This is a genomic window from Paenarthrobacter sp. TRD_SC_7 (assembly GCF_056156245.1).
The window spans coordinates 280998-389338 of record NZ_CM149587.1 but is presented as its reverse complement, the minus strand read 5'-3'; the positions used below and the strand labels follow the sequence as shown (position 1 = coordinate 389338).

At 63.0% G+C, this 108341-nt stretch carries 111 protein-coding genes, 1 tRNA gene and 1 pseudogene (2 of these 113 cut by a window edge); 60 read left to right on the top strand and 53 right to left on the bottom strand.

The annotated features are described in order from the left end of the window. The 6 genes from AC0J5Z_RS01980 to AC0J5Z_RS01955 all read right to left on the bottom strand — a co-directional run. Positions 1-429 carry the 5' portion of a DNA-3-methyladenine glycosylase I gene (locus tag AC0J5Z_RS01980; protein ID WP_475037127.1) on the bottom strand. It extends 171 nt beyond the left edge of the window, so only the first 429 of its 600 coding nucleotides appear in the window; its start codon is at positions 427-429; its stop codon lies beyond the left edge, outside the window. 104 nt (positions 430-533) lie between these two features. Then, entirely contained in the window at positions 534-1250 is a 717-nt protein-coding gene (locus AC0J5Z_RS01975; RefSeq protein WP_475037125.1) for an alpha-ketoglutarate-dependent dioxygenase AlkB family protein, read from the bottom strand. Further along, positions 1247-1876 carry a methylated-DNA--[protein]-cysteine S-methyltransferase gene (locus AC0J5Z_RS01970; protein ID WP_475037124.1) on the bottom strand — a complete coding sequence of 210 codons (630 nt, stop codon included), beginning with the start codon at positions 1874-1876 and terminating at the stop codon, positions 1247-1249. The genes AC0J5Z_RS01975 and AC0J5Z_RS01970 overlap by 4 nt, the downstream gene beginning before the upstream one ends. Further along, the gene (locus AC0J5Z_RS01965) at positions 1876-2403 is read right to left on the bottom strand and encodes an RNA polymerase sigma factor (RefSeq protein ID WP_475037122.1); all 528 of its coding nucleotides are present in this window, start codon (positions 2401-2403) and stop codon (positions 1876-1878) included. The genes AC0J5Z_RS01970 and AC0J5Z_RS01965 overlap by 1 nt, the downstream gene beginning before the upstream one ends. Then, positions 2403-2912: a methylated-DNA--[protein]-cysteine S-methyltransferase gene (locus tag AC0J5Z_RS01960; RefSeq protein WP_475037121.1), complete on the bottom strand. Its 510-nt coding sequence runs from the start codon at positions 2910-2912 to the stop codon at positions 2403-2405. Before AC0J5Z_RS01960 ends, AC0J5Z_RS01965 begins: the two co-directional genes overlap by 1 nt. 45 nt (positions 2913-2957) lie before the next feature. Further along, the gene (locus AC0J5Z_RS01955; protein WP_043469552.1) at positions 2958-3212 is read right to left on the bottom strand and encodes a cell division protein CrgA; all 255 of its coding nucleotides are present in this window, start codon (positions 3210-3212) and stop codon (positions 2958-2960) included. Positions 3213-3367: 155 nt separating this feature from the next. On the opposite strand from AC0J5Z_RS01955, the gene AC0J5Z_RS01950 reads away from it, so the two are divergent. The 3 genes from AC0J5Z_RS01950 to AC0J5Z_RS01940 are packed head-to-tail and all read left to right on the top strand — an operon-like array spanning position 3368 to position 5007. After that, on the top strand, positions 3368-4195 hold the full coding sequence (locus AC0J5Z_RS01950; protein WP_475037120.1) for a class E sortase: 828 nt from the start codon (positions 3368-3370) through the stop codon (positions 4193-4195). 3 nt (positions 4196-4198) lie between these two features. After that, positions 4199-4369 carry a hypothetical protein gene (locus AC0J5Z_RS01945; protein ID WP_475037119.1) on the top strand — a complete coding sequence of 57 codons (171 nt, stop codon included), beginning with the start codon at positions 4199-4201 and terminating at the stop codon, positions 4367-4369. After that, positions 4366-5007, top strand: coding sequence for an aminodeoxychorismate/anthranilate synthase component II (locus AC0J5Z_RS01940; RefSeq protein ID WP_475037118.1), 642 nt, complete (start codon positions 4366-4368; stop codon positions 5005-5007). Before AC0J5Z_RS01945 ends, AC0J5Z_RS01940 begins: the two co-directional genes overlap by 4 nt. Before the next feature lie 52 nt (positions 5008-5059). On the opposite strand, the gene pknB is transcribed toward AC0J5Z_RS01940, so the two are convergent. The 7 genes from pknB to AC0J5Z_RS01905 are packed head-to-tail and all read right to left on the bottom strand — an operon-like array spanning position 5060 to position 14629. Further along, a complete protein-coding gene (gene pknB, locus AC0J5Z_RS01935; protein ID WP_475037116.1) occupies positions 5060-6955 on the bottom strand; it encodes a Stk1 family PASTA domain-containing Ser/Thr kinase in 1896 nt (631 codons plus the stop codon). A gap of 10 nt (positions 6956-6965) precedes the next feature. Further along, positions 6966-8810 carry a protein kinase domain-containing protein gene (locus AC0J5Z_RS01930; RefSeq protein ID WP_475037112.1) on the bottom strand — a complete coding sequence of 615 codons (1845 nt, stop codon included), beginning with the start codon at positions 8808-8810 and terminating at the stop codon, positions 6966-6968. Then, entirely contained in the window at positions 8807-10264 is a 1458-nt protein-coding gene (locus tag AC0J5Z_RS01925; protein WP_475037110.1) for a penicillin-binding transpeptidase domain-containing protein, read from the bottom strand. Before AC0J5Z_RS01925 ends, AC0J5Z_RS01930 begins: the two co-directional genes overlap by 4 nt. Beyond that, on the bottom strand, positions 10261-11691 hold the full coding sequence (locus tag AC0J5Z_RS01920; protein ID WP_475037107.1) for an FtsW/RodA/SpoVE family cell cycle protein: 1431 nt from the start codon (positions 11689-11691) through the stop codon (positions 10261-10263). The genes AC0J5Z_RS01925 and AC0J5Z_RS01920 overlap by 4 nt, the downstream gene beginning before the upstream one ends. Next, positions 11688-13391 carry a PP2C family protein-serine/threonine phosphatase gene (locus AC0J5Z_RS01915; RefSeq protein WP_475037104.1) on the bottom strand — a complete coding sequence of 568 codons (1704 nt, stop codon included), beginning with the start codon at positions 13389-13391 and terminating at the stop codon, positions 11688-11690. The genes AC0J5Z_RS01920 and AC0J5Z_RS01915 overlap by 4 nt, the downstream gene beginning before the upstream one ends. 3 nt (positions 13392-13394) lie before the next feature. Next, positions 13395-13874, bottom strand: a complete 480-nt coding sequence (locus AC0J5Z_RS01910) for an FHA domain-containing protein FhaB/FipA (protein ID WP_024818875.1) — start codon at positions 13872-13874, stop codon at positions 13395-13397. Positions 13875-13879: 5 nt separating this feature from the next. Then, entirely contained in the window at positions 13880-14629 is a 750-nt protein-coding gene (locus AC0J5Z_RS01905; protein ID WP_475037103.1) for an FhaA domain-containing protein, read from the bottom strand. A 374-nt stretch (positions 14630-15003) separates the two neighbouring features. Between AC0J5Z_RS01905 and AC0J5Z_RS01900 the strand changes: the two genes are divergently transcribed. Further along, positions 15004-15086 (top strand) — tRNA-Leu (locus AC0J5Z_RS01900). Positions 15087-15185: 99 nt separating this feature from the next. On the opposite strand, the gene AC0J5Z_RS01895 is transcribed toward AC0J5Z_RS01900, so the two are convergent. From AC0J5Z_RS01895 to AC0J5Z_RS01880, 4 genes are all read right to left on the bottom strand, one after another. Then, a complete protein-coding gene (locus AC0J5Z_RS01895; RefSeq protein ID WP_475037102.1) occupies positions 15186-15884 on the bottom strand; it encodes a FadR/GntR family transcriptional regulator in 699 nt (232 codons plus the stop codon). Between the two features lie 10 nt (positions 15885-15894). Beyond that, a complete protein-coding gene (locus AC0J5Z_RS01890; protein ID WP_475037101.1) occupies positions 15895-17022 on the bottom strand; it encodes an L-talarate/galactarate dehydratase in 1128 nt (375 codons plus the stop codon). Between the two features lie 195 nt (positions 17023-17217). Beyond that, positions 17218-17844 carry a response regulator transcription factor gene (locus tag AC0J5Z_RS01885; RefSeq protein WP_475037099.1) on the bottom strand — a complete coding sequence of 209 codons (627 nt, stop codon included), beginning with the start codon at positions 17842-17844 and terminating at the stop codon, positions 17218-17220. Next, positions 17841-19058, bottom strand: a complete 1218-nt coding sequence (locus AC0J5Z_RS01880) for a sensor histidine kinase (RefSeq protein WP_475037098.1) — start codon at positions 19056-19058, stop codon at positions 17841-17843. The genes AC0J5Z_RS01885 and AC0J5Z_RS01880 overlap by 4 nt, the downstream gene beginning before the upstream one ends. A gap of 144 nt (positions 19059-19202) precedes the next feature. Between AC0J5Z_RS01880 and AC0J5Z_RS01875 the strand changes: the two genes are divergently transcribed. Then, a complete protein-coding gene (locus AC0J5Z_RS01875; protein ID WP_475037096.1) occupies positions 19203-19676 on the top strand; it encodes a hypothetical protein in 474 nt (157 codons plus the stop codon). A 38-nt stretch (positions 19677-19714) separates the two neighbouring features. On the opposite strand, the gene AC0J5Z_RS01870 is transcribed toward AC0J5Z_RS01875, so the two are convergent. Beyond that, the gene (locus tag AC0J5Z_RS01870; protein ID WP_475037095.1) at positions 19715-20431 is read right to left on the bottom strand and encodes a TetR/AcrR family transcriptional regulator; all 717 of its coding nucleotides are present in this window, start codon (positions 20429-20431) and stop codon (positions 19715-19717) included. 55 nt (positions 20432-20486) lie between these two features. Between AC0J5Z_RS01870 and AC0J5Z_RS01865 the strand changes: the two genes are divergently transcribed. From AC0J5Z_RS01865 to AC0J5Z_RS01855, 3 genes are all read left to right on the top strand, one after another. After that, positions 20487-21914: a flavin monoamine oxidase family protein gene (locus AC0J5Z_RS01865; protein ID WP_475037093.1), complete on the top strand. Its 1428-nt coding sequence runs from the start codon at positions 20487-20489 to the stop codon at positions 21912-21914. 119 nt (positions 21915-22033) lie between these two features. Continuing rightward, on the top strand, positions 22034-22918 hold the full coding sequence (locus AC0J5Z_RS01860; RefSeq protein ID WP_475037092.1) for a universal stress protein: 885 nt from the start codon (positions 22034-22036) through the stop codon (positions 22916-22918). 23 nt (positions 22919-22941) lie between these two features. Continuing rightward, positions 22942-24456: an APC family permease gene (locus AC0J5Z_RS01855; RefSeq protein WP_475037091.1), complete on the top strand. Its 1515-nt coding sequence runs from the start codon at positions 22942-22944 to the stop codon at positions 24454-24456. 58 nt (positions 24457-24514) lie between these two features. Here AC0J5Z_RS01855 and AC0J5Z_RS01850 read toward each other — a convergent pair whose 3' ends face one another. Together AC0J5Z_RS01850 and AC0J5Z_RS01845 are read right to left on the bottom strand one after the other, a co-directional pair. Next, the gene (locus AC0J5Z_RS01850; protein WP_475037090.1) at positions 24515-26227 is read right to left on the bottom strand and encodes a prolyl oligopeptidase family serine peptidase; all 1713 of its coding nucleotides are present in this window, start codon (positions 26225-26227) and stop codon (positions 24515-24517) included. Next, entirely contained in the window at positions 26224-27447 is a 1224-nt protein-coding gene (locus tag AC0J5Z_RS01845; protein WP_475037089.1) for a hypothetical protein, read from the bottom strand. Before AC0J5Z_RS01845 ends, AC0J5Z_RS01850 begins: the two co-directional genes overlap by 4 nt. A gap of 104 nt (positions 27448-27551) precedes the next feature. Here AC0J5Z_RS01845 and amiA point away from each other — a divergent pair, with 104 nt between their 5' ends. From amiA to AC0J5Z_RS01810, 7 genes are all read left to right on the top strand, one after another. Beyond that, complete coding sequence (gene amiA / locus AC0J5Z_RS01840; protein WP_242703463.1) at positions 27552-27653, top strand: streptamidine family RiPP; 102 nt, start codon at positions 27552-27554, stop codon at positions 27651-27653. A gap of 73 nt (positions 27654-27726) precedes the next feature. Next, positions 27727-28458, top strand: coding sequence for a hypothetical protein (locus tag AC0J5Z_RS01835; RefSeq protein ID WP_475037088.1), 732 nt, complete (start codon positions 27727-27729; stop codon positions 28456-28458). Then, on the top strand, positions 28455-29555 hold the full coding sequence (locus AC0J5Z_RS01830; protein ID WP_475037087.1) for a CocE/NonD family hydrolase: 1101 nt from the start codon (positions 28455-28457) through the stop codon (positions 29553-29555). Before AC0J5Z_RS01835 ends, AC0J5Z_RS01830 begins: the two co-directional genes overlap by 4 nt. Continuing rightward, a complete protein-coding gene (locus AC0J5Z_RS01825) occupies positions 29552-30943 on the top strand; it encodes a YcaO-like family protein (protein ID WP_475037086.1) in 1392 nt (463 codons plus the stop codon). The genes AC0J5Z_RS01830 and AC0J5Z_RS01825 overlap by 4 nt, the downstream gene beginning before the upstream one ends. Then, complete coding sequence (locus AC0J5Z_RS01820; protein WP_475037085.1) at positions 30943-32091, top strand: nitroreductase family protein; 1149 nt, start codon at positions 30943-30945, stop codon at positions 32089-32091. Before AC0J5Z_RS01825 ends, AC0J5Z_RS01820 begins: the two co-directional genes overlap by 1 nt. Beyond that, positions 32078-33823, top strand: coding sequence for an ABC transporter ATP-binding protein/permease (locus AC0J5Z_RS01815; RefSeq protein ID WP_475037084.1), 1746 nt, complete (start codon positions 32078-32080; stop codon positions 33821-33823). The genes AC0J5Z_RS01820 and AC0J5Z_RS01815 overlap by 14 nt, the downstream gene beginning before the upstream one ends. Continuing rightward, positions 33820-35484 (top strand): amino acid ABC transporter ATP-binding/permease protein, encoded by a 1665-nt coding sequence (locus AC0J5Z_RS01810; protein ID WP_475037083.1) that lies wholly within the window; start codon positions 33820-33822, stop codon positions 35482-35484. The genes AC0J5Z_RS01815 and AC0J5Z_RS01810 overlap by 4 nt, the downstream gene beginning before the upstream one ends. Positions 35485-35587: 103 nt before the next feature. On the opposite strand, the gene AC0J5Z_RS01805 is transcribed toward AC0J5Z_RS01810, so the two are convergent. The 4 genes from AC0J5Z_RS01805 to AC0J5Z_RS01790 all read right to left on the bottom strand — a co-directional run bounded on the left by AC0J5Z_RS01805 (position 35588) and on the right by AC0J5Z_RS01790 (position 39251). Beyond that, entirely contained in the window at positions 35588-36607 is a 1020-nt protein-coding gene (locus tag AC0J5Z_RS01805; RefSeq protein WP_475037081.1) for an ABC transporter substrate-binding protein, read from the bottom strand. 41 nt (positions 36608-36648) lie between these two features. Further along, positions 36649-37470: an ABC transporter ATP-binding protein gene (locus AC0J5Z_RS01800; protein WP_475037080.1), complete on the bottom strand. Its 822-nt coding sequence runs from the start codon at positions 37468-37470 to the stop codon at positions 36649-36651. Further along, the gene (locus AC0J5Z_RS01795; protein WP_475037079.1) at positions 37467-38585 is read right to left on the bottom strand and encodes a FecCD family ABC transporter permease; all 1119 of its coding nucleotides are present in this window, start codon (positions 38583-38585) and stop codon (positions 37467-37469) included. The genes AC0J5Z_RS01800 and AC0J5Z_RS01795 overlap by 4 nt, the downstream gene beginning before the upstream one ends. Before the next feature lie 111 nt (positions 38586-38696). After that, entirely contained in the window at positions 38697-39251 is a 555-nt protein-coding gene (locus AC0J5Z_RS01790; protein WP_475037078.1) for a hypothetical protein, read from the bottom strand. Positions 39252-39368: 117 nt separating this feature from the next. Here AC0J5Z_RS01790 and AC0J5Z_RS01785 point away from each other — a divergent pair, with 117 nt between their 5' ends. Further along, entirely contained in the window at positions 39369-39752 is a 384-nt protein-coding gene (locus AC0J5Z_RS01785; RefSeq protein ID WP_475037077.1) for a VOC family protein, read from the top strand. Between the two features lie 52 nt (positions 39753-39804). Here the strand turns inward: AC0J5Z_RS01785 and AC0J5Z_RS01780 are convergent, their stop codons facing one another. Then, positions 39805-40254, bottom strand: coding sequence for a DUF5997 family protein (locus AC0J5Z_RS01780; protein ID WP_062072297.1), 450 nt, complete (start codon positions 40252-40254; stop codon positions 39805-39807). 33 nt (positions 40255-40287) lie between these two features. Here AC0J5Z_RS01780 and AC0J5Z_RS01775 point away from each other — a divergent pair, with 33 nt between their 5' ends. Next, the gene (locus AC0J5Z_RS01775) at positions 40288-41013 is read left to right on the top strand and encodes a LysR family substrate-binding domain-containing protein (protein ID WP_475037075.1); all 726 of its coding nucleotides are present in this window, start codon (positions 40288-40290) and stop codon (positions 41011-41013) included. Here the strand turns inward: AC0J5Z_RS01775 and AC0J5Z_RS01770 are convergent, their stop codons facing one another. Further along, the gene (locus tag AC0J5Z_RS01770; protein WP_475037073.1) at positions 41014-41712 is read right to left on the bottom strand and encodes a GntR family transcriptional regulator; all 699 of its coding nucleotides are present in this window, start codon (positions 41710-41712) and stop codon (positions 41014-41016) included. 109 nt (positions 41713-41821) lie between these two features. Here AC0J5Z_RS01770 and AC0J5Z_RS01765 point away from each other — a divergent pair, with 109 nt between their 5' ends. The 4 genes from AC0J5Z_RS01765 to AC0J5Z_RS01750 are packed head-to-tail and all read left to right on the top strand — an operon-like array spanning position 41822 to position 47410. Further along, on the top strand, positions 41822-42580 hold the full coding sequence (locus tag AC0J5Z_RS01765; RefSeq protein ID WP_475037072.1) for a LamB/YcsF family protein: 759 nt from the start codon (positions 41822-41824) through the stop codon (positions 42578-42580). A 47-nt stretch (positions 42581-42627) separates the two neighbouring features. Beyond that, positions 42628-43977, top strand: a complete 1350-nt coding sequence (locus AC0J5Z_RS01760) for an MFS transporter (protein ID WP_475037070.1) — start codon at positions 42628-42630, stop codon at positions 43975-43977. A gap of 6 nt (positions 43978-43983) precedes the next feature. Further along, on the top strand, positions 43984-45639 hold the full coding sequence (locus AC0J5Z_RS01755; RefSeq protein WP_475037069.1) for a 5-oxoprolinase subunit B/C family protein: 1656 nt from the start codon (positions 43984-43986) through the stop codon (positions 45637-45639). A 7-nt stretch (positions 45640-45646) separates the two neighbouring features. Beyond that, positions 45647-47410 carry an acetyl/propionyl/methylcrotonyl-CoA carboxylase subunit alpha gene (locus AC0J5Z_RS01750; RefSeq protein ID WP_475037066.1) on the top strand — a complete coding sequence of 588 codons (1764 nt, stop codon included), beginning with the start codon at positions 45647-45649 and terminating at the stop codon, positions 47408-47410. Between the two features lie 16 nt (positions 47411-47426). Here AC0J5Z_RS01750 and AC0J5Z_RS01745 read toward each other — a convergent pair whose 3' ends face one another. Next, on the bottom strand, positions 47427-48674 hold the full coding sequence (locus AC0J5Z_RS01745) for a D-arabinono-1,4-lactone oxidase (RefSeq protein ID WP_475037065.1): 1248 nt from the start codon (positions 48672-48674) through the stop codon (positions 47427-47429). A gap of 128 nt (positions 48675-48802) precedes the next feature. Here AC0J5Z_RS01745 and AC0J5Z_RS01740 point away from each other — a divergent pair, with 128 nt between their 5' ends. Next, positions 48803-49807 carry a LacI family DNA-binding transcriptional regulator gene (locus tag AC0J5Z_RS01740; RefSeq protein ID WP_475037064.1) on the top strand — a complete coding sequence of 335 codons (1005 nt, stop codon included), beginning with the start codon at positions 48803-48805 and terminating at the stop codon, positions 49805-49807. Here the strand turns inward: AC0J5Z_RS01740 and AC0J5Z_RS01735 are convergent, their stop codons facing one another. From AC0J5Z_RS01735 to AC0J5Z_RS01725, 3 genes are all read right to left on the bottom strand, one after another. Then, the gene (locus AC0J5Z_RS01735) at positions 49808-50803 is read right to left on the bottom strand and encodes a bile acid:sodium symporter family protein (protein ID WP_475037062.1); all 996 of its coding nucleotides are present in this window, start codon (positions 50801-50803) and stop codon (positions 49808-49810) included. It abuts the gene before it with no gap. Between the two features lie 151 nt (positions 50804-50954). Then, entirely contained in the window at positions 50955-52451 is a 1497-nt protein-coding gene (locus AC0J5Z_RS01730) for a SulP family inorganic anion transporter (RefSeq protein WP_475037061.1), read from the bottom strand. 22 nt (positions 52452-52473) lie between these two features. Then, positions 52474-53580 (bottom strand): GTP pyrophosphokinase, encoded by a 1107-nt coding sequence (locus AC0J5Z_RS01725; protein WP_475037060.1) that lies wholly within the window; start codon positions 53578-53580, stop codon positions 52474-52476. A gap of 110 nt (positions 53581-53690) precedes the next feature. Between AC0J5Z_RS01725 and AC0J5Z_RS01720 the strand changes: the two genes are divergently transcribed. Then, a complete protein-coding gene (locus AC0J5Z_RS01720; RefSeq protein ID WP_475037059.1) occupies positions 53691-54512 on the top strand; it encodes an alpha/beta hydrolase in 822 nt (273 codons plus the stop codon). Between the two features lie 40 nt (positions 54513-54552). After that, entirely contained in the window at positions 54553-55491 is a 939-nt protein-coding gene (locus AC0J5Z_RS01715; protein WP_475037058.1) for a carbohydrate kinase family protein, read from the top strand. Positions 55492-55497: 6 nt separating this feature from the next. Here the strand turns inward: AC0J5Z_RS01715 and AC0J5Z_RS01710 are convergent, their stop codons facing one another. Then, entirely contained in the window at positions 55498-56559 is a 1062-nt protein-coding gene (locus AC0J5Z_RS01710) for a glutathione S-transferase family protein (protein ID WP_475037057.1), read from the bottom strand. Between the two features lie 125 nt (positions 56560-56684). Here AC0J5Z_RS01710 and AC0J5Z_RS01705 point away from each other — a divergent pair, with 125 nt between their 5' ends. Genes AC0J5Z_RS01705 through AC0J5Z_RS01695 form a run of 3 tightly spaced genes read left to right on the top strand, consistent with a single transcriptional unit; the run spans position 56685 to position 59106 of the window. Continuing rightward, complete coding sequence (locus AC0J5Z_RS01705) at positions 56685-57026, top strand: helix-turn-helix transcriptional regulator (protein WP_178994725.1); 342 nt, start codon at positions 56685-56687, stop codon at positions 57024-57026. Then, complete coding sequence (locus AC0J5Z_RS01700; RefSeq protein ID WP_475037056.1) at positions 57013-58257, top strand: type II toxin-antitoxin system HipA family toxin; 1245 nt, start codon at positions 57013-57015, stop codon at positions 58255-58257. Before AC0J5Z_RS01705 ends, AC0J5Z_RS01700 begins: the two co-directional genes overlap by 14 nt. Positions 58258-58296: 39 nt before the next feature. Then, a complete protein-coding gene (locus AC0J5Z_RS01695) occupies positions 58297-59106 on the top strand; it encodes an HAD family hydrolase (RefSeq protein WP_091464375.1) in 810 nt (269 codons plus the stop codon). Here the strand turns inward: AC0J5Z_RS01695 and AC0J5Z_RS01690 are convergent. Next, the gene (locus AC0J5Z_RS01690) at positions 59103-60032 is read right to left on the bottom strand and encodes a methyltransferase family protein (protein WP_475037055.1); all 930 of its coding nucleotides are present in this window, start codon (positions 60030-60032) and stop codon (positions 59103-59105) included. The genes AC0J5Z_RS01695 and AC0J5Z_RS01690 overlap by 4 nt on opposite strands. Continuing rightward, positions 60029-60895, bottom strand: a complete 867-nt coding sequence (locus AC0J5Z_RS01685; RefSeq protein WP_475037054.1) for an SDR family oxidoreductase — start codon at positions 60893-60895, stop codon at positions 60029-60031. The genes AC0J5Z_RS01690 and AC0J5Z_RS01685 overlap by 4 nt, the downstream gene beginning before the upstream one ends. Positions 60896-61031: 136 nt before the next feature. On the opposite strand from AC0J5Z_RS01685, the gene AC0J5Z_RS01680 reads away from it, so the two are divergent. Beyond that, the gene (locus AC0J5Z_RS01680) at positions 61032-61304 is read left to right on the top strand and encodes a hypothetical protein (RefSeq protein WP_420179571.1); all 273 of its coding nucleotides are present in this window, start codon (positions 61032-61034) and stop codon (positions 61302-61304) included. A 13-nt stretch (positions 61305-61317) separates the two neighbouring features. Continuing rightward, positions 61318-62115 (top strand): glycerophosphodiester phosphodiesterase family protein, encoded by a 798-nt coding sequence (locus AC0J5Z_RS01675; RefSeq protein ID WP_475037053.1) that lies wholly within the window; start codon positions 61318-61320, stop codon positions 62113-62115. Positions 62116-62164: 49 nt separating this feature from the next. On the opposite strand, the gene AC0J5Z_RS01670 is transcribed toward AC0J5Z_RS01675, so the two are convergent. After that, the gene (locus tag AC0J5Z_RS01670) at positions 62165-63991 is read right to left on the bottom strand and encodes a glycoside hydrolase family 2 protein (RefSeq protein WP_475039493.1); all 1827 of its coding nucleotides are present in this window, start codon (positions 63989-63991) and stop codon (positions 62165-62167) included. 65 nt (positions 63992-64056) lie between these two features. On the opposite strand from AC0J5Z_RS01670, the gene AC0J5Z_RS01665 reads away from it, so the two are divergent. After that, positions 64057-65028, top strand: coding sequence for a D-2-hydroxyacid dehydrogenase family protein (locus AC0J5Z_RS01665; RefSeq protein ID WP_475037052.1), 972 nt, complete (start codon positions 64057-64059; stop codon positions 65026-65028). 48 nt (positions 65029-65076) lie between these two features. Further along, complete coding sequence (locus AC0J5Z_RS01660; protein WP_475037050.1) at positions 65077-66219, top strand: glycerate kinase; 1143 nt, start codon at positions 65077-65079, stop codon at positions 66217-66219. Here AC0J5Z_RS01660 and AC0J5Z_RS01655 read toward each other — a convergent pair whose 3' ends face one another. After that, positions 66220-66465, bottom strand: coding sequence for a DUF2630 family protein (locus tag AC0J5Z_RS01655; RefSeq protein WP_475037049.1), 246 nt, complete (start codon positions 66463-66465; stop codon positions 66220-66222). Positions 66466-66555: 90 nt separating this feature from the next. On the opposite strand from AC0J5Z_RS01655, the gene AC0J5Z_RS01650 reads away from it, so the two are divergent. Continuing rightward, positions 66556-66999, top strand: coding sequence for a YdeI/OmpD-associated family protein (locus AC0J5Z_RS01650; RefSeq protein WP_475037048.1), 444 nt, complete (start codon positions 66556-66558; stop codon positions 66997-66999). A 368-nt stretch (positions 67000-67367) separates the two neighbouring features. Here AC0J5Z_RS01650 and AC0J5Z_RS01645 read toward each other — a convergent pair whose 3' ends face one another. After that, a complete protein-coding gene (locus AC0J5Z_RS01645) occupies positions 67368-68168 on the bottom strand; it encodes an aminotransferase class IV (protein WP_475037047.1) in 801 nt (266 codons plus the stop codon). 25 nt (positions 68169-68193) lie between these two features. On the opposite strand from AC0J5Z_RS01645, the gene AC0J5Z_RS01640 reads away from it, so the two are divergent. Then, the gene (locus AC0J5Z_RS01640) at positions 68194-68559 is read left to right on the top strand and encodes a MerR family transcriptional regulator (RefSeq protein WP_475037045.1); all 366 of its coding nucleotides are present in this window, start codon (positions 68194-68196) and stop codon (positions 68557-68559) included. 9 nt (positions 68560-68568) lie between these two features. On the opposite strand, the gene AC0J5Z_RS01635 is transcribed toward AC0J5Z_RS01640, so the two are convergent. The 4 genes and pseudogenes from AC0J5Z_RS01635 to AC0J5Z_RS01620 form a co-directional block, all read right to left on the bottom strand. Next, entirely contained in the window at positions 68569-68793 is a 225-nt protein-coding gene (locus tag AC0J5Z_RS01635; RefSeq protein WP_475037044.1) for a hypothetical protein, read from the bottom strand. A 484-nt stretch (positions 68794-69277) separates the two neighbouring features. Further along, a pseudogene (locus AC0J5Z_RS01630) lies at positions 69278-69385 on the bottom strand (dihydrofolate reductase family protein); the annotation flags it as partial. 34 nt (positions 69386-69419) lie between these two features. Then, entirely contained in the window at positions 69420-69746 is a 327-nt protein-coding gene (locus AC0J5Z_RS01625) for a hypothetical protein (protein ID WP_475037042.1), read from the bottom strand. Between the two features lie 94 nt (positions 69747-69840). Continuing rightward, positions 69841-70539, bottom strand: a complete 699-nt coding sequence (locus AC0J5Z_RS01620) for a helix-turn-helix transcriptional regulator (RefSeq protein WP_475037041.1) — start codon at positions 70537-70539, stop codon at positions 69841-69843. Positions 70540-70612: 73 nt separating this feature from the next. Between AC0J5Z_RS01620 and AC0J5Z_RS01615 the strand changes: the two genes are divergently transcribed. After that, positions 70613-71353, top strand: a complete 741-nt coding sequence (locus AC0J5Z_RS01615; protein ID WP_475037040.1) for an alpha/beta fold hydrolase — start codon at positions 70613-70615, stop codon at positions 71351-71353. 257 nt (positions 71354-71610) lie between these two features. Next, the gene (locus AC0J5Z_RS01610; protein WP_475037038.1) at positions 71611-72396 is read left to right on the top strand and encodes a GAF and ANTAR domain-containing protein; all 786 of its coding nucleotides are present in this window, start codon (positions 71611-71613) and stop codon (positions 72394-72396) included. A gap of 6 nt (positions 72397-72402) precedes the next feature. Here the strand turns inward: AC0J5Z_RS01610 and AC0J5Z_RS01605 are convergent, their stop codons facing one another. Then, positions 72403-72612 (bottom strand): hypothetical protein, encoded by a 210-nt coding sequence (locus AC0J5Z_RS01605; RefSeq protein ID WP_475037036.1) that lies wholly within the window; start codon positions 72610-72612, stop codon positions 72403-72405. 157 nt (positions 72613-72769) lie between these two features. Beyond that, a complete protein-coding gene (locus AC0J5Z_RS01600; protein ID WP_475037035.1) occupies positions 72770-73381 on the bottom strand; it encodes a TetR/AcrR family transcriptional regulator in 612 nt (203 codons plus the stop codon). A gap of 96 nt (positions 73382-73477) precedes the next feature. Here AC0J5Z_RS01600 and AC0J5Z_RS01595 point away from each other — a divergent pair, with 96 nt between their 5' ends. After that, positions 73478-73795, top strand: coding sequence for a putative quinol monooxygenase (locus AC0J5Z_RS01595; protein WP_475037034.1), 318 nt, complete (start codon positions 73478-73480; stop codon positions 73793-73795). A 129-nt stretch (positions 73796-73924) separates the two neighbouring features. On the opposite strand, the gene AC0J5Z_RS01590 is transcribed toward AC0J5Z_RS01595, so the two are convergent. Then, positions 73925-74491 carry a type 1 glutamine amidotransferase domain-containing protein gene (locus AC0J5Z_RS01590; protein WP_475037031.1) on the bottom strand — a complete coding sequence of 189 codons (567 nt, stop codon included), beginning with the start codon at positions 74489-74491 and terminating at the stop codon, positions 73925-73927. Between the two features lie 194 nt (positions 74492-74685). Between AC0J5Z_RS01590 and AC0J5Z_RS01585 the strand changes: the two genes are divergently transcribed. The 3 genes from AC0J5Z_RS01585 (at position 74686) to AC0J5Z_RS01575 (ending at position 77004) form a co-directional block, all read left to right on the top strand. Further along, positions 74686-75177 (top strand): DUF2975 domain-containing protein, encoded by a 492-nt coding sequence (locus AC0J5Z_RS01585; RefSeq protein WP_475037029.1) that lies wholly within the window; start codon positions 74686-74688, stop codon positions 75175-75177. Beyond that, positions 75177-75443, top strand: a complete 267-nt coding sequence (locus AC0J5Z_RS01580; RefSeq protein ID WP_475037027.1) for a helix-turn-helix domain-containing protein — start codon at positions 75177-75179, stop codon at positions 75441-75443. The genes AC0J5Z_RS01585 and AC0J5Z_RS01580 overlap by 1 nt, the downstream gene beginning before the upstream one ends. A 172-nt stretch (positions 75444-75615) precedes the next feature. Beyond that, complete coding sequence (locus tag AC0J5Z_RS01575) at positions 75616-77004, top strand: lysozyme (RefSeq protein WP_475037025.1); 1389 nt, start codon at positions 75616-75618, stop codon at positions 77002-77004. Between the two features lie 229 nt (positions 77005-77233). Here the strand turns inward: AC0J5Z_RS01575 and AC0J5Z_RS01570 are convergent, their stop codons facing one another. Next, complete coding sequence (locus AC0J5Z_RS01570) at positions 77234-78082, bottom strand: MurR/RpiR family transcriptional regulator (protein WP_475037022.1); 849 nt, start codon at positions 78080-78082, stop codon at positions 77234-77236. Between the two features lie 148 nt (positions 78083-78230). Between AC0J5Z_RS01570 and AC0J5Z_RS01565 the strand changes: the two genes are divergently transcribed. Genes AC0J5Z_RS01565 through AC0J5Z_RS01540 form a run of 6 tightly spaced genes read left to right on the top strand, consistent with a single transcriptional unit; the run spans position 78231 to position 84517 of the window. Beyond that, positions 78231-79418: a C45 family autoproteolytic acyltransferase/hydolase gene (locus AC0J5Z_RS01565; protein ID WP_475037020.1), complete on the top strand. Its 1188-nt coding sequence runs from the start codon at positions 78231-78233 to the stop codon at positions 79416-79418. Next, entirely contained in the window at positions 79415-81067 is a 1653-nt protein-coding gene (locus AC0J5Z_RS01560; protein WP_475037019.1) for an ABC transporter substrate-binding protein, read from the top strand. The genes AC0J5Z_RS01565 and AC0J5Z_RS01560 overlap by 4 nt, the downstream gene beginning before the upstream one ends. A gap of 4 nt (positions 81068-81071) precedes the next feature. Next, positions 81072-82022, top strand: coding sequence for an ABC transporter permease (locus tag AC0J5Z_RS01555; protein ID WP_475037017.1), 951 nt, complete (start codon positions 81072-81074; stop codon positions 82020-82022). Continuing rightward, positions 82019-82882 (top strand): ABC transporter permease, encoded by an 864-nt coding sequence (locus tag AC0J5Z_RS01550; protein WP_475037015.1) that lies wholly within the window; start codon positions 82019-82021, stop codon positions 82880-82882. The genes AC0J5Z_RS01555 and AC0J5Z_RS01550 overlap by 4 nt, the downstream gene beginning before the upstream one ends. Positions 82883-82886: 4 nt before the next feature. Then, on the top strand, positions 82887-83696 hold the full coding sequence (locus tag AC0J5Z_RS01545; protein WP_475037011.1) for an ABC transporter ATP-binding protein: 810 nt from the start codon (positions 82887-82889) through the stop codon (positions 83694-83696). Continuing rightward, on the top strand, positions 83693-84517 hold the full coding sequence (locus AC0J5Z_RS01540) for an ABC transporter ATP-binding protein (RefSeq protein ID WP_475037007.1): 825 nt from the start codon (positions 83693-83695) through the stop codon (positions 84515-84517). The genes AC0J5Z_RS01545 and AC0J5Z_RS01540 overlap by 4 nt, the downstream gene beginning before the upstream one ends. Before the next feature lie 35 nt (positions 84518-84552). Here the strand turns inward: AC0J5Z_RS01540 and AC0J5Z_RS01535 are convergent, their stop codons facing one another. Further along, on the bottom strand, positions 84553-85908 hold the full coding sequence (locus AC0J5Z_RS01535; RefSeq protein WP_475037003.1) for a uracil-xanthine permease family protein: 1356 nt from the start codon (positions 85906-85908) through the stop codon (positions 84553-84555). Positions 85909-86152: 244 nt separating this feature from the next. On the opposite strand from AC0J5Z_RS01535, the gene AC0J5Z_RS01530 reads away from it, so the two are divergent. Together AC0J5Z_RS01530 and AC0J5Z_RS01525 are read left to right on the top strand one after the other, a co-directional pair. Beyond that, positions 86153-86758 (top strand): malonic semialdehyde reductase, encoded by a 606-nt coding sequence (locus tag AC0J5Z_RS01530; protein WP_475036998.1) that lies wholly within the window; start codon positions 86153-86155, stop codon positions 86756-86758. A gap of 215 nt (positions 86759-86973) precedes the next feature. Beyond that, on the top strand, positions 86974-87474 hold the full coding sequence (locus tag AC0J5Z_RS01525) for a 2'-5' RNA ligase family protein (protein WP_475036996.1): 501 nt from the start codon (positions 86974-86976) through the stop codon (positions 87472-87474). Between the two features lie 94 nt (positions 87475-87568). On the opposite strand, the gene pgm is transcribed toward AC0J5Z_RS01525, so the two are convergent. Continuing rightward, the gene (pgm, locus tag AC0J5Z_RS01520) at positions 87569-89230 is read right to left on the bottom strand and encodes a phosphoglucomutase (alpha-D-glucose-1,6-bisphosphate-dependent) (protein WP_475036994.1); all 1662 of its coding nucleotides are present in this window, start codon (positions 89228-89230) and stop codon (positions 87569-87571) included. 243 nt (positions 89231-89473) lie between these two features. Here pgm and AC0J5Z_RS01515 point away from each other — a divergent pair, with 243 nt between their 5' ends. After that, complete coding sequence (locus AC0J5Z_RS01515; RefSeq protein ID WP_475036993.1) at positions 89474-90151, top strand: DUF4190 domain-containing protein; 678 nt, start codon at positions 89474-89476, stop codon at positions 90149-90151. A gap of 225 nt (positions 90152-90376) precedes the next feature. Here AC0J5Z_RS01515 and AC0J5Z_RS01510 read toward each other — a convergent pair whose 3' ends face one another. Genes AC0J5Z_RS01510 through AC0J5Z_RS01500 form a run of 3 tightly spaced genes read right to left on the bottom strand, consistent with a single transcriptional unit; the run spans position 90377 to position 94103 of the window. Continuing rightward, positions 90377-91876 carry a peptide MFS transporter gene (locus AC0J5Z_RS01510; protein ID WP_475036991.1) on the bottom strand — a complete coding sequence of 500 codons (1500 nt, stop codon included), beginning with the start codon at positions 91874-91876 and terminating at the stop codon, positions 90377-90379. 54 nt (positions 91877-91930) lie between these two features. Continuing rightward, positions 91931-93367, bottom strand: a complete 1437-nt coding sequence (locus AC0J5Z_RS01505; RefSeq protein WP_475036988.1) for an amidase — start codon at positions 93365-93367, stop codon at positions 91931-91933. After that, entirely contained in the window at positions 93360-94103 is a 744-nt protein-coding gene (locus AC0J5Z_RS01500; RefSeq protein WP_475036984.1) for a Type 1 glutamine amidotransferase-like domain-containing protein, read from the bottom strand. The genes AC0J5Z_RS01505 and AC0J5Z_RS01500 overlap by 8 nt, the downstream gene beginning before the upstream one ends. Positions 94104-94247: 144 nt before the next feature. Between AC0J5Z_RS01500 and AC0J5Z_RS01495 the strand changes: the two genes are divergently transcribed. From AC0J5Z_RS01495 to AC0J5Z_RS01485, 3 genes are all read left to right on the top strand, one after another. Further along, positions 94248-94574 (top strand): rhodanese-like domain-containing protein, encoded by a 327-nt coding sequence (locus tag AC0J5Z_RS01495; protein ID WP_475036982.1) that lies wholly within the window; start codon positions 94248-94250, stop codon positions 94572-94574. Between the two features lie 39 nt (positions 94575-94613). Then, a complete protein-coding gene (gene pheA / locus AC0J5Z_RS01490) occupies positions 94614-95546 on the top strand; it encodes a prephenate dehydratase (protein ID WP_475036980.1) in 933 nt (310 codons plus the stop codon). 105 nt (positions 95547-95651) lie between these two features. After that, positions 95652-95882 carry a hypothetical protein gene (locus tag AC0J5Z_RS01485; RefSeq protein WP_310208434.1) on the top strand — a complete coding sequence of 77 codons (231 nt, stop codon included), beginning with the start codon at positions 95652-95654 and terminating at the stop codon, positions 95880-95882. Here AC0J5Z_RS01485 and AC0J5Z_RS01480 read toward each other — a convergent pair. Further along, on the bottom strand, positions 95879-96940 hold the full coding sequence (locus AC0J5Z_RS01480) for a diacylglycerol/lipid kinase family protein (RefSeq protein ID WP_475036978.1): 1062 nt from the start codon (positions 96938-96940) through the stop codon (positions 95879-95881). The genes AC0J5Z_RS01485 and AC0J5Z_RS01480 overlap by 4 nt on opposite strands. A gap of 113 nt (positions 96941-97053) precedes the next feature. On the opposite strand from AC0J5Z_RS01480, the gene serS reads away from it, so the two are divergent. Next, the gene (serS, locus tag AC0J5Z_RS01475; RefSeq protein ID WP_475036975.1) at positions 97054-98334 is read left to right on the top strand and encodes a serine--tRNA ligase; all 1281 of its coding nucleotides are present in this window, start codon (positions 97054-97056) and stop codon (positions 98332-98334) included. A gap of 81 nt (positions 98335-98415) precedes the next feature. On the opposite strand, the gene AC0J5Z_RS01470 is transcribed toward serS, so the two are convergent. Continuing rightward, positions 98416-99144 carry a class I SAM-dependent methyltransferase gene (locus AC0J5Z_RS01470; RefSeq protein WP_475036972.1) on the bottom strand — a complete coding sequence of 243 codons (729 nt, stop codon included), beginning with the start codon at positions 99142-99144 and terminating at the stop codon, positions 98416-98418. Between the two features lie 227 nt (positions 99145-99371). On the opposite strand from AC0J5Z_RS01470, the gene helR reads away from it, so the two are divergent. From helR to AC0J5Z_RS01450, 4 genes are all read left to right on the top strand, one after another. After that, a complete protein-coding gene (gene helR, locus AC0J5Z_RS01465) occupies positions 99372-101552 on the top strand; it encodes an RNA polymerase recycling motor ATPase HelR (protein WP_475036967.1) in 2181 nt (726 codons plus the stop codon). Positions 101553-101628: 76 nt separating this feature from the next. Then, positions 101629-102474: an HAD family hydrolase gene (locus AC0J5Z_RS01460; protein ID WP_475036965.1), complete on the top strand. Its 846-nt coding sequence runs from the start codon at positions 101629-101631 to the stop codon at positions 102472-102474. Positions 102475-102512: 38 nt separating this feature from the next. Beyond that, positions 102513-103367, top strand: a complete 855-nt coding sequence (locus AC0J5Z_RS01455; RefSeq protein WP_475036963.1) for a DUF6597 domain-containing transcriptional factor — start codon at positions 102513-102515, stop codon at positions 103365-103367. 80 nt (positions 103368-103447) lie between these two features. After that, positions 103448-103843 (top strand): DUF1761 domain-containing protein, encoded by a 396-nt coding sequence (locus AC0J5Z_RS01450; RefSeq protein ID WP_475036961.1) that lies wholly within the window; start codon positions 103448-103450, stop codon positions 103841-103843. 3 nt (positions 103844-103846) lie between these two features. Here AC0J5Z_RS01450 and AC0J5Z_RS01445 read toward each other — a convergent pair whose 3' ends face one another. After that, the gene (locus tag AC0J5Z_RS01445) at positions 103847-104587 is read right to left on the bottom strand and encodes a GAF and ANTAR domain-containing protein (RefSeq protein ID WP_475036959.1); all 741 of its coding nucleotides are present in this window, start codon (positions 104585-104587) and stop codon (positions 103847-103849) included. Positions 104588-104729: 142 nt separating this feature from the next. Between AC0J5Z_RS01445 and AC0J5Z_RS01440 the strand changes: the two genes are divergently transcribed. Then, positions 104730-105506 carry a sigma-70 family RNA polymerase sigma factor gene (locus tag AC0J5Z_RS01440; RefSeq protein WP_475036957.1) on the top strand — a complete coding sequence of 259 codons (777 nt, stop codon included), beginning with the start codon at positions 104730-104732 and terminating at the stop codon, positions 105504-105506. A gap of 25 nt (positions 105507-105531) precedes the next feature. Here the strand turns inward: AC0J5Z_RS01440 and AC0J5Z_RS01435 are convergent, their stop codons facing one another. Further along, a complete protein-coding gene (locus AC0J5Z_RS01435; protein ID WP_475036955.1) occupies positions 105532-106494 on the bottom strand; it encodes a glycosyltransferase family 9 protein in 963 nt (320 codons plus the stop codon). 86 nt (positions 106495-106580) lie between these two features. Between AC0J5Z_RS01435 and AC0J5Z_RS01430 the strand changes: the two genes are divergently transcribed. The 3 genes in view from AC0J5Z_RS01430 to AC0J5Z_RS01420 are tightly spaced (each overlapping or abutting the next) and all read left to right on the top strand, a layout consistent with a single transcriptional unit that may run on beyond the window. After that, on the top strand, positions 106581-107135 hold the full coding sequence (locus AC0J5Z_RS01430) for a D-glycero-alpha-D-manno-heptose-1,7-bisphosphate 7-phosphatase (RefSeq protein ID WP_475036953.1): 555 nt from the start codon (positions 106581-106583) through the stop codon (positions 107133-107135). Continuing rightward, the gene (locus tag AC0J5Z_RS01425; RefSeq protein ID WP_475036950.1) at positions 107132-108220 is read left to right on the top strand and encodes a glycosyltransferase family 9 protein; all 1089 of its coding nucleotides are present in this window, start codon (positions 107132-107134) and stop codon (positions 108218-108220) included. The genes AC0J5Z_RS01430 and AC0J5Z_RS01425 overlap by 4 nt, the downstream gene beginning before the upstream one ends. Beyond that, on the top strand, positions 108217-108341 hold the 5' end (the start) of the coding sequence (locus AC0J5Z_RS01420) for a glycosyltransferase (protein ID WP_475036947.1). 943 nt of this gene lie beyond the right edge of the window; only the first 125 of its 1068 coding nucleotides appear in the window; its start codon is at positions 108217-108219; its stop codon lies beyond the right edge, outside the window. Before AC0J5Z_RS01425 ends, AC0J5Z_RS01420 begins: the two co-directional genes overlap by 4 nt.

Genomic DNA, 108341 nt, shown 5'->3' with positions numbered 1-108341 from the left:
GGCCATCGTGTTGGGTGCTGGCGTGGTTTCGGGCTGGAACGACCATACGAAGTCCACCAAGCCGCCTTCTTCGCGCAAGGCAACGGTGGCCTTGGCGTTGGTGATGGCGGCATTGATCTTTAACCTGTTGCGCACAATCCCGGCATCAAGCATGAGCCGCTCCACATCGGCCTCGTTGAAGGCGGCGACACTCTCCGGATGGAAGTCCAGGAAGGCCTTCCTGAAAGCATCCCGTTTCCGAAGAATGGTGGCCCAGGACAGGCCCGCCTGGAACGCTTCGAGACTGATGCGCTCGTACATGCCCTGTTCATCGCGGACTGGCATTCCCCACTCGTGATCGTAGTACGCCTGCATGAGGGGATCTGAGGCAGCCCACAGAGGACGCGCCAAGCCATCCTCACCGACGATGGTGCCGTTATCCGGGGTCATGCATGCTCCTCTGCAGCCGGGCAGCTTAGGCAGCCAGCCAGTAATTCAGCTTCAGGGGACATTCTGCCCTGTGCCTCAGACATTCGTGCGGTAGGACCCCGACATCACAACAATCCCGTAACTCGCATTGTGATGTTGATCCGTCCTCGTGCCAGGCCACAACCAACCGGCGCCGTACCCGGACGGACTTTGGGGATGCCGTGATAAGCGAACCGTGATGGTCCTCCGAAGACAAAGAGGTCTCCGGAGTGAAGTTCAACGTCCGTGTATGGCTTGGTCCGCGTCTGGGTATTTCCAAATCGGAAGACACACGTCTCTCCGATGCTGAGCGAAACCACGGGTGCGGTGGAACGCTCGTCCTTGTCCTGGTGCATTCCCATGGCAGCGCCGTCATCGTAAAAGTTCACCAGAGCGGCATCGGGTGTGTAGTCGTTGGCCAACGCGCTCAGGGACCCATCGCCTTCAATGCGCGAGGAGTAGGCAGCCTCCACCGCATTCCGGCCCAAGCGCACCATCCAGTCCGGGAAATCGAGCACCGGACGGCCATTGACGTCCGTAGCCTCCCTTGTGTACTTGTAAGGCTGCCAGTGCCAACCAAGGCATACAGTTCGTACCGACATCTGGCGTCCGCCCGGGAGGGTGGCGGCACGCAGTGGAACCGGTCCCTGCGTCCATTCGTCAAAGCGCGCCGCGATCCAGCGTTGCTGCTCAAGGGTGAGCCAGCCAGGCACGTGGACGGCACCGGGCGCGATGAGGCGGGGACCGGCGTCGTGCCCTTCCGGCTGTAGAAGTTCCAGCGGAAACAGGGCGTCGTCACTCACGCTGCTGCCTCAAGACGGAGCAGTGCGCGTTTGGCCTCGCTTCCGCCAAGGTAGCCGCCGAAACTGCCGTCAGACTTCACTACCCGGTGGCACGGCACGATGAGGGGCAAGGGATTGGTGGCGCAGGCGGTTCCGACGGCGCGGACCGCGTTTGGACTGCCGGCTGCCTGGGCCACTTGGGCATAGCTGGCTGTGTTGCCGTAAGGGATCCGGGGCAGGTGGCGCAGGACGTTGAGGCGGAAACCGCGGGATAAACGGAAGTCCAGGGTGAGATCAAACTCCCTCCTGGTTCCTTTGAAGTACTCGTCGAGTTCCCGGGCGGCGTCGTCCAAACGCGCTGGAGCCTGAAGGATCCGCGGACTCACCGTATTTGCCAGGAGCTGCAGGACGGAGTCGTGGTCTTCCAGCTCGAAGGCGACGCGGACAATTCCACGATCCGTGGCAGCCAAAAGGAGCTTCCCTAATGGGGAGTCCACAATCCTGTACGCGATGTCCAAGGTATGGGTGAGTTGCGCGTCGCGTGCCAACCGTGCGTGGAGACTGGCAATGGCTGGTTCGAGTCCTGCATCCAAGGGGTTCAGGAGGGAAACGACCTCGGCGTGATCCGGGCTGAGTTCAAGGGTCATCAGAAATCACCTTTCGAGGATGTGTGAGCCAGCGACGTGTGTGCTGCAAGAGCCGAGCGGAGTGATTTCACGCCGTCCGCACCTGCGCGGCGGGCAGCCTCGGCGGTGCCCCCCAACAGGGCAGCAACATCGTTATATGGAAGGCCCGCTAGATAGTGGTAGGCAACGGCCTGGCGCTGTTTTGGCGGAAGGCTGGTTACGGCGTCCAGCAGTTCCTCATGGCCGTCACCGGGAATGCCGAGGCTGGAATGTTGTTCGGGTGGATGGTCCACCGGCAGGGCGCGGCGGGTACCGGCACGCACATGGTCGATGCATTTGCGGTGGGCGATGGTGACCAGCCAGGCTTCAACATTCGCCCCAGCCGGGAGGGCCGGGTACGCCTGCAGGGCGGCCAGGAATGTATCTGACCATGCGTCATCGGCATCGTGCACCCCGAGGATTGCACGGCACACCCGAAGCACTGTGGCACCCTGTTCCCGGACCACTGCTTCGAACGGCTTCTTGTTGACCACTTGCCCTGACTTCATTAGAAAAGCTTGCCCTCCCGCACTTCTGCCGGCTCTTCCAATTCCAGGAGGAAGCGCTTGTTTCGAAGGCCACCTGCGTATCCGGTGAGTTGTCCGTTGCGTCCTACCACTCGATGGCAGGGAATGATGATGCTGATGGGGTTGCGTCCAACCGCGGACCCAACGGCCTGGGCAAGATGGGGATCCCCCAACTCCGTTGCTAATTCCCCGTAGCTGACGGTTTCACCGAAAGGAATATCTTGAAGCCGTTCCCAGACCTTCTCCTGGAAGGGGTTTCCCAGGGCTTCAAAGGGGACATCAAAAACCGTCCGGTGACCATCCAAATACTCGGCGAGTTCGGTCCGGGTCCGCGCGAAAACAGGATCCTCGATTCCAATCGGGTCTCCGAAGTAGTCGGGCGGAGGCATATGCCAGTGGCCCTCGTAGAAGATGCCCGTCAAAAATTCCCCGCGGGCAGTCAGCGTCAACTGCCCCAACGGGGAATCCAAGGTGGTGTGCCGGCTGCTCATATCTTGTAGACGTCCACGGGCACGGAAATGTGAGGTGCGGAATTCCTAGGAGCGCCAGCGAGTGGTCATCAGGAAGCCGACGATCGCGATCCCGAAGCCTGCCACGATGTTCCACGAGGCCCACTCGCGGATGGGGAGTTGGCCCTCAGTGATGTAGAAAGTGATGATCCAGATCAGGCCGAGGATCATCAGGCCGAACATGACAGCCTTGTACCAAACCGGGTTGGGCTTGTACTGCTGTGCTGCGGAAGTCTGCTGGGCCTGACGGGCAGGCCGCTTGCGGGGCTTGGACTCGGGCACGGATCCTCCTGGCTGTTCGGTTAATACCCGTTCCCGCCAGCCTTGATATCCTGCAGGAAGGAAATTTCCAGCGGTTAACGGCCCACGGCGTTCCGGGTTGGTTCTAGCTGTCAAGTCTAGCCGCAACCTGGGTCCGCCCGTGCCGCCCGCGCCCTATGCAAGGAGACCCTGTGGCGCATCAGCAGCAGACGGCGGCTTCAGCCGTGCCGTCCGCCCGCCAAGGGCAGGAACTGCGCCCCCGAAAGCGTCTTCGGGCCTCGGACGTCATCCGAAAAATCAGTCAGATCCTTGGCGAACTGCTCATCACTGCAGGCATTGTCCTTCTGCTCTTTGTGGGCTGGGAGCTGTGGTGGACCAACGTGCAAGCGGATGCAAAGCAGACCGAAGCGATCAAGAGTTTCGCACAGGAATTTTCCGGCCCCCTAACTCCGGCAGCACCTGCCGAACCCGTGGACTATGGACCGCCAGTGGTAACGCCGGCACCGGCTTACGCCGGAATGATCGGGATCATGTACATCCCCCGCTTCGGTCCGGAATACACGCGACCCATCATTGAAGGTACCGGTTCAGACGTTCTGGACACACTGGGACTGGGGCACTATGGAACCACCGCCATGCCTGGCGCACCCGGAAACTTCGCTGTGGCCGGCCACCGTCAAACTCACGGTGCTGTATTGGACAACATCCACACGCTGGTTCCCGGGGACAAGGTGTACATCCAGACGGCAGACGGCTACTACACCTACGTCTTCCGCAATAACCAGATCGTCCTCCCGAACCGTACAGACGTCCTGATGCCTGTCCCCACTCAACCGGGAGTCAAGCCGACGGAGAGTATCCTCACCATGACCAGTTGCAACCCCCGATTCGGGTCACAGGAGCGAATCATCGCCTACTCTTTGCTGGATAGTTGGCAACCCGCCTCAGCCGGACCGCCGTCGGAAATTGCCGCCCAAGTAGCCCGGGCACACGGAAAGGGGTAACCGATGTACGCGTGGATCTTCCGTAATTTGCCGGGCCGCTTGTGGGTACGAATCCTGACATCCTTGGTACTTGTGGGCCTGGCCCTGGTGCTGATGGTCCAGTTCCTCTTCCCGTGGTTCTCCCAATTCACCACTTTGACCGACTCAACGATTGGTTTAGTGCAGCAGCCATGAGCACAACAAAAATTCTTGTAGTGGATAACTACGACAGCTTCGTCTACACGCTGGTGGGATACCTCCAGGAACTAGGCGCGGAAACAACGGTTGTCCGCAATGACGACGTGACACTCGCCGAAGCCACTGAGCTCGCGGCTAGCCGCGACGGCGTCCTTGTCTCCCCCGGCCCTGGCACCCCTGCCGAAGCAGGCGTCTGCATCGAGCTCATCAAGTGGTGTGGCGAGGCCGCCAAGCCCATGTTCGGTGTCTGCCTGGGACACCAGGCCCTCGCCGAGGCCTATGGCGGTGTGGTGACTCACGCGCCGGAACTTATGCACGGTAAGACTTCGCCTGTCCGTCACGAAGGGAAAAGCGTTTTTGCCGGCCTCCCCTCGCCCGTGACAGCCACGCGCTACCACTCACTCGCAGCAGTACGGGACTCCATACCGGACGTTCTGGAAATCACCGCCGAGACCACCAACGGAGTGGTGATGGGCCTGCAGCACAAGACCGCGCCTCTGTGCGGCGTCCAGTTCCACCCGGAGTCGGTGCTCACCGAAGGCGGGTATCAGATGCTTGGCAACTGGTTGGAGTCCCTCGGCATGACCGGGGCAGCCGAACGTGCATCGAAACTGAGCCCGCTGATCAAGCAATAAACAACGCAAGGACCGTCTGTCGCGGGCGCCGGTAGCGGTCAGGCCAAGTACGTCATTTCTTGGTTGGCGTGGGCTTTGGCGTAGGTTTCTCGGTTTCCGTTGGCGTCGGTGTGGGGACCGGCACCGGGGCCTTCGCCACCGTGACAGTCACCACCTTGCCCTGATCCACCTCCGTGTTGAAAGCCTCGCTCTGAGCCGTGACCTTCCCCGGCTCTACTTGCGAGTTTTCCTGTTCCACTATCGCAATGTTCAGGCCGTTGGCCTTGAGCGCTGCTTCAGCTTCAGCCTGTGGCAACGCAATCAGCTGGGGCATGAGGACCTTGCCGGAGGAAACCTGCAGCTCTACTTTGGCATCTACGGCGATCGCGCCTCCGGGTGCGGGTGCCGTGCTGATCACCACGCCCAAGGGGACGGTGGGATTGTGGGTCCGGGTTGTCACGATGTCGCCGGTGATGCCAAGCCTGCGCAAAGCGTCGCGCGCGTCCAGTTCAGTGCGCCCCACGATGTCCGCCGGAATGGTCACTGAGCTGGGTCCGCTGGAAATCTTCAGGACAACTTCAGCATCCTGTTCCAACATGGCACCAGCAGTGGGCGACGTGCCGATGGTCATGTCCTTGGCCACGGTGTCGCTGGGCTCACGCACAGACTTGGGCTTCAGTTTGGCCGAGTACAGTTCCTGGATCGCTTGGGTTTCAGACATGTTGGTCACAACCGGTACGGCGATTTTCTCCGGGGGCGGTGGTTGCATGTTCATGAGGCTGTAGAGCCAGAAACCACCGCCGGCCAGCACCAGGAGCGTGAAGATCACCAACGTGGCAACCCAGGCACGACGGCGGGACCTCTGGCGGGTCGGCAGCTCACGTTCCGGCGGGAGGCCCAAGGGAAGAGGCTCTTCCTGGGGCTGATCAACAGGTTCATTCTTGAACTGATCGGCATTGAGGAAGCCTACGGCCGTGGTGCTCAAGAGCTCTGTTGCCGGGTCCTCGGGTTCCACGAGATCGTTGGGGTCGGTGGGGGCCTCACTGGCCGCCACTGCGGGCACAGGAATGCCGTTACTGGCCGCGCGCAGCGCGCGGCGGAAGGCTGCTGCATCCTGGAATCGATCTGTCCGGCTCTTCTGCAGTGCCTTTGCCAGGACTGAATCCAAGGCTTCGGAGACTTCCGGGTTGTGGGCGCTGGGCAGGTCCGGGGTCTCACGGACGTGCTGATATGCCACTGACACAGGGCTGTCGCCGATGAACGGAGGACGGCTGGTCAGCAACTCGAAGAGGAGGCATCCGGCCGAGTAGAGGTCACTGCGCGCATCCACCGTTTCACCACGGGCTTGCTCCGGCGAAAGGTACTGCGCCGTGCCCACCACGGCCTGTGTTTGGGTCATGGTGGCGGCAGAATCCGCCATGGCACGCGCGATGCCGAAGTCCATGACCTTCACGTCCCCGGTGTCGGCGCAGACCATCACATTGGCAGGCTTGATATCGCGGTGGACGATGCCTGCGCGGTGGCTGTATTCGAGGGCGCCAAGGACACCCAGTGTGAAGCCGATGGAGTCCTCGACGCCAAGCTCGTTCGCCTTGATCATGTCGCGCAGGGTGCGTCCGTCGACGTACTCCATGACGATGTAAGGGACACGCACGTCTTCGCCCGGACCTCCCGGAACGGAGTATTCGCCGGTATCGAAGATCGCCACGATAGCTGGGTGGTTCAACGCCGCGACAGCCTGGGCCTCGCGCTTAAAACGGGCTTGGAACTGGGGATCGCGCGCGAGGTCCGCACGCAGCACCTTGACGGCGATGGTCCGTCCCAGCAGGGTGTCCGTTCCCCGGTAGACGTCCGCCATGCCGCCACGACCGATTAGCTCGCCAAGTTCATAGCGGGAATTGAGGATGCGCTGAGAGGACACAGGTGTGCTCTCCTCTCGGTGCGCAGGACCTGGGCGTGGCGTTGACATGGCTGCTTACTTAATTGCTCGGGCTGCCGGAGCCGCTGGGGGTAGCAGTGGACGATCCGGGATCAACCGGAACCAGTGCCTTGGACAGGTAGTAAGTGACTGTGGACCCTGCGGGCACCTGGGTTCCGGCCGCCGGTGAGGATCGGACGAACGTTTCTGGCTGCTGGCCGATGGCGCCGTTGACGGGTTCTCCCGCAACCCACAGAAGACCGGCTCCTTCGATGGCCTGCCGAATCCGCGTTTCGTCGACTCCTACTGCGATGGCGGGTACAGCGACCAATTCGGGGCCCTTGGAGTAGGTCACGGTGATGGTTTGTCCCGGATCAACAGGACCGGTGGGGTTGAGGGTCGTCACGATTCCCGCGGCAGCGGTGTCGTCAAAGACCTCCTGGCCGTTGACTGCGAAACCCAAGGCGCGAAGTTGCGCGCTGACCGTCTCGAATGGTTGACCCACGTACTGCTCAGGGATGATGTTGATCTTCTGGGGAACCGACTGCGTAGGCTGCGGCGCCTCAGAGGTCTGCGTGGGCCTGGGCGTAGGTGTAGCCGACGTTGACGTCGGGCTGGCGCTCCGGCTGGGGCTGGTGGTGGTTGACTCAGTGGGTGCGGGGCTCGGCGAGAAGAATCCCGACTGCGAGATCAGGAAGCCAACCAAGGCAAACAGGACCAGCAGGATCAGGGCAACAAGGGGCCAGGTCCACGGGCTGCGCTTCTTACGCTCCGGCTCAGCATCGTCGAAGTTCTCGTCGTCGGTGTAGACCACTTCTTCGTCGTCGGTGAGCTGTCGCTCGGCCTCCAGCGCGTTCGCGCGCGCCAGGGGGTTATCAGAAGACGCGGCAGCGGCTCCAATAGCAGCCCCTGCGGCTCCTGCGCCAAGGACCGGCAGTGCGGAAGTCGCCGTCGTCGATTGTTCCTTGCCGTAAGGCGAGGTAACGACGCCGGTCGGAGCCGTTGCGGTGTCGACCGGTGCCGTGATGGGGCCTGTTGTGGATTCGAACAGCAACATTCCGGGTACGGCGGCGTGCGCCGTGGCGATGTCACCGTTGCGGATCGCTTCGGCGGCTTCGGCCAGCTTGATGGCGTTGGCCGGACGGTTCTTGGGGTCCTTGGCCAGCATGGACATCAGCAGCGCCCTCACTGGGGTGGGCAGCGTCTCCGGAAGGGGCGGCGGCGCGTCATTCACTTGGGCGAGGGCAATGGCAATCTGCGATTCACCGGAGAACGGACGGTGCCCGGTGAGGCACTCGTAGCCGATGACGCCGAGCGAATAAATGTCCGAAGAACCCGTTGCGGTCTGGCCGGTTGCTTGCTCCGGAGCCAAGTACTGGGCGGTGCCCATGACCTGGCCGGTCTGCGTGAGCGGCACCTGGTCCGCTAAACGGGCGATACCGAAGTCGGTGACCTTTACGCGGTTGTCCGGCGTTATCAGCAGGTTGCCCGGCTTGATATCGCGGTGGACCAAGCCCTGCGCGTGCGCAACGGCGAGGGCACGCGCGGTCTGCGAGATGATGGAGAGCGTCATGTCCGGGGACAGCACCTGCTCGCGCTCGAGGATGCCGCTCAGCGGGTGTCCGGGCACGAGCTCCATGACCAGATAGGCCGAACCGGCTTCCTCGCCGTAATCGAAGACGTTGGCGATGCCCACGTGGTTAAGAAGGGCGGTGTGACGCGCCTCGGCACGGAAGCGCTGGAGGAAGCCGGGGTCACCCGTGTATTCCTCCTTGAGCACCTTGATGGCAACGATCCGGCCGAGGATCTGGTCCTTGGCCTTCCAGACCTCGCCCATGCCGCCAATCGCAATGCGACTGGTCAGCTGGAACCTGCCGCCGAGTGTGATTCCCGAAGTAGGCCTCACTTATTCAACACCGCCTCAAAAATCTTCTTTGCGTTCGGACTGGTTAGCTGGGCCCCGGTTTGCACGTCAACACTCTCCATGACAATGGTGACGGCTACTTGCGGGTCGTTTGCCGGGGCGAACCCGGTAAACCATGAGTTGTTCAAACCTGAATCACCGAGCTCCGCCGTGCCGGTCTTGCCGGCCACCTTGACCCCGGGAACAGCTGCTCCGTTGGCAATGCCGTTGTCCACCGCGCTGGTCATCCATTCGGTGATCTGGCCCGCGATGGGCTGAGTGGTGCTGGTGCGGAGGGCTTCGGGCTTGAGCTCGCTGATGACGCGCAGATCAGGGGCGCGCACTGTCTTGACCAGATTTGGCTTCATCTGCACGCCGCCGTTCGCAATCGCCGCAGTCATCATGTTGATCTGCAACGGGGTGGCCTTGACATCACGCTGGCCTACTGACGACTGAGCGAGCTGGGCCTGGTCGAGGTCCTCCGGGAAGACACTGGTGGCGTGCTGGAGCTTGAGCTGATCGCCGAAATCCTGACCGAAGCCGAACTTTTGCGCCTGTTCCCGGATGGCATCCTGACCGAGATCAAGTGCAATGCTCGCAAACGGAGTGTTGCACGACTGCTCCAAAGCGAAAGCGAACGACGCTGTCTCGCGGACGTTGCAGTTACCGCCAGCGTAGTTGGGAAGGCTGGCACTGGATCCGGGCAACGGCAGGCTGCTGGGGTTCGGCAGCTCGCTGTCCTTGTTGTACTTGCCCGAGTTCAGTGCAGCCGCAGTATCAATGAGTTTGAAGACTGATCCGGGCGAGAGCAGGTTACCCGTGGGGCCACTGACGCTTTGGTTGAGGTTGATGCCTGGAATCTCCAGCAACTGTGCGTAATTTGCGTCTGCTGATGTTTTGTCATGGGTGGCAATCAGGTTCGGATCGTAAGTCGGCTTGGAAACCATCGCGAGGACCGCACCGGTCTTGGGGTTGGTGACCACAATGGAGCCGCGCTGCCCGTCAGGAATGAGATCCATGGCCAACTGCTGGATGGCTGGGTCCAAGGTCAGTTCCACCGATGCTCCCTTCGGTTCTTTGCCGAGGAACATCTGGCTCATGCGATCCAGGAACAGCTGGTCCGAGTTTCCGGCCAGGGTTTCACCCATCGACTGTTCCAGACCGCTGGAACCAAAGAATTTGGAGAAGTATCCGGTGACGCCGGCATAAAGTTCCGGCTGGTTGTACTTTCGCTGGAACGCGCAGGACTCTGTTCCCGGAACAGACTCAACCACCGGCTTGCCAGCCACGATGATCGAGCCGCGCTCGTTGCAGAAGGAGGCCAAAATGGCGCGCTGGTTCCAAGGGTTGTCGTTGAGGTCGTCAGCACCAATGACCTGGACATAGCTGATGGCGCCGAAGATCAACGCGAACATGGCGACGGCGGCCATCCAGGAGCTGCGAATAGCCTGGTTCACTGTTGCTTCACCGCCTCAGTTGGTGCGCTGGGTGTCTGTCCTGTTGCCGGTTTACGTGTGCTGGAATTGCTGCTGCTGGTCGGGGGTTTGTTGACCATGGGAGTGGTGTCCACCGGGCCGCGGGCCGTATTGGAGATCATGAGCAGCAGGCCAACGATTATCCAGTTAGCCAAAAGCGACGAACCCCCGGCCGCAAGGAAAGGAGTCGTGAGGCCGGTCAAGGGGATTAGCCGGGTAACTCCACCGATGACCACGAAGCACTGCAGTGCAATCGCAAAGGACAAACCACATGCAAGGAGCTTCCCGAACGCATCGCGAGTGCCCAGAGCTGCGCGGAAGCCGCGGGTGAAGAGCAAAAGGTAAAGCATCACCACGGCGAAGAGGCCAATCAGTCCCAGCTCTTCGCCGATAAGTGCCACGATCATGTCGCTGTTGGCGAAAGGCACCAAATCCGGCCTGCCTTGGCCAAGGCCAGTTCCAACCAGCCCGCCATCGGCCATCCCGAACAAGCCCTCGACGATTTGCCCGCTACCCCCGGGAGACCTGCCGAAGACCTCCGGGGTGAAGGCATTGATCCAACTGTCGATCCTGAATGCCACATGCGAGAAGATCTGGGCGGCAATGAAGCCGCCGCCCAGGATCAGGAGCAGACCGATAACCACCCACGAGATCCGGCTGGTGGCCACGTAGATCATTACAATGAACAGGCCGAAGAAGAGGATGGAAGATCCGAGGTCACGCTGGAAGACGAGCACACCAATACTCACCAGCCAGGCAGTGATCATGGGTCCCAGGTCCTTGAACCGTGGGAACTGCATGGGGCCGATCTTTCGCCCGGCCAGAAGAATGAGGTCCCGGTTGGAGGAAAGATACCCGGCAAAGAATATGGCCAGGGTGATCTTGGCGATTTCACCGGGCTGGAACGTCATAGGACCCACACGGATCCAAACACGCGCACCCAGGATCTCACCGGCGGAAATGCCCGGAATCAAAGGCAGGACCAGCAGGAAAGCACTGGCCGCCAAGGAAATATACGTGAAGCGGCGAAGGATGCGGTGGTCCTTCAGGAACCAAATCACGGCAATGGAGACTGCCATGGCGATGAGTGTCCACCGCAGTTGGTTGTTGCCTGTGTCGTCTCCGGGGCCGTCCATACGGTGAATCAGGGCAAGGCCGAGCCCGTTGAGCGCTACGACGATAGGAAGTATTACTGGGTCGGCATATTTTGCCCGGAGCCTGAGGACAACGTGGAATGCGAAAGCTGCCACCGCCAGGAGGCTCGACTGGAACCAGAAGTCGCTGTCCAGCCCGATTTCCGAGTTGATGCTCACCAACGCACTCGCGCCGATACCTACGGCAAGGGCCAGGACGATGAGCACCAGCTCAACATTCCGGCGGGGTTTGGGGGCAATCTCAGTCTGCATCATTTGGCCGCCTCACAGGGAGTCGGGACGGGCGAAGGGGTGGGGCTGGCTACGGCAGCAGTGCTGGGTATGGGCACAGTGGCTGACGGCGTAGGCGTGGCGGTGGCCGATCCCGTGGTCGTGGGAGTTGGGCTCGGGCAGTTGGCTGAGGCGCTGCCAGTGTTCCTCAGGTTCTCCACAATGCCCTGTGCGCCGTTGAGGTCACCCGCCGGAACTGTTTGGCGTACGCTCTGCTGGCCGTATTCCGGCAATGAATCCACCCTGATATCGGTTACGGCTTCAAGCCGGGAAAGCTGAATTGGTCCGAGCCTCTGCGAGATCCCGTTGAAGATCGCAACCCGCTGATCGTATTCGCCCACGTAGTAGCGCGTTTGTGTCCAGGCATAGCCGAGCCACAGGCCCACCACGACGCCAAGCACAACGACAGCTGCGACGGCAGGCATCAGCCAACGCACGCGGCGACGTGCCGGCTCCTCGGCCTCCACGCGGTCTTGCTCAGCTTTGTGGGTCAGGACCGTTGCGGCCCTGCGTGCAACAGTGCGGCCGGCAACGGTAGGAATGGAGCCCGTTTCGGCAGCCGTGGCTGCAGCGCCAACAAGTTCATGGGGGCGACTGGCCAATTCCTCGCGCAGCACTTCGGCTGACAAGTGCTCACCCAGATGAGGATCGGTAGTGGTGGGAGGTTCAGCGGACTCATCCGAGGACGCAGCCTCAGCCTCGTCCTGTTTGTCGCCCGGATCGCTCGCGCTGAACGATGATCCAGCATCGGCCGGCCGCGCGGCCTTGGCCTGGGACTCGGCTTTGGTGTCGTCTGCAGCTTTGTCGGCAGTTAGGCCATCCGGGGACTTGGTGGCCGTGACTGCCTCGGGCTCGTCAACCGCGGCAAGCGCCGCTGCGGGAACGACGTCGACGGCGGCCGTGTTGACGTCGTCGTCGGTCTCCTCCGCAATTTCCAGCATCACCACGGTGACGTTGTCCGGGGCGCCGGCTTCCAATGTAAGGTCCACAAGGATCTCAGCGCATTCGCGCAGGTCCCTGGTCTCGCGAACCATGCGCTCCACGACGTGGCCAGCTACATAGTTGAGTCCGTCGGAGCACAGCAGCCAGCGTTCGCCAGGCTCGACGTCCAGCACGTCCAGGTCCAGCTCAGGGCTGGCATCGACATCGCCGAGAACTCGCATCAGGACGTTCTTGTGCGGATGCGTTTCGGCTTCCTCCGGACGGAGCCGCCCTTCGTCAATGAGTCGCTGCACGAACGTGTGGTCAACGCTGACCTGCTCGAACTTCTTGTTGCGCAGCCGGTAGGCGCGGGAGTCGCCAATGTGGGCGAAGTGGAGCTTGCGGCCCTCCAAGAGCAACGCGGTAACCGTGGTTCCCATGCCCGAGAGTTTGGGATTCTGGTGAACCAGCTCGGAAAGCAGTGAATTAGCGGTCTGGATCTCGTCGGCAAGGACGGTGTCCGCACCCTCCGGGTAGTCGTCATGATCAAGGTGGATCATGTCCAGGACTGTTGAAGCGGAGGCGACATCGCCGCCGGCGTGACCGCCCATGCCGTCGGCCACCACTGCAAGATGGCGGCCCACATAAGCGGAGTCGTCATTCTTGGAGCGGATCCGTCCGACGTCTGAACGCGCGGCGTAGCGCATGATGAGCGGGCGCTCCGCAGGCTTTTCCTGGCCTTTGGGGGTCTCGGGGGAGGCCATGGACTACGGCCTCAATTCAATGACCGTCTTGCCGATTCTCACGGGGACGCCAAGCTCAACCGGCAAAGCGCGGGTGAGCTGTTGATCGGCCAGGTAGGTGCCGTTGGTGGAGCCCAGATCCTCGATGAACCAGCGGCTACCCTGCGGGAACAGGCGTGCATGCCGGCCGGAAGCGTAATCATCTTCCAGGACCAGCGTGGCTTCCTGCGCGCGGCCCAACAGGATGGGGCTGGCGGCCAAGGGAACCGTAGTGCCCTTGAGGGGCCCCTCCGTGACTACCAGCGTGCGTGCATGCTGGATTGCCGGCGGCGGAGAAGCAGCCAGCTCGGGATGCTTGCGGACTTCGCGTGCCGTGGGAACGCCAGTGACGGCCTTGCGGCCAATCTGGAAGTCGCGTCGCATGGTGGTCACGATGCTGAAGATCAGGACCCACAGCAAAAGAAGGAACCCGAAGCGAAGCGCTGTAATTGTCAGTTCGCTGATGTCGTTCACGCGTGGCCACCCGGGGCTTGGGGGAGGAGGCGGAAAATGATCTTGGTACGTCCCATCGTGATGGTTGAGCCGTCAGTGAGCTCCACGCTGCCGTTCACTTTATGTCCGTTGACGTAGCTGCCATTGGTGGAGCCAAGGTCAACGGCCCAGGTGCTGCCATTCTCGGTGCGGACCTCAAGGTGCTTCCGTGAGACGCCTGTGTCATCCACAAGGATGTCGGCTTCAGAAGAGCGGCCGAGCACTACGGCCCGGGCATTAAGGGAATACCGCTGGCCGCCGATGTCCAGCACAGGCTGGAGGCGTGTGGGTTGCCGGGCAGGGGCAGCCGGAACATGGGCGCGGGGAGCTTGTGGAGCAGGAGCAGCGTGATCGGACGATTTCTCGGTCCGGGAATTGATTTCGAAATGTCCTGCACGTTCTTCGTCATTGCGCCGGAACGAAATGCGGACGGCGCCTTGGAGCGTGTAGCCCTGGCTACGGACATGCTGAATGACGACGTCGCACAGCTCCTCGGCCAGCGGTGTTCCCCATTCCTGGGCCCGGGCAAAGTCTTCGTCGCTGAGCAGGACATCGAAAACATTGGGGGCGAGCGTCCGCCCGGCAGCGATGGTGATGGACTTGTTGTCCAACTCGCGCCTCAGCTTGCTCGCAATCTCCACTGGCTCAACACGTGCTCGCGACCCCGTGGAGAAGACGTTGCGGACGGCCTTTTCAATGCCGCGCTCGACTTTGTCCAGCAAACCCATGGTCCTTCTCCTTTCCTTGCCGCGGCACCCGTTGTGCCTGGTCCGATAGTCCGTCCATAGCTCCGTCTGCGCACATGGCGAAGTACGCGCCTGACGGCCCTTCCACTTCCCGATACTACTGGGACTGACTGGGAATGGCCTTAATCCACAACGCCTTGCGACCCGGAAAAGTTCGTTCGCGGCCCTTGTTGGCGCGGGAGGAGGGGGCTGAAATTTTAGTCGGGTTCAGCTGTTGTTGGGGGATCCCTGGCCCGCTCGGCGTCTCTCCCACCCGTCGATTGGTGTTTTCCTCTGAATGTCCGTTATGCTTGATCTCGCTGCTTTTGAAGGAAACGAAGCTGGGAGACCAGTCGAAGTCCTGAAAAAGAAGTTGCGCGCGAGTGGCGGAACGGCAGACGCGCTGGCTTCAGGTGCCAGTATCCGAAAGGGTGTGGGGGTTCAAATCCCCCCTCGCGCACGCAATTGAAGAGAGCCCCGGTCTTAGGACCGGGGCTCTTTTTTGTTGGCCCAACCCCGGCTCTCGCCGCGCCCGGGCCCGCCCCCGCGCCCGCGCTTGTCAGCTGCGTGCGGAACCCGTGAACCGGCGTCGTGAATTGCTCAGGTGCAGGCGCATGGCGGCCGCGGCAGCTACTGGGTCCCCCTCCGCGATTGCTGCGTATATAGAGGAGTGTTCGTGGACCACTTGCTCGAAGCGTCTACGGGAATCTTGCTCATCGCCGGAAACGAGGCGTGGGCGGGGCATGGTGATCATGGTTTGGCCCAGGGCGGAGATGCAGTCCGTATAGAACGGGTTGCCGGTGGCCGCCGCGACTGCCCGGTGGAACTCGAAATCGGCCTTCATTGAATGGGCCGGGTGGCCTGAGCTCGCAACGAACTGCTCTAAGGCGCCATGCGTAGCCTTCAGCTGGTGTTCTGTGTGGTTCCGGGCGGCAAGTGCTGCGGCTTCTGTCTCGACGCCGATCCGGAAGTCGAGCATCTGCAGCCGCTCTTCCATGCTGCCAACTGCCCGCGTTCCTGGGGCAGGCGCGGGTCCGTCCGCGGGCGGAGTCAGTGCGAAGCTGCCCCGCCCACGTTCGGTTTCCACAAGTCCCTCGGCCTGCAGGCGGGTCAGGGCGGAGCGGACGACGGTCCGGCTCACCCCAAACTCGCTGATGAGGGTGTTCTCGCTCGGGAGCTTCTCACCTGGCTGGATGACGCCGTCGACGATGCGGGTGCGGAGGTCGGCGGCGAGATCCGCGGTCAGGTTTCGGCTCATGGGTTCAAGATTACGCGCCGAATTCCACGGATTCTGTGGTCCAGGCGCGGGCCTGCGCGCTCAGCGTGACGCCGAGGCCGGGGCGGTCAGGAACGATCATGCGGCCGTTCTTGGTTTCCAGGCGCTCCTCGAACAGTGGGTCCAGCCAGTCGAAGTGCTCCACCCAGGGCTCGCGCGGGTAGGCGGCGGCCAAGTGGAGGTGGATTTCCATGGCGAAGTGCGGCGCGAGGCCCAGGCCTCTTTCATCCGCCAGGGCCGTGAGGCGCAGGAACTGCGTGATGCCGCCGACGCGGGGAGCATCGGGTTGGATGATGTCACAGCCGTTGGCGTTGATGAGGCCCTTGTGTTCCGCGACAGACGCCAGCATCTCACCAGTGGCGATGGGCGTGTCCAGGACCTGGGCAAGGTGCGCGTGGCCCTCAAAGTCATACGCGTCCAACGGTTCTTCGATCCAGATGAGGTTGAATTCTTCGAGTTGGCGGCCCATTCGCAGGGCGGTGGCCCGGTCCCATTGCTGATTGGCGTCCACCATGAGCGGGACGTCCCAGCCGATGTGCTCGCGAACTCCAGCGACACGGCGAAGGTCTTCCTTTGAGTCCGGCAGGCCGACTTTGATCTTGATGCCACCGATGCCTTGATCGATTGACTGGGTGGCGCGTTCCTTTACCTCCTCCAGGGTGGCGTTGAGGAATCCGCCGGAGGTGTTGTATGTCTGGACCGAGTCACGGTAGGAGCCAAGGAGCTTGGCTAGCGGGAGCCCGGCACGTTTGGCCTTGAGGTCGTAGAGCGCGATGTCGATGGCGGCCAATGCCTGCGTGGCCACACCCGATCGTCCCACTGAGGCGCCGGCCCAGAGAAGCTTGGTGTAGATCTTGCCGATGTCGTTGGGGTCCTCGCCGATGATGCCCTCGGCCACCTCCTTGGCGTGGGCGTATTGAGCGGGTCCGCCAGCGCGCTTCGAGTAGCTGAATCCGAGGCCGCTGTGGCCCTGCTCCGTGGTGATCTCGGCGAAGAGGAACACCACCTCGGTCATGGGCTTCTGGCGGCCGGTGAAGACTTTGGCGTCGCTGATCGGTACGGTGAGGGGCAAACGTGCCGTGGACAGCTTGACGTGGCGAATGAGATCTACGGTGCTCATGGTTCTCCTAGTGGATACGGCGTCCTTGCCTGTCACTTAGGATACAAGCATCAAACTTGTACTACAAGAGAGGTTGGCTCGTGGCAACAGCTGAGGCTTCTCATGCCCATCTGTTCCCAGGTGCTTTTCTTTTCTTATGGTGCACGGCTTGGACGCGGAGCTGGTGGTCACGGGTCTGATCGGTCGCCGGCCTCATCAGATCCAGCCCTGCTGCCAGGCCATCTCCGCTGCTTCATGCCGCGAGGCGGCGCCGAGCTTCATCATTGCCGAGGACAAGTAATTTCGAACGGTGCCCGGAGCCAGCCGCAATTGTTCGGCTACCTGCAACACGCTGGCGGTTGACCGGCTGTGCCTCAGGGCGTCCAACTCGCGGTCTGTCAGCGGGCAGCGCTCCGCAGCCAAAGCCGTCGCGGCAATCTCCTGATCGATGTATCGCTTGCCTGCCGCAACGTCACGGATTACATGGGCCAATTCTTCGGCCGGTGTGGATTTGGGAACGAAACCTGACACTTTGGAGGCCAGCGCCCTGCGCAACACCCCCGGACGGGCATGGCGTGTGACGATGATGACGCGTGTTTTCACGGTGGACAGGATGCGGGTGGCTGCTTCGACTCCGTCCATGCGCGGCATTTCCAGGTCCAGAAGGCAGATATCCGGCTGAACCTTCAGTGCCAACTCGGCAGCGGTAACACCGTTGTCAGCGCTGGCCACTACTTCGATGTCCGGTTCCAAGCCCAGGAGGGCTTCCATGGCCCCGCGGATGAGGTGTTCATCGTCCGCTATGAGCAATCGGATGCGCCGCGGGTTTGCAGGATCGGTCACGTAGCTATTCCTTGGGATGGGATCGAGGCCTGAAGCTCAAAGCGCTCTGCATACATGGTCGTTTCGAGTACGCCACCCAGGGCTGCAATCCGTTCACGCAGTCCCGCAAGGCCGTTTCCACGTGTTCGGCTGGCCACTGGCCCACTGGTGACCCCATTGTTGCTGATGGTGAGACTGCAACTGTTCGCGGAAGCTGCCAAGGTGATGGAAGCCTTTGTTGCGTTGCTGTGCCTGAGTATGTTGGTGGTGGCCTCACGGACCGCCATGGCCAGCGCCTTGTGAACGTCAGGATTTTCGGGAAGCGGATCAATCGTGAGTTCGCATTGCGCCCCTGCGGCCGAAAGTACTTCGCGGGCGTTCTCAAGCTCATTTTCGAGGAATGTTCCGCGGTATCCGGATACCAAGGACCGGGTTTCCTCAAGCGCCTGCTTGGCGATTAGCCGTGAATCGTGAATGTGGCCGCGGGCAGCCTCCACGTCGATGGTGAGGAGTCGTTCGGCAAGCTCGGATTTCAATGCGATGACTTGAAGGTGGTGACCCTGGATATCGTGCAGGTCTGCGGCAAAACGCAACCTCTCCTGGGCCACGGCCAGTTCCCCGGCCATCAGCCGGTGCCTGTCCAGTTCCACAACAATGCGCCACCACCACAAGCTGCTGATCAAAACCACGGGCATCATCGCCGCGTAACTGAAGAGCATGCGCAGGCCGGGCTCCTCCGGGAAGGCATAGCTCTGGTTATGCAGGATCAAGTAGGCGACCGGATGCAGCAGTGTGACTGCGAGACCTCCGGCCAGGGCAGCCAGCCGTTGGCGGGTAGGAAGCAGGCATGCGATCAAGCAGGCAGCCAGCCACAGCGGCAGACTCCACATCAGGGCATTAGTAGTAGAAAACAGGCCCACTATCCAGACCACAGCCGAGGGGACAATCAGTGCCATGGTCCAGGCAACATGTGGCAGGCCTCCACTGAGCCCCGCTCGCAGGAACCAGCAGTAGCGAATCTGGGCGGCCACCGCGCAGACCAAGCTGATAAGGAGAAGCCCGGCAACGGCGTCGAACCGGGGTGTTGCCGGTTCCAACGCAAGGACGACCAACATGAAGTCGAGCACTATGAGGATAAACACCATGCAGCCCAGGGTGTACGTCCAGGTTGTACGCACACTCCGACCCGGGCGGGCAGTGGGCTGTAAAACCTCAGTGTTGGTGGCTGCGGGCATGACGCCCAGTGTAGGGCAATGACATTTGTCATGGATTCGCCGGCGAATCAGCTGATGAAGCAGTGACAGTAAGGCACTACACGGACCGCAGTTATCGCTGAAGGATTGGATTGTCAACGTCATTTCACCCTGAAAAGAGCCACCATGATTGAGTCCTTGCAAGGTTTCACGTCCTCACTCCCGCCCATGCTGCAGTGGCTCGGGGTGGTACTGATAGCGGCCATCCCGTTCGTGGATTCCTACTTTGGCGCCGTGGTGGGCGTGCTGTCCGGGTTGCCTCCCCTGGTGGCCATCGCCGCGGCCGTTGTGGGAAACGTCCTCTCACTGCTCATCTTTGTTTTTGCTGCGCACGGCGTGCGCACGAAAGTGGCTGCGGGCAGGCCTTCCAAGGAGATCACTCCCCGTCGGGCCAAATTGCGAGCCACGTTCGATAAGTTCGGCGTCGCGGGAGTGAGCCTGATCGGGCCGACCATCCTGCCCAGTCAGATCACATCCGTTGCCATGATCTCCTTCGGAGCCTCCCGGAACGCCGTCATCCTCTGGCAGATCATTTCAATCATCATCTGGGGCACCGCGTTCGGGATTTTGGCCACACTGGGCGTTTCGCTCGTCCGCTAGGTCTGTGGGGCTGGGTATGCGCCACCATCCTAGGAGAGCTACCCCCGCAGCGCCCCGAACCCGGTAATCAGCGCCTCAAGCCCCAAGCTAAAAGCAACATCGGTGGGTCGCGCATGCTGTTCCAAGGCCAACCGATCCACAGCGGCCGAGAAGTTGGGGACCTGTTCGGCGAGGTTGCCGGCGTCGAAAATGTCCTCGGGTGCGGTGACGTCATAAGCGGCGCCGAACACAAACGCTTCCAAGGCGACGATCGCCGAGATAATTTTCTCCTCCGGGAAACCCGCGTCACGGAATCCAGCGGTCACGGCCTCATACATGGCCAGGGTCTTGGGGGCATTTGCCACGGGAAGCACTGCAATCACGGGGATCAGCGGCGTATGCTCCGAGAACACATCCCGGTAGGACCACGCCCAGCGACGTACAGCGGCATCCCACGGCTCCACCCCAAAGGCGGAGACATCCACCATCGCTGCCAGGTGATCCTCCACCAGCAGCAACACGTCATCCTTGGAGGCCACGTGGTTGTACAGCGCAGACGGCGCGACGCCGAGGGAGCGTGCCAGGGCAGCCATGGTGAGTCCGTTGTAACCCTTGCTGCTGATCAACTCAAGCGCCGCCGTCGTGATGCCGTCCTGGTCCAGGATCGCCGCCGTCGGTCGACCGGCGCGGCGGCGTACAGAACCGGCCGGGAGGGCGGAAGGATCGGGCGTTGGTGCGGGCATCGGAGGCCTTTCTGCTGCCTGTGTCCCCAGCATTATTCCACCGGGCCTTCACAGTGGGCGCCTCCAACGCTACTATGGAGATAAATGAATGCCATTCATTTATTGGTCAGCCACCACGGACGGCCACGGAGAGGACATCATGCAGAATCTTGATCGCGACGTTGTGATCGTCGGCGCCGGACCGTCAGGGCTGACGGCGGCACGCGAATTGAAGAAGGCCGGACTCAGCGTTGCAGTGCTCGAAGCACGCGACCGCGTGGGCGGCCGCACCTGGACCGACACCATCGACGGCGCCATGCTGGAGATCGGCGGCCAGTGGGTTTCCCCGGACCAAACGGTCCTCATGGAGCTGCTGGACGAGCTCGGACTGAAAATGTACTCGCGCTACCGCGACGGCGAATCCGTCTACATTGGCGCCGACGGCAAGCGAACCCAGTACACCGGCGACACCTTCCCGGTGAACGAAACCACTAAGGCCGAGATGGACAAGCTGGTTGCCATCCTGGACGGCCTCGCCGCGGAGATCGGCCCCACCGAGCCCTGGGCACACCCCAAAGCACGCGAGCTGGACACCATTTCCTTCCACCACTGGCTCCGCCAAAACTCCAACGACGAGGAAGCCTGCAACAACATCGGCCTCTTCATCGCGGGTGGCATGCTGACCAAGCCCGCCCACGCTTTCTCAGCACTGCAGGCAGTCCTCATGGCCGCCTCCGCCGGCTCATTCAGCCACCTGACGGACGAAGACTTCATCCTGGACAAGCGCGTCATCGGCGGTATGCAGCAGGTTTCGCTGCTGCAGGCAGCAGAGCTGGGTGACGACGTCGTGCTTAACAGCCCGGTTCGCACCATCAAGTGGGACGACAACAACGTGACTGTCGTGTCTGAGCAGGCCATCGTCAATGCGCGCTACGTGATCATGGCAGTGCCGCCGAACCTGTACTCCCGCGTCTCGTTCGACCCGCCGCTGCCGCGTCGCCAGCACCAGATGCACCAGCACCAGTCGTTGGGCCTGGTCATCAAGGTCCACGCCGTCTACAGCACGCCGTTCTGGCGCGAAGAAGGACTTTCGGGCACGGGCTTCAGCGCAGGCGCGCTGGTCCAGGAGGTCTACGACAACACCAACCACGGCGACGCCCGTGGCACCCTGGTGGGCTTCGTGTCTGACGAAAAGGCCGACGCCGTCTTCGAGCTCAGCGCTGAAGACCGCAAGAAAGCCATCCTCGAGTCGATCGCCGGCTTCCTCGGCGACAAGGCCCTCACCCCCGAGGTCTACTACGAATCCGACTGGGGCTCCGAGGAATGGACCCGCGGCGCCTACGCATCCAGCTACGACCTCGGTGGCCTGCACCGCTACGGCAAGGACCAGCACGCGAACGTGGGACCGATCTACTGGTCCTCGTCCGACCTCGCCGCCGAGGGCTACCAGCACGTGGATGGCGCGGTCCGCATGGGCCAGGCAACCGCCGCCCGCATCGTTGAGGCCAACAAGCTGAGCGCCTTGCCTGTCGCCTAGGGCATTCAGCACCAAAACCGGCAGGCTGGGGAGCACCATTCCCCGGCCTGCCGGCTCCACTGTTTAAGCAGCGACCCGGTTTTGAGCACCGCTCCGGTTCACCACAGGAAAGGACCCCCATGCGCTACGTAGTGGGCTACACCGCCAACGCGAGGGGGCACGACGCCGTTCACCTTGCCGTTGCGCTGGCCCGGAACCACGATGTCAGCCTGGATCTGGTCCTGGTGATCCCTGAAGATTCCCCGTTCAACGCTGTCTACCCGCCTGAGGCCGGCTACAACGACATCCTCAACGAGCAGGCTCAACGCTGGCTGGACGAAGGCCTTGCGCTGGTTCCGGCCGACGTCACCGCCCGCGCCCACATCCGCCGCGGTGACTCCGAAGCGCAGACGCTGATCGGCGCTGCCGTGGAGATGGACGCGGCGGCCTTGGTCATTGGCGCTACTAACGGTGGCCTGTTCAAGCGGTTCACTATCGGCTCCGTGGCGAGTTCGCTGCTCCACTCGTCGCCGGTTCCGGTCGCTTTGGCGCCCCACGGTTACCAGCGCACGGAGCCGATCACGCGCTTGAGCTGCGGTTATGGCACCCGCCCGGGCGCTGATGAACTGCTCGACGTCGCCGTCGAGTCCGCTCGCGACCGTGGCCTTCCGCTGCGGCTCGTCTCCCTGTTGGCGCTCGACGGCGGTAACTCGCCTGGGTTGGCAGATGCCGCCTGGGTGCATGCCGCCGACCGGCTTGCCGCCGTCGGCAGTTCTGCTGACGGAAGTTCCGCAGGTTCCACTAGCGATGTGCCGGAACCTGAGATCGTCGTCGCGCAGGGCCGCACCATCGAAGAAGCCGTTGACCGACTCGACTGGGAAGACGGCGAAATCCTGCTGATCGGTTCCAGCCGCCTGGCCCAGCAGCGGGCCACCTTCCTGGGCACCACCGCAAACCGGATCCTGCGTGCCCTCCCCGTCCCCATGATCGTGGTCCCCCGCGACTACACGCGCCAAAGCTCCTAGCAATCGCCTGAGAGGCAATACCCATGTCAACTGCACCAAAGACGGTCCAGTCGAAAGAAACGTCGTCCCTGAGTGAAAAGGGACTGAAAGCCGGATCGGTGGGCCTGATCGGCGCCGTCGTGATTGGTGTTTCCTGCATCGCACCCGCCTATACCCTGACCGCGGCCCTGGGCCCCACAGTGTCCGAGGTTGGCGTGCACCTGCCCGCCATCTTCTTGGTGGGCTTCATTCCCATGTTGTTGGTGGCGCTCGGCTACCGCGAACTCAACAACGCAATGCCCGACGCCGGAACCTCTTTCACGTGGGCGACGCGCGCCTTTGGTCCCTGGATCGGTTGGATGGGTGGTTGGGGCTTGATCGCGGCCACGATCATCGTGTTGTCCAATCTTGCGGCCGTCGCCGTGGACTTCTTCTACCTGATGCTCGCGCAGCTTTTCAGTAACCCGGAATTGGGGGAGCTCAGCAAGATCCTTCCGCTGAATATCGCAACCACTCTGGTGTTTATTGCCTTGGCTTGCTGGATTTCATACCGCGGCATGGAGACCACCAAGGGCGTCCAGTACGTGCTAGTGGCCTTCCAGTTGCTGGTCCTCGGTTGGTTCGCGGTATCGGCGTTCGCCCACGTGGCGAATGGGACGGCATTTGATGCCACCGCCATTTCGCCCGACTGGTTCAACCCGTTTGCCGTTGATTCCTTCTCCTCCTTCGCCGCGGGTGTGTCGCTCTCGATCTTCATTTACTGGGGTTGGGACGTCACACTGACCATGAATGAGGAAACCAAGAATCCCGAGAAAACCCCGGGCCGTGCAGCAACCATCACCGTGCTTGTCATCGTGATCATCTACATGACCGTTGCGCTGGCTACCCTGTCCTTCGCCGGTGTTGGCGAGACCGGGCTGGGAGCCGGTAACCCGGAGAACCAGTCCAGTATCTTCGCCGTGCTTGCCGGTCCGGTGATGGGTCCGTTCGCGATCCTCATGTCGCTGGCCATCCTGAGCAGCTCGGCGGCTTCTTTGCAGTCGACGTTCGTTTCACCGGCCCGCACCATGCTGGCGATGGGCCACTACCGCGCCATCTCGCCGCGCTTTGGCAAGATCAGCCCCACCTACAAGTCGCCCAGCTTCGCGACGATCGCGGCTGCGATCGCTGCCGCCGGCTTCTACGTGATCACCCGGACGGTGTCAGAGAACGCGCTGTGGGACACCATCACCGCCCTCGGCATGATGATCTGCTTCTACTACGGCATCACCGCGCTGGCCTGCGTCTGGTTCTTCCGGGCCGAGGCTTTCCGGGGTGCCCGGGCGTTCTTCTTCAAATTCCTGGCGCCGCTGTTGGGCGGCGTGATCCTGCTGGTCATGTTCGTGAAGACGGCCATGGATTCGATGGATCCTGAGTATGGTTCGGGCTCGTCAGTTGGCGGCGTGGGCCTGGTGTTCGTGCTGGGAATGGGCGTGATCTTGCTGGGCGTGGTTGTCATGCTGGTGATGTATCGCCTGAGGCCCGAGTTCTTCAAGGGCAAAGTTCTGACACGGGCTTAGCTTCCCCGCCCAGTTGGCATTTCACGCCTATGTTGTTCGCTGGGATTGGTATGTACTGTCACCTCGGCGCGGCCATCGAAGCGGCAAAGGCGAGGACGGCCGCGGAGAAGTCCAGCACGTCCTCGGCTGCCCGTTGGCCGTGACCGCCATTGCCCTCCCGGAGCAGCCAGGCTCGACCCCCACGTTCACGGATGCCGGTAACAACCTCGACGGCGGCACTGTTGTCCACGCGTTCATCCCGGCCCAAGAGGCAGCAAAGCAGGGGAGGAAGCCCCGCCGCGGAGCTTTCAAGCCCCGCGAGCAGGTGGACCGGCGAGTAGGAAGCCCGGACATCGTCTGAGGCCTCTCCATTGGCGCCGAACTCGTGCGACCATTGCCTTCCCAGCCCATGGCGGTGAAGGTTGACGGTGTCCAGCAACGGGGCCACGGCCACCACTCCGCCCAACGAGCCGGGGGACAGGAGGGCTGCAGCCGAGACTACCAGGCCACCATGCGAGGCACCGAAGGCTACGGTCTGGGCGGGCGTGGTCCACCGGGTATCGGCGAGGTAGCCTGCGATGTCAATGAGGTCCAGGATTGTCCGCATCTTTCGTTTCCCACGCCCGGCGTTATGCCAATCCTTCCCCAACTCGCCGCCGCCGCGTAGCTGCGCAGCCACGTACACCCCGCCGCTCTCCAGCCAGGCCGGCACGCTGGGTTCGGCCTCGGTCCTGTGCGAGACACCGAAACCGCCGTAGCACGTGAGAATCAGGGGCAGTGGCCGCACCGGGAATCCGTCAGGCCCAAGGTCTGAAGCCCGTGCGGAGATGACCACGGGGATGCCGACGCCGTCACTCGCCACCGCTGTGACCTTCCGGTGGACTATGTGGCCGCTGGAGTCTCTGGAGCTTTCGTTCAAGCGCACCGGTTCGTCCACACAGAAGACCCCCGATGGACGTTCCGGGGAGGCCGTCTGGATCCAGAGGTCAGTGGCACCGGCACGGGGCTGGACGGCGAATGATGACACGTATTCCGCTGGGGATAAACGGTAGACCGGGCGGCTATCCAGCGTGACCGTGGTGCCGTGGTGGTCGGGGACCAGTTCCACGCGGATCCCGCTAGCAGGCGCGGCGGTGGGATGCCAGGCCCCGGACTCCATCTCCCACTCTCTTGTGCCGGTCTCTGGGGTCTTCGCGGCGAGCCGGAGATTTCTCCTGGCGCGCGTCAGTGAGAGCCGGCTGCCCGTGGTGTTGCCAAGATCCGCTGGAAACTGGAGCTCCTGGGGGTGACCGGAGCCGAGCGGGCAGCGCATGATCTTCTGGGAGGGCGGCTTGCCGGTCAAGATCCAGATCCCGCCCCCGTCCGGCTCCCAAACCGGGGCAGCGTACCAAGCCGTCGCGCCCGGGATGTGGACGGGCTGGGTCCCGGCAGCGAGGATCCAGGTTTCCGCTAGTTCACTGGCGGATGTGCTCAGCAAGGCTGCGATACGCGTTCCGTCAGGGGAGATGGTGAATCCGCGGACAATGGTGCCCGGTGGCGTGGGGAGCCGGACACCGGGTGGTGCAGCCACACCCCGGTGGGCCCGGCGAACATTCCAGGCATCCCGAAGCCCGGCCTCGGCTGCCAGGTGCAAGGACGCAAACGCTTCGCCCGGCCCGCGCCAGAGAAAGGCAGCCTGTCCGCCGGCGAACTGGGGGAGCCCTTGGCGGGGTGTGGAGTCCCAGCGTTCCAGGAGGGAACGGAAATGCGGCCGAAGTCCTATGCCCGGAACAGCCTCCTCGATGGTGCTCACCGTCCCACCGTGTCGCCCGGCACCGCGTCCAAAGCAGAGACCCAAGCGAGGTGGCCGCCGTCGTGCAGGGGACTGCCCAAGGTGATGGTGCGCAGAGGGCTACCGGCCGCTGACGTGTCCACTACGTGTAGTTCGCCATGTCCACCGCGGGTCACGGCGACGAGTTCCGAGGACGGCGAGGCGGCAATGGCGCGTCGTTCGGCATTATCCCAAGGTTCATGGCCGGGCCGTGGGGCGCCATCCATGCGGGGGAGGTCCCACGTGCCACGCAGCATCGGCGGGCCTGCCTCCAACGGTCCAAGGTGGTGCACCGAAAGCTCGTCACCCTCCGGATGGACGCGGGCGGTCGCGATGCCGGTGGCAGTCAGCGCGAAGCGGAAGACCAACCCGTGGCCCAGCGGTGTGGTCCGCGTCAGCCCGGTATCCACGTTGTGCACCCACAAAGTGTTGCCCCATTGGGCCCAGCCTCTTGGCTCCCCGCCGCCGTGGCGAAGGACGGCCACCAGGACACGCCGCCGCGGGCAGAAGCGCAGGAAGTAGGCGCGGCCGGGCGCATCCCACGCGATGACCTGAAGGGCCTCCGGCTGCGGCTTGCGGATGTCGAAGAGTTCCAGGCCCTGGCCCGTGGCCACGAACATGGTGCCCGTGACGGGATCGAAGGCGTCGCCGTGGCCGTCGGGGGAGGCCTCGGCCCGCAGCCCTTGCATGGGCGGGCAGTGCACTCCTTCGGCCAGGATCCGCTCCACGCTGAAGGATTCGATGCCGCCGGGTTCACGGTGACGGACGACGGCGGCAGGCCCCTCTGGCGTTTCGCCCACCACAACGCCAGGCTCCCCCGCCCTGGTGCGGATGCGGCGTGAGGTGGGTCCGCCGTCGGCCTCCAGGTCCACAACCGTGAGGAGATCGCTCCACGGTTCCCACGAGACACCAAGCCCGGTGGTGACGGCAATGAAGCGGCCCGAGGGGTCGCATGCCAGGTGCTCACCTGGGATGGCTACGGGGATGATGCGGGGCGGGGTGTTGCTGAATGCATCGGCAATGACCAAGGCGCCTCCGGCGTCGTCAATGAACGCGCAACGTCCGCCTCCCAACTGCAGGAACCCGGCGTGCTCCGCCAGGACCACGGAGTCCATGCGGTGCTGGACTGCCCCTGTGACCGGATTCAGGAACTGTAGGTTCCCCGCTTTTTGATCCGCGATAACCAAAACTTCGGAGGTCATTGGCTCTCCCTTTCGCTTAATTTGAGAATGGTTCTCATTAACTATAGTGTGACGTTGTCGCCGCAACAGCGGGGACAACCACCACCACCGAAAGGAGACCAACCATGGAAAAGACCACGGTTCTGGTTGAAGTTGAAGAGACCGAGCAGCTGGCACACCTGTCGGCAACGCACTCGAATGCACTGGTCGAGAACCCGTTCGACTAGTCACTAAGCCAGGGGGCGGGCGCGCCGGCGCGCCCGCCCCCTTAGCTCCACCCCGCAACTTTCGGAAGGAACCATGGGCACCGCCATAGACAGCTTTGACGTCGCGGGAAGATCAACTATCCGCAGCGGTGACGGCGCCTTCTTTCATTTCCCGCCCTCGGCTGGCAGTGGCCGGCACATGGCGACAGACATCAGAGACGAACTGCTGGAACGCCGCCAGGCTGGTGCGCGGCCCCACGCCGGACGGGAGCGAATCGGGCTGGTAGCACCCGAACCCGTGGCTGCCGCACTCCTGCCCGTCCTACAGGAGGCCGGGGTGGACATGACGGTGGGTGACGACCGGGAGCCCGGCTCCGTAGGACTGCTCCTCCACCTGGCAGCCAGGCCCGCCGATCGGAACCGCTTTGACGCACTGCCTGGGAGCCGTGCGGCCGTGCTCCGCTTCTACGGAGAAGGCGACCTGGTCTTCGTCGATCCGCTGTCCCTCGAACCGGAAGACCCAACAGGGTGGCAGGTACTCCGGCGCAGGCTCGCAGCCTCACCGGCCGCCGCCGAACTGAGGGCCTGGCTGGATACCCCCGCTGCTGCCGCGGACTTCGCTCACCAGGGCACAGCCATGGACCTGCTCACGGCCAGACTGCTCACCGTCATCACCGCCTGGCAAAGGAATTCGCCGTCACTTGCCGCTCACCGGCGTACCCTCTGGCGGCTGGACACCCTGACGTTGGCAGCCAGCGAACACCCGGTTCTGCCCTTCCCGGAACCCGCCAGCCTGGGCGAGGGCTTGCGGGCTCCGCTGCGATGAGACCCGCCACCGCGCCGGATCACCTGGACATCACCGCTGACGACGGCGTTCGGCTCATCGCAGACCACTACCGCGCACCTGCGGAAGGGGAGGTCCAAGGGACGGTCCTGATCCGGACACCCTACGGCCGGACCCAGTACGCGGACCAAGCCCAAGCATGGTGCCGCGCCGGATATGACGTCGTGGTCCAGGACGTGCGTGGGCGCTACGCGTCCGCCGGCGCATGGAATCCTTATGACAAGGAGGGCCCGGACGGAGCTGCAACCGCCCGGTACCTCGCCGGGAACGGGCTGCTCAGGGGCCCCCTCATTCTGGCTGGAGCCTCCTACGATGCGCACTGCGCAGTTGAAGCAGCCCGGGTTCTGGAGGCGGAACGGGTTCCGGAGGCGGCAGCCCCACCCAAGCCCCTTGCCGTGGTGGCGATGGTGCCGGCACTGGGCCTTTGTGAAACGGCCAGGGAGCCCGGTGGCACACCGCGCTTGCGGGACAGGATTGGCTGGTGGCACCAGCACGGTTTCGGCAAGGAGTCCGGCCACCCTTTACCCGCCGCAGAGCTCCGGCGGATATACCGGCAGGCTGAGGAACGCGGGATGGACTGGGTGCTTCACAACCTCATGGATGACGCCACGTATGGTCCGGGTTCCTCCGCTGGTTGGAGGCGGCTCTGGGACGCCACACCAGCCGATCTCCACGGGCTCTATGGGCAGCTGAACACGCCGCTCCTGATGATTTCGGGGCAACGGGACTTCTTTGTTGCTGAAGCTGCGGATCTGGTGAGGGCCTGGGGCAGCGCGGCGCCGCGGACTTTGGTGGAAACCCTTTGGGGACCATGGGGACACCGACTCGCCAACGACCTCGACGCCGGAACCGCCGCCGCACTCCGCGAACAGGGCGGCCTGATGGCCCGGATCAAGGACTTTCTGGGTGCTGCCAGCGGCTGGGACTCAGCCCAATCCCTGCCCCCGGCCACACCCGTTGGAGACCCCCGCCCGCCATTCCTCCAGTGGGAGCCTGGCGACCAGCCACACACATGGCGCTGGGCGCCCGCCACCCCCGAGACGTTGCCGAACCACCTGAACAACCACGGAGAATCATGACCACAACAGCCGAAGCCCTCGGCCTGCTTCCCTTGCACACCTTGGTGGACGAGCAGACCGGGATCATCCGCAGGGTCCGTCCCGTTCTCACCCCGGAGAACGCCCCACCCGCATACACGTCCATGACCGCGGAGGTATCGAACGCGCGATGGCTGGGAGACTGGCCCGCCGACCGCGTTTCACTGGGCACCACGTTCGGCGACAGTCGGCAAGCCTGGATCGCGGCCGTCGCCGAAGGCATGGAACGGTACTGCGGCAACTTCATCCCCGCAGACCTCCCGGACCACCACTACTTCACCGGGACGGCCCGTGAGCTGACAGCGTCAGGCCGGGCCGCCGTCGGGCTTGAACAACTGCCGCGATTCGCGGAATGGCAGCTGGAGCGTGCGGCATTCCCCTACCGGAACCTCGACGCCGACACTCCCGCGCTGTGGACAGCGTGCAGGCGGGAATCGGACAGCTCGGACGTGTGGCTGCCGGCGAGCCTCACCCTCCTGAACTGGCGGCAACGGCGCTTCCGTGACCTCCCGCGGATCCATCATCTGAACTACGCGGGGATCGCCACCGGCCAGGGCCGCGCTGATGCCACGGACAGGGCGGTGCTGGAAACCATCGAACGCGACGCCCTGGAACTGTGGTGGCATTTGGACGGACCCACCCGCGGTATCAGGCCAGAGAGTGTTCCCGGGCTGGTGGACGCCATGGCCGGTTGCCGGCTGCAGTACTGGGTGGTGGAAATGCCCAGTGAGTTCGCCCCCTGCATGGCGGCCTTGGTGTTCGATCCGGACACGGGGCTGTACGCCGCGGGGTTCTCCTGCAAGAACGAACCCGCTGAAGCGGCACGCAAGGCAGTCCTGGAGGCTGTCCACACCTGGATCTATTCCCAGGGTGCCACCAACGCCGATGGTTGGGTGTTCCAAGCAGTCGAGGCAGGGCTCATGGCCAAGGGGCTGTACTTGGAACACCGTGAAGACCGTCAATACCTGGACGACGTGGGGCCCGAATTCGGGGCAGTCCGCGACCTCGGTGCGCATGTTCAGGTGTGGCTTGATCCCCGGACACACGTCCTCGCGGAACGCTTCACCAAGCCCGCGGGTGGGCTGGTGGACGTGGCTGCCGTGGATGACGTGTCCATGCCGGAGCTCTACAGGCGGCTGGCATCGGCCGGCCACACCGTATATACCCGTGAACTGACCACTCCCGACGTCGCGGCAACAGGCCTGAGTGTTGTCCGCGCCGTGGTGGGAGGACTGGTTCCCAACGCGCCGGCCGCCTTCGCCTACCTCGGCTGCCCCAGGTTCACCACAGCGGCCCTGGAGCGCGGGTGGCGTGAAGCGGCGCCGGCCCTCCCGGAGGACTTCACCCTCACGCCGCCTCCCCACATGTAATGGACGGCCCCCACGTGCTCCTTCCCTCAGGATTTGCCCGCGCCTGGAGCCACGAGGTTCCCGGTCCCCTGCAGCCGCCCGGACCCCAAGGTGCCCCGGCGACCGGCATAGTTGAGCACCCGCGGCATGGTGGGCTCCCAGTGGCCGCCATGCTGCGGGCCATCTGGTGGAGCGAGGACTTCCACCTGAATCCCGCCACAGGTCTGCCCGGCAAAGTGCGCAAACGCCCGGTGCCGTCGGCGGGCGGGTGCTATCCGGTGCAACTGCGGGTCCTCTGCGGGGAGGGCTGCGATGTGCCTCCCGGAACATACGCGTTCAATGGCACTGGCTTTGGCGGCAGCGGCGGTGAGTTGCTCCGCCTGCGGAACCACGACGACGGTACCCCACCTCAAGGGGGTCCGCGGGCACCCGCGCGGGGCGCCGTCGTCGTGCTGACCGTGCTGCCGCAGCGCACCTTGGCGAAGTACCACCACCGTGCGGGTCCGCTGCTGATCGCGGACACTGCTTACGCGGCGGTGGCCCTGGTTCACCATGCCGCTGCCCGGGGTGTGGATGCCCGGTGGGATGCTGTTGCACCCGTCCGTTGGCCCGGCTCTGTTCCGGAGTTCGCGCTGGCCACAGTGGATCTAAAGGTGGTGTCTCCGGGGAGGTGCCAGCAACGCCGCCATCACCGGATCGCCGGGGTTTCGGAGGCTCAGCTCGCTGCCCGCAGGAGCTGCGACGTCTCCCGCTCGCATGACCGTCCGTCTGCCGACGCGGGACGGGTAGTTGAGGACCTCCTGGAGAGTTCCCTCCTTTCCTTCACGCAACCAGCCCCTCCGTCCTGCCGTTCCCGCATACTTTCTGCGGAGTCGCTCCGTGGTCCGGAGCTCGCTGATCGATGTGCCGGGCAGTACTGGATAGGGAGCCTCGACGCCCTGTTGGTTTTCGAAACCCGGGGCATGCCAACACCGGCAGCCATGTGGTGGGCCGCCACGATGGCCGCCCACATCCTCTACAGCGCGGTTGGCGCGGACCTACCCCTGGAATTTCGGCCGGTGGGCGGCTGGACCGGTTCCCACAGCGGCTGGACCACGCTCCATGGACTGGGCGTAGCAACCCGGAAACCACTCACAAACCACGAAAGGGCCGCGCATGCTGGTCAATAAGAGGCTCTTCCGGATGACGGCTGGGCACCGCGGCCGGCTGGCTGGAGTGACAGCCCTGCTCTGCATCACTACGGCGAGCTACTGGTTGCAGGCGTGGTTCCTGGCCCAGGCCCTGGCGGCGCTGGTGGTTCTGGTGCGGGTTCCCGGAAACCCCGACGGCGGCACGTATGGGCCGCTGGTTCCCTACCTTGCCGGGGTTCTCGCCTGCGGCCTGGGGCGCCTTGTGCTCCAGCAGTTCCACGCCCGGCTGGCCAGTTCCTTGGGCTCCGGGGTGCGGTTGCAGGTACGCCGGAAGCTGGCCGACAGCCTGCTCCAGCCCGAACGGCTCAGGGATACCTCGGACCGCGGTGGAGCCCGGCGGCTGGCCCTGAGCGAAGGTGTGGACGGAGTGGACAGCTACATCAGCCAGTACATCCCTCACGCTTTCCAACTGCAGGTAGTGGTGCCAGCGCTTCTTGTCTGGATCGCGTGGCTGAATCCCTTGATGGCGCTTGCCCTGGCCCTTGCCGTGACCGTGGCTGTTGGTGCGCCGAAACTCTGGGGAAAGGCCCTGGCGAAACGCGGAAAGCGGCACTGGGGCAGTTACGAGGCACTCAGTGCCGACTTCCTGGAGGCCCTCCAAGGTATGCGGACCCTCAAGATCCTCCATGCCGTTCCCCGGACCAGGGCGCGGCTCCATCACAGGTCCCAGGAGCTCCACAGGGCAACCGTGTCCACCATGCGCACGTCCCTGGTGGACACGGCGTTGGCGGACTTCGGGATCCAGGCGGGGATGCTGGCCGCCGCCGCGCTGGCCGCCATCGCGGCGCTGGGGCAGGGGCCGTTGCCCGGACCTGGGACTGCGGCGATTACCTATTTCCTGCTGATGCTCTCGTCGGAAGTTTTCAGGCCGGTGCGGGATCTGGCACGCCAATGGCATGCCGGGTATCTGGGGCTCTCGGCATTGGGCAGCATTGACGCGGCGGGGGGCGCGGACACCTGCGGCGACCGCACACTGATGGGGGAGGGGCAGGCGCACTCCACGCAAGGTGCCCTTTCCGTGCCCGGGGTGCGTCCCGGCGTCGTGCCTCCAGGCCGGCTCACGCTGGAGAACGTGAGCTTCCGATACTCAACTGCGGACCCCTGGGTTCTGCGGAATGCGTCGGCCGAGATCCAGCCCGGCGGACTCACCGCGCTGGCGGGGGTGTCCGGGGCGGGGAAGAGTACGTTGTTCGACCTTCTGCTGGGGTTCCTGCCGGCGGGGGATGGCCGTATCCGCCTGGACGGCCGGCCGCTCAGGCCCAGTGACGTCAGCGTGGTCTCACAGCGCAGCTACCTATTTCCTGGGACCATCCGGGAGAACCTCCGCGTGGTGGCACCTGTTGCAACGGAGGAGGAGATCCAGCGCGTCGTGGAGATTGCCGGCCTGGCAGAGGAATTGCGGCAGTGGCCCCAAGGCTTGGACACCGTGCTGTCCGAAGGGGGTGGATCCGTCTCGGGAGGCCAGCTCCAGCGGCTTTCGATCGCACGGGCACTCCTGGTGGACAGGCCGGTTCTCTTGCTGGACGAACCAACATCCGCCCTCAACACCGAGCTTGCTGGACAGGTGTTGGAGGGGCTTCGCCGCGAAGCCGGACGCCGGATTGTGCTCATGATCGCCCACCGGCCCGAAGCCCTCGCGGCCGCGGACACCGTACTCCGTCTGAGCCACGGCCAACTCCACACACAGCAACAGGAAGCAGCCACGCTATGAACCTCACCGCACGCACACCCCGCAACCCGCTCCTGGGCTTGGTTCCGCACATGTCCGGCGAGTGGGCCGGGATAGCGTGGACCGCGGTTGTGGGGATCCTGAACAACCTGGCCCTCATTGTCCTGGCTGTTGTGGGCTCCTACGTTGTGGCGCTGGCTGTGATGAGGCAGGAGTCCGCAGCCCTCGAATGGTGGGTTGCCGGGGTGGTGGCGGTTCTCCTCAGGGCGGTGCTGACGTGGCACGAGATGGACATCTCGCACAGCATTGCGTACCGGATCCTGGCCGCGCTGCGCATGGCGCTCTTTGACGGTTTCGCGCGCGGCGTCCCTTCCCGCAAGCCGGACCAGCACACCGGAAAACTCGCCGCCACGGCCATGGGCGATGTTGAAAAGCTGGAGTTCTTCTACGCCCACACGGTTGCCCAGCTGGCTGGCTCCGCAGTGCTGTTCGTGGCAGGAGTGGCTGTGGTGTGGCCCCTGGGTCCGGGCCTTGCCGGGGCTCTGCTGCTGGGGTTCGTGGCGTTGGTGGCGGTGACGCTCCCGGGATTGCGCCGGGGCGCCGTGCTGGGTGCGCGGGTGCAGGAGGCCAGATCCGGGGTGTCGGTGCTCGCCGTCGACCTGCTGGCAGGCACCCGCGAGATCCTGGGTTTTGGACTGCGCGGGCACGCACAACGCCAGCTGGAGGAACAGAGCCTGGCAGTGGATGCCGGACAGCGCAGGCTCAATTTCTTCCTTGCCATGGCAGCATCCCTGCGCGAGCTTTGTGTCCTGGGCACCGTGGTGGCGGTCTTCCTCGCCGCCATCTCACAACCCGGGCTGGATCCTGTGTGGCTGCCCGCCCTGGTTGCTGGCACTCTGACTCTCCTGGCACCGGTGGCCGAGGGCGTTGCCACCGTAACCCAGCTCCAGCCGCACCGTGCCAGTGCCCAGCGCATTGGGGAGGGCATCAGCCTGCCCTCGGTGGCAACGGTTTCGCGGCCCCCCGTCGAGTTCAACCCCCAAGGGCCGCTGGGTCTGGAGGTCCGGAACCTGCAATTCACGTACGACGGCGGCGCGCCGGCTTTGCGTGCGACGTCCCTGTCAGTGGCGCCCGGCGAGCATGTGGGGATCAGCGGCCCATCCGGTGCAGGAAAGACCACGCTGGCCCGGTTGTTGGTGCGCCTGTGGGTGCCGGATTCGGGGAGTATCTCCTTGGTGTCGCGCAGTGGGGAGTCTGTGGAAGCCTGGGCCGTGGGCGAGTCGTCGTTCCGGCGTATGGTCACGTTGGTGGAGCAGGACGCCCCGGTTTTCCATGGTTCCGTCTTGGACAACATGCGCCTGGCCCACCCCACGGCAACTGAAGCCGACGTCCTGTCAGCCTTGAACCTGGCCGGGCTTCCGCTCGCTGGCGAACGATGGGCGGATGGCGTGGATACTGTGATCGGCGAGCAAGGGGTGAGCCTGTCCGGTGGTGAGCGTGCCCGCTTCTGTTTGGCGAGGGCCTTGCTGATCAAGCCGAAGATCCTGGTGCTGGATGAAACCACAGCCAGCCTGGATCCTGCCTCGGAGCGTGCCTTGGTGGAGGCTGTTGCTGGGATCGCCGGCGACACCACGGTGATCACTGTGTCCCACAGGGAGTCCACCTTGGCCGCATGCCACCGGCGGGTGCAGCTGGGCGCGTAGCCTTCCTTCCTGCCCCTTCCCGTTTCCCGCCGAGATGGCATTTGATGACCATGTTCGTCGGTCTGATTGTCATCAAATGCCATCTCGGCGGGGTCTGGAAGGCTTAGAACGCGTCCGGGTGGAGGCCCTTGGCGATCTGCTCCACGGCGCGGAGGTTGCCCCAGGTTCCGGGCATGACGTCATCGGATTCGACGGCCACCAATCGCTGGTTCTTCACCGCGGCTACTTCAGGGAACTTCTCCTGAAGGAAGGTGCGGGTGGCGTCCTCGTGGGCCTTGTCCAAGGTGGTGAACACGATGACCTCGGGGTTCTTCTGCACCAGTGTCTCCGGGGAGATCATGGCAGAGAAGAACTTGGCGAAGGCTTCATCGGACGGGCTGAAGAGGTTCTGGCCACCGGCAGTCTTGATCATGTCGTACTCGATCCCCGCCCCGATGGCCGCAATGGAGTTCCCCTCAACAAACAGCTCCACCACGGTGGGCTTTTCCTTGCCTTCCACCTTTGATTCAACCGAAGCCAACACCTCAGCTGCTTCCGTCCGAACGGCTGACGTGCGCTCACCCGCCCCTACTACAGCGCCGATGTTCTCGATATCCGTGAGGATGTCCTTGACCTCGGCTTTGCTCCGGCGTTCCATGCAGCCCGCCGTTGCTATGTAGGACTCAGCGCCTGCAGCTTTGAGCTGTTCGATGCTCGCAAAGCCCTGTTCGGCAGTGAATTCATACGCTGTGGGGGAGTAGACGAAATCGGGGGTGGCTCCCAGCAGGACTTCGCGCGACGGCGGCATCCGATCGCTCAGCTGCTGCACGTTACCGCGCTCTTTCAGTTCAGGCAGCAGCTCGCTGCCTTTGGTCTGTGCCTCGGCCACTATTTTGTCTGCGGCGCCCAGCCTAACCAGAAGCTCGGACTGGCCGGGAGTCATTGCCACAACCCGCTGGGGCACGGAGGTGAAGGTCAGGGTACGGCCGCAGTTCTCGATTGCTCCCGCGGGCTGCGCAGCGACACCGGCGTTTTCCTTGGCAGGAGTTTGGCTGACTGCTTGACCGCAGCCGGACAACAGCATTCCGCTGAGTGTCATCACGCTCAGGACTGCAGTGGTTTTGGGCAGGGTGGATTTCTTCATGGAAGTGCCTCCAGTTGGGTTGTATCGGGTGATGGGTAAGTTCAATGGCGGGCGGCGGAGAAGTCCGCGTCCTGGCTGGGTGGGGGCGTCGGTTCCGGCGTCTTCGCTGCGATGGCGATCAGCGCCCGCCCGGTCAGAGGATGCTCCAGCGTCCGGGATTCAACACCGAAGCAGCGGCGGATGAGTTGGGGGTCCAGCAGCGTTGAAGGCGGCCCGAAAGCCTGCAGCCGCCCGGACTGCAGCACTGCCACCTGGTCACAGAATTCCGCCGCCAGGTTCATGTCATGCAGGGCAGCCAGCACGGTCCTTCCCCGCGAAGTGACCAGATGCATGAGTTCCAGTTGGAAGGTGACATCGAGGTGGTTGGTAGGTTCATCCAGGACCAGGACCGGTGCCTCCTGAACGAGTGCCCGCGCCAGGAGGACCCGCTGCTTTTCCCCGCCGGACAACCCCGCAAAGTAGCGGTCCGTCAGGGAGGAGGCTCCGACGTCGAGCATTGCTTGGTGGACGAGGTGGTGATCCTTGTCCGAATCGGCACCGAACCCGCGCTGATGCGGGGCGCGGCCCAGCATCACAACCTCGCGGGCCGTCATGGGAAAGTCCTGACTGGATTCTTGGGCCATCACGGCCACCCGGAGCGCGGCCTGCCGGGAGTTGAGGGCGCGGACATCCTGGCCGCCTACGGTGACGGTCCCCGAGATGGGTTTGTTCACCCGGTACAGGGCACGCAGAAGAGTGGACTTGCCGCATCCGTTGGGGCCCAGAATGCCAACCACGGAGCCGCTGGGCGCAGTAAAAGTGACGTCGTGAACCACCGGGGTGCCGCCAAGGGCGATGCTGATGTTGAGGAATTCCACTTTCATCGCTTGATGCCACCCCGTACAGCGCCGTTTCCGCGCATGAGCCAAAGGAAGAAGGGCGCGCCGACCGTAGCGGTGAGGATGCCCAAGGGAATCTCGGCCGGTTGCGCCACCGTGCGGGCCAGCAGGTCAGTGAGCATGAGGAAAAGGGCCCCGCCAAAGATGGTGACGGGCAGCATGCGGCGGTGATCTGAACCCACCAGCATGCGCGCGGCGTGTGGCACCACCAAGCCAACAAATCCGATTCCGCCACAGACCGCAACCGTGGTGGCAGTCAGTAACGCCGTGGCCAGCAAGAGTGTTCGACGCAGCGATTCCACGTTGACGCCCAGGGCCGTGGCCGTTTCGTCGCCGGCCAGGAATGCGTTGAGCGCGCGGGATCGGAACATCGCGAAGACGCTGATGGCCACTAGTGCCGCGCCGGGCAGCAGCAGTTGCGGATAGGTGGCTGCGGAAACGCTGCCCAACAGGAAAAACAGCACACTGTAGACGTTCTGGGCATCGGTGGTGATGGTCAGGAAGTTGGTAATCGCGGAGAGCAAGGAGCCCAATGCCACGCCTGCCAGGATGAGCCGGGAGGGTGCAATCACGCCGTCCTGTTTCGCGAGCAAGTACACCAGGGCCGTCGCCGCCGCAGCTCCCGCGAAAGCCGACGCATTCAAGCCCAGCCCGCCAACCGCCGTCGAGCCTGCCACGATGGCCAGAACGGCTCCCACTCCCGCCCCGGCTGAAACACCCAGAATGTACGGCTCAGCGAGTGGGTTGCGGACGTTCGCCTGGAGGAGGGCCCCGGCCACCGCGAGGCTGGCCCCGGCAATGCCCGCCAGGAGCGCCCGGGGGAGCCGGAAGCTCCACACGGCTTGGTCCTGGGACGCGGTGAGCGAGCCGTCTGACATCCATGGCAGGCCGGGGAGCAGGTGCCCAGCCATGATCTGCAGTGATTCAAGGAACGTTGTTTGCAGCGGCCCGGTGCTGCCCGAGACCACCAGAAGCACAACGATTCCGAGCACCAGCATTGGTGTCAGCAACCGTTCAAGCGTTGACCTGCGTGGGCGGACGGGGCTGGCTGATCGAGCGGGGCGGTTGCCACTGACTGGGCGTTCGAGGTCAGCGGTCATGGAGGAGTCCAATCACGCCCTGACACTATCTTAAATGAGAATGATTCGCATATATATGGTGCCGAGATGGCATTTGTTGCCCATGTTGCTCGCTGGTATTGGTATTAACTGTCACCTCGGCGCGGGTGATGGGACGCCTGCTGCCCGTTCTGCTGCGGCGAGGGCTTCTGAGAGGCGTTCGACGGCGGCGCGGTAGTCAGTTCCTGCTGTCACCTTGCAATACTCGGCCTCGCGCATGGCCCGGGTCAGTGCCGCCGTTTCGGCAGCCCTTACATCCGTCATGGCGGGGAAGTCGATGGTTTGTGCGGGGTCGAGCTCGTAGCGGCTCCACTTTTCAAGGATGCTCTCGTGGCGGGCCACATCGTCCGGGAAACCAGCACGACGGCGGGGCTCGGCTGCGTGTATCCGTTCCACTTTGCGGATGCTCGCCAAGGTTCCTGCCACGGTGGCGAAACCGACGAAAACCATGATGAGCCCGGCTGGAGACCACAGCACGGCGGGCACCAGGATGGCGGGAAGAATCACCACCGAGCCTCCGAACAAGTCCCAAAAGACCCCGTCCGGCTCCGGGCCGCGGCCATAGGTCAGTTTTCTGTGCAGGACATACGTGGTTGCTGCGGTTGCGAGAACCAGAGCTACACCCCACAGGAGCATCATGGCGGGCATCGGACCACCTCCAGGCGAATTCGCTGCTTTGAATTCAGTATGCGGCAGTGTCTGCTTGGGCGCGAGGGGCAATTGTGCGGGTCTTCATTGTCGTACCCGGGGCGTAGCCTTGGCAGCATGAGACTGAAAATGTGCAGCATGCACGTCAAGGACCCCGCAGCAGCCCACGTCTTCTACACGGAGACGCTCGGCTTCGAGACCTTGATGGCCATGCCCGAGTACAACCTTTTCATCATCAAGGATCCCGGCGCGGACAACAGCAGTTCACCCGGCCTGCTGCTGGAGCCCAGCGATAACCCCATCGCCTCGAACTACATGAACGCCCTGCACGAGTCCGGCCTGGCTGCCATCACCTTCGGCGTGCCCGATGTCCAGGCTGAGTACGAGCGTTTGCTTGCCGCCGGTGTGACGTTCCAAGGTGAACCCTCTGAGGATCCCTCGGGCGTTAGCGCAGTCTTCGACGACGGTTGCGGCAACTTCATTCAGCTGCACCAGGACTGAGCTTAAACAGTTGTGGCCGGGACCCGTTGGTCCCGGCCACAGTCACTGAAACCTACGCGTGATCGCGCTTGGAAGTCTTCGGAGCATCACGCTTTGCCGCAGCGTTGTCCCTTGCTTCCTTGGTGGCGGCTTTCTTGGCAGCCTCGTCCTTGACGCGCTGCGCTTCAGAGCGGACAGCAGCGTGCGTGGCGCGCTCGGTAACCAGCCACTGCGGCGGAGCCTGCAGCAGCTCGGTGATTTCCGCCGTCGTGAGCGCATCCTCAACGCCGCCGCGGGCGAGGCCGCTGATGGAGATGTTGAGCTTGTGCGCGACTACCGGGCGGGGGTGAGGGCCGTTGCGGCGAAGTTCGGCGAGCCACTCCGGCGGGTTGGCCTGAAGTTCGGCGAATTCTTCGCGGGAGATGGACGAATCCTGGAACTCCTGGGGTGTCGCGGGCAGGTAGATGCCGAGTTTCTTGGCAACTGTTGCCGGCTTCATGGACTGGGAGTTCGAGGACGTCATGCTTCAAGGGTATCTGGCCGGTACTGTGAGTGTGTGCCAGACGCTGAAGATTCCGCCGAAACAACCGAGCCCCTAGCCGGCCTCCGCTTCGCATATGTTGCGGGTGTGACACCTGGGAAATGGATCCGGCGGTGGGAAGAGCGGATGCCCAACTTCCCGTTGCACTCGTTCATGTCCGACGACGCCGCTCAGGTTTCGGTGCTGCGCGACGGTTCCGCTGACCTTAGCTTCGTCCGGTTGCCCGTGGACCGCGAAGGCCTGAACGTTATCCCCTTGTATGAAGAGCAGCCTGTGGTGGTCGCTCCCAAAGGACACGAGATTTCGGTCTTTGAGGAAGTTGCGTTGGACGACCTCGCCGAGGAGAACTTCCTGGATGTTGACGAAATGGGCGGCCCGGACATGGCGCTCCAGGTGGTCGCATCCGGTGCCGGACTGGCCATCCTGCCGATGTCTGTGGCGCGTCACCTGAACGTAAAAGACACTGTCATGCGTCGCCTGACCGGGGCCCCCGGGACACAGATCGGTTTGGCCTGGCTGGTTGGAACGGATAGCCCGGTGATCGAGGAGTTCATAGGGATCGTGCGTGGGCGGACAGCTCAGAGCTCGCGCCAACCTTCAGCCCAGCAGGAGAAGCCCAAGAAGGCGCCCAAGCCGGATCGTCGAGGCGGCGGGCCCAGAAAACCTGCGGTCGCGCAGCGTTATGCGCCGAATCCGGATAAGGGCCGCGGCAAGGGTTCGCGCAAGAAGGGCAAGCGCTAGTTACGCACCGTGGATGGCGGTTTGCTGCTGCTCTGAGCGGTTGAGGTAGGCCAGGAGAAGGTCGCCCGCACGTTCGAGTTCGCCCGCTTCCAATGCTGAACAGATCTGCTCGTTTTCCTTCAGCCAATCGCTGTAGAAGTGCGCGTTCATGGTGGCTTTGTGGAAGTACAGCCGCATCTCTGCCAGGACTTGGGCCATGATCGTGTCCAGCCTGTTGCTTTCCGCGAGGGCGACGATCGCTCCGTGAAAATGCTGGTTGGCGCTGCCCAGGCCTTCATTGTCGCTGGCCGCGGCCGCCCGCTTGCCTTCCTCGACGGCGGCCCTGACGGCGGCAATGCGCTCCGGGGAACCACCGGCTCGGATAGAGCTGACCTCTATTGCGCGGCGAACCGTGTAGACGTCGTGGATGTCGCCTGCTTCAAGGGTGGCCACAAAAACGCCCTTATTGGGCTGGCGGAGGAGTAGTCGCTCACCAGCCAGCTCCGCGAAAGCTTCGCGGACCGTGTTCCGGGAGACGCCCAGATCCTCAGCAATGGTGGCCTCGGTCAGCTTGGCGCCCGGGACCAGGAAACCTTCGGCCAGCTGGTAGCGCAGTTCCTCGGCGACCCTCTCGGCAACGGACGGAACCTTCATGCGTACCCGTGCCCGCGCGCTATCAAGGCCAACGTGGTCGTTCTTTCCCTGATCTGCACTGGCCATAACACCAAAAATACACGATTGCCGAAAACTAGGATCGCTGGATCGTTGAACAATCCAGCGAAATGGTGCATGCTGGATGTAACGCACATCACGAGGCAGGGATCACATCATGGCAATCATCGATTTGAACAGCGACGTCGGCGAGTCCTTCGGGCGCTGGACACTCGGCGATGACGCAGCCATGTTCGAGTCCGTCTCCAGTGCCAACGTTGCGTGTGGATTCCATGCTGGCGACCCCAGCGTCATCCGCAGCACCTGCGAAAAGGCGGCTAAGGCCGGCGTCGTTATTGGCGCCCACGTTGGCTACCGCGACCTCGTTGGATTCGGCCGCCGCTTTATGGACATCGACCCCATGGAACTGGCTGATGACGTGGTTTATCAGATCGGTGCGCTGCAGGCGCTGGCGGCAACCACGGCAGCCAGCGTCCAGTACGTGAAACCGCATGGCGGCCTTTATAACGCGATCGTCAAGCACACTCCCCAAGCACGTGCTGTGGTAGATGCCGTGAAATCGGTTGACCCCAAGCTTCCGATCCTCGGCCTACCCGGTTCGGAAGTGCTGCGCCTCGCTGAGGAAGCCGGCCTTCGGGGCGTTTCCGAAGCGTTCGCGGACCGCGCCTACAACCCTGACGGCACCCTTGTCTCACGTTCCCAGCCGGGCGCGGTCCTGCATGATCCCGCCGAAGTGGCAGAGCACGTCCTTCGGATGGCCACCGAACAATCCGTCAGAACCATCGACGGTTCCATCCTGAAAATCCGCGCAGAGAGTATCTGCGTGCATGGCGACTCACCCGGAGCCGTCCAAATGGCCACCGCTGTGAAGTCCGCCCTGGCCGACGGCGACGTCAGCATCGGCTCGTTCCTCTAGCCCGCCCCGGGCTCCTCGCACCATCCCTCATCCCCCCGGAGGACATCATGACCAGCACCAACAATGCATCCAAGGCAGTGACAAGGAAGCCACCGCCCGGTGCCATCAAGGCGTACGTCGCCAGCCTCACCGGCACGTCCCTTGAGTACTACGACTTCGCTATCTACTCGGTGGCTTCGGCCCTCGTGTTCCCCAAGATCTTCTTCCCTGGCAACGACGAATTCGTCGCGTTGCTGCTTTCCTTCTCAGCCTTCGCAGTTGGTTACTTGGCCCGACCGATTGGTGGTGTGATCTTCGGCCGGCTCGGTGACAAGATCGGCCGCAAGTACGTCCTGGTCTTCACGCTCGTACTGATCGGCGTGGCCACGGTCCTCATCGGTGCGCTGCCTGATTACTCGGTGATCGGCGTCGCGGCCCCCACAATTCTTGTGCTGCTGCGTTTGGCGCAGGGCATTGGCGTTGGCGGCGAGTGGGGCGGTGCGGTGCTGCTGTCCAGCGAATTCGGTGATCCAAACAAGCGCGGCTTCTGGTCCTCCGCGGCCCAGATCGGCCCGCCCGCCGGCAACCTCATGGCCAACGGTGTTCTTGCCATTCTCGCTGCTTCCCTCAGCGAAGAGGCCTTCCTCTCCTGGGGCTGGCGCGTAGCCTTCCTTGCCTCCGCGCTCCTGGTGGTCTTCGGCCTGATCATCCGACTCAAGCTTGAAGAAACGCCTGTATTCAAGGCCATTCAGGCCCACGGGGATCGGCCCAAGGCTCCCATCAAGGAAGTCTTCACCACCCAGCCCAAGGCCTTGGTGGCCGCAGCCCTTTCCCGTGTTTGCCCGGACATCCTTTACGCGCTGTTCACGGTGTTCGTCGCTGTTTATGCAACCAAAGAACTGGGCATGACCACCGGCAACGTCCTGTCCGCGATCCTGATCGGCTCCGCCTTCCAGCTCTTCCTGATCCCGGCCGCCGGTGCACTGACGGACCGCTTCAACCGTCGCTGGGTCTACGGCATCGCGGCCGCTGCTACCGCTGCCTATATCCCGCTGTTCTTCCTGATGATTCAGGGCAAGTCCGTAGCCATGCTGACCAGCGGTACCGTCATTGGCTTGGCACTCCACGCCTTCATGTATGGCCCGCAGGCCGCCTTTATCACCGAGCAGTTCCCGGCCCGCCTTCGCTACGCCGGCAGCTCCTTGGCATACACCCTGGCTGGTGTGATCGGTGGAGCCGTTGCTCCCATCATCTTCACAGCGCTCTACGGTGCCGCTGGCGGCGGCTGGTACCTGATCGCCGTTTACATCCTCGTCGCAGCTGTTGTCACGATCGTGGGAATGCTCCTCGGTCGCGACCCCAAGCCGGAAGAAGACGTCCGTTTGATGCAGGAGACGCACGCTCAGCCGGCGGCGTAGCGAAAGATGGAAACCGTGATGCAAACGACCACCGCGAAAAGGGTTCGCTCCGTCCGGCCCGTCGGCACCCGTGCCGTCTTGGCCGAACTGGACGGGCTGCAGGATGTCCTCGCCCTGCAGGACATGCTCTACAAGTCCCCGCTTCCGGGGCAGGTGGACGTTCTGGCCGCCGCGGAAACGGTGATGGTGGTCGGGGAGTCCGCAGCGGCCACCCGCGCCATCGGCGCACGGCTCCTGGAGTTGGAACTGACGGTGCCGGAGGTTAGTGACTCCGGGCTGGTGGTCATCGATACCGTGTACGACGGCGACGACCTCGCCGACGTCGCGGAGCTCACCGGACTGAGCGTGGACGGCGTGGTAGCCGCACATACCGGCCAGATCTGGACTGTGGCCTTCGCGGGCTTCGCACCCGGCTTTGGCTACATGGTGGGTGAAAACGAGGTCCTCACGGTGCCGAGGCGCTCATCCCCGCGCACGGCGGTGCCAGCTGGATCCGTGGCTCTCGGTGGACAGTACTCAGCCGTCTACCCCCGCCGTTCTCCGGGAGGTTGGCAGCTGATTGGACGTACCGGGGCGCGGATGTGGGACCTGGATCGGTCCCAACCTGCCTTGGTTCGTCCCGGCGATCGCGTGCAGTACCGGGCCGTCCGCGAGGTTGTGACGGCCAGCGACTCTCCGACGCGAGAAGCCGAAAAGGAGCATCACGTCGAATCCGGTCTTCGGATTCTCAATCCAGGTGCGCAGAGCCTGATCCAGGACCTCGGCCGCCGAGGCTACGGTCCACTGGGTGTGTCTGCCGCCGGAGCGCTGGACAGGGCATCGTTGCGGCGGGCCAACCGGCTGGTCGGGAACGCGTCTTCGGCCGCGGCCATCGAATCCGTCAACGGCGGGCTCACGATGGAAGCCGTTGGCGACCAGGTGATTGCTGTGACAGGTGCGCCGACGACGCTGACTATAGAGTCGCCGTCGTGGGCTGGGTCCGACGACGGCGCCCAGCCGAGCGGCAAGCGGACAGTCCCGATGGCCGCACCTTTCGCGTTGCTCGACGGCGAAGTACTCACCTTGGGTGCTCCCGAATCGGGATTCCGGAACTACGTGGCGATCCGTGGCGGCGTGGACGTTCCTGAGGTGCTGGGCAGTCGCTCGGCAGACACGATGTCCGGGATAGGTCCGGCACCATTGGTCATTAGGCAGGTCCTTGCGGCGGGTGACGCTACAGAGTCCACAGCGGTTGGCAGCCCGGAGCTCCAGCCCGACTTCCCGGGTGAGGGAGTAACGGTGCTGGACGTCGTCCCGGGACCGCGAGCTGACTGGTTTGACCAGGAGGCGCTTGTTTCACTGTGCAGCCAGGAATGGCTGGTCACTCCGCAGTCCAACCGCGTGGGCATGCGGTTGGATGGCACTCCGCTGAAGCGAACGCGTCAAGGTGAGCTTCCCAGCGAAGGCACCATGGCCGGTGCCCTCCAGATCCCGCCCGCAGGACTGCCCGTGCTCTTCCTGGCGGACCACCCCATAACCGGCGGATACCCCGTGATCGGCGTGGTGCGCGACGAGCACCTTGACCTCGCCGCGCAGGTCCCCATTGGCGGAAAGATCCGCTTTCGGCTCATTCCGGATTCCCCGGAATTCACCACGACTTTTAAGAAGACCCCAGAGAAGTGAGTATTTGATGCGCAAGGTCCTGATCGCGAACCGAGGCGAAATCGCTGTCCGCGTCGCCCGAGCCTGTGACGACGCCGGCATCCTGTCGGTCGCCGTTTACGCAGACATCGATGCCGATGCCATGCACGTTGGCGCTGCCGATGAAGCCTTCAGCTTGGGCGGAAACTCGCCGGCTGACACCTACTTGAACATCGGCAAGTTGCTAGCCGTTGCGGAGCAGGCCGGCGCGGACGCCGTCCACCCCGGGTACGGTTTCCTTTCCGAAAACGCGGACTTTGCGCAAGCAGTGCTCGACGCCGGGCTTGAGTGGATCGGTCCCTCACCGGAGTCGATTCGGCAGTTGGGCAACAAGATCACGGCACGCGAAATCGCCGTGCGCGCTGGTGCTCCGTTGGTTGCCGGCAGCGACGGTCCCGTCTCGTCTGCGGCGGAAGCCCGGACCTTCGCGGAGGAACATGGACTTCCTCTTGCCATCAAGGCTGCTTTTGGCGGCGGCGGCCGGGGTTTGAAGGTGGTTCGGGAGCTCGCGGAAGTGGAAGAGGCGTTCGACTCTGCAGTTCGCGAAGCTGTGGCTGCCTTTGGTCGCGGCGAGTGCTTCGTGGAGCAGTACCTTGACCGGCCTCGGCATGTGGAAGCCCAGATCATTGCGGACAAGCTCGGCAACGTGGTTGTGGTGGGCACACGCGACTGCTCACTCCAACGCCGCCACCAGAAGCTCGTGGAAGAAGCTCCTGCCCCCTTTCTCAGCGATTCGCAGAGGCAAAAGATCTACGACGGCTCCAAGGCAATCATCCGTGAAGCCGGCTACTACGGTGCCGGGACCGTGGAGTTCCTGGTCTCCGCCGACGGAGCTGTGGCATTCCTCGAGGTCAACACACGCCTCCAGGTTGAGCATCCCATCACCGAGGAGACTGCCGGGATCGACCTTGTCCAAGAGCAGTTCCGGATTGCTGCAGGCTTGCCACTGAGCATCACAGAGGATCCCGTGGCTCGAGGACACTCCTTCGAATTCCGCATTAACGCCGAGGATGTTGGCCGTGGATTCCTTCCCTCCCCGGGGACAGTGGATCTCTTTGAGGTGCCAACGGGTCCGGGAATTCGCGTCGACACAGGCGTACGGTCGGGCTCGTTCGTGGCGCCGCAGTTCGACTCCTTGTTGGCTAAGCTGATCGTCACTGGAGCTGACCGCCAGCAGGCACTCCGCCGTGCGCGCCGTGCCCTGGCCGAAATCAACATCACCGGACTGGCAACCGTCCTGCCCTTCCACCGTGCGGTCCTCGAGTCCGAAGATTTCACGTCCGTTGCTGGCATGCGGGTTCACACCCGGTGGATCGAGACCGACTTCGCAGACCAGATCCCTGTGGATTCCGAATACAACGTGGTCGCCCCGGAAGGGGAACGACGCACTATCACCGTTGATGTGGACGGTAAGCGGCTCGCCGTAGGACTTCCCGCGGACCTTCTGGACGGCTGGGCTCGTTCCGGCCAGGGCATTCCGGCCTTTTCTACGTCGACCGATACGCCGGGTTCTGTCTCAGGCAGCGGCGACTCTCCCGCCGAATCCGCCCTCGTCTCCAGCATGGCCGGGACCGTAGTGAAGTGGCTGGTGGAACCTGGCACTGACGTAGCAGCCGGGGATCCTTTGGTGGTCCTGGAGGCCATGAAGATGGAGACCCAGGTGCCCGCCCACCGCGCAGGCACTCTCTCTGAGGTGCTGTCGGCACCCGGTGGAGTGGTCACAGCCGGCGCCGTGCTGGCGCACATCGAGTAGCGGCCTTGGAAACGGGTTACGACGTAACGGCCACGCCCAGCACGCTGTCCAGCAGCTCATTGCGGAACTTCCCCGTCGGGTCGTTGGACTGAACCAGGGCCCGGAAGTCCTCGAACCGCGGATAGAGAGAAGCGAAGTCGTACTGGCCGGGCGTGAACAGCTTGCCCCAGTGCGGGCGCGCACCGAACGGACGGAGGGCTTCCTCGAGCTCCGGGAGCGCCGCTTCTACCTCGGCCTGCAGCGGCTTCCAGGTGAAGTGGAGTGCAACGCTTTGCTGCTGGTAGAACGGGCTAAGCCAGAATTCATCAGCGGCCACGGTGCGGATTTCGGAGACGAACAGGAGCGGTGCCAGCTTATCGGCCAGTCCCCGGACAGCCTGCAGGGCGGCCGGCGCCTGATCCAAGGGCAGTAGGAACTCGCTTTGCAGCTCCTCGCCGTTGCTGGGCGTGAATTCGTGGCGGAAGTGCGGCAACCGGTCAAGCCACTTGCCAGCCACATCCAGCTGCTCGGTGCAGTTCTCCGCCGACATGTCCGGCAAGGGATGCATGGCGGCCGTTGCAGCGGTTGCCCCAAACAGGTCAGGCAACGGAGCTTCAGTGTCCAGTGCCTTCAGCCAAACCTGGGGGATGGTGTCGCCTGTGTAATCGGTGAAGAAGCTGACGCTGTAGGCACTTGAAGCGATGGTCTGGAAGTTCGCCAATGCATCCGCCCAAGAAAGATTGGTGAGCACGCGTTGCCGGATCTCGTAGCTCGGCCGGACAGCGAGCTCCAGCCCTGTGACAATGCCAAGTGCGCCCATTCCCACCACGCTGGCGAGAAATTCGTCGTCGTCCGCCGTGAGGGTGACCAGCTCGCCGGAGGCGCGCACCAGGTCAACACTAACGACGGCGGCAGCCAGGGAGGGGTTGTTGACACCACTGCCGTGCGTGCCGGTTTGGATGGCACCCGCGACGGAGATGTGGGGGAGGGAAGCGAGGTTGTGGATGGCGTAACCCTGTTCCTCAAGCGCGCGTCCGAGGGCGCCGTAACTGATGCCACCACTGACTTTGACGGTGCTCTTCGCGGTGTCCAACACGACTTCCTGGGGCAGGGCGTCCAGCATGATGTGAGTGCCATCGGTGTCGGCGACAGTGTTGAAGGAGTGGCGGGAACCAAGGGCCTTGATCCGAGTGGCCTGAGCTACGAGCTCGCGCAGCTGCTCCACAGTGGTGGGCCGCTGGATGTCCGCAGACGAGTACTCAAGATTTCCTGCCCAGTTCTTCATTGAATGATCTCCCGCTTGTAAATGTAGACTCCCGCAATTGTTAACGTTCACAACTAATTGCGTCAAGAGGAGTCCACCTTGGTTACGGATAGAGTTCAAGAAATCCGCTGTCTACCAGGAGTCGCAACGTGAGCAAGGGATCCAAGCCCACCATCCGGGACGTGGCGTTGGCGGCGGACGTTTCGCTGACCACCGTGTCGTATGTGCTCTCCGGTCGGCACGGCGGCACCACCCGGATCAGCCAGCCCACGCAGGACCGGGTCCTGGCCGCGGTCAAGGAACTGGGCTATGTGCCCAATCAAGCCGCCCGCGGTATGCGTCGTGGCAAAACCGACGTGGTTGCCGTGGCCATTGGAAACCTTGAATGGCCGTGGGATCGCGCCCTCGCCACTGCCGCGGCAAACATTCTGCCGCAGCATGGCTACCAGCCGGTGATTCTGCTGGGCGACGACTGGCGGAAGTTCATGATGTCCGGGGGCGCCGACGGCGTCATCATCGGTTACTTCCCCGAAGCGAAGTCCGAGGATGAAACCGTCACCGAGTTGGCCCGCCGCGGTGTCGCCCAAGTGGTCATCTCAGGCACCATGAAGCCTGCTGGGTTCGATGTCCTTGCTCCCGAAACCGATGCCGGGCTCGCGGAGTGCATGGAATTCCTCACGGCATCGCACCGCAGAATAGCTTGCATCCGGAGGGCTGACCCGGCTGGGCGACCCAAGAGCCGCTTTGCCGCCTACGCAGCCGGGCTGGAGAAGGCGGGCATTTCCTTGGACGCGTCCTTGGTTAGGACCTCACATCACCGCCCGGCCACTGCTTATCAGTCAGCCCTTGAGCTGCTCCAGCTTCCGAACCGACCCACGGCCATCCTCTGCACCGACGACATGGAAGCGCTGCAGGCGATCCGTGCCGCCTACCGCCTTGGCCTCCGCGTGCCCGAGGACGTCCAGATTGTCGGCGTTGGTAATTCCACCGAGGGCCAGGACTACGACCCGGCTCTGACCACTGTTGGGCCGGACCCGATCTTCGAGCAGGTTGTCCGGATGCTGCTGGATCGGTTGGCGGGAACCACCCCGGCCGAGGGCATCCGGGTTGCGTCACCGTGGAAGCTGCACCGCCGCGGCACGACGGGGGACTAGCTAGTCCTTCAGGGGACGGCGTGCCAGCCAAGCGGCCACGATCGCACCCGAGATGTTGTGCCATAGCGAGAACACTGCTGACGGCAGCGCGGCCAACGGGCTGAAGTGTGCGGTGGCAAGCGTCGCCGCCAGGCCGGAGTTCTGCATGCCCACTTCGAATGCGAGGGCGCGGCGAGCCTTGTCGTCCAGGCGGCCGAGCTTGCCCGCCAAATAACCAAGACCCAGACCGAAGCCGTTGTGCAGGACTACCGCCAGGAACACAATGGCCCCCGCGGCAACGATCTTGCTGGCGCTACCAGCGACGACAATCGCCACGATCAGTGAAATCACGACGGCGGATGCCCACGGAAGTGCCGGGAGAACCTTTGCGACGAGCTTCGAAAGGAAGAGCCGGGCCACAAGCCCTGCGATCACCGGCAGCAGCACGGTCTTCACGATGTTCAACACCATGGCGCCGGCATCGATGTGAAAGAAGGACCCGGCCAGGAAGAGCGTCAGCGCGGGGGTCACGATGGGTGCGATCAGTGTTGAAACCGAGGCGACGGCCACAGAGAGCGCGACATCGCCCTTGGCTAGGAATGCCATGACGTTGGAAGCGGTGCCGGAGGGCGCGCAGCCGACGAGGATCAGGCCAACGGCCAGCTCGGGTGGCAACTGCAGGAGCACGGCAATCAGCCAACCCGCACCGGGCATGATCACATAATGAGCCGCGATGCCGAGGGCCACAGCCCACGGACGCCGGGCCACCGAAGCGAAGTCCGGCGGGGTTAGCGTGAGGCCCATGCAGAACATAATGACGCCAAGCAGGTAAGGAACCGCGGCGCCCATCGGTTTGAAGAGGTCCGGAATCAGGAATCCGAGGATGCCGGCGACCACCACCAAAAGCGGGAACACTGTGACGGCGATACGCGCAATCTTGGCTTCAGCTGCAAGCGCTGGATTGACGGGCGCAGCGGGTTCTTCGGTTTTCGACGGGGTATTGGTTGCCTCAAGCATTCATCCATGCTCACACCCGGTGCCCAAGAGGAACGACTTCGTTACATCCGCGCAAGCGCATATGTCAGATGACCGCTGTTTCCCACCCAACTAGGTCGCAGCAGTGCGCGTTTTGAGCGCTCATAACGCGCTTAACTGCGACCTAGTTGGGTCAGGAGTTGAGCTTGCCGGCCAACCGTTCGCGCATACGAACACTGGCCTCGTTGAGTCCAATGAACTCCACCTCGCGGCCGTGATTCCGGTACTTCTCGGTCACGGAATCCAGTACTGCCACCGTGGAGGCGTCCCAAATGTGCGAGCCATGCAGATCGATGATCACTCGATCTATGCCTTCTGAGGAATCTTTAGCGTAGTCGAACTGCGTGTACAGGTCATTGGACGACGCAAAGAACAATTCGCCGGCTACCGTGTAGGTCGCAACAACTTCGCCGTTGAGTTCCAGTTCCGTCCGCTCAACTGTTGCGAAGTGTGCCACTCGCCGCGCAAACAGCACCATGGCGGTCAAGACGCCGACGCCGACACCCGCCGCGAGGTTGTGCGTAGCCACTACTGCGGCAACGGTGATGAGCATGACCGCGGTCTCGGACTTCGGCAGACGCTTGAGCGTTGAGATGCGGACGGAGTGCCAGTCAAAGGTGATCAGCGAAACGAAGATCATCACGGCCACTAGAGCGGCCATGGGGATCTGGCCAACAACGTCGCCCAGGACCACCACCAGCACCAGCAGGAACACGCCGGCCAGGAACGTGGACAGCCGGCTGCGAGCCCCTGAGCCCTTGACGTTGATCATGGTTTGCCCGATCACCGCGCAACCCCCCAACCCGCCCAGGAAGCCCGTGACAATGTTCGCCGTACCCTGGCCCCACGAGACCCGCGTCTTGTTGGAGCGCGTGTCCGTGATGTCGTCCACCAGCTTGGCGGTCATCAGCGATTCGAGCAGGCCCACCAGAGCCATGGACAGGGCGAAGGGTGCAATGATCTGGAAGGTCTCCAGGGTCAAGGGAACGTTGGGCACGAAGAGTCCGGGCAGGCTGTCGGGAAGTTCGCCCTTGTCGCTGACTGTGGGAACGTCGACGTTCCCCAACACAGTCACCAGCGTGATGGCCACGATTGCTACCAACGGCGCAGGGATGGCCGTGGTGATGCGGGGCAGTCCGAACACGATCACCAAGCCCACAATGACAATCGGATAGACCATCCACGGCACGTTGAAGAGCTCTGGCATCTGGGACATGAACACCAGGATGGCCAACGCATTCACGAAGCCGATCATCACGGACCGCGGGATGAAACGCATCAGCTTGGTGACACCAAGGACAGCCAGGATGATCTGGAAAACACCAGCCAGGATGATCGTGGCAATCAGATAATCCAGCCCGTGTGCTTTCATCACCGGTGCGATTACCAAGGCCACGGCACCGGTGGCCGCGGAGATCATGGCGGGCCGCCCGCCCACGATGGCCGTGACCACGCCCATGGTGAAGGACGCGAAGAGGCCGATGCGCGGATCCACCCCGGCGATCACCGAGAACGCGATGGCCTCGGGGATCAAGGCCAAAGCCACTACGAGACCCGCAAGGGATTCCGTCAGCAGGCGGCGGGGCGAGCGGAAGGTCGCCCGCAGTGACATGAGTTGCTCGGGTGTCATGGGTCCTTACAGTGCAGTTGTCCTAGAGCGCAGTCTGGCGGTAGCGCTCAATCTGCTTAAGACGCCGCTGGAGGCTGTCGCGCCGCGGGTGCGGGACGACGTCGGGCGCTTCAGCGGTGAGATCGATGTGTTCGGTTCCGTACTGCCACAGCAGGAGGTCATCCAAGAGGCGGTCGGGGCCGGGGGAGTAGCGGTGGTCCAAGGCCTTGCGGACCTCGGTGATCCGGTTGGCGCTGAGAAGCCCGGCGAGTTCCACGGTCTTGGTGAGTCCGTGGTTCGCGAGCAGTTCGGCAGCCCATCCCCAGTCGTCATCAACTTTACGGTCAACGTGCGGCAGGAGCGTACGCCAGACGTCGCGAACCCGGTTGGGTGTCAGCGGCATGCCGCCCTCGCCCTCGAGATCCCAGTAACCGCGGACTTCCTCGTAGCGCTCGTGAAGGTCGGCAAAGGCGCTCTCCACGGTTTCCAACATGGCTGCGGTGGCCGTGAATTGGCGGTCGAAATGCGGCGTCCAGGCGCGCGGGTCTTCGGCCTTGAAGCGGATGTCGTGCTCGATCTCGCTCCAGGCGTGCGCAAATACGGTACGGATCTGGCACTCGAAGAAGTAGCTGCCGTTGGCGGGCATGTCCGGGTTGAAGACGTGCTGGTACTCCTTCACTGCTTCGTTCTGGATGGTCCGCAGGATGAGGTGCCGGCTGGAGTATCCGTAGGTACCGGACTCGATGGAGCCGATGTCCTTCTCGCGGTCGCCACGGCAATCGAAGAGCTGGCGCTGACGTTTGATGATGTTGGCCACCGCAGCGTTTTCCGCTGGCAGCTTGGTGATGACACGGATGCCCACCATGTCATTCAACGTGCGGAACGGGTCCGGGAACTTGAGCACACGCGGCCCGCCGGGCTCCAAGGGATCATCCGTGCGGGAGATCTTTTCGCGGAATGACTCAACTGTTTTGGTCCGTCCCGTGACAAACAATGGAGTGACCTCGGCGTCGTTCAGCATGTCCCGCAAAGTGAGCAGCACATCCCGCGTAACCCGCTTCAATGCGGGGCGAACACGCTCGTAGAGAGCCACGTTCGCATCCACTGCGTCGCGCTGATCCTGGTCCAGGCTGTCCCAATTGCTTGCCATGCCCCCAGCTTACGGGGCAGGTCCGACACTCAACCGAGCCACTCGCCGTCGGGGTGCCTCTAGCCAAACTTCCGAAACGTCACGATAGGCTCAGTACAAAGGAGGGCGCAATGTTGCGGCACAAGTACAGCTACGGCGAACACCCCAGCCAGTGGGGCGAACTCTTTATACCTGAACCGAGCAACGGAAACCATCGCGGCGCATCAGCTGTGGCCGGTGGAATCGCCGTTGTGATCCATGGCGGCTACTGGCGTTCACAGTACGGCGCTGAGCTCGGTGAACCTCTCGCGCGCGATCTCGCAGCGCACGGCGTTACCGCCTGGAACCTCGAGTACCGGCGGGCCGGAAACGGTGGTGGTTGGCCCCATACTTTCGAGGACATTCTGGCCGGCATCGACCATCTGTCCGAAATCGCCGGCGAGCACGACCTCCAGCTCGGCAAAGTGGTAGCACTCGGCCACTCAGCCGGCGGCCACTTGGCTGTTTGGGCTGCAGGCCGGCAACGGCTCTCGGATATCGGAACTCCCGACGCCGATCGTCAGCTCCAGCGCAGCCCCGAGGATAACGCTGTGCACCTGACGGGCGTCGTCAGTCAGTCCGGCCTTCTGAACCTCGCCGCCGCCGAAAAACTGAACCTCAGCAACGGCGCCGTCTGCAACCTCATGGGCGGGGATTCCCATAGATTCCCCAAACGGCATAAATACGCCGACCCCATGAGTTCACTGCCCATCGATGTTCCCGTCTATGCCGTGCATGCCACAGACGACGAGGACGTTCCTGTGAGCCAGTCCGAAGCGTACGTCGCGGCGGCAACGGCGGCAGGAAGTGCGGCCCAGCTGCTGCGCGTCCCCGGCGACCACTTCGACCTGATCGACCCCAAGGCTGTGGCTTACAAGAAGTGCCGCGAACTGGTGCAACGAATGCTCTCGTAATTGTTGGTCCGTGGCGGCTTTACTCTGGCAGAGTGGTCCCATGCTGACAGTCATTGGTGAGGCCCTCGTCGACGTCGTTCAACGCTCCTCCGGGATTGAGGCGCACGTAGGCGGAAGCCCGCTCAACGTTGCCGTGGGTTTGGCCCGGCTGGATCACCCTGTGCAGTTCATCGGTCGCTACGGCCGGGACGCTTACGGTGATTCCGTTGCTGCGCACTTGCGTTCGAGCTCGGTGATGGTTCCGCTTCCGCCGGACGAGAAGCCAACCAGCGTGGCCACCGCGCAGATCGACGACGACGGCGCCGCCACCTACGTGTTCGACCTCGCCTGGGAACTGCCCGGCCTCGCCGCACGGTTGCCGCTGATGCTGCAGGGCGCCACTTTGCTGCACACCGGCTCCATTGCTACCGCCTTGGAGCCGGGCGCCACGGACGTTCTCGCCGCCGTCGAGCACGCCCACCCGAGCAGCACCATCAGCTTCGATCCCAACTGCCGTCCCAGCATCATCACGGACGTTGAGTACGCGCGAACGCAAGCCGAGCGCTTTGTGGTGCTGTCCGACGTGGTGAAGGCCTCTGACGAGGACCTTGAATGGCTGTATCCGGGCGTTGATCCGACGGAATCCGCGCGTCGTTGGCTGTCTTTGGGCGGTGCAGAGGGTCCGGCCCTGGTGGTGGTGACGCGAGGTTCACGCGGGCCGTGGGGCATCACGAGGGCAGGCGAAACCCAAGTTCCCGCGCCGTCCGTGAACGTTGTGGACACAGTGGGCGCGGGCGACTCGTTCATGGCGGGGCTCCTGTCCGCGATTGTGGATCACGGGCTGGATGGCGCGCAGAACCGTGGCGCTTTGAGGGCAATGCCTGCAGAAACCCTGGCAGCCATCATGGATCACGCAACACGTGCGGCTGCCGTCACTGTGTCGCGGGCGGGAGCGAATCCTCCTACGCGTGCGGAGCTCAACCACGGAGCGCATAAGTAAAGCTGCTTAGCCGGCCCCGTGCCCTGCAGCCACTTCCTCGCCCGCTTTCACCGGGCCTGGCGGAGTGCCGTCGCCGAAGGGGCTTCCGCCGAGGGATTCCCGCCCGTGAGCGGTGAGCCAGCCGGATAGGTCCGGGCCCACAGGGACAATCTTGGTGGGGTTAATATCCTCGTGCACCATGTAGTAGTGCTGCTTGATCTGCACGAAATCGATGGTGTCCCCGAATCCCGGTGTCTGGAACAGGTCCCTGGCATAGGCCCACAATGCGGGCATCTCGCTGAGTTTGTTGCGGTTGCACTTGAAGTGGCCGTGATAGACGGCATCGAAACGTGCCAAGGTGGTGAAGAGCCGGACATCAGCCTCGGTGATCGAATCACCCACGAGGTACCGCTGGCTTGTTAGGCGCTCCTCCAGCCAGTCCAACGCATTCCATAGCCGGGTGTAGGCCGCCTCGTACGCTTCCTGGGATCCGGCGAAGCCGCACCTATAAACGCCATTGTTGACCTCGGTGAAGACCCGCCTGTTGACCTGGTCGATTTCCTCGCGAAGGTGCTCCGGGTATAGCTGTGGCGCTCCTGGGCGGTGGAATTCTGTCCATTCCGTAGAGAAGTCCAGCGTGATTTGGGGGAAGTTGTTGGTCACCACTGCGCCGCTGGGGATGTCCACCATGGCCGGAACGGTGATCCCGCGAGGGTAGTCCGGGAAGCGGCGGAAGAATGCGTCCTGCAGGCGCTCGATGCCAAGTACCGGGTCCTTGCCATTGGGATCCAGATCGAAGGTCCAGGATCTGGCGTCGTGGGTGGGGCCAGGCTGCCCGAGGCTGATGATGTCCTCCAAGCCAAGAAGCCTGCGGACGATTACGGCACGGTTGGCCCAAGGGCAAGCCCGTGCTGCTATCAATCGGTAACGCCCTGGCTCCACAGGCCAGCCAGGCTCGCCGTTCGGTCCGGCGGCACCGTCGCGGGTGATTCTGTCCTCGATGTAGTTGGTGTCCCGGGTGAACTCGCCGCCAGTGACGTACGCTCCGCGGGTGCTGTGTTCTTCGACTTCGCTGGTCTTCTCACTCATGACTTCAGCCTATGCTCTGGGTTCGTTAATGTGCTGGCTGTGGACTTTCGCAAGAGCCTTCATGCGATCCCTAGCCATGATAAAATATGCTTAGAAGCTGTTAGACATCTTTTAAGAAGGTTTAAATGGCAAAACGTACCGTGCCATTGCGTCCGCACATCCAAGACGCGCTGATCGTGTGGGGCCAACTCATCCGACAAGGCCGAATCGATCGAAAATGGACAGCAAAGGAGCTTGCCGCGCGCGCGAATATTTCGGAGCAAACGGTGCTCGCAGCTGAGGCCGGCAGTCGCGGCGCGGCGGTCGGTACGATGATGGACCTCTCAGATCTCGTCGGAGTTCCCATTTTTGGTATTGAGGACCGCGCCGAACTCGCGATTCGTCGTCATCGAGGCGAGGAGATGCTCGCTCTCCTCCCAAGTCGCGTGCGCCGACCAAAGAGCGGCAGTACCGATGACAACTTCTAACGAGCTCTACGTCTGGACGTGGCTGCCGGGTGGAACGGAGCCTGTGGTAGCCGGAAGAGTGGAGCAGGTCGGCTCGCTCGTCACTTTCATCTATGGACTGAACTATAGGTCCCGGCCGGACGCTATCAGCCTGTTCGCCCCGGAGCTCCCCCTGCGACCCGGCGTCCAGGAGCCTGCAGACGGACTGAGCATCCCTGGAGTCCTTCGGGACGGGAGTCCCGACAGGTGGGGTCGCGGTGTCATCGAACGACGGCGGAACGTTGCTCCCAACTCCCTGAGCGAAATCGATTACATGCTGACTTCCAGCTCGAACCGCTTCGGGGCCTTGGACTTCCAAATTGATCGTGAGAACTACGTGCCTCGGGATGAATCCGCGACCCTCGAAGAGTTACATCGGGCGGCCATCCTCCTTGATGAAGGCGGGGAACTTTCGCCGAGTCTGGAGGCGGCCATGATGCATGGCACCAGCCTTGGAGGCGCACGCCCTAAGGCGACGCTCACTGATGAAGACGGGAGCGAGTGGCTCGCAAAGTTCTCGTCGTCTGATGACCGCGTCTTCTCCGTGGTGAACGCCGAGGGCGCGATGCTCGAACTTGCTCGCCGGGCCGGCATGAAGGTGCCCGAAAGCAAGGTCATCTCTTCCCTCGGCAAGGAAGTCCTCCTTGTCAGGCGATTCGACCGTGATGGGGCAGGCGGACGGCGTCACGCAGTGTCTGGACTGACCATGGCCCAGACCGACGAGATGTATGCACGCTATGTGTCCTACCCTCAGATCCTTGATGTGCTCCGTGAGTACGCAGTAGACGCAACACAGCCGGGACCGGAGCTGTTCAGGCGTATTGCCCTGAACATCGCCATCAGCAACAACGACGACCATGCCCGGAATCACGCCGCGTTCTGGGACGGGAAGCATTTGGAACTAACGCCGGTTTACGACCTGGCTCCAGGGCAAAGATCCGGCGACACATTTGAGCAGGCAATGCGATACGGGCGGGGTGACCGCGGGGCGAAGGTTTCCAACTTCGCTGCCTTGGTGGGCGAGTCCGAGACATACGGGCTAAACGAGGCAGAAGGGCGGGATATCATCGACAACCTTGTATCGAGCATCCGCGAAACCTGGGACGCAGCTGCGGAGGTGGCGCGTCTGAGCGAGGCAGACAAACACCAGCTATTCGGGAAGCAGGTGCTACCAAGAGCGGCGTTCTTCGACTATGAACCAGTGCAGCTGTAGCGGGCGCAACCACATGTTTGCCCCACGTAGACTGGCATGATGCGGCTCGTAGCAAGCGATATTGACGGCACCATCCTCGGTCACGACGGCAAAATCAGTGACCGGACCATCAAGGCATTCCAGGCGTGCCGCGACGCAGGAGTGGAACTCGTCTTCGTCACGGGTCGCCCGCCGCGCTGGTTGTACCCGCTCCAGGAGCAGCTGGGTCACAGCGGAATCGTGATCTGTTCCAACGGCGCCGTGGTGTGGGATCTCGAAACCGAGAAGGCCCTGTCTTCGTGCGTTCTGGATGCCGAATCCGTCTTTGAAGCCCGCCGCATCATCAAGTCCATCAGGCCCGATGCCCTGTTCGCTGTGGAGACTCTCACGGGTTTCCAGCTTGAGCCGGGCTTCATCGAGAACGAAACCAGCGAGCTGCTCGCCGAGTTCACCCCCGCGCCGCTGGCCGAGACGCTCACGGCGGACGACGCCGTCGTGAAGTTCCTGGCCATTACGCGCAAAGGTACGCCGGACGAGTTCCTCGCCGAAGTGCAACCGGCCGTCGCGCACCTGGTCAGCACCACACATTCAGCGCCGCGGACAGCGATGCTGGAGATGTCCGTTCCGGGCATCAACAAGGCTGTCACGCTCGCCAAATATGCCGAGTCCTTGGGGATCGAAGCCGCTGACGTTGTGGCGTTCGGGGACATGCCCAACGACATCGAGATGCTCCGCTGGGCCGGCCATGGCTACGCGATGGCCAGCGGACACCCGGAGGCTATCCTCGCCGCCGGGCAGCAGGCGCCGCATTTCGACGACGACGGCGTGGCCCAGATTCTCGAGGCAAAGCTGACTGAGCAGCGGGTCTAGTCGCGCCTGACGCGAGGTATCCAGCAGCGCACTGAATCGCGGTATCGCTGGAACTCGGCACCGAACCGCTTCTCCAGGTCTGCCTCTTCGTGCGGCCGGACAGCGTAATTCCACAGGAGCGAGCCAAGAACCGCATAGGCGAACACCAGCCACGAACCCAGCATCAGGCCCACAGCTGCCCCTTGGGAAATTCCTGCCACGGCCATGGGATTCCTCACCCACCTATACGGTCCTGCGATGACCAGGCGGTTGGGCATCGCAGAGGGCAAGGGGGTTCCGCCTCCGGCTGAGGACATGGTCACCGCGGAAGCAATACCGAGGGTGCTGGCCAATACCAGCAGCACGAGGCCGGCGGGCGCTGCCGCAGAGGGGAACGGCACAGAAACGTGCCACCGATGCTCGAACCACGTAATGACGGACGGAAGAACCACCAGGAAGAATCCCCAGAAGAGGATCAGTTGGCCCATGGTTGCTCCCACGTTGCCTGACGTGCCGCCACGGTTGGACGCCGGACGGAACGCGAAGGGCCCCCGCACCATCAACTCCGTGGGGACGCGGCCCTGCACCACAAAGAACAGCGCAACCACTGAACAAGCGGTGGCGGCCAACATGATCAGGACGCCCCATCCCGCTTCGGTAGTGATTGTTGCGTAGGCGGCCAAAGCGACCGCAACCAGACCTGTCCATCCGGCGGCCACGGCTGCCGCCGCCCTGACGCCGAGAGCCGCGACACCCGAGCCAATGACGAACAAGGGAATGTCGACGGCGGCTACGGCAACGGGGTCCAGGCCGCCCAGAGTGGCAGTGCGTATGGCCGGTGACAGGAAAACTCCCACCCACCACACCAGCCCGGCCATGGCTTGGACAGCGAAGTAGGCCCGGCCCCACCCTTGCGCCCGCGCAGCGGCAGGACCCTCCCGTTTCATGGGTGCCGCACGCCCTCACCGGCGAGCAAAGCGCGGTAGCCCTCCTTATACGTGGGGAAGGTGAGTTCAAACCCCGTCGCCCGGAGGCGCCTATTGGAACAGCGTTTGTCGCCGGGGCCGGCGTCGGACGCGCTGTCAGGTGCCGTGGTCGGGGGTTCCGGGCACCCCATCTCAGAGGCGAGGAACCGCATGACCTCGCCCATTTCGGCAGCGTGATCGTCTACGCCCACGTAGACCGAGTCCGGGGCGGCTTCCATGGTGGTGAGGTGGACGATCATGGCCGCGGCGTCGTCCCGATGCACGCGATTGGTGTGCCGGGGTTGGGCAGGAATGACAGCTTGGCCTGTCCGGACTTGGTCGATCAGGCGCGTGCGACCGGGGCCGTAAATGCCGCCGAGTCGCAGGGAGATGGGCTGGGTGTTGGTCCCACGCGTCCGGGCGAACAACAGCTGCTCTGCTTCCACCAGGACCTTGCCGCTGAACCGGGTGGGTTCCGTGGGCGTGGACTCGTCCACAACGGCCCCACCGGAATCCTTATACACAGCCGTGGAGGAGACGAACAGGATTCGTCGCGGCTCGATGGACTGCCGTTCCAGAGCATCCAGGACGTTCTTCACGCCGTTCAAGTACGCCGCGCGGTAGGCCTCTTCGGTGGATGCATCGGCGGCGATGGCCACCACAACGATGTCCACATCTGACGGCAGTTCCGGCACTGCAATGGAGAGGTCCGCGTACGCACCGCGGATCTCGCTTGGCAGCTTTTCCGGGGATCGGCGAAGGCCCACAACTTCATGGCCCGCCGCCGCGAAACGAAGTCCAACTTCCGTTCCAAGGTCGCCGCAGCCGGCAATCAACACAGTCATGCCCCTAGTTTGTCAGTCCCGCAGTGTCACCTGGTTCCCAGCTTCCATACAACCGGCGTTCAACTTACGGCCGTAGGCTTCCAGCCAAGACCCGTTCGCACGGTTTATCTGTCTCATTGAACTTGTAGGGGGAACCATGGCTAAGCGTCGGATCAACAACGTCAATACCGCACCATTGCGGCGCATCGAACCGGATCATCACTGGCGTTCGCTTCGCCAAGGCGACCGCGTCAATGTCACGCTGACGCCGGGTTTCGAGTCGGCTGGCGTGGTGGATGCCGTAACCGGCGATGCCACCGCGGTTTGGGTGGAGCTCGACGGCGGTCGCGGCCGGACATTGGTGCACGTCAGCGACGGCGTGACGATCGTTCCGCAATCGACGACGGCGGCGGTCCCGCAGGAGAGCTAACCGCGCCTCTGCGATGGGCTACGCTACGGGAGTGACGCTGCCCTATTTCCTTCGCAAGGACGGTTCGGTGGGGCCTTTGGCCTTCGCCCACCGAGGTTTCTCCTTGGACGGCCTGGAGAATTCCATGGCTGCATTCCAAGCTGCAGTGGAGCTCGGAACTGTCCATCTTGAAACGGACGTCCACACGACGTCCGACGGTGTACTGCTGGTTTTCCACGATGCCTCCCTGGACCGGGTGACGGATTCCGTGGGCAAGGTTTCCGAGCTGACCGCTGCCCAAGTTGCAACTGCCCGAATCGGTGGAGTGGAGCCCGTCCCCACCTTCGATGACCTGGTTTCTGCCCTTCCCCAGGCCCGGCTGAACCTGGATGTTAAAGATTGGAACTCCGTGGGCTCGATGGCAGCGGCAATTGAGAAACATGCCGTCCATGACCGTGTCTTGGTCACCAGCTTCTCGGACAGGCGCCGCCGCGCAGTCCTTTCAAAGCTCTCCCGTCGTGTGGCTTCCTCTGCGGGCAGTTCCCTGACTGCGCTCTTCGTTCTTCTGGGCCCCGTGCTTCCGGTTCCTTTGGCACGCAAGCTGCTCTCCGGCGTCGACGTCTTCCAAGTTCCTGTCCGCTACGGGCGGTTTCCCGTGGTGACGCCTGGGTTTATCCGGCGCGCCCATCGCCTGAACAGGCACGTTCATGTGTGGACTGTCAACGATCCGGTGGAGATGGAGCGGCTGCTGGACCTCGGCGTCGATGGGATCGTGTCGGACCGGCTCGACCTTCTCAAGGAAGTCCTGGTGCGCAGGGGCCACTGGGTTTAACCCGCGCCGAGGTGGCACTTGATGACAGTCCCAGGCGGGAACATTGGCATTAAATGCCATCTCGGCGGGTTTCGATCGCGGCAGGCCGAACTTGGCTCGCGCGGATTCGCTCCAGATCGAACTTATTGCTGCGGTCGAAGTTGAAGATGCCGTTCTTCTCCTGGAATACGTCCGTTAGCTGGGTGTAGCAGTAGCCGAACATGTCCGGGTTATCCAGCAGCACGGAGCAGAGTCCGTGGAAGCGGGTGTAGAACTCTTCCTCGCTGCTGACACGCTGGCCGTAGCCCCACGAAGAGGCGACGTCGCTTCCGGCCACAGCCTGACGGGCCTCAACTTCATTCCACCAGATCCCGCCGAACTCCGAGACAAAGTAGGGCTGGCCCGCATACGGCACGGAGTATTCCTCGCCGTCGGCCTTGCGGTTGATGTAGGGCTTTCCCTCCGCCAATCCCTGCTGCTCGATGCGGAAGCGGTCCGGGTCCTGCTCATAGGAGTGGGAATCGTAAATGTCCGTGTCGCGGATCCGGTGAGCGTAGCCGGAAGCGTCGATGACCGGGCGTGTGGGGTCAGCGAGCTTGGTAGCGAGAAACATGGCCTCGGTGACGTCGTCCAGCACCGTCAGGCGGTCGTGGAGAACTTGGTGCGTCTCGTTGAGGGGGCACCAGCCAATGATGGAGGGGTGGTTGAAATCGCGTTTCAGCACTTCCAACCATTGCGCCACGAAACTGGCTGTGGGCTTTTGGTTGTGCCCCACAGTTCCTCCGCCGGAGACACCCCAGTCGCCGAACTCACCCCACACCAGGTAACCGAGGCGGTCTGCGTGATAGAGGAAACGTTCCTCGAAGACCTTCTCGTGCAGGCGGGCGCCGTTGAAACCTGCGGCCATGGACAATTCGATGTCCTTGATCAAGGCAGCGTCATCCGGCGAGGTCATCAGTGACTCGGGCCAGTAGCCCTGATCCAGGACGAGTCGCTGGAAGACAGCTTGGCCGTTGATGCGAACCACCTTGCCGTCCAAGGCAACTGACCGCACTGCCGCGTAGCTGCTGACCTGGTCAACAACATTTCCGGAGTCATTGTGGATGCTGACATCGAGGTCATAGAGGAAGGGATCTTCGATGGACCAGGGACGCAGGGATTCGGCGGGGATGGTGAGGCGGAGTGATGGCGTGAGGTCCAAGTCAGCTTTGGCTGTGGCCTCAACACGCATGTCGCCCTTGTCTCTGAGGACGGCGGTGACCGTATGCCCGCTCCGGTTCTGGCTGACGGGCACCTCCAGTGTGATGCTTGAGTCCGCAAGGTTGGGAGTCATGCGGAGGCGTTTGATATGAACCGCCGGGACCGCTTCGATCCACACCGTCTGCCAAATTCCGGTGGTCCGGGTGTATTGGCAGTGGGTGTTGTTGTACCAGGTGGCCTGTTTGCCACGGGCTTGCATTTCGTGCCGTGAATCCCTGGCCCGGACCACAATCACGGCTTCCGTTCCGGGCTCGGCGACTCCTCCGAGGTCTGCAGTGAAGGGCGTAAAGCCTCCGCGGTGACGGGCTACTTCAACTCCATTCACCCATACGGTGGCGTCGTGGTCCACGGCGCCAAAGTGCAGCAGAACGTTCTGGCCCGCCCATTCCTGAGGGATCGTCACCGTACGCCGGTACCAGACGGCTTCCATGAAATCGACGTGCTCGACCCCCGAAAGTGCAGATTCCGGTGCGAACGGAACCAGGATCTCGCTGTTGAGTTTGCGCGTGGTGAGTCCGCGCTCCAAACCGGAGTCACCGGCGTCGATCTCGAATTCCCAGGTGCCGTTGAGGTTCAGCCACTTGTCGCGGAGCAATTGGGGGCGGGGATGCTCGGGCTTGGGCATGGCGGGGGTCACATTTTGGCTCACAATCAAAAACCTAACGTGCCATGGGGTTGAGTACCACCAGTCGCCGCGGAAGTATGAATGACGTGACCCGATACCGTTTAGCCATCCTTGATGATTACCAGCATGTCTCCGGCGATTACGCCCCGTGGGATTCACTGCTCGACGACGGCGTGAAGGTCAGCGTCTTCAGCGCACCTTTCCTTTCGGAAGAGCAAGCCGTGGCCGCCTTGGCGCCGTTCGACATTATTGTGGCGATGCGCGAGCGAACCCGTTTTCCACAGGATGTCCTTGAGTCGCTGCCGAACCTGAAACTGCTGGTGACCACTGGCATGGCGAACGCCGCGATCGATCTTGAAGCGGCGGCAGAACGCGGCATCGTGGTCTGCGGAACGGGTGGCTCACCGGCAGCGGCGCCCGAACTGACGTGGGCTTTGCTGCTGGCTTTTGCCCGCAACCTGACGGTGGAGGAGAACTCTCTGCGCGCCGGCGACTGGCAGACCGGCGTCGGGTTTGAACTCGAAGGCAAGACCCTCGGAATCGTTGGCCTGGGCAAGATCGGCAAGCGGATGGCGGGCTACGCCAAGGCATTCGGGATGGACGTCCTCGCTTGGAGCCAGAACCTCACTGCGGAAAGTGCTGAGGCTGCCGGTGCCCGCAAGGTCAGCAAAGAGGAGTTGTTCCGGGAGTCCGACGTCGTGACGCTCCACCTGCGGTTATCCGAGAGGACAGAGGGCATCGTTGGCTCGGAAGAACTGCGGCTTCTCGGGCCCGATGGCGTGTTGATCAACACTGCTCGCGGCCCCTTGGTGGACGAGGCAGCATTGATCCGGGCCCTGGAGGAGGGGTGGATCCGCGGCGCCGCCCTGGATGTCTTCGACGAGGAACCCCTTTCCGCTGGACATGCGCTGCTGCATTCCCCACGGACCGTTCTCTCGCCGCATATCGGCTACGTGACGCACGAAAGCTACAGGCAGTTCTATGGCGGGGCGTTCGAGGATGTGAAGGCCTGGCTTGATGGGGCTCCCGTGAGGGTAATCAGCGGCTAGATTACAGACGGGCAAGCGCTTTCCGGGCAAAGCTGGCAAGATGGACCCATGCGTATCCTTATCGCCCCGGACAAGTTCAAGGGATCCCTGACCGCCGCCGAAGCAGCGTCAGCCATGGCCGAAGGCGCCCTGCGCGTTTATCCGGATGCCGTGACCACCCAGTTCCCGGTTGCCGATGGTGGCGAAGGTACCTTGGACGCCGCCATCGCTGCGGGTTACGAGGAGCGGAACAACGCCGTTGTTGGCCCTATCCTCAAGCCTGTTGGAGCCTCATGGGCGATCCGCAAGGACTCCTTCGGCGGGGCAAGCGCCGTTATCGAGACCGCGATGGCCTCGGGCCTGGCGCATATGGAGCCGACGCCAGAGAATTCGCTGCGCGCCCACAGCTACGGTTGCGGCCAGCTTGTAGCGGCGGCCCTCGACGCCGGTGCCACTGAAATCGTGCTCGGCTTGGGCGGCTCTGCAATGTCCGACGGCGGCAGCGGCGCCTTGCGTGCGTTGGGGCTCAAACCCCTTGATGCGGCCGGCAATGTGGTGCCCCTCGGCGGAGGTTCCCTGGCCGACGTCGTTGCTTTGGATGTCTCCGAGCTGGATCCGCGACTTTCGGCCGTGAAGTTCCGCATCGCCGTCGACGTCCAAAACCCGCTGTACGGGCCGGAAGGCGCGGCGCATGTTTTTGGTCCCCAGAAGGGCGCCGATGAGGACGCCGTTGAAAAGCTCGACGCCGGTCTCCGCAACTGGGCGTCGCTCCTTCGGGAAGCCACGGGCCGCGATGTGAACGTTCCGGGAGCTGGCGCGGCAGGCGGGTTCCCGGCGTCGTTCCTAGCCTTTACTGACGCCGCGCTGGAGGGCGGCTTCGCGCTGGTCGCTGGGCTCACGGGCCTCGCGAAGCACCTCGACGAGGCCGACCTGGTCATTACCGGTGAGGGTTCCATGGACGAGCAGTCGCTCACGGGCAAGGCGCCCATTGCCTTGGCTGATGCCGCTAGTTTGCACGGCATTCCCGTGATCGCCGTGGCCGGACGCATCACGGTGACACCGGAGGACCTGGCGAAGCACGGAATCGTTGCCGCGGCCCAGCTGTTGGATGTCGCGCAGCGCAAGGATGGCGTCCCGGACGTCGCCGATGCCGTTGCCAACGCCGCCAAATATTTGGCGTGGGCTACGAGCCAGGTGCTTGAAGGGGCGTAATTACTGGCGGTAGCCCTCCACTTCACTGACGGGTCGCGGTTCGGCCTCATCGGGGTTCTCGCCTGCGTCCTTCTTCGCCCGACGTTGGCGCAAGAGGTCCCAGCACTGGTCGAGCTGGGCTTCAAGTTGTGCCAAACGGGCGGTGTTGTCGCCGCTGCTGTCGTCATCTGATCCTGCAGCGTCACGGAGGCGGTGCTCCTCCTCTACCAACGACTGGATCCGCTCCAGAAGGTCCTGTTCGTCCATGTTCTTTCTCCCTGCGTTTGTGGGTGGTTACCTCGAACGTAGTCTTGCTGATGGGGTGCGTCTACAGGCAGCCAACGGCATACTTGGGTCATGAAATTCACTACGACCATCGTCGGTGATGGCAACAAGGCGGGCATCGAAGTTCCGGACGAGATCGTTGTGGGCCTCGGCGCGGGCAAACGGCCCCCGGTGGTGGTGACCATCAACGGCCAGAGCTACCGCAGCAGCATTGCCGTGATGGGCGGGAAATATATGGTGGGTGTCAGCACGGCGAACCGTGAACTGACCGGCACGGCGGCAGGGGACACCGTGGACGTTGGCCTTGAAGTGGACACCGAGCCGCGGGTTATCGAGGTTCCCGAGGATATGGCCGCCGCGCTGGATGCGGAGCCTGACGCGAAGGCGTTCTACGGCACGTTGAATTACAGCAGCCAGCGGCGCTACGTCGAGCCGATCGGCGATGCCAAGACCGAGGAGACACGTGCCCGGCGGATCGCGAAGGTAGTTGCGGATTTGAAGGCCGGCAAGAAATAGCACGTTAGGCTGGGCCATTCGCCCTGGTGATGGCGACCGCTTCCTCGATGCCACTGGTCCATGGTTCCCCGTGTCCCGTCGGAATTAAAAGTGACCCGAATCACGTCATGTTCATCGGGTTGGCTTCACTACCAAGTAGTGACAGGCTGTAGAGCGCATTTCGGATGCAGAACAGCAGCCGCAGTCGATGAGGCGAGGAGACCCCTCTTGTCGGCTGGTCACCGTGCGCGAGCAAGGCCCCCATCGTCGGCTGGCCGGCCGCGCACTTGTCCGCTTGCCCAGGCGGACAGTGTGGCCGGCCAGGACTTAGACCACCCGGGCCGGCCGCACCCGGCGTGCTTTAGCGCGGCCCCTTGAAAGTAGGGGTGTCAGATGCGTTCCAGAGGTTCAAGCTGATACGCGTCGTGCAGGAGGTTTGCGAACTCCGGTGTCGGCGCCAGCTGCTGGCTACCGATGCTTTTTACTCCTATCCCGGGGCTCCAGGAGTTAAGGACAGCGGCAGACAAAGATCCATCGACAGAGGCAGCGGCAATCGAGCGAGTCTCCTGCACAACACCTTGGGCACCAAGCTGTCTCTGAAGAATTTGCATGGTGACGCCGTGGAGAATATCCGCCTTGGGCCAAATCACTCTTGAGCCGTCCCATAACGCGAGATTCCAGATAGTTGCTTCGCTGAGCCGCCCGCTGCGATCCATGAACGCTGCGTCGTCGAACCCGCGCTCTTTAGCGCGGCGAAGTAAGAGCGTTTTCGACACTTCTCCAACATGTTTTACCCGTGCCAGATGGCGTTCATGTTGCGCAAGATCGAGTGCCAAAGGCGTTGCCGGAGGCGTCACGGGATCAGCAATCTTCACCAGGACATCAAGCTCAGGTTGCGCCGTGAACATGAATTCGCCCGGCCTCGAGCTGATATAGACCATGAGCGAAGCATCTGCGGAGGCGGTAGTGAGGGCCGCACTCATGTGCCCCAGAATGTGGGAGTCGGGGAGGTGATGTCCGAAGAGCAGCTCACTTCCCTCCCTGAGACGGTTCAAATGGAAATCCAAACCACGCACACGCCCGCCGCGTACTTGCATCGCTGTGAAATGGGCATAGCCTGCGAATGCCAAGGGGGCGAGGTCCTCAGCTGTGGGGGTACTACCGTTGAGATACGTCGTCGAAATTGTCATGTATCGAACGTAAGAGGTGACACCAGTGTCAAAGGCAAGCGAACCAATGCTCCGGGTAGGTGACTTGTCTGTCCGAACTGGTGTGGCACCCCGCTTGCTGCGCTACTACGAGGGCCGCGGGCTTCTGTTCGCTGATCGATCTTCAACCGGTCAGCGACTGTTCTTGCCTTCCGCTGTGCAGCGCGTCCAGCACATTCGTTCACTGCTGGATGCCGGGCTTCCCACAAGTGTCATCCGTGAACTGATCGACTGTATTTACCAGCCGGGGAGGTTGGAGCCATGCGCTGTTCCCACGTTGAGGGCCCACGTGGAGGACTATGACAACCGAATCGCACACCTTGTCAGTACTCGCGCTGCCCTTCAGGGTCTGATCGACTCATCCAAGGAGTAGGCCGCGGCGTCAGTCCGCCTGCGCAGCTGTGCCGGCCACCCGGCGTCGTGCGTTTTCGTGTGAGTCGACCATCTGCGCGCCCCTCACCAACCCCGAAAGTCCTCGCGATTCAGTGAGCGGCACTGCCACGAACGCTGCCAGCAGCACCAAGCCGCTGAGTGGGCATTGCAGCAGGCTTGGGTCCCGCAAGGGCAACAGCGTGTACGCCACGATCGCTTCCGTGGTTTCAGGCATTGAGCGTTCAGTTCCTCCGATTGCGTGGTGATGTTGCTCGCGGCGGGATGGGATCTGGGGCTACTCGGCTTCCCGGCACCATCTCGCGTCATGAATCATCCGCGACCACCACATAACGAATGGAAGAGCAATGTCGCGTGGGGGACGGTTTGTGGTGCAAATGGTCTGCCGGAACAACTACTGCCTGGAGGGGTGGATCTGGAAGCAAATGGGTGAGTTCCCTGATGGGCCTTGCCCGGATTGCCCGGCCCCGGAACAACCCGTGAACGAGGAACAACCCGTGAAACGTGCCAATCCAGCCAAGCTGGTGAGTTGGCTGCGACGTGTTCTACGCAGATAAGCGGGCCCTTTGGGCGAGTGCCGCCGTCGTCTACGCCTTCCGGGCTATCAGCGCGACACCCGCCGCCGACGCGAGGAAGACGGCGCCAAGGATGGCCCAACCCAGCGTGCCTTTTTCGACGACGGTGGCGGTCACCACGAGCGGTGCGAGCGTGGCCCCCATCTTCGTAAGGTCCGTACCAAGTTCGTCGTCGCAGCTGTCCAACTGGAACTTGAAGGCGTCCTGAACTACGCCATCCACGGAGTGGAACAAGCCAGCGGTCTGTGTCTCCCGTTTGGCGCCTGCGTTACGCGGCGCGACTGGTGGTGTGGGGTCCGCGAGACGGGAGGGCCGTCACATTGGTGAGTTCCGCTGCGAGGCGCACCGGCACCTCATGGAGTGCGGCGTACCCCTGCAATTGATCCAGCGCATCCTCATCAATGGTCGCTTGGGAAAGGTCCATCTCAACTCCGAGACCGCCGCCCAGGCTCTTGGTGCGTTGGACCACCGGGTAAAGCCCCTGGAGGCTCAAGGTGGTTACTCGACCCGTCGCTGAGATCTGGATCTGTTCGCCGTCAACGTCGACGCGAACAACTACGGAGAGCTTGTCGCTGGCCAATGTGCTGCCTTTCATCCTTGCTGCCACGCTGCAGCGTCCCCCAGCGTATGTGTCATGTGTGACCTGCGCAACATTGCGACGGCGTAAGGGCGGCTGTCCCGGAAGTGACTCACTCGCCCCGAAGGTGCACCGGTCTGGCGTTCGCTGGGGGTTCTCCCACCTCGTGGATGGTATGGCTGCCGCAAGCCGTCTTGGTTACGCTGGCTCGCTCGATGCGCGACACGGTGAACCATCGCATTGCGTTGCGCAGTTGGCACCACCCAACCAGGTACCACTGGCCGTTCAGGGAGGCGAACAGCACTGGCTCAACGTCGCGGGTGGTCGTGGTCTCGTCTCTCGACGTGTAGCGAATGCGGATCACTCGCTGCTCGGCCATCGCCTCCTCCAGTGCCGACTTGATGGCGCGCGAAGAAGAGGGGAGAGCGTTGACCCAGACGCGGTGGGCCAGCTCGTCGGCTCGTGCTCGGGTTTTGGGATCGAGGACGTCCAGAATCTTCTGGATACCTGCTGCTGCGAGATCGGCGTAGGGGGCATCGGGTGCAGCAGACATGGTTGCCATGAGGGCCACGGCCTGCGCCGGGGACAGGCTGACGGGCGGCAGGGACGCGCCTGGAGACAATCCGTAGCCCCCGCCCGGACCTGGGCGGGACCATATAGGCGCACCGCTGTTCTCTAAGGCATCGAGGTCTCTCTTGACAGTACGCACGGATACCTCGAACTCTCTCGCCAACCGTTCTGCGGAAACCCCCCGCGCGCCGCTGCGGCGCAACATCTCGGATAGAGCATGGAGCCGTTCGACTCGCTTCACAGTTCAGGCCCCGACAAATTCATGACATAAATAGTGACATACCCTTGTCCGTGGTGACTGCGAGGGTGGTGACATGACAACTACTACAAGCAGCCCGATCATCATTCTCATCGCAGGCCACTGGCTGGGCGCATGGGCGTGGGATGAAGTTCTTGAACACCTGACAACCGACCACTCTCGTGCAATCGCGATGACACTCCCCGGTCTCGACGGGGACGATCCCGAGCGTGCGGCCAAGACTCTCGACGATCAAGCCACAGCGGTCCTGGACGTCATCAATCAACTCGGGGTCTGCGAGGATCAGCCCGCAACTCTCGTCGCTCACAGTGGGGCGAACGCCCCCGTCAGCCTCGTCCTTGACCGACACCCTGAGCTTGTCCAGCGAGTGGTGTGGGTAGACTCCGGCCCTGTGGCGACGGGAAGCGCCTTCGCTCCAGACATCCCGGAGGAATTGGAGGAGCTTCCGCTGCCGTCCCTCGACGTCCTCGCACAGCAGGCGAGCCTCGAAGGCCTCAGCGCAGAGGTCCTCGAGCGTTTTCGGGCCCGGGCCATCCCTGAGCCCGCCGCCGTGCTTCGTCAGCCCGTCGAGCTCACGAACGACGCCCGCCGCAAGGTCCGGACCACTCTGGTGTGCTGCTCGATCCCGAGCGCGCAGGTGCTGGAGTTGGCCAGCGCAGGCCATGCCATGTTTGCCGAAGTCGCGAACATCGAGCACCTCGACGTCATTGACCTCCCGACGGGGCATTGGCCTATGTGGAGCCGTCCCTACGACCTCGCCAAGGTCATTCAGTCAGCGGCTTATCTAACCAACTAACCAGACACGAATGCGGAGGGATGGGTGTTGGCGTTGCCTTGTGCGGGGTGGTCCTGGGTGACAGATCCGGATTGGTGTGGGGAGTGTTCACCCAGGCCGTCCCACGTCTAAGATGCGGGACCTAAGAACCGCATCTTAGAGATTGCTAGACTTCCTTGCTAAATTATTGACGGATACGTTCTTGGCCTGCGGGTAGGGAAGATTCGCCTGGAGAGCCTGGCGGACGTGTCCTGGGCTTCAGCAAGAGGGCCTTTCGAATGGGCGTGCCTGTAAAGGGTGGTGTTGGTTTGGACGCTGTGGCTGTGGAGGATTGGTCGGGCGATGTTGAGCAGCTGGCTGACTTGCTCGTTGGCTCAGAAGATATTCGGACGTTCCTGGATGGGATGGCCGGTCTTGGAGCGGCAGTGATGTCCAGGTCGACCGGCACACGAATTGAGTGCGCTGTGACGTTGGGGCGGCGGAAACGCACCGCCACGATTGCCGGCAGCAGCGATCGGGCGATGCTGCTGGACCGGATCGAGCAGACCCTGGAGCAGGGCCCTTGCATCGATGCCCTGGAAAGTGGACGCCCGGTCCTTCTTGATGATGCCCTGTCATCACCCCAGTGGGGTGATTATTGCAGAGCATTGAGCGCGGCGGGGATGCGCAGCACGCTGGGTGTGCCGATGAAACTCGAACGAGACTCCGCTGCCGTGCTGAATTTCTTCGCCCCCATGCCAGAGACGTTCACCCGCAACGCCGTCGCTGATGCGTTGACCTATGCAGGGATCGCAGGCAAGGCGTTGCAAGTGGCGATCAGGATTACCGCGTTGAATGAGGCGGCCGAAGACCTCGACGCCGCCATGGAAAGCAGGGCGCTTATCAATACGGCGTGCGGGGTGATCATTTCCCAGAACAGGTGCACCCAAGATGAAGCGTTCAGAATCCTGCGGAAGGCTTCGAACGACCGGAATCAAAAACTGCGCGACCTCGCCCAGTCACTCGTGGACGGAGTCGGGACGCAAAAGCAACCCGCCCAACAGGAAGCGGACAGGGTTCGCTGAGGGGACTTAGTGGTGCGGTCCGCTCCGCAGGTCTTCCATGGCCCACGCAATGAGTGCGAGTTCGAAAGGATGCGGCCTCAACGCTTCGTGGACGTAGGCGTCCAGCTCCATGGGGTCGGCGGTGCCGCCTTGTCCCCAGTATCTGATCCATAACCGTTCAAGGGTGATGGTGTTCTGATTCAGTAGATTTCGTGCGCTTTGCCGTGGGTCATGCATTTTATATCCCAGTGCTATTGACGGGCCTCCTGCGCGCCGACTGAATGATCAGCCTGCTTACTAATTAAGTTACACGGAAGGTGCTTTCCTGAACAACCGGGCGAGGGGGGTGGACGGGGCGGAACCTGGCCGGTCCGCGAACTGCCAAGCAGGACTGTCAGTGTTGGTCGTGCGGTGCAATTCCTTGCAAGACCTGATCAACCAACGCCTCGATGGTGCCTCGGTCAAGGGGGCCGTGTCCGAACAGCAGCCGCAGGTACACGGGTCCGTATAGGCCGTCGAGCACTACTTCGAGGTCTAAGTCTGCTCGTATTTCACCGCGTTTTATGGCGCGGTTGAGGAATTCGCGTCCCGCTTCGCGTCGCGGCTCAAGCCAGCCTGCACGGAAAGCCGAAGCCAGCTGTGTGTCGTGTTGGGCCTCGCCCAGGAGCGAGATTGTCATCCGCCCCAGGCTTGTTTCTCCGAGCATGTGCGCTAGGGCGGAGAGCTGGGCTGAAAGATCCTTTCGCAGGGATCCGGTCTCAGGAAAAGCGAGGTCCGCCTCTACCTCTGACAGGAGTGCCTCCAGCAGGATCGCTCCCTTGCCCGGCCACCACCTGTAGATAGTTGCCTTGCTGGCCCCCGCCCGTTCTGCGATCGCGTCAATGGTCATGCGAGGGTATCCGGATTCTTCGAACAGTCCGACAGCGGCCCTCAATACCGCTTCCTGCGTGCGAGGTGAGCGTCGGGATGGTCGCATCGGCTTTGCGGTGAGGTGCTGGTCGTTCATGAATTAATCCTAGCCGAAACGAAACGATTCGTGTAGGTTTAAGCGAAACGATCCGTTTCGATCCTAAATGATTCGCTACAGAATGCGAGGACAGATATGTCTCAGATAGCCCTGTTCATCACCCACCAGACCAAACCTGGGCAGCGAGAGGCTGTTCAGGCCCTTTGGCAACGGCATATGGCCCCGGCCGTCCAAGCCAACGACGGCCACGAGGCATACTTTTACTGTCTCGACCCTAACGACCCGGATGTTGTATGCGCGTTCCAGTCGTACCGCGACGCCTCCGCTGCCGCGGCCTTCCTGAGAACAGCGGCCTACCGTGAATATGAGAAAGAGGTCGCTCCTCTGCTCCTCGGCGCACCTGGCGTCAAGCAGCTTGTGCCCATTTGGACCAAGGTCAGTCCTGTCAGTTAGTCGACCTGGGCTGCGGTCCCTAATTCGGATGTCTGCCAGACATCGCTGGTAGAACCGAAGCGGCAAGTGCCGCCGTCGTGCCTTTTGTGAAGCACGACGGCGGCACTTGCCGTATGTGGGCAGGGCCGGCTAAGCGGTCTGGCCTGCGTGCTGGCCTTCGGAGATCTCCTCAACAACTTTGCTGTTGAAGGCGGGGAGGTCGTCCGGGTTGCGGCTGGTGACCAGGCCCTGGTCCACCACCACTTCCTCGTCGGTCCAGTTGGCGCCCGCATTCTTCAGGTCGGTCTGGAGCGTGTGATAAGAGGTGACATTGCGCCCCTTGATCACCCCGGCCTCGATGAGGATCCACGGTCCGTGGCAGATCGACGCCACCGGTTTGTGCTGCTCGAAGAAGGCCCGCGTGAAGTTCTGCGCGTCTTTATCCACGCGGAGATGATCCGCGTTCACGACGCCCCCTGGGAGTACCAGTGCGTCGAAGTCGGAGGCGTTGGCGTCGGCCACCGCAAGGTCGACGTCGAAGGTGTCACCCTTTTCCACGCCATTGAAACCTTGGAGTTTGCCCTTGGAGGGAGCAACCAGTGTGGGCTCGCCGCCCGCATCCTTTACGGCCTGCCATGGGCTGGTGAGCTCTACCTGCTCCACTCCGTCCGTCAGCAGAAATGCAACCTTTTTGCCTGAGATGTTGTGTTCTGACATTGTTCCTCCTCGTTGCGCAGCGGAGTGCTTTTTGAGCGTGAGCCGCCGCTGTGAGAGTTGTTTGTCTGACCTGTTCCAGCCTAGGGAAGGACGCTTTAGTAAGCAAGCTGACTAATTCTGTGTGATTGCTGAGAGTCTTGCCTAAGTATCGAATAACGATAGAATCGCATTGTTGCTCGATAAAGGAGATCCCAATGGGAAAGCTGACGATTCTCGCACTGCGGGTTGTGATTGCGATGGTGCTCGCAGGCTCGCTGTTCGTTCAGGTGTGGATGGTGCCGTTGTTCTCCGTCGATCTGGTTGAGGCCGGCGCCCCGGACGGTCCTCGCATTGCGCTGCTGGTCATCGTGGTGCTGGGGATCCTATGCGTGCAGGTGGTTGCGGTCTGTATGTGGCGATTGCTGACGATGGTGCGACGCGGGACGGTGTTCTCCCACGGGGCATTCCGGTTTGTGGACATCACCTTCGGAGCCATCGCCTTCGCTGCAGTGCTGATGTTCGGCATCGCGGTGATTCTGGCGCCCGGCGAGACCGCGCCCGGCATTGTGATGCTGATCTGCGGGGCTGCTTTGATGATCGGGGGAGTGGCGCTGGTGGTGCTCGTGATGCGGACGCTGCTTGCACAGGCCGTCGCCCGGGATGTCGAAGCTGCTGGGTTGCGCGCCGAACTTGATGAGGTGATCTGATGCCGATCATCGTGGATATCGACGTCATGCTGGCTATGCGCAAGATGCCCGTGGGAGTTCTCGCAGAGCGTGTGGGGATTACGCCGGCCAATTTGGCTGTGCTCAAGAACGGGCGGGCGAAGGCGGTCAGGTTCACAACGCTTGAGGCGTTGTGCGAGGTGCTCGAGTGCCAGCCGGGGGAGCTCTTGCGGTGGGAGGCTGGCCCGGGATTGGAAATAGACGACGACGGCGGCCGTTCAGTGGTGCGGGAAGGCCGCGGATCCTAGTACCGAGGTCTGCATTGCCCCGACCTGATAGTAGGCTTTGCTGAATGACGTGGGGGCGCCGGTTCCTCCCGCACCCCGAAGGAATCGACGAATGAAATTCTCCATGTCCAGCTGTTCAAATCGACCGAAGACCTCGGGCAAATCGCCGACGTGGTTTCCTACTGCAAAAGCGATGGCTGTACTACTCGCCACCTTGGTTCTCGCCACGTCGGGGGCAGGGGCGGCCACCGCGTCCGAAGAATCACCCGCAGCCCAGAACGACCACGCCATGGGATCGACACTTCGTGGTCATGAAAGCGCAGACGACGAATTGTTCTCTATCCAAGGCACGGAATCTGCTTTAGCAGTGCCGGCAGGCGTTCGCGGAATGGACGTCAGCAGCCACCAAGGCGTGGTGGATTGGACCAAGGCCGCAGCCAATGGGGCCAAGTTCGCGTACGTGAAAGCCAGTGAGGGGACTGCCTACCGCAATCCCTACTTCCAAGCCCAATACTCGGGGGCTGCTTCTGCCGGCATGCTGCACGGCGCCTACCATTTCGCCCTCCCCAACGCGTCGTCCGGTGCAGCGCAAGCCAACTACTTCCTGCAGAGCGGTGCAGCCTGGAAGCCGGACGGGAAAACACTGCCTGCCCTGCTGGACCTGGAATACAGCCCCTATGGCGACGGCGCCTGCTATGGAATGACCCCTGGCCAGATGGTTTCGTGGATCTCCGACTTCGCCACCACCATCCTGTCGCGAACCGGCCGCCTTCCCGCGATCTACACAACCACCGACTGGTGGAACACGTGCACAGGTAAGGCAAACGGCTTCGGGAACCACCCACTGCACATCGCGAGCTGGGCATCGACGCCCGGTGCTCTGCCGGCCGGTTGGAAAAACTACGCCTTGTGGCAGCACGCCGAATCCGGAGTGTTCCCAGGGGATCAGAATGTTTTCAGGGGCTCCCTTGCCGAGCTGACCGCCTTCGCCAAGAATCCGGGTCCCATCTTCTCCGACATCTCCGGCGGCCAGTTCACCACCGAAGTCAATTGGCTCGGGTCCCGCGGCATTTCAACCGGATGGACCGAGACGAACGGTGCCAGGACGTACCGGCCCCTGGCTCCCGTTGCCCGTGACGCCATGGCCGCGTTCATGTACCGGTTGGCCGGCTCCCCCGCCTTCACCGCCCCCGCGAAGTCGCCGTTTGCCGATGTTGCCACGAACAACCCGTTCTACAAGCAGATCACCTGGCTTGCCAGCAAGGGCATCAGTACCGGGTGGACCGAAGCCAACGGGACCAAGACCTACCGGCCGCTTGAACCGGTAGCCCGTGATGCCATGGCGGCGTTCATGTACCGGTTGGCCGGCTCCCCGGCGTACACCGCCCCCGCGAAGTCGCCGTTTGCGGATGTTGCCACGAATAACCCGTTCTACAAGCAGATCACTTGGCTGGCGAGCAGCGGCATCAGTACCGGGTGGACCGAAGCCAACGGGACCAAGACGTACCGACCGTTTGAACCGGTGGCCCGCGATGCCATGGCTGCGTTCATGAGCCGTTTCGACACCAAATTCGGCAACTAACGAGGGCAAAAGCAGGGCCCGACGTTTCTGCACCAGTGCAGTGTTAGCACTCGCGAGTGCATTCTCTTGAGCTTGGGGCGGGAACCCCAATCTCATCCTCGGGTCCTGCGTCGATCATCGACTCCTGGTTGGCCTCGACCCGGTGTTCGGTGCCCACGGTCAGTGGCGACGCGTCTCTATCGACTTGCCAGGTATGGGACTCGCGGTACTGGATTGACGCAAATGGATCTCAGTAGCCCAGTTGCTCGCGCAACGACGTGAGCTGGTGCGACGATTCCACTGCCTGCTCGTGATCTACAGAGACCAGGGCCTGAACCAGGACGTCGCTCAGCACGATCGATGGCAGCGCCTCCGTGGTCATGCCCGTCGGCGTGTGCGGGGCGAGGATCACGGCGTCGGCCAGGTCGTGAAGCGCCGACTCGGGTTCATCCGTCAGCAAGACGATGGAGGCACCCACTGAACGGGCGCGCTTAAGCAGCACTTCGACGTCGACCGTTACACGACCCGGAGCGAAGACGACCACCACATCCTGGCTCCCAAGCTGGAGCAAATCATCCGCAAGCCGGAAGCCGTCACTGGAGATGCACCTCGCCCGCCGGCCGATCCGATTGCAGCGCAAGGCCAGGTTCAGGGCGGCGATGCCGGACGCGCCGACGCCGTAACTGACAATCGTGGAACCTCTCATAAGAAGTTCGACGGCGGGAGCGATCGCCTCTGCGGGGTCGGCGCTGGAGGCGAGTTCCAGCCTGTCCTTTGCCTCGGACCACACGTTCTGCCAGATGTCTTCGATGCTTGCGCCCATGTGGTCGATGCGCTGTTGCATGCGTACTTCCGGCGCCACCGTTGAGGTGAAGGGGGTGGCTATGTCTCGTTTGAGCTCTTGTAATCCCGAGTACTCAAGTGACTGGACTGTGCGGACAACCGTGGCGCTGCTGGTACCGCTCTCGGCGCCGAGTTCCTGCGCGCTCGCGTAAAGGAGCCGTTCAGGTGAGCTGTTGGTGAGGAAGGTGCTCACCGTCCTCTCGGCCTTGGAGAGCTTGTCCCAGTGCTCGCGGACGCGGCCACGCAAATTAATCATGCCCCGATTTTTCGTAATGTCTGTTACAGAAGTCACATCGGATGTACTATTCATTCTAAAGAAGCCCTCACTTGTAACGGTTGTTCCAAAGATACTCCTTTCAACAGCGGATGACAGTGAGCCAAACCGAATGAAAGGCCCGACGGATATGAGCAACACATCCTTGCGGATCGTGGAGATCTCCGGACCTCCGCTGGAGCGGGGGAGGCAGTACGGAAGTGCTGCCGCAGACCTGATCACCAAAGCCATCGATTTCTACACGGAGGCATTCCAGCAGCAAACAGGCCTGACCTGGGAGCAGCTGCGCGGCAGGGCCGAACGCTGGATGGGGCTGTGCACGCAGACTGCTCCGGACCTGGTCACTGAAATGCGCGGGATCGCGGAGGGCAGCGGGCGGGACGTCCTGGACATTATGGTGCTGAACCTTCGGGGCGAGATCATCTACGACGCTGGTTTCGGCAAGGCTCCCGAGCCTGAGGAGCGCGACGATGTGGACGGATGCACCTCCTTCGTCCTGACCGATGGAGCGTCGGGCGACGGCCACATGTACGTGGGGCAGAACTGGGATTGGCGCTTCGGAGCCCAAGACACCGTGATGATTTTGCGGATTGTCCAGGATCCAAAGCCCACGCTGATCATGCAGGTTGAGGCTGGCCAGATCGGCCGGCACGGCGCAAACTCTGCAGGCATCGCCCTGAATGCGAACGGACTGGGAGGACGGTTCAACGACGAACTCGGAATGCCGCAGACCTTCATCCGCCGCATGGTGCTGGACCAATCGGAACTGCCGGATGCGTTGAACACACTCTTCCGCCAGAAACCCCACATCGCCAGCAATGCTGTGCTGTCACACCGTTCCGGATTTTCCATCGACGTGGAAACCACTCCGGGCAGCAACGGCTGGATGTACCCGGACAAGTCCGGGGTGCTGGTTCATGGCAACCACTATGAAGCGTTCATGCCGGTACAACTGGCAGCCACCTACCGTCCGGTCTCCGTGGATTCCCTCTTCCGGGTTCCGCAGGCACGGCGGGGCCTCGAACGGGTCAGCGCAGCCACAAGCAGTACGCAGTCCCGTGAACTCATCAAATCGGCAATGTCGGACCACCTCGGCTTCCCCGAGTCCGTCTGCACCCACCCGGACCAGCGTCGTCCCCACGTCCGCCAGTGGTCCACGCTGCTTTCCAGCTGCGTTGATCTCACAACCGGCGATTACCTGGTCACCAACGGAACTCCGTGCGACCACGACTACGAAGTAATGCCCTGGAACCTTTACGACGGACCTGGTTCCGCACACGACTCCTTCGACCCCACTATTGCAGAGGTATCACTGTGAAACGCAACGATAGATTCAAGCCCTTTGCCCGAACCGGCGTGATTGCCGGTGCGGCCGCTTTCACCCTGGCGCTGAGTGCCTGCAACGCAGCAGGTCCTCAAGCCCAGAGCACCCCCACTGACGTTTCCTTCGGCCCCACTACCGCTGAAGCTGAGGGCAAGATCGACTCCTTCACATGGATGATCACCCAAGAGCCAGCCACCTTTGACCTGGACATCGACAGCGCAACGGCCGAGAACACCATCATGTCCAACGTGTGCGAACGGTTGATGCAGCTGCAGCCGGATCTCACCACCACGCCCCACTTGGCCGAGAAAGCTGAATGGACCTCGGACACCACGGTGGTCTTCACGCTCCGGAAGGACGTGAAGTTCCACGACGGCACACCCATGACGGCCGACGATGTGCTCTGGAGCATGCAACGGCATGCCGCCAAGGGTGCTGACGAGTCCGACGAATATGCCAACGTCACCGACATGGCAAAGACCGGTGACAACCAAATTACTGTCACGCTGAAGCAGCGCGATGCCATATTCCTCCAGGCCATGGCCGGGAACGGCGGAATCGTGCTGAACCGCAAGGTTGTGGAAGCCCAAGGCGCGAACTACGGGTCGCCGTCGGCCCCTGACGCTTGCTCGGGTCCCCTGAAACTTGAGAAGTGGTCCGCAGGTTCCAACATCACCCTCACCAAGGACACTGACTACTGGGATGCCGACAACGCTTCCCTGGCAGACACCATCACGTTCCGCTGGGCTGATGACAACGCGATCGTGAACGCCCTCACCAGCGGCGAAGCCCAAGGTGCTTACCTGGACAGCCCCGCGACGGCCGGACCGTTGCAGAAAAGCGACAAGGTCCAGATCGCTCAAGGCCCGTCCACCAATGTTTGGTCCCTCATCGCCACGGAACGCGGCGCCCTTAAAGACGAACGGATCCGGCAGGCATTGTCGCTGGCATTGAACCGTCAAGGCGTTGCCCAAGCGGCATTCGGCGGACTGGCCAAACCGTGGAAGACGCCTGTGGGGCCGGGTGCCTGGGGGTACGAAGAGGCCACGTTCAACAGTGCCTACGAAGCTTTGGCGGGCGCTCCTGCCCAGCCGGCCAATGAAGACCTGGAGAAGGCCAAGAAGCTGGTGCAGGACGCTGGCGTACCTACGGAACCCATTGTTGTTGCCAATGGTGGCGACTCCATCAGGAATGTCATCTCCAGCGCCCTGGTTGAAGCAGCACAGAAGATCGGCCTGAAGGCTGAAATCGTCACGATTCCACGCCAGCAGTATGGCGACTTCTACTCTGACGCTTCCCTGCGGGCACAAGCGGACCTCTTCTCGGACGAGTACTACATCTCCAAGAACGACCCCGTGGGCTTCTACAAAAACGGGGCCTCCACAGCGAAGGTCAACTTCGTCAAGTTCAACGGCGAGGGCTACGACAGCAAGGTCAAGCAAGCTCAGGCCACCACGGACGATGCGGCTCGCGCAAAGCTCGCCATCGAGCTGGAGAAGCAGTGGACCGACTCCGTCGTCTGGATCCCTGTGGCACACACACCCGCAACCATCGCCATGTCGAAGGACATCAGCGGGGCGCCGTCGTCGGCGTCGTTCCTTTACTACCCGTGGGCCGCGGACGTCGGCAGCAGCAAGAAGTAACGCCATGATCCGTGCAGCAACCCGCATCGCGGGAATGATCCTGACCTTGGTGGTGAGCTCGTTCGTCATCTTCGCCGCGATGTATGCGGCGCCGGGAGACCCCGTCACGTTCCTGATCGGAAACCCGGAGAACATCACCCCTGAACGCGTTGCCGAGGTCAGGGCACAGTACAACCTGGATCAGCCGCTCCTTGTGCAGTACGGGCTGTGGGCGTCCCAGGCTTTCATCGGCAACCTCGGTACGTCTTTCCAGTATCACCAGCCAGTGGCCGAGCTGATGGCCACGCGGCTTCCCGCAACCCTGGCGTTGGTAGCCATCGCATCCGTGCTGTTCATCGTGGTCGGCGTCGGCTTGGGCATTCTGTCCGCGCTGCGCCAGGGCAAACGCACCGACTCCACCATCACGGCAGCCACTACGCTCGCGGCCTCCGTTCCTTCGTTCGTAATAGGGCTGCTGCTGGTGTCCATCTTCTCCGTGCAACTGGGGTGGTTCCCGGTATCCGGGGCCGGCGAAGGGTTCCTGGACCGGCTGCACCACCTCGCGCTCCCCGCAGTGGCACTGGCTGTTGGCGCCGTCGCAATCGTCAGCCGGGTGACGCGGCAATCCATGGTGGAGCAACTGTCCATGGACCACGTGGAGGCCGCCCGCAGTTTCGGGCTGGCACCCGCGAAGTTGATCCGTCGGCACGTTCTCCGCAACGCGTGGGGACCGATCCTCACCATGGTGGCGCTTGTGGTGGCCAGCATGCTGGCCGGAACCGTCGTCGTCGAAAGTGTCTTTGGCATCAGCGGCGTGGGCAAGCTGCTGGTGGACGCGATCAACACCCACGACTTCCCCGTGGTGCAAGCCGTGCTCCTCTACATGGTCATCACGTACATGGTGGTGACCACCTTGGTGGACCTGGTCCACCCATTACTTGATCCGCGCATCAAGGCAAAGGACAAGAAATCATGACCTCCCTTTCGACGTCCGCATTGGCGTCCACCCCGGTTATCGGCACGAAGAAGCGCGACGTTGCGTACATTCTCAGCCTCGGTTTTCTGCTGGTTGTGGTTATGGTGGCACTGCTCGCGCCGTGGGTGGCCCCCTATGCCGCCAATGCTGTGGACTTCACTGCGATCTGGCAGGCGCCGGGCGGCGCTCACGTGCTCGGCACCGACCAAGTAGGCCAGGACTTGTTCTCGCGGCTCATCCACGGCGCCCGGGAATCCTTGCTTGGACCGTTGGCCCTTCTGGCGTTGGCTACGGTTTTCGGCGTAACCATTGGAACCGTCGCCGCATGGAACGGCGGCTGGATAGACGTAGTGCTGGCACGCATCACCGATGTCATGTTCGCCTTCCCGGGACTCCTGTTCGTCGTGCTGGTGATTGCCGTCTTTGGCAAAGGACCGGCGACGGCGATCATTGCCCTTGCGCTGGCTTACGCCCCCGTCATCGCGAAATTCACCCGATCCCTGGCGCTCGCGGAAATGGCTCGCCCCTATGTGGATGCCTACCGCGTGCAGGGTGTGGGCGGGTTCTTCCTCTGCGTCCGCTACATCATCCCCAACCTGACCCCGCCGCTCCTCGGGTACCTCGTGGTGCTGTTCGGCGAAGGCCTGATGAGCCTTGCAACGCTCAGTTTCCTGGGTTTCGGCGCGCAACCACCCAGCTCCGAGTGGGGGCTCATGGTCCAGGAAGGCCAGTCCGGCATCATCCAAGGCCACATTTGGCCGACGCTGGTTCCCGGCGTGGCAATTGCCGCCGTCGTGGTGGCCGTCAACGTGGTGGGTGTGCGGTTGTCCGACCGTCTGAACTCACGGTTTGAGAGGTAGAAGAATGCTGCTCGACATCAACAGTCTCAGCCTGACCATCACCGCGAACGGCTTGGTCAATCCCATCCTGGACAACGTAAGTCTCTCCGTTGACGCCGGCGAAGTGGTGGGCCTGGTAGGCGAGTCCGGTTCCGGTAAATCCACCACGGCGCGAGCCGTGCTGAGGCTGTATCCGGAAACGGCCGCCGTCGAAGGTTCCATTACGGTGGGTGGGACGGAAGTCCTATCTGCCTCCCGGGATGAGCTTCACCGCGTGCGGTCGTCCGAAGCCGCGATGATTCACCAGGACCCGAGGGCGGCGCTCAACCCTGTCCGGAGGATCGGCGACTCACTGACCGAGCGGCTGGTGCACGTGCTGGGTGTCAGCCGTTCGGAGGCTGCCGCGGCTGGACTGGACCTCCTTGCCGCCGTGGGGATCCGGCAGCCGGAAGAGCGGATGCGCCAATACCCGCACGAACTTTCCGGTGGCATGCTCCAGCGCGTCGTGATCGCTGCTGCGCTCACCGGACAGCCCAAGTTGCTCCTGGCAGACGAGGCCACGAGCGCTCTGGACGTAACCACTCAGGCCGAAGTTCTTGCGATTTTGCGTGACCTTCAGTCGCGGCGCGGCCTGGGCGTCCTGCTCATCACCCACGACCTCCACCTCGCCGCCGCCTACTGCGATCGCGTCTACGTGATGTACCGCGGGCGAATCGTGGAGGAACTGCGTGGCAACGACCTCTTCCACGAGGCGCAACACGAATACACTCGCCGGCTGTTGTCGGCCGTTCCGGCTATCGGCCACCTTCCCAACTCAGAAAGCAGGGCATCATGAGCGAACGCGTCCTGGAGGTCGACGGCTTGCAGAAGGCCTTCCGCGTTGGGGCGGGCGAGGTTGTGGCCTGCAACAACGTCAGCTTCGCCATTCCGCCGGGCGGCTCGATGGGGCTGGTGGGGGAGTCAGGGTCCGGTAAGAGCACCATCGCCCGCATGTTGGTGGGCCTTGAAACGCCCGACGCCGGCACTATCCACGTACGGGGACGGCAGCTTGGGACACGGGAACGGGGACGTACAGCACGCCTGCGGCGTGCCAAGGAGATCCAGATGGTGTTCCAGGATCCGTACGGTTCACTGGATCGGCGGCTCACCGTGGCGCAGTGCCTGGATCAGGCGATGAAGTTGCATGGCCTTACTTCCGGTGCTGCCCGTGTTGCTGCGCTACTCGATCAGGTGGGGTTGCTGGCCAAGCACGGTGATTCCAAGCCGCACCAGCTCAGTGGTGGCCAGCGGCAGCGCGTGGCGATTGCACGGTGCTTGGCTATTGAACCGTCGGTGATGGTGCTGGACGAGGCTGTGTCTGCGTTGGACGTGTCCGTCCAGGCCCAGATCCTTGCCTTGCTGAACGAGATCCGTGCTGATTCCGGGATCGCGCTGTTGTTCGTGAGCCACGACCTGGCCGTGGTCTCCGAGGTCACCGATGACGTGCTGGTCATGTACCGGGGGTCGATCCTGGAGCAGGGTCCTACTGAGCGAGTGCTGAATGCGCCGGAGCACAGTTACACGAAGCTGCTGATCTCCTCGATGCCGGGGCCGGGGTGGGATCCGAAGGATGTGCTGCAGCAGCGGGCGGCGTTCGAGGCGGAGGTGGGGGTGTGAGGGTGGAGCCCTCGCCGGATTCCTGTCCGAAGCCCCTACTTCCCCTTCTTCCCGCCCCTCTTGGCCGCAGCATTCATCGCCGACTTCACCGCAGGCGGCAGCCCCGCCGTTTCGGTCTCCGGCTCAGCGACGGTCCCGCGCCAACGGGCCAGCCCCTTCATGCCGTGGTAGATCACCAGTGCTGCAGCTGACCCGAGTGCAATGCCCGTGAACTTGAGCTCGCCAATGGTCCACGTGTAGTCCGCAATGCCAATAATCAGAGCCACGGCAGCCGTCGTGAGGTTGATCGGGTTGGAGAAGTTGACCTTGTTCTGCACCCAGATCTTCACGCCGAGCACGCCGATCATGCCGTAAAGCATCGTCGCGGCGCCGCCCAGGACACCCGGCGGAACAGTGGCGATCAGTTCGCCGAATTTCGGGGAGAAGCTCAGCAGGATGGCGAAGACACCGGCAACCCAGTAGGCCGCCGTCGAGTAGACCTTGGTGGCGGCCATGACGCCGATGTTCTCAGCATACGTCGTCGTACCGGAGCCGCCGCCGAAGCCGGCGAGTACCGTCGCGGCGCCGTCGGCCATCAGCGCGCGGCCGGAGACGCCGTCGAGGTTTTGGCCCGTCATCGCGGCCACCGACTTCACGTGCCCCACGTTCTCAGCCACCAGCACCAGCACAACAGGCACAAACAGGCCCACCACACCAATGTGGAACTCGGGCGTCTGGAAGAGTGGCAGGCCAATCCACGCCGCGGCGTCCATCTTCTCGTAGCTGACCTCACCGCGCATCATCGCCACGAGATACCCCACCACAACACCCACCAGGATGCTCAGACGACCCAGGATTCCGCGGAACAGCACGCTGACCAGGATGATCGTGACCAGCGTGATCAGCGCGGTAATCGGAGCGGCGTCGAAGTTCGCCTTTGCAGCCGGTGCCAGGTTCAGGCCGATCAGCGCCACAATCGCACCCGTGACGATCGGTGGCATGAGCCGGTTGATCCATTCGGCGCCAAACTTCTGGACGACGGCACCAATAAGCGCCAGTACGACGCCGGCAAGCACCACGCCGCCCAGGGCGCCACCGACGCCGTACTGCTGCTGGGACGCCATGATCGGAGCGATGAACGCAAAGCTCGACCCCAGGTAGCTGGGCACGCGGCCCTTGGTGATGACGAGGAACAGCAGCGTGCCGATGCCCGAGAAGAGCAGGGTGGTGGCCGGTGGCATGCCCGTGATGATGGGGACCAGGAAGGTCGCGCCGAACATCGCGACGACGTGCTGCATGCCGATGCCGATTGTCAGGGGCCATGCGAGCCGCTCGTCGGGCGCCACCACGTGGCCGGGGCGGATGGACTTGCCGTTGCCGTGGAGCTTCCATTTCATGCCGAGCATGCTCATGGCGGGCCTTCCTCAGAAGAGTGTTGGGATTCGGTGCAACATTACCGCCATTGCGGGGCCTGCTCTACGCGCCTCGCGCGCCGAATGACGCGCAAAATGGACCTCGCAACGCAGGGGCAAGCAGGTTACTGTGCCCAACGTCACGGGCCGTCACGGGAAGAGGACAACGGAAGTTGAAGTTGCAACCATGGAAAGCAGAAGTGCCCGGCCGGCTCACGGTCAGGGCCCAGCGAAAGGTTTACACATGACGATTGCACACGAAGAAGCAGTCATTGACGCCGCAGCAGTCGACGCCATTTTTGCCGAAGCCCGTACCGCCAACAGCTTTGCCGGTGAGGTCACCGACGAGCAGGCCCGCGCCATCTACGAGCTCACCAAGTTCGGCCCCACCGCCTTCAACTCCCAGCCGCTCCGTGTGACTTACGTTCGCTCGGACGAGGCCCGCGCCAAGCTGGTTGACGCCCTCTCCAACGGCAACAAGGACAAGACCGCCTCCGCTCCGCTGGTGGCCATCTTGTCCTACGACACCGACTGGCACGGCCAGTGGGACAAGTTCCTGCCCGCCTACGGCGCGCCTAAGGCCATGTACGACGCCGATCCCGCTTTCGCCGCTGCTACGGGCAACAACAACGCTCATTTGCAGGCCGGTTACTTCATCCTGGCCGTGCGCTCGCTCGGGTTCGCCGCCGGCCCGATGACTGGAGCCGACTTCTCCGCCATCGACGCCGAATTCTTCCCGGCTGGCGACCAGAAGAGCTTCCTCGTGGTCAACATCGGCCAGCCCGGCCCGGACGCCTGGGGCGAAGCCAAGCCGAAGTTCGCTTACGACGAAGTTGTTCGCACCGTCTAAGACCTCACAAAGAACGCCCGCTCACATGAACGTGAGCGGGCGTTTTGTGTTGCCGGAGACCCGGATCCAGCCGAGCCCACAGAACGCCCTCTCACATCCCTCGGGCTTGGAGCCAGCGCTCTCTCAGATACCTCGGGCTTGGAGCCAACGCTCTCTCACTCCCGCCAGGATCCGTTGCTCTCTCCTTCGATGAAACCGGGTGGCAAACTATGCCTATGCGGAACCTCATCTGGGTGGCGTTCACGGAGCCCGTCTCGCCGGGGCTGGTTTTTCCGCGCAGCAACTGGCCGCTTCACATCACGCTGTTAAGGTTCGACGTCGGCTCGGACGTGAGTGCCGACGTCGCAGGTGTCCTTGCGGACCTGGCGGAAGCGCCGGTCAAGGGGGCGCTCGGTACCCGGCTGAGAGTGGGCGAAGAGGCGGGTTTCGGGCACATGGGGTCCATCCCGGTGAGCCTGATCGAACACAACCCACTGCTTCAGGGCCTTCATGAGGAGATCGTTGAGGCCGTGAGCACAATCGGGGGCAGGATCGCTACGCCGAACTACGTCTTGGAACGCTATCGGCCGCACATCTCGCACCATGACGGCAAGAGACCAAAGTCCGGAGACGTCGTCGTGCTTGACCAAGTAGCCCTGGTGGACATGGCTCCGGAAGGCGACCACACCATCCGGCGCATCCTCAGGCTTTGGACTCAGGACGCCGAAACCAACTGAAGCCACAGAAACGGGCTGAGGACGCCCATATCCGGGTGTCCTCAGCCCGCTTCAGTGTCGCTGGCAAATATGCGTGTCGCCAGCTCAGCAAAACCTACGCAATAACCCCGTCCACCAGCGCCTTGGCTTCTTCCTGGACCTGGGAAAGGTGGTCCGCGCCCTTGAAGGACTCGGCGTAGATCTTGTAGACGTCCTCGGTGCCGGAGGGACGGGCCGCGAACCAGGCGTTCTCTGTGACCACCTTGAGGCCGCCGATCGAAGCGCCGTTGCCGGGAGCCTCTGTGAGCTTGGCCGTGATCTCTTCGCCGGCAAGGGAAGTGGCTGTGACATCAGCGGCGGAGAGCTTACCCAGCTTGGACTTCTGCTCGCGGGTGGCCGCGGCGTCGATCCGGGCGTAAACGGGGGAGCCAAACTGGTCAGTCAGACCCTTGTACAGCTGCGATGGAGACTTGCCCGTGACGGCCGTGATCTCCGACGCCAGCAAGGCCAACAGGATGCCGTCCTTGTCCGTGGTCCACACGCTGCCGTCGAGCTTGTTGAAGGAAGCGCCGGCCGACTCTTCGCCACCGAACGCGCCTTCGCCGGACAGCAAGCCCGGAACAAACCACTTGAAGCCAACAGGAACTTCAACCAGCTTACGGCCCAGCCCTGAAGCAACGCGGTCAATAATCGACGATGACACCAGCGTCTTGCCCACCACGGACTCCGGGTTCCAGCCACTGCGGTTCCGGTACAGGTAATCGATGGCGACGGCGAGATAGTGGTTCGGGTTCATCAGGCCGCTATCGGGAGTGACGATGCCGTGACGGTCTGCGTCGGCGTCGTTACCAGTGGCGACGTCATAAGCGGCGGTGCCATCAGCACCCGCGGCCATACGTTGAATCAGCGATGCCATGGCCGAAGGCGACGAGCAATCCATGCGGATCTTCTCGTCCCAGTCGAGGGTCATGAAGGCCCACTGCGGATCGACCGTCGGGTTCACTACCGTGAGGTTGAGCTGGTGGCGCTCGCCGATCTCACCCCAGTAGTCGACGGATGCGCCGCCCATGGGATCTGCGCCGATGCGGACGCCGGCGTTGCGGATCGCGTCAAGGTTCAGCACGGATGGGAGGTCGTCCACGTAGCTGCTCAGGAAGTCGAACTTGCCCGTGGTGTCGGCGGCCAGTGCATCGTTCAGCGGCATGCGCTTAACGCCGCGGAGGCCGTTCTCAAGGAGCTGGTTGGCGCGGTCGGCGATCCATCCGGTGGCGTCGGTGTCTGCCGGGCCGCCATGCGGAGGATTGTATTTGAAGCCCCCGTCGCCGGGCGGGTTGTGGCTGGGGGTAACCACGATGCCGTCAGCCTGGGGAGCGCCCGGCGCGGCTTCGCGGTTGTACTTGAGGATCGCGTGGCTCAGTGCCGGCGTCGGAGTGTAGCCGTGGCGGGCGTCCACTAGAACGGTCACGCCATTGGCAGCCAGTACCTCCAGCGCCGAGTTCTGTGCCGGCTCGCTGAGGGCGTGGGTGTCGCGGCCGATGAACAGTGGCCCGGTGATGCCCTGACGGCCACGGTATTCAACGATTGCCTGCGTGATCGCGAGGATATGCGGCTCGTTGAAGGACGCCTTCAAACTGGATCCGCGGTGCCCCGACGTTCCAAACGCCACGCGCTGCGAAGGGTCGCCCAAATCCGGAGTTACGTCGAAATACGCGTCCAGCAGGGCTGTGATGTCAACAAGGTCCTGGGGAAGGGCAACTGTGCCCGCTCGGCTAGCCATGGGGTCCAGCATGCCAGACCATTAGGCCCACTGACACGAAATGTCCGGGATCCGGCCCCTGTGACGCCGAATGGCGCCAGTACTAGGGACGGAGAGGCAATGATTCATCTGGCGTTTACTCACAGTCGCCTTCGTGACGGGATTCCACTTGCCATGGGCCGGACACCACAACCCGCGCTATCTTATGCGCCGCCCCCGGCGGCGGTAGTGTTGGGATCAAAGACCAAATCCAGGGGGATTCCTATGTCAGACCAGCCATCCAAGGGCAACGAGGACAAGCCGGCGGGCTACGAACCGCCGCAGTACGTTCCGCCCGCACAGTTCAGCGCGCCCGAGTCGAGCACGCCCGGTCAGGGCACGCCCGCCGAGAGTGCGCCTGAGCACGGCGCCAACGCCACCCAGCCGCTCCCGCCCTACGAGCAGAGCGCGCACGGGCAGAACCCGTACACGCAGGACGCCCAGGGAAGGAACGACTTCTACACGCAGCCGCAGCAGTCCACCAGCGCGTACGCTCCGGGCGACTACAGCCAGCAGCCCCCGTCGCCGTACGGTCAGCCGCCGAGCCCGTACCAGCAGCAGGCGTTCAATCAGCAGCCCTATGGCCAGCAGCCCTATGGCCAGCCGCAGTCACCGTACGGCCAGCCAGCGTATTACGCCATGCAGGCAGAGCCCAAGGGCCTGAGCATTGCCAGCATGTGCTGCGGCATCGCTGTCTATGTCGGCTTCGGGTTCTTCATCCTCCCGCAGATCGCAGCCGTGATTCTGGGCCACCTCGCCCTGAAGCGCGAACCCGCGGGCAAGGGCATGGCAATCGCCGGCCTCGTGATGGGATACCTCGGCGTGGCGCTGACGCTGATCTTCGGCATCATCTTCTTCATCGCCATCGGCGCCTCAAGCAGCAGTTATAACAACAACTTCTAAACCGCGTACGACGGCGCCCCTTACGTCAGGTGGGAATCCCACCCAACGCAAGGGGCGCCGTCGTTCTTTAAGGCTCACCTGCGCCGCCCGGGGACCCACCTGCGCCGCGTAAATTCGTAGGTGACACGGAAACGGACCAGCGCTGCCTGAATATGGGCGGCGCTGGTCCGTTTGCGTGCCGTCAGCCGGTTTGCGCGGCGGTGGCGTTAGCGCGGGGTGCGGAAGTTAGCGCACCCCGCCCATCAGCTTCTTGATCGCGGGCGATGCCGCAGCCAGGCCAACGGCCAGGACCACTGCCACGCCGCCGATGCCCAGGAAGTACGGGAGCTCATCTTCGGGGTTGTACAGGCCCGCGAGGATGCCAGCCAGCGTGGTGCCGAGCGAGACGGACAGAAAGAACAGCGCCACCATCTGCGTGTGGAATGCCTGCGGGGCGAGCTTGGTGCTCACGGACAGGCCGATGGGGGAGAGGAACAGTTCCGCCAGGGTGAACATGAACAGGATGCCCACGAGTGCCAGGAGCGGGGTTTTTCCCTCGCCGGCCAACGGGATGAAGGCAAGGAATGCCAGGCCCATGATGAACAGGCCAGCGGAGAACTTCAGTGGGGAGCTTGGCTGTTTGGAGCCCAGCTTGGTCCACAGCGCAGCCATGACGCCGGCGAAGATGATGATGAACACCGGGTTGATGGACTGGACCCAAGCGGCCGGCATTTCCCAGCCGAACAGGTTGCGGTCCAGCTTCTCCTGCGAGTACACGGCGATGAACGTGAACTGCTGCTGGAACAGCGCCCAGAACCCGGCCGATGCGATGAACAAGGGGATGAAGGCCACTACGCGCTTCCGCTCCACGCCGGTGACCAGCGGGCTGCGGAAGATCAGGAACAGATAGACCACCGCGGCGGCTATTGCCGCGTAGGCCATGCTCCGGGCCAGGTTGTTGGCGTTGACAATCCCAGTGCCGAGCAGCACGCCGATGACGATCAGGATGGCCAGGAAGATCAGGCCGTACTTGGTGCGGTCCTTCGCGGGGAGCGGGTTGGGAACGCGGTGCGCCTCATCGGGGAGCCTCTTGCGGCCCAGGGAGTAGATGACCAAGCCGATCGCCATGCCCACTGCCGCGGCGCCGAAGCCGATGTGGAAGCCGTAACTCGTCTGCAGCCAACCCGTGACCAGCGGGCCGATGAGCCCGCCGATGTTGATGCCCATGTAGAAGATGGAGAAGCCGGCGTCGCGGCGCTCGTCCTTCTCGCCGTACAGGCTGCCGACAAGTGCCGTGGCGTTGGCTTTCAGGCCACCGGAGCCGATGCCCACCAACACCAAACCTGCGATCAGGCCCGGAATGCCCGGCAGGAGCGCGAGTGCGACGTGGCCGGCCATAATCATGATGGCCGAGCCGAACAGGACCTTCTCGGAGCCGAAGAGACGGTCGGCGAGCCATGCACCGAGGATCGTCGACAGGTAAACGCCACCACCGTACGCTCCCACCAAACCAGCAGCGAGCCCCTGGTCAATGGAAAGACCGCCCTGCTCGGCGGTGAAGTACATGTAGTAGAGCAGAATTCCCTGCATGCCGTAGAAGGAGAATCGCTCCCACATTTCCACGGAGAAGAGGCTGGCCAACATCTTTGGGTGGCCGAAGAATGACGTATCGCCCGCTGGCTTTGCGGACTCAGCCGTGGTTTGAGGTGTGCTCATTTTCTCAATGCTGGCACTGACTGCGGGCATTGTCACATCGATGAATGCCCAGGGCAACCACTTTCCGTATGCTAGACGCGCGTCTCAGTGGGCCTCAAGGGCGGCTGCGAGCTGGAGAAGCAACAGCTCAGATCCCAGCCGGCCAATCAGCTGAATCCCCATTGGAAGGCCGTTCGGCGTAATGTGCACCGGAATGCTGATCGCCGGGAGTCCGCACACGTTCACCATGGAGGACCATGGTGCGTACTGGCACTGCCTTTTGTAGTCCTCATCAGCATCGCCAGCCCACTCGCTCGGCCACGGCTCACCGCTGTGCCCGCCGCCCGTAAACCAGCCGATGGGTCGCGGTGTCTGCGCCAGAGTGGGCATGAGGATCACGTCCCACCCGGCGTACTGCGTGACGGTATCGTGCTCGAATTGCCGTAGGAAGCTCAGAGCTTCATTGACCTTCAACGCACTCCGCTGTTGCGCCCGACGCCGGAACGTCCGGGTCAGAGGGGTCAGCAACGCCTCGCGCTGGGGTGCTATCCGGGCACTCCCGACGCCGGCAGTCCAGGCTGTTGTGAACGCTTCGGGATAGCGGTTGTCGTAGCGGATTTCGGCTTCGGTGACGCTGTGGCCGGCCTTCTCGAGCAGCATCGTCCCTAGCTCCAAGGCGTCCACCGCTTCCGGCACGATCTCGAACGGATAGAGGCCGGCCCATGGACTGTCCAGGCTCACGCCGATTCTCAGGGGTTCCGGCGCCAGCCCCACATTGGCAAGGAAACCGCCGTCGGGGGCGTGATTCTTCGGGACCAGCGCGTCCATAAGCAGCGCCGCATCCGCGGCGGTCCGCGCGAGGGGTCCGGCAACCACCAACTTGGCGGCGTCGCCGGCGCTGGCACCCGCTGGCACCAGGCCCCGCCCCGGTTTCAAGCCGACCAGTCCGCAGGCGCCGGCCGGTATCCGGATGGACCCGCCGCCGTCGGTCCCTGGTGCAAACGGGACAAGCCCCGCAGCCACCGCGGCAGCGCTGCCGCCCGACGAGCCGCCGGAACTGCGTCCCAAGGCGTGCGGATTGCGCGACGGCGGTGCGACGCGGTTTTCGCTGTAGGCGGTGAGTCCGAACTCTGGAACCTGCGTCTTGCCCAGCGAGATGACACCCCGCTCCTTCAGGGTAGCCGCGAGTGCACCGTCCTCGGGTGCAGGCTTGTGCTCCAAGGCTGCGCTGCCGTGCGTTGTGGGAACGCCGGCCACATCGGTGAGGTCCTTGAAAGCGATGGGCATGCCGTGAAGCAGGGGGAGCTCACTGAGGCGGTGCTCCCGGAAAAACCGCGCATGGAAGTGATCGGCCGCCGTGGCATCTTTGAGGGCCTGTTCAGCCGTGACTGTGACAAAGGCGCCCAGTTGCTTGTTCCGGGATTCAATCGCCGAGAGGAAGTGCTCGGTGGCTTCCCGTGCGGAGAGGCGGCCGGACGCGAGGGCATCACGGAGCTCAACAGCGGTCAGTCGTGAAAGGTCATGCTGGAAAAGATCAACCAAGGAAACGCGACTCCAACCGTTCCTCCACAGCAACAGCGTCCACACTCTCGCCGGCGCCGGCGGTCACCCGGAATGCTGCCTTGTTCTTCACTTCGGACACCACCTCAACAAGTTCCGTGCCCCGGTAAACCAGCCCGACGCCGTCGTCCGTGCAATGCGTCTCACCCAGCGTGCCGTTGGCCACCAGCTTGTGGATGGCCGGCGCGCGGCGCAGTTCGGAGTCGTAGTGGACACCATTGCCGTAAGGGAGGAAGCCGAGCGCATTGGTGACAGGCTTTAGTTCCGGGCCGAAGGAATCCGTCACGCCGCCCTGATACCAACAGATGGATCCTGCGGAGACGCCAGCCAGCACCACGCCGCCTTCCCACGCCCTCCGAAGCATTCTGTCCAAGCCGTGGGCCCGCCAAACTGCCAGCAGATTCACCACCGAACCGCCGTTGACCCACACCACGTCCTGCTCCAGAAGGTGCGTTTCGGGGTCCTCGATGTTGGGCATGGTGAACAGGTTCAGGTGACTGAAGTCGAACCCCGCAATACGAGCGGCCTGGTCCATTTCCGCGGCCCACCAGCGCTGATCACCGGACGCTGTTCCAATGTGTGTCACCCGGGGCGCGCGACCAGTCAGGCCGGACAATTCGACGGCATAGTGCATCAAGTGGTTGAACTCGATCCTGGTGCGATCGCCCGGCTTGTAGCCGCCGGACGTCGCCAGAATGGTGGGTTGCCCAGCAGCCATGGGGCACTCCTAACGGGCCGATGTTGGGGGGAACGTTCGGGTCCCAGTCTTAACGTCCGCGCGTCGGGAAGCAAGGGCACGTTTCAGTGTCAAGCCTCGGGGACTAGGCTGGATGCTGGACTTAATCGATGGGAAGGACCCGCTATGAGCGACTTCGAAACCGTGCCTGTGGGCGACATTCCGGCCGACGCCAGCATCCTGGACGTCCGCGAAGATTATGAGTGGGTGGCCGGCCACGTTGAAGGCGCGCGCCACATTCCCATGGATCAACTGCCGGCACGCTTGGACGAGCTGGATCCGGACGACGACCTCTTCATCATCTGCCGCACCGGCGGCCGGTCGTTCCGGGCTGTGCAGTGGTTGGTGGGGCAGGGCTATTCTGCGGTGAACGTGGCCGGCGGCATGGATATGTGGTTCGAGGCTGGCAAGCCGATGGTGTCGGACAGCGGCCTCAAGCCGGTCGTCCTGTAATCACCGCCTCCACGTATATAACCAACAAGGAATATTCCAATGCCGGCAGTTACCTACACGTTTCTCGGCCCTGAGGGCACCTTCACTGAAGCTGCCCTCATGCAGGTACCGGGTGCTGCTGACGCCACTCGGATTCCGTGCACCAACGTCAACACGGCGCTGGACCGGGTCCGGGCCGGCGAGGCTGACGCGGCCATGGTCCCCATCGAGAACTCGGTGGAGGGCGGGGTCACTGCCACCTTGGATGCGATCGCCACAGGCCAAGAGCTCCGGATCATCCGTGAGGCCCTTGTTCCCATCACCTTCGTGCTCGTGGCGAGGCCCGGCGTCGAGCTTTCCGCCATCAAGCGGATCTCGACGCACGGCCACGCCTGGGCGCAATGCCGCCTGTGGGTGGATGAACACCTTCCGAACGCCGATTACGTTCCAGGATCATCGACGGCTGCGTCCGCCATGGGCCTGCTTGAGGACGACGCTCCCTACGAAGCCGCCATTTGCGCCCCGTTAGTGGCTGCCGAACAACCCGGCCTGAATGTTCTGGCCGAGGACATCGGCGACAACCCCGAGGCTGTCACCCGGTTCATCTTGGTCAGCCGACCCGGGTTGCTCCCGGATCGCACCGGAGCGGACAAAACCACGGTGGTGGTGCCGCTGCCTGAGGATCACCCGGGCGCGCTCATGGAGATCCTGGATCAGTTCGCCTCCCGCGGAGTGAACCTGAGCCGCATTGAATCGCGACCCACTGGACAGTACTTGGGCCACTACTTCTTCAGCATCGACGCCGACGGTCACGCCACCGATTCGCGGGTGGCTGACGCTCTTGCGGGCCTCCATCGGATCAGCCCGGCAACCCGGTTCCTGGGCTCCTACGCCCGCGCGGACAAGCAGCCGGCCGTAGTTGCCCCGCATACCTCGGACGCTGCTTTTGCATCGGCGCACGCGTGGGTAGATTCGATCCTGAAAGGCTCGTAGGTACTGTCCACAGGGCAGAAGGGCGGCTCTTTCGCAAGGATGCTTCTGTGCGTATGCTTGCCTGATCCATAAACGATGGATGAATGCCAAATGAAGGGAGCGGTCATGACTGTCCACAGCGATGACAAAGACGGCCAGGGCATGATCGTCAATCCCAAGCCCTCAAGTGAAAACAAAGATGACTGGGACGGCGACGATGCTGATCGTGCGGATCGCCTGCGTTTTGAGGAAGAACAAGCCATGATCAAGGAGCAGTCCGAGGCCCGGGCTGCTGCCAAGGCCGCGGCTGAAGAGGCCGAGAAGAACGCAGCTCAACCCGAGAAGGGCGCTGTCTAGGCGGTCTTGGCCTTCGGTACGCGAACCAGCAGGGACCCTGGCTCCACTTGCACGGTGACCGTTGTAGCCTCACCCGAGGGATCGCCGTCGAGCTGGGTAGCCATGGGTTCCTGGCTGCGGATGATGACTTTCCCGGAGCGGTAGAAGCTCATCATCGGCAGGTTCGCGTTGTGTTTGAACAGAACCTTCGTGTACATGGCGAGCCAGCCGAAGGCGCTGCGCGGGCTCATCACCACAATGTCCAGCATGCCGTCGTCGATCATGGCCTGCGGGATGAAGTCGATGCCGCCGGGAATCAGCCCACAGTTGGCGAATAGTACGCTGCGGATCTTCCGTGCCTGCTCAGGCTGGTCGTCCATTGTGATCGTGACGCGTTTGCGCCGACCTGGAAGGTGGCGGACGCCGGCCTCCGTGTACGCGAGCCAGCCAACACTCTTCTTGAGATCTTCCTTGGTGTCGCCAACAACCTCGGCATCCAAGCCCATGCCGGCGATGACAAGGAACGTGTGTTCAGCGGAATCGCCGGTAATTTCGTTGTCGATGCCCATGGTGGCGGTATCGATGAAACGCTGATGGCCGAACAACGCGATCTGGATGCAGTCGGCGAGGTCCGTGACATCCAAGTCGATGTTGCGCGCCAGCAGGTTTCCGGTGCCTAGCGGGACGAGTCCCATGGCCACATTCTTGTGGGCAAGTGACTCAGCCACAACGCGCACTGTCCCGTCGCCACCGCACGCGAGGACGACGTCGGCTCCGTAGGCCAGCGCTTGGCGCGACTGGCCGTAACCGGGGTCGTCCACTGTGGTTTCAAAGAACTTGGGGGCGTCCCACCCGGCGAGATCGCAGGCGTCCATGATGGCTTGGCGGGCCACTTCCGCGTTGTTTTTCACCGGATTGAGGATGACCGCCACGCGCTGGTCCCCGGCGCCGGGCTTGTGTGAGTCCTCCCGGACCGCGCTCCTGATGTGGCGGGCTTTCAATCGGCGCACACCCCACCAACTGGAGACGGCAAAAGCCACGCCCCCAGCCAGAATCAGGTACAGGATCCAGTCGCTCATGGTGCTCCAACACTATCCTCCCGGGCAGGCCCCTCTTTGCCTCGCCCCCCGGGGCGGCCGGACATAGCCCGCCTCCGGCCGGAAATCCGTGGCAGATTCGATACTCTTGTCTGGTGATCGACGTAAAAGACCTCAGCGAAAATCCGGACAAGTTCCGTGCCAGCCAGCGCGCCCGTGGTGCCGACGAGTCCGTCGTGGACGCGATCATCTCCGCTGACTCCGATCGCCGCGCTGCCCTGATCCGCCACGAAACCCTCCGCGCCGAGCAGAACGCATTCGGCAAGAAGGTGGCGCAGGCCAAGGGCGAGGAAAAGCAGGCCCTACTGGCCGAGGTCAAGGAACTGGCCAACTCGGTGAAGGCTGCTTCCGCTGAAGCCGCTGCTGCCCAAGCCAAGCAGGAAGAGCTGCTCCGCGTCATCCCCAACCTCATTGTGGACGGTGTCCCCGAGGGCGGCGAGGATGACTACGTTGTGGTCAAAACCGTTGGTACTCCGCGCGAATTCACGGACTTCGAACCGAAGGACCACCTGGAAATCGGTGAACTGATCGGCGCGATCGACATGGAACGTGGAGCCAAGGTTTCCGGCTCACGCTTCTACTTCCTCCGGGGCGTCGGTGCCCGGTTGGAGATGGCACTCCTGCAGATGGCCATGGAGCAGGCCATTGACGCCGGCTTCGTCCCAATGATCACGCCTACTTTGGTGCGTCCCGAGACCATGCAGGGTACGGGTTTTGATGTAAAGCACGACGCCGAGATCTACCGTCTCGCTGAAGACGACCTTTATCTTGTGGGAACCTCGGAGGTGGCACTCGCCGGCTACCATGCAGACGAGATCCTGGATCTCTCCGCCGGCCCCATCCGCTACGCGGGCCAGAGCTCCTGCTACCGCCGTGAGGCTGGTTCCCACGGCAAGGACACCCGCGGCATCATCCGCGTGCACCAGTTCAACAAGGTGGAGATGTTCATCTACACCACCGTTGAGGAAGCAGCTGCCGAACACGAGCGCCTGCTGGCTTGGGAAGAAGAGATGCTGGCCAAGTGCGAGCTTCCCTACCGCGTGATCGATACCGCTGCCGGCGACCTCGGCATGTCCGCGGCCCGCAAGTTCGACTGTGAAGCCTGGGTCCCCACCCAGAACGCCTACCGCGAGCTCACGTCGACCTCCAACTGCACCACGTTCCAGGCCCGTCGCCTCAACATCCGCGAACGCGTGATTAATGATGAAGGCGTTGCCAAGGGAACGCGCGCGGTTGCCACACTGAACGGCACACTGGCCACCACACGCTGGATCGTTGCCATCCTTGAGCACCACCAGAACCCGGACGGCTCCGTCAACGTTCCCAAGGCGCTGCAGAAGTACCTTGGCGGGCTTGAGGTTCTTCCGGTTCTTTAGTTTCCACTGATCCCGCCCTCATTCGTCTCGCTGGGCCCTGTGCGGCTCGTGTGGCGGACGAGGGCGGGAGGCCTATTGGGCCTATTTGGGCTTGCGGGCAATCACAATCAGTTCGCCTTGGCCGCTGCCCACGTCCTCGCCGGCCCAGCCGCCGTGAATGTGGTCCACGACGAAGCCCGCGAGGTTCACATCCTGTCGCAGCTGTTCTTCTGTGCGGAATGCAAGGACCGAGAGCTCTGTTTCATCGGTGCTCCCGTTAAAGACGCGGTGCTCGGTCAAGGTGACGAGCCCGTCGATTTCCGGAGTACTTTCGGCCCATGCTTGCAGGATGGAGCCGTCGGGAAGAGTGTGCCGGCGCCGCGTCTTCGCCGGGGTCCAGTGCTCCCACGCCCTGGCTGCAGGGTCGCGGGAATCGAAGACCAATCGACCTCCGGGTACCAGCGCGCGGTGCACGTCGGCAAGGGTTCGGGACCAGTCGCCGTCGTCGTTTATCGCTTGGGCGACGTGCGCAGTCATGATCGCCGCGTCAAAAGCTTCTGCTTCAGGGATCTGCGCCGACGTACCGTCGATCCACGTTACGTCCTCAGCGCCGTGCTTCCCGCGGGCCGCCGTCAGTGAGCCCGGATTTGGATCGATGCCAACAACACGATGACCCGCGCCCGCCACCGCGAGACTGACTCGGCCCGTACCGCATCCAAGATCCAACACCCGGCAGTTTGACCGCTCATTCACGAACGCCAGGAAGAAGTTGTCATCCGCCGCCCATTGATTCTCTGCGTCGTAGAGGGCGGCCAATTGACTTCCGGTCATTCGTGAAGGCATTCACTCACCCTACCGTGGTCAAAACCACCCGTTGTTTACCCCACCCGGCGTTGTGTGGCGGGGAATTACAACAAGGGAAATGGGCACAAAAAAGGAAGGGAAATATCCCTTCCATATTCAATTTATAACGCACATGGGGGCTTGCGGCAAGGCCCCCCTAGTGCCGAACAATTGATCCACGAACCCCCATCACCAACGGAAAAGGGAGTCGTGTGATGCCCAAAACCACCCCATTGAAAAGCACTGCCTTCGCATTGCCTGAGCACCTTGCCCGGAAGGCCGATTCGAAGCTAATCGGGAACGACGAGCAGCAGTTCGAGGCCATGGCAGCGAGCCTTTCCGAATCAATCGCGGAGCTATCCGCACGCCTTGATGCCACGCGAAAGCAGCCCGGCGGTCGGGGGCAGGCGGCCCTGGACCGTGACCAGGAGATTCACCGGCTCACCACACGCCTGCGGGCTCTGCGTCGCTTCGGACTGGACCTTTGCCTGGGCAGGATGGTCACCGCGGACAGTTCGGAACCGGTTTATATCGGCAGGCTAGGCCTCACCGACAACGAGGGCCGCAGGCTCCTGATCGACTGGCGCTCCCCGGCAGCGGAGCCTTTCTTCGGAGCCACCCATGCCAACCCGATGGGCCTGGTAAGCCGCCGCAGATATCGCTGGACGGGGGGCCGGATCAGCGACTACTGGGATGAGGTGTTCACTGCCGACGGCTTGGAAAGTAACGCGGCCCTGGATGACCAGTCCGCCTTTATCGCCAGTTTGGGTAGCAGCCGCTCACCGCAGATGCGGGACGTGCTGGGCACCATCCAAGCGGACCAGGACCAGATCATCCGCGCGGGCTCGCGTGGTGCCTTGGTGGTCGACGGCGGCCCGGGTACCGGAAAGACTGTGGTCGCCTTGCACCGCACGGCGTATCTGCTCTATTCGGATCCCCGGCTGAACGACCGCAGCAACCACCGAAGGAACGATGTCCTGTTCGTCGGCCCACACCAGCCCTACCTCGCCTATGTGGCTGATGTCCTCCCGAGTCTGGATGAGGAGGGTGTACAGACATGCACGCTGAGGGACCTCGTCCCCGAAGGTGCCAGAGCCGCCGTCGAAAGTGATCCCGAAGTGGCCCGGCTGAAGTCGTCCGTTGGGATGGTGAAGGCGATTGAACCCGCCGTGAGGTTTTACGAGCAGCCGCCGTCCGAGGGCATGGAGGTGGAGACTCCGTACGCCGATGTGTGGCTCAGCAGCGATGACTGGGCCGAGGCGTTCGATGCCGCGGAGCCGGGAACACCGCACAACGAAGCCCGCGATGACGTGTGGGAGGCACTGCTGGCTATCCTTGCGGACAAGCTGGACGAGCATGACGTTCCACAGAGCCTGCTCCGCCGCGCGTTCACCCAAAATGTGGAGTTACAGGAGGCGTTCAACAGGACATGGCCGCTCCTCGATTACGCAATGCTGGTGGCCGACTTCTGGAGGGTGCCTGCCTACCTTCGTCTGTGTTCACCTTGGCTGCGACCTGAGGAAAGAGCCAAGCTTCAGCGTGAAGACCCAACCGCCTGGACCACGGCTGACCTTCCCCTGCTGGACGCCGCCAGGCAGCGACTTGGAGACCCCGAGGCGTCACGACGCAGGAGAAGGCAGGAGGCAACACTGGCCGCTGAACGGGAACTCATGGACCGGGTGGTGGATGAGCTGATCACAGCTGATGACTCCGAAAACCTGGAGATGTACATGCTGCGGGGTAATGACATGCGGGACAAACTCGTGGACCAAGGCGCCTTGCCGTCAACGGATCCGGATGTGCTCGCGGGCCCCTTCGCCCACATTGTGGTGGACGAGGCCCAGGAGCTGACGGACACGGAGTGGCAAATGCTGTTGCTTCGCTGCCCTGCCCGGAGCTTCACGGTGGTGGGAGACCGTGCCCAAGCCAGGCACGGGTTCACGGAGACGTGGGAGGAACGCCTCGAACGGGTCGGCTTGGACAACGTGAAGCTGGCTGGCCTCAGCATCAACTATCGAACGCCGGAAGAGGTCATGGCGGAAGCTGAGCCGGTGATTAGGGCTGCCCTCCCGGACGCCAACGTACCTACCTCGGTCCGCAGCAGTGGCATCCCTGTGGTCCACGGAGCAACCAAGGAGCTCGTCGCAATACTGGATACCTGGCTGGAGAAAAACCCTGAGGGCACGGCCTGCGTCATCAGCCGGCAGGCCGCCTTGGCCGCCACCAATCAGGACCGTCTCAGCTGGCTCACTCCTGAATTGGCAAAGGGCTTGGAATTCGACCTCGTCGTCCTCGTCGATCCGGAGGAGTTCGGCCACGGAGTTGAAGGCGCCGTGGACCGTTACGTGGCCATGACGCGCGCCACCCGGCAGCTGGTCATCCTCACAACAGAATGACTATTCACCGTCCGTTAATCCACAGCTGTGGCGCCCGTCCTAGTTCAGTGTCGGAGGTGTCTGCTCTACTGTAAGCATGACTATTTTGACTGATACTCCAGTTGCTGGCATCGATGACCAGCCAAATAACAACAACAAGCTCATGATCGCATTGGACGTCGACGGCACACTCGTGGACCACGACGGCCACATGTCACCGGCTGTTCGCTCCGCAGCACAGGCTGTGGTGGCCAACGGCCACGACGTCATGATCGCCACCGGCCGTTCACTCAATGCGACGCTTCCCATCATCCAGAAGATCGGCCTCGAGCGAGGCTACGCAGTGTGCTGCAACGGCGGCGTGTCGCTCCGCTTGGATCCCGCTTTGGAAAAGGGCTACGAGATCATCCACAAGGCAACGTTCGATCCCGCACCGGCGCTGAAGGCCTTGCGCGAACGGCTCCCCAACGCCAAGTACGCGCTGGAGGATGAGGATGGAAATTTCCTCTCCACGGAGCGCTTCCAGGATGCCAGTTTCGGCGTGGAGTCCGTTGGCGTCGACTTCCAGACAATGTTGGATGCCACGGCGGTCCGCGTAGTGGTCTTCAGCAGCGAGAACACTTCGGAGGAGTTCAACGAGGCCATCAGGCACATCGGACTTTCCGGCGTCACCTACTCGGTGGGGTGGACTGCATGGCTGGACATCGCAGCCGAGGGCGTCACCAAGGCAAGTGCGTTGGAGGCCTTGCGTCACAAGCTCGGCACGGACCAGGCAAACACTGTGGCAGTGGGTGACGGCCGCAACGACATCGAGATGCTCGCCTGGGCTGGGCGCGGCATTGCCATGGGCCAAGCTCCCGACGAGGTGATCGCCGTTGCGGATGAGGTCACAGCGTCAGTGCTCGACGACGGCGCGGCCTTGGTTTTGCGGGGCCTGCTGTAACTGCCACTCGGCACAGCTGGGATGCCTAGACTGGGCCTGTGTTCTACGAAGAGTGCCCGGCGCCAACAACCCTGCAGCCGTTCGTCACCCGGCTGTGGGTTGTTCGCGCGCAGCCTCAGGCACGGTACGAGAAGATTCTCCCCGGCCCAGAGGCGCACCTGATTCTGAACTTGTCAGACCCGTACCGCCTTGTCAGTCCCGCGGAAAGCAGCCCGCCCGGGAGCGGTGAGCGGCCGCAGGCGACAGAAGTCTCCACCGGGTTCTATGCGGGCCTGCAGCGCAGTTATCTGATCAGCGAAAACCCGGATCAGCTCTTCAACGTGGGTGCCCGCCTGACTCCCTACGGCCTGGCAGCGTTCACCAGCCAGCCGCCGTCGGGGTTTCAGAACCGCGTAGTGGACGCCGAAAGTATCTTCCCGGGCTTTACGGAACTGCGTTCGCACCTGGTCGATGCGGAACCGGAGCAGGCATTCGCTGCACTGAGCAACTTCCTGCAGCAACGGCTCAGGCCCGGTTACCGAGCAGATCCCAGAGTAGTCAAGGCAGCCGAAATCCTGGCCGAGGAAGACGTCGAAATAGGCGTTCTGGCGGCGGAGCTGGATATTAGCACATCCACGCTTGAGCGCATCGTTATGCGGGACTGCGGAACCACGGCCAAGGCCTATTCGGATGTGTGCCGCTTCAACAGGATTGTGAACCAGGCGGCAGCGCTCCCCAAGGGCGCAGTGCCGGGGAAGGAGCTACTGCACTTGGCCGACTACTACGACCAGCCGCATCTGATCCGGTCCTTCAGGCGCTTTAGTGGTTTCACGCCGACGGAGTACTTGCAGGTGGTGCAGAACTACGGCGCGGAATATGCCACGTTTGTCCCGCTGGAGGAAGTAGCCGGTTAGCCTGCGGGGTTTTTACAAGACCGCGGCCCTGCCGGGGCGTACCGTCCATTCAGGAACTGCCCACCCCGGAGAGGACAACAATGGACATCCAGATTAATTGGCTCGCAGTGCTGTTGGCTGCATTGGCCACGTTTGTGGTGGGCGGGCTGTGGTATTCGCTGCTCTTCGCCAAGGCGTGGCAGAAGGCTGCGGGCGTGAGCGATGAGCAGTTGAAATCCGGAACTGCGCGGGTGTTTGTGGGCTCGTTCATCCTTGCGGCGGTGATGGCCGTCTTCTTGGCAGCGTTCATTGGCCGGGGTGGCTTCGCGTTCGGGACCTTCGCCGGTCTGGCCGCAGGCCTTGGGTGGGTGGCGACGGCGCTTGGCGTCAATTACCTGTTCGAACGTCGCAGCCTGACGCTGTTCGCGATCAACGGCAGCTACAACGTGGTCACCTTCACGGCCATGGGCGCGATCATCGGCGCGATGCAGGGCTGAGAGCTACTTGAAAACGGTCTGGACCGGCCCGCCGCCGGCCGACTCAACAATGGCCTGCGCGACCACCCGCAGCTTGACGTTCCGGTTGCTTGAGGCTTTCTTGATGAGTTCCATCGCCTCCTCTTGGGTGCAGCGGTTCTGGGCGATGATGATTCCTGTGGCGATGTCGATTACGGTCCTCGACTCCATGGCCGCCCGCAGATTGGCGGCGGTTTGGCTGTGCTGGGCAATCAACACGGCCAGCTGAACGCCCTTGGAGGCCTGCTGGACGTAGTCGTTTGCGCGTTGAACAGCCGCCTGGTCAAAGGCGTTGGGGCGGTCGGAATATAAGTTGAGGCCTGCCCTGGAGGTGTCGTCCGGAAGTGGGAAGGGAACCGCCAGCACGGAGCGAAGGCCATGGCCGGTGATGGCCTCGTTGTAGTCGGGCCAGGTGTTGTCTTTTTCGAAGTCGAGGATATGGATCTGCGTGCCTTCGCGGCAAGCGTGGAGGCAGGGACCGTCGGCAAACGCATACTGGACCTCGTCCAGTTGCCTCGCACGTTCGCTGCTGCTGGCCACGGTGCCGGCTGTGCGGTGACGCATCAGGGTAATTCCGCAATAGACCTCGTTGCCAGGGCTGCTGAACATACTGGCCGAGTGGCGGGCCAACTCCTCGAGGAACGCCTCGACGTCAGGCGTGCTGAGCAGCAGGTCCTGAATATCGGCCAGCACTGCAGTCGCCTCGGCGAGTTGGGGGTCTTCCATGTGGATCTCCGATCCGTGGATATGGCTACCTTTCGAGACTAACCCCGGGCACCCGTTGAAAGCTAATAGTAAGTGTGCTTCTCTTTTTAAGGAGTCTTGCCGTGGGCTCACCCTCACCCGCAGGTCAAAGGATTGAAGCCACATGCGTCAAACCCGACCCCTCAACGTCCACACCAGGACGGCCGCATGCAAACCTGAAGGCAGCATCCGGCAGAGCTTCCAGGACAGCCTGGTCTTGGACCACCTCAATCTGGCCAAGTCCATCGCTGCCCGATATTCCGCCCACACGCACGACCTCGACGACGTCAGGCAGGTTGCGTACATGGGCCTCATCAAAGCCTCTCGCGGCTACGACGAGTCCAAAGGCGTCAGCTTTCCCGCCTACGCCGCACCCACTATCGCCGGTGAGGTCAAGCGCTACCTCCGCGACCATTGCTGGGTTGTGCGCCCTCCACGGACCATCCAGGACGTCCGCCGCCAAGTGCTGGCTCGAACGGAGGAAATGACCCAAACGCTGCAACGCACCCCTTCTCCCGAGGAGGTGGCGGAAGACCTAAGCCTGGAGCCGTGCCAAGTGCGCGAAGCGCTGATGGCCGGTACCAGCAAGCGGCCCGATTCCCTCGATGCTCCCGCGTCCGAAGGGCGTGACGGCCTCCAAGGCTCGCTTTCTGCCTTCGGCTGTCCGACAGACCGGCTCGAGGACGTGCTGGCTCTGCGCAATGCCATCCGTGGTTTGAGCGCCGAGGACCGGCACTTGCTCTACCGCCGCTATTACCGCGAAGAAACGCAGTCCACCATTGCGGAGGCGCTTGGGATGTCGCAGATGCAGGTCTCGCGCAAGCTCTCCAAGATTCTGGTATCCCTCCAAACTCAACTGCTGGACGAGGAAGCCCAGCAGCAGGACGGGACGGCCCCCTAACAAACCACCAGCCGGAAAAGGCCAGTTAGCAGCCGAGCCGCTCCACTGCCTCCAGCACGTCCCGGACGCTGACGGCCAAAAGTGCCGGATCAGGATCGGCGGAGAACACATCACCACGGCGGAGCTCGACGGCGGTCAGCACCACGTGCGGTCCGGGCGGCGGTCCCCACTCCTCAGCGGGCGCAGGACCGAACAGGACAACGGACGGGCATTCATAGGCGGAGGCCAGATGTGCCGCGCCGGTGTCGGCGGAGATGACCAGCCGCGCTTGGGCGATGGTCGCCGCAAACTCGGCGAGGCCCTGCCGCCCAGCCAGCAAGCCGTCGTCGAGGTTTGCTCCTTTGCGCTTTGCCAAGGCGGCCGTTTCCTCTGCCCGGGTGCGCTCTGAGGCGCCGCCCGTGAGTACGACTTCGTGCCCCGCTGCAGCGAGTTCGACGGCAACTTCCGCGAACCGTTCCACCGGCCACAGCCTGCTGCCATACGCCGCGCCCACATGGATCACGGTGGCACCCGGACGCGGCGAAGGGACGGTGGGTCGGTTCAGCCGATAATCGAGTGGATCAGCATCAATGCCGTGCCAGTTGAGCAGGCGCGTCCAGCGCTCACGTTCCGGGATGCCGGTGGTCCACTCAGGTCCATGAGTCGCGGTTGAAGCGTGGGCGACCACCCGGTTGGCCTGCAGTTCCTCTATGCGCAGGCGGCTTTCAGCACCGTTTCCGTGCAGGTTTACCGCGACGTCCACGGCTCCCCGGGGGACGGTCAGCGGGTCATCGAGTCCGGGGGTGGGCAGGTGGTGAATTCCGCCCACCAGCTCCAAAGCCTCGGCGATCCAGGCAGGCGCGGCGTACAGAATCCGGTGCTCGGGGAACGCCCGGCGCAGCCCCCGGAGCGCCGGAACCGCGACCAGGAGGTCGCCGAGTTTCAAAGCGCGCAGGGCAAGCAGCAGGGGTTGATCGTTGCTCTCGTAACTATCCAGACCTGTGTCCATGGTGGCCTCCCGCTAGGAGTCTAGCGGCAGGAAAGTTCTCATGGCCGCACTGTTTAGCGCCCGGAGAACTGGGGAACGTTGCGGGTATGGGAGGAACCGGAACGTTGAAGGCGGTCCTGTTTGACCGCGATGGAACACTCGTTGTTGACGTGCCATACAACGGCGATCCGCAGCTGGTGCGGCCCATGGACGGCGCCCTGTCGGCCCTCGAAAAAGTACGCCGGGCAGGACTGGCCACGGGCGTCGTGACTAACCAGTCGGGCGTGGCGCGAGGCCTGCTGACCTTGGATCAGATGCACTCCGTCAACCAGCGGGTGGAGCAGATGCTGGGTCCGTTCGACGTGTGGGAATTTTGTCCGCACGGACCAGATGACGGCTGCGACTGCCGCAAACCTGAGCCCGGAATGATTCTGGCGGCCTGCCGGACCTTGGGCATCACACCGGAGGAAGCTGCTTTCGTTGGCGATATCGGTGCTGACATGGAGGCTGCCGCTGCGGCGGGTGCGAGGGCTGTGCTGGTGCCGACGAACGTCACCCGCCGTGAAGAGATTGAGGCTGCCGGCAGCGTTGCCGAGGACCTGGGTCATGCGGTGGAGCTCATACTTTCAGGGGCACTGGAAGAACAGGATGCTCCTGTATGAGCCGCGTCCTGGTAGCCCGGTTGGACAGCATGGGCGATGTGCTCCTTTCAGGACCTGCCTTGCGTGCCGTGGCGAACGGAAGCCGGCCCGATGGCAGTCGACCCAACGATGTGGTTCTGCTCTGTGGTCCTGAAGGAGCCAGTGCCGCGGAAATGCTGCCGGGAGTGACCCAAGTGCACACGTGGGCGTGCCCGTGGATTGTGAACCCGGCCCCGCCAGCAACGGAAGCGATGACCAGCGGCCTGATCGACTTCGTCCGGAGTTCGCGGATCGAGGAAGCCGTAATCCTGACGTCCTTCCACCAATCCCCGCTCCCGCTTGCGCTGCTCCTGCGCCTGGCAGGCGTCAAAAAGATCACGGGCGCATCAATTGACTACGCGGGCTCACTCCTGGACGTCCGGCTTAAGCCGGGCGAAGACTTTCCGGAGGACCAGCCGGAAGCGGTACGGGCGCTTGCCATCGCCGAGGCCGGGGGCTACGTCCTTCCGAACGGTGACGATGGAAAACTGCACATCACCTCCGGCCCGGACCCTGAAGGGGTGGCCGACGAACTGGCTGATGAAGGCCCGTACATCGTGGTCCACCCGGGAGCCGCAGCGCCAGCCAGGGCGTGGCCCGCGCTGCACCATGCGGCAACCGTGGAACTTCTTGAGGCCTACGGGCACCGCGTGGTGGTCACGGGAGGGCCCGGTGAGACGTCACTCACGGCCACCGTGGCCGGCCCTTCAGCCAGGAACCTCGGCGGCGGGACCAACCTCCGGACGCTCGCAGCGGTACTGGCGGGCGCCGCCGTCGTGGTTACCGGCAATACCGGTCCCGCCCATCTGGCGGCAGCCGTGGGCACGCCGGTGGTGTGCCTGTTCGCTCCCGTGGTTCCGGCCATCCGTTGGGCGCCCTATGGCGTCCCGCTGGAACTGCTGGGTGACCAGGATGCGGCCTGCAAAAACACCCGCGCCCGCGTCTGCCCGGTGCCCGGTCATCCATGTCTGAGTTCGGTGACCCCGGAGCAGGTTGTCGAAGCTGTTGAACGGCTGCTGGGAGGCGTGTCGTCCCTGTCCACTCGACGAAAGGTCTGGAAACCATGAGGATCTTGGTGTGGCACGTCCACGGCGGATGGATGGAGGCATTCGTCCGCGGCCAGCATGAATACCTGCTTCCGAAGTCGTCCGACGGCGGCGCCTGGGGTTTGGGGCGAGGTGGCCGTGA

Excerpts from the sequence above, each read along its gene's own strand:
- AC0J5Z_RS01890 (WP_475037101.1), bottom strand. The coding sequence starts at position 17,022 with ATGAGCACCGTAGATCTCATTCGCCACGTCAAGCTGTCCACGGCACGT.
- AC0J5Z_RS01815 (WP_475037084.1), top strand. The coding sequence starts at position 32,078 with ATGCTGGTCAATAAGAGGCTCTTCCGGATGACGGCTGGGCACCGCGGC.
- AC0J5Z_RS01590 (WP_475037031.1), bottom strand. The coding sequence starts at position 74,491 with ATGTCAGAACACAACATCTCAGGCAAAAAGGTTGCATTTCTGCTGACG.
- AC0J5Z_RS01870 (WP_475037095.1), bottom strand. The coding sequence starts at position 20,431 with ATGCTGGGGACACAGGCAGCAGAAAGGCCTCCGATGCCCGCACCAACG.
- AC0J5Z_RS01765 (WP_475037072.1), top strand. The coding sequence starts at position 41,822 with ATGGCAATCATCGATTTGAACAGCGACGTCGGCGAGTCCTTCGGGCGC.
- amiA (WP_242703463.1), top strand. The coding sequence starts at position 27,552 with ATGGAAAAGACCACGGTTCTGGTTGAAGTTGAAGAGACCGAGCAGCTG.
- AC0J5Z_RS01880 (WP_475037098.1), bottom strand. The coding sequence starts at position 19,058 with ATGCCCGCAGCCACCAACACTGAGGTTTTACAGCCCACTGCCCGCCCG.
- AC0J5Z_RS01515 (WP_475036993.1), top strand. The coding sequence starts at position 89,474 with ATGTCAGACCAGCCATCCAAGGGCAACGAGGACAAGCCGGCGGGCTAC.
- AC0J5Z_RS01795 (WP_475037079.1), bottom strand. The coding sequence starts at position 38,585 with ATGACCGCTGACCTCGAACGCCCAGTCAGTGGCAACCGCCCCGCTCGA.
- AC0J5Z_RS01615 (WP_475037040.1), top strand. The coding sequence starts at position 70,613 with ATGACAACTACTACAAGCAGCCCGATCATCATTCTCATCGCAGGCCAC.
- AC0J5Z_RS01550 (WP_475037015.1), top strand. The coding sequence starts at position 82,019 with ATGACCTCCCTTTCGACGTCCGCATTGGCGTCCACCCCGGTTATCGGC.
- AC0J5Z_RS01450 (WP_475036961.1), top strand. The coding sequence starts at position 103,448 with ATGGACATCCAGATTAATTGGCTCGCAGTGCTGTTGGCTGCATTGGCC.
- pheA (WP_475036980.1), top strand. The coding sequence starts at position 94,614 with ATGCCGGCAGTTACCTACACGTTTCTCGGCCCTGAGGGCACCTTCACT.
- AC0J5Z_RS01690 (WP_475037055.1), bottom strand. The coding sequence starts at position 60,032 with ATGAAACGGGAGGGTCCTGCCGCTGCGCGGGCGCAAGGGTGGGGCCGG.
- AC0J5Z_RS01570 (WP_475037022.1), bottom strand. The coding sequence starts at position 78,082 with ATGATTAATTTGCGTGGCCGCGTCCGCGAGCACTGGGACAAGCTCTCC.
- AC0J5Z_RS01790 (WP_475037078.1), bottom strand. The coding sequence starts at position 39,251 with ATGCCCGCCATGATGCTCCTGTGGGGTGTAGCTCTGGTTCTCGCAACC.
- AC0J5Z_RS01820 (WP_475037085.1), top strand. The coding sequence starts at position 30,943 with ATGGACGGCCCCCACGTGCTCCTTCCCTCAGGATTTGCCCGCGCCTGG.
- AC0J5Z_RS01950 (WP_475037120.1), top strand. The coding sequence starts at position 3,368 with ATGCAAGGAGACCCTGTGGCGCATCAGCAGCAGACGGCGGCTTCAGCC.
- AC0J5Z_RS01460 (WP_475036965.1), top strand. The coding sequence starts at position 101,629 with ATGACTATTTTGACTGATACTCCAGTTGCTGGCATCGATGACCAGCCA.
- AC0J5Z_RS01810 (WP_475037083.1), top strand. The coding sequence starts at position 33,820 with ATGAACCTCACCGCACGCACACCCCGCAACCCGCTCCTGGGCTTGGTT.
- AC0J5Z_RS01655 (WP_475037049.1), bottom strand. The coding sequence starts at position 66,465 with ATGGACGAACAGGACCTTCTGGAGCGGATCCAGTCGTTGGTAGAGGAG.
- AC0J5Z_RS01705 (WP_178994725.1), top strand. The coding sequence starts at position 56,685 with ATGGCAAAACGTACCGTGCCATTGCGTCCGCACATCCAAGACGCGCTG.
- AC0J5Z_RS01780 (WP_062072297.1), bottom strand. The coding sequence starts at position 40,254 with ATGACGTCCTCGAACTCCCAGTCCATGAAGCCGGCAACAGTTGCCAAG.
- AC0J5Z_RS01965 (WP_475037122.1), bottom strand. The coding sequence starts at position 2,403 with ATGAAGTCAGGGCAAGTGGTCAACAAGAAGCCGTTCGAAGCAGTGGTC.
- AC0J5Z_RS01720 (WP_475037059.1), top strand. The coding sequence starts at position 53,691 with ATGTTGCGGCACAAGTACAGCTACGGCGAACACCCCAGCCAGTGGGGC.
- AC0J5Z_RS01625 (WP_475037042.1), bottom strand. The coding sequence starts at position 69,746 with ATGAAAGGCAGCACATTGGCCAGCGACAAGCTCTCCGTAGTTGTTCGC.
- AC0J5Z_RS01915 (WP_475037104.1), bottom strand. The coding sequence starts at position 13,391 with ATGGCCTCCCCCGAGACCCCCAAAGGCCAGGAAAAGCCTGCGGAGCGC.
- AC0J5Z_RS01430 (WP_475036953.1), top strand. The coding sequence starts at position 106,581 with ATGGGAGGAACCGGAACGTTGAAGGCGGTCCTGTTTGACCGCGATGGA.
- AC0J5Z_RS01425 (WP_475036950.1), top strand. The coding sequence starts at position 107,132 with ATGAGCCGCGTCCTGGTAGCCCGGTTGGACAGCATGGGCGATGTGCTC.
- AC0J5Z_RS01785 (WP_475037077.1), top strand. The coding sequence starts at position 39,369 with ATGAGACTGAAAATGTGCAGCATGCACGTCAAGGACCCCGCAGCAGCC.
- AC0J5Z_RS01660 (WP_475037050.1), top strand. The coding sequence starts at position 65,077 with ATGCGTATCCTTATCGCCCCGGACAAGTTCAAGGGATCCCTGACCGCC.
- AC0J5Z_RS01730 (WP_475037061.1), bottom strand. The coding sequence starts at position 52,451 with ATGACACCCGAGCAACTCATGTCACTGCGGGCGACCTTCCGCTCGCCC.
- pgm (WP_475036994.1), bottom strand. The coding sequence starts at position 89,230 with ATGGCTAGCCGAGCGGGCACAGTTGCCCTTCCCCAGGACCTTGTTGAC.
- AC0J5Z_RS01480 (WP_475036978.1), bottom strand. The coding sequence starts at position 96,940 with ATGAGCGACTGGATCCTGTACCTGATTCTGGCTGGGGGCGTGGCTTTT.
- AC0J5Z_RS01940 (WP_475037118.1), top strand. The coding sequence starts at position 4,366 with ATGAGCACAACAAAAATTCTTGTAGTGGATAACTACGACAGCTTCGTC.
- AC0J5Z_RS01835 (WP_475037088.1), top strand. The coding sequence starts at position 27,727 with ATGGGCACCGCCATAGACAGCTTTGACGTCGCGGGAAGATCAACTATC.
- AC0J5Z_RS01745 (WP_475037065.1), bottom strand. The coding sequence starts at position 48,674 with ATGAAGAACTGGGCAGGAAATCTTGAGTACTCGTCTGCGGACATCCAG.
- AC0J5Z_RS01695 (WP_091464375.1), top strand. The coding sequence starts at position 58,297 with ATGCGGCTCGTAGCAAGCGATATTGACGGCACCATCCTCGGTCACGAC.
- AC0J5Z_RS01750 (WP_475037066.1), top strand. The coding sequence starts at position 45,647 with ATGCGCAAGGTCCTGATCGCGAACCGAGGCGAAATCGCTGTCCGCGTC.
- AC0J5Z_RS01665 (WP_475037052.1), top strand. The coding sequence starts at position 64,057 with ATGAATGACGTGACCCGATACCGTTTAGCCATCCTTGATGATTACCAG.
- AC0J5Z_RS01700 (WP_475037056.1), top strand. The coding sequence starts at position 57,013 with ATGACAACTTCTAACGAGCTCTACGTCTGGACGTGGCTGCCGGGTGGA.
- AC0J5Z_RS01485 (WP_310208434.1), top strand. The coding sequence starts at position 95,652 with ATGACTGTCCACAGCGATGACAAAGACGGCCAGGGCATGATCGTCAAT.
- AC0J5Z_RS01715 (WP_475037058.1), top strand. The coding sequence starts at position 54,553 with ATGCTGACAGTCATTGGTGAGGCCCTCGTCGACGTCGTTCAACGCTCC.
- AC0J5Z_RS01435 (WP_475036955.1), bottom strand. The coding sequence starts at position 106,494 with ATGGACACAGGTCTGGATAGTTACGAGAGCAACGATCAACCCCTGCTG.
- AC0J5Z_RS01830 (WP_475037087.1), top strand. The coding sequence starts at position 28,455 with ATGAGACCCGCCACCGCGCCGGATCACCTGGACATCACCGCTGACGAC.
- AC0J5Z_RS01595 (WP_475037034.1), top strand. The coding sequence starts at position 73,478 with ATGTCTCAGATAGCCCTGTTCATCACCCACCAGACCAAACCTGGGCAG.
- AC0J5Z_RS01845 (WP_475037089.1), bottom strand. The coding sequence starts at position 27,447 with ATGACCTCCGAAGTTTTGGTTATCGCGGATCAAAAAGCGGGGAACCTA.
- AC0J5Z_RS01735 (WP_475037062.1), bottom strand. The coding sequence starts at position 50,803 with ATGCTTGAGGCAACCAATACCCCGTCGAAAACCGAAGAACCCGCTGCG.
- AC0J5Z_RS01675 (WP_475037053.1), top strand. The coding sequence starts at position 61,318 with ATGGGCTACGCTACGGGAGTGACGCTGCCCTATTTCCTTCGCAAGGAC.
- AC0J5Z_RS01530 (WP_475036998.1), top strand. The coding sequence starts at position 86,153 with ATGACGATTGCACACGAAGAAGCAGTCATTGACGCCGCAGCAGTCGAC.
- AC0J5Z_RS01800 (WP_475037080.1), bottom strand. The coding sequence starts at position 37,470 with ATGAAAGTGGAATTCCTCAACATCAGCATCGCCCTTGGCGGCACCCCG.
- AC0J5Z_RS01600 (WP_475037035.1), bottom strand. The coding sequence starts at position 73,381 with ATGAACGACCAGCACCTCACCGCAAAGCCGATGCGACCATCCCGACGC.
- AC0J5Z_RS01580 (WP_475037027.1), top strand. The coding sequence starts at position 75,177 with ATGCCGATCATCGTGGATATCGACGTCATGCTGGCTATGCGCAAGATG.
- AC0J5Z_RS01905 (WP_475037103.1), bottom strand. The coding sequence starts at position 14,629 with ATGGGTTTGCTGGACAAAGTCGAGCGCGGCATTGAAAAGGCCGTCCGC.
- AC0J5Z_RS01510 (WP_475036991.1), bottom strand. The coding sequence starts at position 91,876 with ATGCCCGCAGTCAGTGCCAGCATTGAGAAAATGAGCACACCTCAAACC.
- AC0J5Z_RS01920 (WP_475037107.1), bottom strand. The coding sequence starts at position 11,691 with ATGATGCAGACTGAGATTGCCCCCAAACCCCGCCGGAATGTTGAGCTG.
- AC0J5Z_RS01545 (WP_475037011.1), top strand. The coding sequence starts at position 82,887 with ATGCTGCTCGACATCAACAGTCTCAGCCTGACCATCACCGCGAACGGC.
- AC0J5Z_RS01540 (WP_475037007.1), top strand. The coding sequence starts at position 83,693 with ATGAGCGAACGCGTCCTGGAGGTCGACGGCTTGCAGAAGGCCTTCCGC.
- AC0J5Z_RS01895 (WP_475037102.1), bottom strand. The coding sequence starts at position 15,884 with ATGAGCCGAAACCTGACCGCGGATCTCGCCGCCGACCTCCGCACCCGC.
- AC0J5Z_RS01760 (WP_475037070.1), top strand. The coding sequence starts at position 42,628 with ATGACCAGCACCAACAATGCATCCAAGGCAGTGACAAGGAAGCCACCG.
- AC0J5Z_RS01525 (WP_475036996.1), top strand. The coding sequence starts at position 86,974 with ATGCGGAACCTCATCTGGGTGGCGTTCACGGAGCCCGTCTCGCCGGGG.
- AC0J5Z_RS01865 (WP_475037093.1), top strand. The coding sequence starts at position 20,487 with ATGCCATTCATTTATTGGTCAGCCACCACGGACGGCCACGGAGAGGAC.
- AC0J5Z_RS01755 (WP_475037069.1), top strand. The coding sequence starts at position 43,984 with ATGGAAACCGTGATGCAAACGACCACCGCGAAAAGGGTTCGCTCCGTC.
- AC0J5Z_RS01770 (WP_475037073.1), bottom strand. The coding sequence starts at position 41,712 with ATGGCCAGTGCAGATCAGGGAAAGAACGACCACGTTGGCCTTGATAGC.
- AC0J5Z_RS01970 (WP_475037124.1), bottom strand. The coding sequence starts at position 1,876 with ATGACCCTTGAACTCAGCCCGGATCACGCCGAGGTCGTTTCCCTCCTG.
- AC0J5Z_RS01725 (WP_475037060.1), bottom strand. The coding sequence starts at position 53,580 with ATGGCAAGCAATTGGGACAGCCTGGACCAGGATCAGCGCGACGCAGTG.
- helR (WP_475036967.1), top strand. The coding sequence starts at position 99,372 with ATGCCCAAAACCACCCCATTGAAAAGCACTGCCTTCGCATTGCCTGAG.
- AC0J5Z_RS01960 (WP_475037121.1), bottom strand. The coding sequence starts at position 2,912 with ATGAGCAGCCGGCACACCACCTTGGATTCCCCGTTGGGGCAGTTGACG.
- AC0J5Z_RS01605 (WP_475037036.1), bottom strand. The coding sequence starts at position 72,612 with ATGCATGACCCACGGCAAAGCGCACGAAATCTACTGAATCAGAACACC.
- AC0J5Z_RS01565 (WP_475037020.1), top strand. The coding sequence starts at position 78,231 with ATGAGCAACACATCCTTGCGGATCGTGGAGATCTCCGGACCTCCGCTG.
- AC0J5Z_RS01445 (WP_475036959.1), bottom strand. The coding sequence starts at position 104,587 with ATGGAAGACCCCCAACTCGCCGAGGCGACTGCAGTGCTGGCCGATATT.
- AC0J5Z_RS01805 (WP_475037081.1), bottom strand. The coding sequence starts at position 36,607 with ATGAAGAAATCCACCCTGCCCAAAACCACTGCAGTCCTGAGCGTGATG.
- AC0J5Z_RS01825 (WP_475037086.1), top strand. The coding sequence starts at position 29,552 with ATGACCACAACAGCCGAAGCCCTCGGCCTGCTTCCCTTGCACACCTTG.
- AC0J5Z_RS01575 (WP_475037025.1), top strand. The coding sequence starts at position 75,616 with ATGGCTGTACTACTCGCCACCTTGGTTCTCGCCACGTCGGGGGCAGGG.
- pknB (WP_475037116.1), bottom strand. The coding sequence starts at position 6,955 with ATGTCAACGCCACGCCCAGGTCCTGCGCACCGAGAGGAGAGCACACCT.
- AC0J5Z_RS01440 (WP_475036957.1), top strand. The coding sequence starts at position 104,730 with ATGCGTCAAACCCGACCCCTCAACGTCCACACCAGGACGGCCGCATGC.
- AC0J5Z_RS01635 (WP_475037044.1), bottom strand. The coding sequence starts at position 68,793 with ATGCCTGAAACCACGGAAGCGATCGTGGCGTACACGCTGTTGCCCTTG.
- AC0J5Z_RS01650 (WP_475037048.1), top strand. The coding sequence starts at position 66,556 with ATGAAATTCACTACGACCATCGTCGGTGATGGCAACAAGGCGGGCATC.
- AC0J5Z_RS01610 (WP_475037038.1), top strand. The coding sequence starts at position 71,611 with ATGGGCGTGCCTGTAAAGGGTGGTGTTGGTTTGGACGCTGTGGCTGTG.
- AC0J5Z_RS01855 (WP_475037091.1), top strand. The coding sequence starts at position 22,942 with ATGTCAACTGCACCAAAGACGGTCCAGTCGAAAGAAACGTCGTCCCTG.
- AC0J5Z_RS01535 (WP_475037003.1), bottom strand. The coding sequence starts at position 85,908 with ATGAGCATGCTCGGCATGAAATGGAAGCTCCACGGCAACGGCAAGTCC.
- AC0J5Z_RS01680 (WP_420179571.1), top strand. The coding sequence starts at position 61,032 with ATGGCTAAGCGTCGGATCAACAACGTCAATACCGCACCATTGCGGCGC.
- AC0J5Z_RS01585 (WP_475037029.1), top strand. The coding sequence starts at position 74,686 with ATGGGAAAGCTGACGATTCTCGCACTGCGGGTTGTGATTGCGATGGTG.
- AC0J5Z_RS01860 (WP_475037092.1), top strand. The coding sequence starts at position 22,034 with ATGCGCTACGTAGTGGGCTACACCGCCAACGCGAGGGGGCACGACGCC.
- AC0J5Z_RS01555 (WP_475037017.1), top strand. The coding sequence starts at position 81,072 with ATGATCCGTGCAGCAACCCGCATCGCGGGAATGATCCTGACCTTGGTG.
- AC0J5Z_RS01500 (WP_475036984.1), bottom strand. The coding sequence starts at position 94,103 with ATGGCTGCTGGGCAACCCACCATTCTGGCGACGTCCGGCGGCTACAAG.
- AC0J5Z_RS01710 (WP_475037057.1), bottom strand. The coding sequence starts at position 56,559 with ATGAGTGAGAAGACCAGCGAAGTCGAAGAACACAGCACCCGCGGAGCG.
- AC0J5Z_RS01495 (WP_475036982.1), top strand. The coding sequence starts at position 94,248 with ATGAGCGACTTCGAAACCGTGCCTGTGGGCGACATTCCGGCCGACGCC.
- AC0J5Z_RS01875 (WP_475037096.1), top strand. The coding sequence starts at position 19,203 with ATGATTGAGTCCTTGCAAGGTTTCACGTCCTCACTCCCGCCCATGCTG.
- AC0J5Z_RS01945 (WP_475037119.1), top strand. The coding sequence starts at position 4,199 with ATGTACGCGTGGATCTTCCGTAATTTGCCGGGCCGCTTGTGGGTACGA.
- AC0J5Z_RS01645 (WP_475037047.1), bottom strand. The coding sequence starts at position 68,168 with ATGACAATTTCGACGACGTATCTCAACGGTAGTACCCCCACAGCTGAG.
- AC0J5Z_RS01685 (WP_475037054.1), bottom strand. The coding sequence starts at position 60,895 with ATGACTGTGTTGATTGCCGGCTGCGGCGACCTTGGAACGGAAGTTGGA.
- AC0J5Z_RS01470 (WP_475036972.1), bottom strand. The coding sequence starts at position 99,144 with ATGACCGGAAGTCAATTGGCCGCCCTCTACGACGCAGAGAATCAATGG.